General features: G+C 60.5%; 88 protein-coding genes and 15 pseudogenes (2 of these 103 running past the window's edge). 67 read left to right on the top strand and 36 right to left on the bottom strand.

Annotation, left to right across the window (positions count from 1 at the left end):
• From AC0NIH_RS30235 to AC0NIH_RS30195, 9 genes are all read right to left on the bottom strand, one after another.
• Nucleotides 1-705 carry the 5' portion of a beta-ketoacyl-ACP synthase III gene (locus AC0NIH_RS30235; protein ID WP_473469050.1) on the bottom strand. Its footprint begins 279 nt before the window's first position, so the window shows 705 of its 984 coding nt (coding positions 1-705); the start codon lies at nucleotides 703-705; its stop codon lies beyond the left edge, outside the window.
• Nucleotides 702-1967, bottom strand: a complete 1266-nt coding sequence (locus AC0NIH_RS30230) for an adenosylmethionine--8-amino-7-oxononanoate transaminase (protein WP_473469052.1) — start codon at nucleotides 1965-1967, stop codon at nucleotides 702-704. Before AC0NIH_RS30230 ends, AC0NIH_RS30235 begins: the two co-directional genes overlap by 4 nt.
• The gene (bioD, locus tag AC0NIH_RS30225) at nucleotides 1967-2602 is read right to left on the bottom strand and encodes a dethiobiotin synthase (protein ID WP_473469054.1); all 636 of its coding nucleotides are present in this window, start codon (nucleotides 2600-2602) and stop codon (nucleotides 1967-1969) included. Before bioD ends, AC0NIH_RS30230 begins: the two co-directional genes overlap by 1 nt.
• Nucleotides 2599-3738, bottom strand: coding sequence for an 8-amino-7-oxononanoate synthase (locus AC0NIH_RS30220; RefSeq protein WP_473469056.1), 1140 nt, complete (start codon nucleotides 3736-3738; stop codon nucleotides 2599-2601). The genes bioD and AC0NIH_RS30220 overlap by 4 nt, the downstream gene beginning before the upstream one ends.
• Nucleotides 3735-4745, bottom strand: coding sequence for a biotin synthase BioB (bioB, locus tag AC0NIH_RS30215; RefSeq protein ID WP_473469059.1), 1011 nt, complete (start codon nucleotides 4743-4745; stop codon nucleotides 3735-3737). Before bioB ends, AC0NIH_RS30220 begins: the two co-directional genes overlap by 4 nt.
• 190 nt (nucleotides 4746-4935) lie before the next feature.
• The gene (gene nadC, locus AC0NIH_RS30210; protein WP_473469062.1) at nucleotides 4936-5817 is read right to left on the bottom strand and encodes a carboxylating nicotinate-nucleotide diphosphorylase; all 882 of its coding nucleotides are present in this window, start codon (nucleotides 5815-5817) and stop codon (nucleotides 4936-4938) included.
• The gene (locus AC0NIH_RS30205) at nucleotides 5814-7361 is read right to left on the bottom strand and encodes an L-aspartate oxidase (RefSeq protein WP_473469065.1); all 1548 of its coding nucleotides are present in this window, start codon (nucleotides 7359-7361) and stop codon (nucleotides 5814-5816) included. Before AC0NIH_RS30205 ends, nadC begins: the two co-directional genes overlap by 4 nt.
• The gene (gene nadA / locus AC0NIH_RS30200; protein ID WP_473469067.1) at nucleotides 7358-8332 is read right to left on the bottom strand and encodes a quinolinate synthase NadA; all 975 of its coding nucleotides are present in this window, start codon (nucleotides 8330-8332) and stop codon (nucleotides 7358-7360) included. The genes AC0NIH_RS30205 and nadA overlap by 4 nt, the downstream gene beginning before the upstream one ends.
• Before the next feature lie 64 nt (nucleotides 8333-8396).
• Nucleotides 8397-9356, bottom strand: a complete 960-nt coding sequence (locus AC0NIH_RS30195; RefSeq protein ID WP_473469069.1) for an NUDIX hydrolase — start codon at nucleotides 9354-9356, stop codon at nucleotides 8397-8399.
• Between the two features lie 175 nt (nucleotides 9357-9531).
• Here AC0NIH_RS30195 and panB point away from each other — a divergent pair, with 175 nt between their 5' ends.
• The 4 genes from panB to AC0NIH_RS30175 all read left to right on the top strand — a co-directional run bounded on the left by panB (nucleotide 9532) and on the right by AC0NIH_RS30175 (nucleotide 12788).
• Nucleotides 9532-10368 (top strand): 3-methyl-2-oxobutanoate hydroxymethyltransferase, encoded by an 837-nt coding sequence (panB, locus tag AC0NIH_RS30190; RefSeq protein WP_473469071.1) that lies wholly within the window; start codon nucleotides 9532-9534, stop codon nucleotides 10366-10368.
• Entirely contained in the window at nucleotides 10365-11258 is an 894-nt protein-coding gene (panC, locus tag AC0NIH_RS30185; RefSeq protein ID WP_473469073.1) for a pantoate--beta-alanine ligase, read from the top strand. Before panB ends, panC begins: the two co-directional genes overlap by 4 nt.
• A 125-nt stretch (nucleotides 11259-11383) precedes the next feature.
• A complete protein-coding gene (locus AC0NIH_RS30180; protein ID WP_473469075.1) occupies nucleotides 11384-12064 on the top strand; it encodes a LuxR family transcriptional regulator in 681 nt (226 codons plus the stop codon).
• A 94-nt stretch (nucleotides 12065-12158) separates the two neighbouring features.
• Nucleotides 12159-12788 (top strand): acyl-homoserine-lactone synthase, encoded by a 630-nt coding sequence (locus tag AC0NIH_RS30175; protein ID WP_473469078.1) that lies wholly within the window; start codon nucleotides 12159-12161, stop codon nucleotides 12786-12788.
• An 870-nt stretch (nucleotides 12789-13658) separates the two neighbouring features.
• Here AC0NIH_RS30175 and AC0NIH_RS30170 read toward each other — a convergent pair.
• The gene (locus tag AC0NIH_RS30170) at nucleotides 13659-14960 is read right to left on the bottom strand and encodes a TolC family outer membrane protein (protein ID WP_473469084.1); all 1302 of its coding nucleotides are present in this window, start codon (nucleotides 14958-14960) and stop codon (nucleotides 13659-13661) included.
• 261 nt (nucleotides 14961-15221) lie between these two features.
• Here AC0NIH_RS30170 and AC0NIH_RS30165 point away from each other — a divergent pair.
• The 4 genes and pseudogenes from AC0NIH_RS30165 to AC0NIH_RS30150 all read left to right on the top strand — a co-directional run.
• Nucleotides 15222-15971, top strand: a pseudogene (locus AC0NIH_RS30165) (IS701 family transposase); the annotation flags it as partial.
• Between the two features lie 187 nt (nucleotides 15972-16158).
• Nucleotides 16159-17670 carry an IS21 family transposase gene (gene istA / locus AC0NIH_RS30160; protein ID WP_473469819.1) on the top strand — a complete coding sequence of 504 codons (1512 nt, stop codon included), beginning with the start codon at nucleotides 16159-16161 and terminating at the stop codon, nucleotides 17668-17670.
• Nucleotides 17671-17682: 12 nt separating this feature from the next.
• A pseudogene (istB, locus tag AC0NIH_RS30155) lies at nucleotides 17683-18437 on the top strand (IS21-like element helper ATPase IstB).
• 147 nt (nucleotides 18438-18584) lie between these two features.
• Nucleotides 18585-18953: pseudogene (locus AC0NIH_RS30150) on the top strand (transposase); the annotation flags it as partial.
• 184 nt (nucleotides 18954-19137) lie between these two features.
• On the opposite strand, the gene AC0NIH_RS30145 reads toward AC0NIH_RS30150, so the two are convergent.
• The 6 genes from AC0NIH_RS30145 to AC0NIH_RS30120 form a co-directional block, all read right to left on the bottom strand.
• On the bottom strand, nucleotides 19138-19875 hold the full coding sequence (locus AC0NIH_RS30145) for a coniferyl-alcohol dehydrogenase (RefSeq protein ID WP_473469423.1): 738 nt from the start codon (nucleotides 19873-19875) through the stop codon (nucleotides 19138-19140).
• A 715-nt stretch (nucleotides 19876-20590) separates the two neighbouring features.
• Nucleotides 20591-21400, bottom strand: a complete 810-nt coding sequence (locus AC0NIH_RS30140; RefSeq protein ID WP_473469421.1) for a galactosyl transferase — start codon at nucleotides 21398-21400, stop codon at nucleotides 20591-20593.
• A complete protein-coding gene (locus AC0NIH_RS30135; protein ID WP_473469419.1) occupies nucleotides 21397-22413 on the bottom strand; it encodes a polysaccharide pyruvyl transferase family protein in 1017 nt (338 codons plus the stop codon). The genes AC0NIH_RS30140 and AC0NIH_RS30135 overlap by 4 nt, the downstream gene beginning before the upstream one ends.
• A 32-nt stretch (nucleotides 22414-22445) precedes the next feature.
• The gene (locus tag AC0NIH_RS30130) at nucleotides 22446-23927 is read right to left on the bottom strand and encodes a lipopolysaccharide biosynthesis protein (protein WP_473469418.1); all 1482 of its coding nucleotides are present in this window, start codon (nucleotides 23925-23927) and stop codon (nucleotides 22446-22448) included.
• Nucleotides 23928-24238: 311 nt separating this feature from the next.
• On the bottom strand, nucleotides 24239-25180 hold the full coding sequence (locus AC0NIH_RS30125) for a polysaccharide pyruvyl transferase family protein (protein ID WP_473469416.1): 942 nt from the start codon (nucleotides 25178-25180) through the stop codon (nucleotides 24239-24241).
• Nucleotides 25177-26142, bottom strand: a complete 966-nt coding sequence (locus tag AC0NIH_RS30120) for a glycosyltransferase family 2 protein (RefSeq protein ID WP_473469414.1) — start codon at nucleotides 26140-26142, stop codon at nucleotides 25177-25179. The genes AC0NIH_RS30125 and AC0NIH_RS30120 overlap by 4 nt, the downstream gene beginning before the upstream one ends.
• 450 nt (nucleotides 26143-26592) lie before the next feature.
• On the opposite strand from AC0NIH_RS30120, the gene AC0NIH_RS30115 reads away from it, so the two are divergent.
• Nucleotides 26593-26847, top strand: a complete 255-nt coding sequence (locus AC0NIH_RS30115; protein ID WP_473469412.1) for a helix-turn-helix domain-containing protein — start codon at nucleotides 26593-26595, stop codon at nucleotides 26845-26847.
• Nucleotides 26848-27083: 236 nt separating this feature from the next.
• On the opposite strand, the gene AC0NIH_RS30110 is transcribed toward AC0NIH_RS30115, so the two are convergent.
• Complete coding sequence (locus AC0NIH_RS30110) at nucleotides 27084-27473, bottom strand: hypothetical protein (protein WP_473469431.1); 390 nt, start codon at nucleotides 27471-27473, stop codon at nucleotides 27084-27086.
• 455 nt (nucleotides 27474-27928) lie between these two features.
• Between AC0NIH_RS30110 and queC the strand changes: the two genes are divergently transcribed.
• The 5 genes from queC to glmS (AC0NIH_RS30085) all read left to right on the top strand — a co-directional run bounded on the left by queC (nucleotide 27929) and on the right by glmS (AC0NIH_RS30085) (nucleotide 33644).
• Nucleotides 27929-28627: a 7-cyano-7-deazaguanine synthase QueC gene (gene queC / locus AC0NIH_RS30105; RefSeq protein ID WP_473469410.1), complete on the top strand. Its 699-nt coding sequence runs from the start codon at nucleotides 27929-27931 to the stop codon at nucleotides 28625-28627.
• Nucleotides 28627-28983 (top strand): 6-carboxytetrahydropterin synthase QueD, encoded by a 357-nt coding sequence (gene queD / locus AC0NIH_RS30100; RefSeq protein ID WP_473469408.1) that lies wholly within the window; start codon nucleotides 28627-28629, stop codon nucleotides 28981-28983. The genes queC and queD overlap by 1 nt, the downstream gene beginning before the upstream one ends.
• On the top strand, nucleotides 28980-29714 hold the full coding sequence (gene queE / locus AC0NIH_RS30095) for a 7-carboxy-7-deazaguanine synthase QueE (protein WP_473469406.1): 735 nt from the start codon (nucleotides 28980-28982) through the stop codon (nucleotides 29712-29714). Before queD ends, queE begins: the two co-directional genes overlap by 4 nt.
• A 574-nt stretch (nucleotides 29715-30288) precedes the next feature.
• Nucleotides 30289-31005 (top strand): DsbA family protein, encoded by a 717-nt coding sequence (locus AC0NIH_RS30090; protein ID WP_473469404.1) that lies wholly within the window; start codon nucleotides 30289-30291, stop codon nucleotides 31003-31005.
• Between the two features lie 815 nt (nucleotides 31006-31820).
• Nucleotides 31821-33644, top strand: a complete 1824-nt coding sequence (gene glmS / locus AC0NIH_RS30085; protein ID WP_473469429.1) for a glutamine--fructose-6-phosphate transaminase (isomerizing) — start codon at nucleotides 31821-31823, stop codon at nucleotides 33642-33644.
• 449 nt (nucleotides 33645-34093) lie between these two features.
• Here glmS (AC0NIH_RS30085) and AC0NIH_RS30080 read toward each other — a convergent pair.
• Nucleotides 34094-34487 (bottom strand): annotated as a pseudogene (locus tag AC0NIH_RS30080) (OmpW/AlkL family protein); the annotation flags it as partial.
• 169 nt (nucleotides 34488-34656) lie between these two features.
• On the opposite strand from AC0NIH_RS30080, the gene AC0NIH_RS30075 reads away from it, so the two are divergent.
• Nucleotides 34657-35013, top strand: coding sequence for a hypothetical protein (locus AC0NIH_RS30075; RefSeq protein ID WP_473469435.1), 357 nt, complete (start codon nucleotides 34657-34659; stop codon nucleotides 35011-35013).
• 36 nt (nucleotides 35014-35049) lie between these two features.
• On the opposite strand, the gene AC0NIH_RS30070 is transcribed toward AC0NIH_RS30075, so the two are convergent.
• Entirely contained in the window at nucleotides 35050-35172 is a 123-nt protein-coding gene (locus AC0NIH_RS30070; protein ID WP_473469433.1) for a hypothetical protein, read from the bottom strand.
• Between the two features lie 1738 nt (nucleotides 35173-36910).
• Between AC0NIH_RS30070 and AC0NIH_RS30065 the strand changes: the two genes are divergently transcribed.
• The gene (locus AC0NIH_RS30065; RefSeq protein ID WP_473469427.1) at nucleotides 36911-37261 is read left to right on the top strand and encodes a c-type cytochrome; all 351 of its coding nucleotides are present in this window, start codon (nucleotides 36911-36913) and stop codon (nucleotides 37259-37261) included.
• Between the two features lie 201 nt (nucleotides 37262-37462).
• Nucleotides 37463-37806 (top strand): annotated as a pseudogene (locus AC0NIH_RS30060) (IS630 family transposase); the annotation flags it as partial.
• Nucleotides 37807-37949: 143 nt separating this feature from the next.
• Here AC0NIH_RS30060 and AC0NIH_RS30055 read toward each other — a convergent pair.
• The 3 genes from AC0NIH_RS30055 to AC0NIH_RS30045 form a co-directional block, all read right to left on the bottom strand.
• Nucleotides 37950-39263: an HlyD family type I secretion periplasmic adaptor subunit gene (locus AC0NIH_RS30055; protein ID WP_473469402.1), complete on the bottom strand. Its 1314-nt coding sequence runs from the start codon at nucleotides 39261-39263 to the stop codon at nucleotides 37950-37952.
• Nucleotides 39241-40971 (bottom strand): type I secretion system permease/ATPase, encoded by a 1731-nt coding sequence (locus tag AC0NIH_RS30050; protein WP_473469400.1) that lies wholly within the window; start codon nucleotides 40969-40971, stop codon nucleotides 39241-39243. Before AC0NIH_RS30050 ends, AC0NIH_RS30055 begins: the two co-directional genes overlap by 23 nt.
• A 441-nt stretch (nucleotides 40972-41412) precedes the next feature.
• Nucleotides 41413-42219, bottom strand: a complete 807-nt coding sequence (locus AC0NIH_RS30045; protein WP_473469398.1) for a calcium-binding protein — start codon at nucleotides 42217-42219, stop codon at nucleotides 41413-41415.
• Between the two features lie 116 nt (nucleotides 42220-42335).
• Between AC0NIH_RS30045 and AC0NIH_RS30040 the strand changes: the two are divergent.
• Nucleotides 42336-42624 (top strand): annotated as a pseudogene (locus tag AC0NIH_RS30040) (ISNCY family transposase); the annotation flags it as partial.
• A gap of 368 nt (nucleotides 42625-42992) precedes the next feature.
• Here AC0NIH_RS30040 and AC0NIH_RS30035 read toward each other — a convergent pair.
• The 3 genes and pseudogenes from AC0NIH_RS30035 to groES all read right to left on the bottom strand — a co-directional run bounded on the left by AC0NIH_RS30035 (nucleotide 42993) and on the right by groES (nucleotide 46814).
• Nucleotides 42993-44311: pseudogene (locus AC0NIH_RS30035) on the bottom strand (ISNCY family transposase).
• Nucleotides 44312-44779: 468 nt separating this feature from the next.
• Nucleotides 44780-46453 (bottom strand): chaperonin GroEL, encoded by a 1674-nt coding sequence (groL, locus tag AC0NIH_RS30030; protein ID WP_474025096.1) that lies wholly within the window; start codon nucleotides 46451-46453, stop codon nucleotides 44780-44782.
• 64 nt (nucleotides 46454-46517) lie between these two features.
• On the bottom strand, nucleotides 46518-46814 hold the full coding sequence (groES, locus tag AC0NIH_RS30025) for a co-chaperone GroES (RefSeq protein WP_473468798.1): 297 nt from the start codon (nucleotides 46812-46814) through the stop codon (nucleotides 46518-46520).
• A gap of 692 nt (nucleotides 46815-47506) precedes the next feature.
• Here groES and AC0NIH_RS30020 point away from each other — a divergent pair.
• Nucleotides 47507-48175, top strand: coding sequence for a transposase (locus tag AC0NIH_RS30020; RefSeq protein WP_473468800.1), 669 nt, complete (start codon nucleotides 47507-47509; stop codon nucleotides 48173-48175).
• Nucleotides 48176-48687: 512 nt separating this feature from the next.
• Here the strand turns inward: AC0NIH_RS30020 and AC0NIH_RS30015 are convergent.
• Together AC0NIH_RS30015 and gmd are read right to left on the bottom strand one after the other, a co-directional pair.
• Nucleotides 48688-49635 carry a GDP-L-fucose synthase family protein gene (locus AC0NIH_RS30015; protein WP_473468803.1) on the bottom strand — a complete coding sequence of 316 codons (948 nt, stop codon included), beginning with the start codon at nucleotides 49633-49635 and terminating at the stop codon, nucleotides 48688-48690.
• Nucleotides 49632-50693, bottom strand: a complete 1062-nt coding sequence (gene gmd, locus AC0NIH_RS30010; protein WP_473468805.1) for a GDP-mannose 4,6-dehydratase — start codon at nucleotides 50691-50693, stop codon at nucleotides 49632-49634. The genes AC0NIH_RS30015 and gmd overlap by 4 nt, the downstream gene beginning before the upstream one ends.
• Nucleotides 50694-51591: 898 nt before the next feature.
• Here gmd and pdxR point away from each other — a divergent pair.
• Nucleotides 51592-53154, top strand: a complete 1563-nt coding sequence (pdxR, locus tag AC0NIH_RS30005; protein WP_473468807.1) for a MocR-like pyridoxine biosynthesis transcription factor PdxR — start codon at nucleotides 51592-51594, stop codon at nucleotides 53152-53154.
• 217 nt (nucleotides 53155-53371) lie between these two features.
• Here pdxR and AC0NIH_RS30000 read toward each other — a convergent pair whose 3' ends face one another.
• On the bottom strand, nucleotides 53372-55531 hold the full coding sequence (locus tag AC0NIH_RS30000) for a S46 family peptidase (protein ID WP_473468809.1): 2160 nt from the start codon (nucleotides 55529-55531) through the stop codon (nucleotides 53372-53374).
• 453 nt (nucleotides 55532-55984) lie between these two features.
• Here AC0NIH_RS30000 and AC0NIH_RS29995 point away from each other — a divergent pair, with 453 nt between their 5' ends.
• From AC0NIH_RS29995 to AC0NIH_RS29985, 3 genes are all read left to right on the top strand, one after another.
• Nucleotides 55985-56167 (top strand): hypothetical protein, encoded by a 183-nt coding sequence (locus AC0NIH_RS29995; protein ID WP_473468812.1) that lies wholly within the window; start codon nucleotides 55985-55987, stop codon nucleotides 56165-56167.
• 902 nt (nucleotides 56168-57069) lie between these two features.
• A complete protein-coding gene (locus tag AC0NIH_RS29990; protein WP_473468814.1) occupies nucleotides 57070-58503 on the top strand; it encodes a phosphomannomutase in 1434 nt (477 codons plus the stop codon).
• Nucleotides 58503-59918, top strand: a complete 1416-nt coding sequence (locus tag AC0NIH_RS29985) for a mannose-1-phosphate guanylyltransferase/mannose-6-phosphate isomerase (protein ID WP_473468817.1) — start codon at nucleotides 58503-58505, stop codon at nucleotides 59916-59918. Before AC0NIH_RS29990 ends, AC0NIH_RS29985 begins: the two co-directional genes overlap by 1 nt.
• A gap of 380 nt (nucleotides 59919-60298) precedes the next feature.
• Here AC0NIH_RS29985 and AC0NIH_RS29980 read toward each other — a convergent pair whose 3' ends face one another.
• Nucleotides 60299-60448, bottom strand: a complete 150-nt coding sequence (locus AC0NIH_RS29980; protein ID WP_473468818.1) for a hypothetical protein — start codon at nucleotides 60446-60448, stop codon at nucleotides 60299-60301.
• Between the two features lie 156 nt (nucleotides 60449-60604).
• On the opposite strand from AC0NIH_RS29980, the gene AC0NIH_RS29975 reads away from it, so the two are divergent.
• Nucleotides 60605-61261, top strand: coding sequence for an antitoxin Xre/MbcA/ParS-like domain-containing protein (locus AC0NIH_RS29975; protein WP_473468820.1), 657 nt, complete (start codon nucleotides 60605-60607; stop codon nucleotides 61259-61261).
• A gap of 41 nt (nucleotides 61262-61302) precedes the next feature.
• Here the strand turns inward: AC0NIH_RS29975 and AC0NIH_RS29970 are convergent.
• Nucleotides 61303-62247 (bottom strand): annotated as a pseudogene (locus AC0NIH_RS29970) (IS630 family transposase).
• 362 nt (nucleotides 62248-62609) lie between these two features.
• On the opposite strand from AC0NIH_RS29970, the gene AC0NIH_RS29965 reads away from it, so the two are divergent.
• The 5 genes from AC0NIH_RS29965 to AC0NIH_RS29945 all read left to right on the top strand — a co-directional run bounded on the left by AC0NIH_RS29965 (nucleotide 62610) and on the right by AC0NIH_RS29945 (nucleotide 68456).
• Nucleotides 62610-63770 (top strand): porin, encoded by a 1161-nt coding sequence (locus tag AC0NIH_RS29965; RefSeq protein ID WP_473468821.1) that lies wholly within the window; start codon nucleotides 62610-62612, stop codon nucleotides 63768-63770.
• Nucleotides 63771-65011: 1241 nt separating this feature from the next.
• Complete coding sequence (locus AC0NIH_RS29960) at nucleotides 65012-65974, top strand: ArdC family protein (RefSeq protein ID WP_473468823.1); 963 nt, start codon at nucleotides 65012-65014, stop codon at nucleotides 65972-65974.
• Complete coding sequence (locus tag AC0NIH_RS29955; protein WP_473468825.1) at nucleotides 65971-66168, top strand: hypothetical protein; 198 nt, start codon at nucleotides 65971-65973, stop codon at nucleotides 66166-66168. The genes AC0NIH_RS29960 and AC0NIH_RS29955 overlap by 4 nt, the downstream gene beginning before the upstream one ends.
• Nucleotides 66169-66227: 59 nt before the next feature.
• Nucleotides 66228-66647, top strand: coding sequence for a DUF2958 domain-containing protein (locus AC0NIH_RS29950; RefSeq protein ID WP_473468827.1), 420 nt, complete (start codon nucleotides 66228-66230; stop codon nucleotides 66645-66647).
• 78 nt (nucleotides 66648-66725) lie between these two features.
• Complete coding sequence (locus tag AC0NIH_RS29945) at nucleotides 66726-68456, top strand: ParB/RepB/Spo0J family partition protein (RefSeq protein ID WP_473468829.1); 1731 nt, start codon at nucleotides 66726-66728, stop codon at nucleotides 68454-68456.
• Between the two features lie 79 nt (nucleotides 68457-68535).
• Here AC0NIH_RS29945 and AC0NIH_RS29940 read toward each other — a convergent pair whose 3' ends face one another.
• On the bottom strand, nucleotides 68536-68928 hold the full coding sequence (locus AC0NIH_RS29940; protein WP_473468833.1) for a hypothetical protein: 393 nt from the start codon (nucleotides 68926-68928) through the stop codon (nucleotides 68536-68538).
• Nucleotides 68929-69923: 995 nt separating this feature from the next.
• Between AC0NIH_RS29940 and AC0NIH_RS29935 the strand changes: the two genes are divergently transcribed.
• The 18 genes and pseudogenes from AC0NIH_RS29935 (at nucleotide 69924) to AC0NIH_RS29850 (ending at nucleotide 88033) form a co-directional block, all read left to right on the top strand.
• On the top strand, nucleotides 69924-70247 hold the full coding sequence (locus AC0NIH_RS29935; protein WP_473468836.1) for a DUF736 domain-containing protein: 324 nt from the start codon (nucleotides 69924-69926) through the stop codon (nucleotides 70245-70247).
• A 149-nt stretch (nucleotides 70248-70396) separates the two neighbouring features.
• Nucleotides 70397-70654 carry a helix-turn-helix transcriptional regulator gene (locus AC0NIH_RS29930; RefSeq protein ID WP_473468839.1) on the top strand — a complete coding sequence of 86 codons (258 nt, stop codon included), beginning with the start codon at nucleotides 70397-70399 and terminating at the stop codon, nucleotides 70652-70654.
• Nucleotides 70654-71202 carry a S26 family signal peptidase gene (locus AC0NIH_RS29925; RefSeq protein WP_473468842.1) on the top strand — a complete coding sequence of 183 codons (549 nt, stop codon included), beginning with the start codon at nucleotides 70654-70656 and terminating at the stop codon, nucleotides 71200-71202. Before AC0NIH_RS29930 ends, AC0NIH_RS29925 begins: the two co-directional genes overlap by 1 nt.
• Nucleotides 71190-71873: a lytic transglycosylase domain-containing protein gene (locus AC0NIH_RS29920; protein WP_473468843.1), complete on the top strand. Its 684-nt coding sequence runs from the start codon at nucleotides 71190-71192 to the stop codon at nucleotides 71871-71873. The genes AC0NIH_RS29925 and AC0NIH_RS29920 overlap by 13 nt, the downstream gene beginning before the upstream one ends.
• A gap of 182 nt (nucleotides 71874-72055) precedes the next feature.
• Nucleotides 72056-74026: a relaxase/mobilization nuclease RlxS gene (gene rlxS / locus AC0NIH_RS29915; RefSeq protein ID WP_473468845.1), complete on the top strand. Its 1971-nt coding sequence runs from the start codon at nucleotides 72056-72058 to the stop codon at nucleotides 74024-74026.
• Nucleotides 74027-74713: 687 nt separating this feature from the next.
• Nucleotides 74714-75888 (top strand): annotated as a pseudogene (gene glmS, locus AC0NIH_RS29910) (glutamine--fructose-6-phosphate transaminase (isomerizing)); the annotation flags it as partial.
• Between the two features lie 262 nt (nucleotides 75889-76150).
• A complete protein-coding gene (locus tag AC0NIH_RS29905; RefSeq protein ID WP_473468846.1) occupies nucleotides 76151-78181 on the top strand; it encodes a conjugal transfer protein TraG in 2031 nt (676 codons plus the stop codon).
• Nucleotides 78182-78297: 116 nt separating this feature from the next.
• On the top strand, nucleotides 78298-78711 hold the full coding sequence (locus AC0NIH_RS29900) for a CopG family transcriptional regulator (protein WP_473468848.1): 414 nt from the start codon (nucleotides 78298-78300) through the stop codon (nucleotides 78709-78711).
• Nucleotides 78708-79676, top strand: a complete 969-nt coding sequence (gene trbB, locus AC0NIH_RS29895; RefSeq protein ID WP_473468849.1) for a P-type conjugative transfer ATPase TrbB — start codon at nucleotides 78708-78710, stop codon at nucleotides 79674-79676. Before AC0NIH_RS29900 ends, trbB begins: the two co-directional genes overlap by 4 nt.
• An 11-nt stretch (nucleotides 79677-79687) precedes the next feature.
• Nucleotides 79688-79996: a TrbC/VirB2 family type IV secretion system protein gene (locus AC0NIH_RS29890; RefSeq protein WP_473468851.1), complete on the top strand. Its 309-nt coding sequence runs from the start codon at nucleotides 79688-79690 to the stop codon at nucleotides 79994-79996.
• Entirely contained in the window at nucleotides 79996-80268 is a 273-nt protein-coding gene (locus tag AC0NIH_RS29885) for a VirB3 family type IV secretion system protein (protein ID WP_473468854.1), read from the top strand. Before AC0NIH_RS29890 ends, AC0NIH_RS29885 begins: the two co-directional genes overlap by 1 nt.
• Complete coding sequence (trbE, locus tag AC0NIH_RS29880) at nucleotides 80262-82703, top strand: conjugal transfer protein TrbE (protein WP_473468857.1); 2442 nt, start codon at nucleotides 80262-80264, stop codon at nucleotides 82701-82703. Before AC0NIH_RS29885 ends, trbE begins: the two co-directional genes overlap by 7 nt.
• A 2-nt stretch (nucleotides 82704-82705) precedes the next feature.
• Complete coding sequence (gene trbJ, locus AC0NIH_RS29875; RefSeq protein ID WP_473468859.1) at nucleotides 82706-83431, top strand: P-type conjugative transfer protein TrbJ; 726 nt, start codon at nucleotides 82706-82708, stop codon at nucleotides 83429-83431.
• A gap of 28 nt (nucleotides 83432-83459) precedes the next feature.
• Nucleotides 83460-84782, top strand: a complete 1323-nt coding sequence (gene trbL / locus AC0NIH_RS29870; protein WP_473468862.1) for a P-type conjugative transfer protein TrbL — start codon at nucleotides 83460-83462, stop codon at nucleotides 84780-84782.
• Nucleotides 84783-85514 (top strand): conjugal transfer protein TrbF, encoded by a 732-nt coding sequence (trbF, locus tag AC0NIH_RS29865; RefSeq protein WP_473468864.1) that lies wholly within the window; start codon nucleotides 84783-84785, stop codon nucleotides 85512-85514.
• The gene (gene trbG / locus AC0NIH_RS29860; protein ID WP_473468867.1) at nucleotides 85504-86532 is read left to right on the top strand and encodes a P-type conjugative transfer protein TrbG; all 1029 of its coding nucleotides are present in this window, start codon (nucleotides 85504-85506) and stop codon (nucleotides 86530-86532) included. Before trbF ends, trbG begins: the two co-directional genes overlap by 11 nt.
• 11 nt (nucleotides 86533-86543) lie before the next feature.
• Complete coding sequence (locus AC0NIH_RS29855) at nucleotides 86544-87767, top strand: TraB/TrbI/VirB10 family type IV secretion system protein (protein WP_473468868.1); 1224 nt, start codon at nucleotides 86544-86546, stop codon at nucleotides 87765-87767.
• 2 nt (nucleotides 87768-87769) lie between these two features.
• Nucleotides 87770-88033 (top strand): DUF2274 domain-containing protein, encoded by a 264-nt coding sequence (locus AC0NIH_RS29850; protein WP_473468870.1) that lies wholly within the window; start codon nucleotides 87770-87772, stop codon nucleotides 88031-88033.
• Nucleotides 88034-88050: 17 nt separating this feature from the next.
• Here AC0NIH_RS29850 and AC0NIH_RS29845 read toward each other — a convergent pair whose 3' ends face one another.
• Complete coding sequence (locus AC0NIH_RS29845; protein WP_473468872.1) at nucleotides 88051-88263, bottom strand: hypothetical protein; 213 nt, start codon at nucleotides 88261-88263, stop codon at nucleotides 88051-88053.
• A 41-nt stretch (nucleotides 88264-88304) separates the two neighbouring features.
• Nucleotides 88305-89652, bottom strand: a pseudogene (hemN, locus tag AC0NIH_RS29840) (oxygen-independent coproporphyrinogen III oxidase).
• Nucleotides 89653-89807: 155 nt separating this feature from the next.
• On the opposite strand from hemN, the gene AC0NIH_RS29835 reads away from it, so the two are divergent.
• The 10 genes and pseudogenes from AC0NIH_RS29835 to AC0NIH_RS29790 form a co-directional block, all read left to right on the top strand.
• Nucleotides 89808-90557, top strand: a complete 750-nt coding sequence (locus tag AC0NIH_RS29835) for a Crp/Fnr family transcriptional regulator (RefSeq protein WP_473468875.1) — start codon at nucleotides 89808-89810, stop codon at nucleotides 90555-90557.
• Nucleotides 90558-91005: 448 nt separating this feature from the next.
• Complete coding sequence (gene ccoN / locus AC0NIH_RS29830; protein ID WP_473468877.1) at nucleotides 91006-92634, top strand: cytochrome-c oxidase, cbb3-type subunit I; 1629 nt, start codon at nucleotides 91006-91008, stop codon at nucleotides 92632-92634.
• On the top strand, nucleotides 92625-93356 hold the full coding sequence (gene ccoO, locus AC0NIH_RS29825; protein WP_473468880.1) for a cytochrome-c oxidase, cbb3-type subunit II: 732 nt from the start codon (nucleotides 92625-92627) through the stop codon (nucleotides 93354-93356). The genes ccoN and ccoO overlap by 10 nt, the downstream gene beginning before the upstream one ends.
• Nucleotides 93357-93368: 12 nt before the next feature.
• Nucleotides 93369-93518, top strand: coding sequence for a cbb3-type cytochrome c oxidase subunit 3 (locus tag AC0NIH_RS29820; RefSeq protein ID WP_473468882.1), 150 nt, complete (start codon nucleotides 93369-93371; stop codon nucleotides 93516-93518).
• Between the two features lie 2 nt (nucleotides 93519-93520).
• Complete coding sequence (gene ccoP, locus AC0NIH_RS29815; RefSeq protein WP_473468884.1) at nucleotides 93521-94384, top strand: cytochrome-c oxidase, cbb3-type subunit III; 864 nt, start codon at nucleotides 93521-93523, stop codon at nucleotides 94382-94384.
• Nucleotides 94385-94512: 128 nt separating this feature from the next.
• Nucleotides 94513-96078 (top strand): cytochrome c oxidase accessory protein CcoG, encoded by a 1566-nt coding sequence (ccoG, locus tag AC0NIH_RS29810; protein WP_474025095.1) that lies wholly within the window; start codon nucleotides 94513-94515, stop codon nucleotides 96076-96078.
• Nucleotides 96075-96572 (top strand): FixH family protein, encoded by a 498-nt coding sequence (locus AC0NIH_RS29805; protein ID WP_023764648.1) that lies wholly within the window; start codon nucleotides 96075-96077, stop codon nucleotides 96570-96572. The genes ccoG and AC0NIH_RS29805 overlap by 4 nt, the downstream gene beginning before the upstream one ends.
• A complete protein-coding gene (locus AC0NIH_RS29800; RefSeq protein ID WP_474025094.1) occupies nucleotides 96569-98875 on the top strand; it encodes a cation-translocating P-type ATPase in 2307 nt (768 codons plus the stop codon). Before AC0NIH_RS29805 ends, AC0NIH_RS29800 begins: the two co-directional genes overlap by 4 nt.
• Entirely contained in the window at nucleotides 98872-99027 is a 156-nt protein-coding gene (gene ccoS, locus AC0NIH_RS29795) for a cbb3-type cytochrome oxidase assembly protein CcoS (RefSeq protein ID WP_473469841.1), read from the top strand. Before AC0NIH_RS29800 ends, ccoS begins: the two co-directional genes overlap by 4 nt.
• Nucleotides 99028-99782: 755 nt before the next feature.
• A pseudogene (locus AC0NIH_RS29790) lies at nucleotides 99783-100313 on the top strand (FAD-dependent monooxygenase); the annotation flags it as partial.
• 13 nt (nucleotides 100314-100326) lie between these two features.
• On the opposite strand, the gene AC0NIH_RS29785 reads toward AC0NIH_RS29790, so the two are convergent.
• Nucleotides 100327-101270 (bottom strand): IS630 family transposase gene (locus AC0NIH_RS29785; protein ID WP_474025262.1). Its coding sequence is split into 2 segments (ribosomal slippage): nucleotides 100327-100934 and nucleotides 100934-101270, totalling 945 coding nucleotides; the frame shifts between segments, so codons are not numbered across the junction.
• 66 nt (nucleotides 101271-101336) lie between these two features.
• Here AC0NIH_RS29785 and AC0NIH_RS29780 point away from each other — a divergent pair.
• From AC0NIH_RS29780 to AC0NIH_RS29745, 8 genes and pseudogenes are all read left to right on the top strand, one after another.
• Nucleotides 101337-102008, top strand: a pseudogene (locus tag AC0NIH_RS29780) (5-demethoxyubiquinol-8 5-hydroxylase UbiM); the annotation flags it as partial.
• Nucleotides 102009-102114: 106 nt separating this feature from the next.
• Nucleotides 102115-102327 (top strand): annotated as a pseudogene (locus tag AC0NIH_RS29775) (NUDIX domain-containing protein); the annotation flags it as partial.
• Nucleotides 102328-102419: 92 nt separating this feature from the next.
• Nucleotides 102420-102801, top strand: a pseudogene (locus AC0NIH_RS29770) (alpha-hydroxy-acid oxidizing protein); the annotation flags it as partial.
• A 511-nt stretch (nucleotides 102802-103312) separates the two neighbouring features.
• Nucleotides 103313-104503 carry a hypothetical protein gene (locus AC0NIH_RS29765; RefSeq protein ID WP_473468420.1) on the top strand — a complete coding sequence of 397 codons (1191 nt, stop codon included), beginning with the start codon at nucleotides 103313-103315 and terminating at the stop codon, nucleotides 104501-104503.
• Nucleotides 104504-104571: 68 nt separating this feature from the next.
• Nucleotides 104572-105066: a GNAT family N-acetyltransferase gene (locus AC0NIH_RS29760; protein WP_473468422.1), complete on the top strand. Its 495-nt coding sequence runs from the start codon at nucleotides 104572-104574 to the stop codon at nucleotides 105064-105066.
• Between the two features lie 1782 nt (nucleotides 105067-106848).
• Nucleotides 106849-107988: a helix-turn-helix transcriptional regulator gene (locus AC0NIH_RS29755; RefSeq protein ID WP_473468424.1), complete on the top strand. Its 1140-nt coding sequence runs from the start codon at nucleotides 106849-106851 to the stop codon at nucleotides 107986-107988.
• A 372-nt stretch (nucleotides 107989-108360) separates the two neighbouring features.
• Nucleotides 108361-110145 carry a tetratricopeptide repeat protein gene (locus AC0NIH_RS29750; protein WP_473468426.1) on the top strand — a complete coding sequence of 595 codons (1785 nt, stop codon included), beginning with the start codon at nucleotides 108361-108363 and terminating at the stop codon, nucleotides 110143-110145.
• Nucleotides 110146-110893: 748 nt separating this feature from the next.
• Nucleotides 110894-111225: pseudogene (locus AC0NIH_RS29745) on the top strand (Arm DNA-binding domain-containing protein).
• A gap of 492 nt (nucleotides 111226-111717) precedes the next feature.
• On the opposite strand, the gene AC0NIH_RS29740 reads toward AC0NIH_RS29745, so the two are convergent.
• A complete protein-coding gene (locus tag AC0NIH_RS29740) occupies nucleotides 111718-112794 on the bottom strand; it encodes a RelA/SpoT domain-containing protein (RefSeq protein ID WP_473468427.1) in 1077 nt (358 codons plus the stop codon).
• A gap of 622 nt (nucleotides 112795-113416) precedes the next feature.
• Here AC0NIH_RS29740 and AC0NIH_RS29735 point away from each other — a divergent pair.
• A complete protein-coding gene (locus AC0NIH_RS29735) occupies nucleotides 113417-114484 on the top strand; it encodes a cyclic nucleotide-gated potassium channel (protein ID WP_023776679.1) in 1068 nt (355 codons plus the stop codon).
• 172 nt (nucleotides 114485-114656) lie between these two features.
• On the opposite strand, the gene AC0NIH_RS29730 is transcribed toward AC0NIH_RS29735, so the two are convergent.
• Nucleotides 114657-114773 carry a hypothetical protein gene (locus tag AC0NIH_RS29730; protein WP_474025275.1) on the bottom strand — a complete coding sequence of 39 codons (117 nt, stop codon included), beginning with the start codon at nucleotides 114771-114773 and terminating at the stop codon, nucleotides 114657-114659.
• Nucleotides 114774-115208: 435 nt separating this feature from the next.
• Between AC0NIH_RS29730 and AC0NIH_RS29725 the strand changes: the two genes are divergently transcribed.
• Nucleotides 115209-115343, top strand: the beginning of a protein-coding gene (locus tag AC0NIH_RS29725; RefSeq protein ID WP_473468429.1) for a porin. 1017 nt of this gene lie beyond the right edge of the window; 135 of the gene's 1152 nt are visible here — the first part of the coding sequence; its start codon is at nucleotides 115209-115211; the stop codon falls past the right edge of the window.

The following is a 115343-nucleotide window of genomic DNA, read 5'->3' as shown; positions in this document are numbered from 1 at the left end:
CTGCGAGCAGGCGGTCATCATCTCCACGGCCTTGCTGAACACTTCACGGCCGTCCGTGATGGTCATCCGTGTCTGCTCGAGGTCGAGGTCGCCATGGAATGGGGTGTTGCTTCCGCCGGCGGGAATCTGGATCAGTCCGTAGCCCGATCCGTCGGAATCCACCGAAACGCCGAGGATGCCCCGATCCGGGTTGTCACCGAAGCCGATCACCACGGCGCCGGCGGCATCGGCAAACAGCACCGCGCTGGAGCGCTCGGCCGGATTGACGCGGCGGCTGAGGATGTTGGCGGCAATGACCAGGCTCGCTTTGCCATGAAGGCGGGTGAATCCGTCCGCGAACATCAGGGCATAGATGAAGCCGGCGCAGGCGCCTGTCAGGTCAACCGCACCGGCGCGGTCGAGTCCCAGCCGATGTGCCACCAGCGGTGCGCTCGGCGGCAGAAGATGGTCGGGCGTAGACGTCGCGAGCAACAGCAGACCGATGTCGCTGCGCTCGATGCGGGCATTGGCCAGCGCCATGTCGCCGGCATGTGCGGCAAGGCCCGACAGCGTGTCCTCGTCTGTTGCCCAGAAGCGCGAGCGGATTCCGGTGCGCCGCTCGATCCAGCCGGGTTCGAGCCCGAGACGATCTTCGATTTCCGCGTTCTCGACCTTGCGCGCAGGCGCATGATGACCGAAGCCCAGTATGCGCGACGACCGGCTCATGACCGCGAGCCGAAACGTTCGCCGGCCTCCTCGATGGCGTCATGGAGCCCGTCCAGCTCGTCTCCGGTGATGCAATAGGGCGGCAGAAGATAAAGGACATTGCCGAGCGGGCGCACGAGCAGGCCGCGCTCGAGGAAAAAAGCGCGCAGCTTCGGCCCGATCTCGGCAAGATAACCGGCTGAGCCGGTGCGCAGATCGACGGCCGCGATCGTGCCCGTCGCTCGGCTGTCGGCGAAATATGGATTGTCCCGGAAGCGGTGTAGCCCGGCCGCCTGCTTCGTGCTCAAGGCGGCGATCCGCTCGGCCACCGGCTCGTCACGCCAGATCTCGACATTGGCAAGTGCCGCCGCACAGGCAATCGGATTGGCAGTGTATGAACTTGAGTGGAAAAAGGTCTTCTTCCGGTCTACGGAATAGTGGGCCTGGAAGATGGTATCGCTGGCGAGCGTGGCCGCCAGCGGGACGGCCCCGCCTGTCAAACCCTTCGAGGTGCACAGCATATCCGGAGAGATGGACGCCTGCTCGAAGGCGAACATGGTTCCAGTGCGTCCCCAGCCGGTCATCACCTCGTCGGCGATCAAGAGCGTGCCGGAGGCCTCAGCGATCCTCTTCAATTCGGTCAAAACCCAGGCCGGATACATCAGCATGCCGCCGGCGCCAAGCACGAGCGGCTCGATGATCAGCGCGGCGGCGCGGCGGTCGCGAGACAGAACCTCGAAACGATCAAGCGTTTCCTGCTCGCGCCCCGCGGCCGGAAAAGGAATGATGTCGACCTCGAACAAAAGCGGTTCGTAGGCAGCATTGAACACGCCCCGAGCGCCGACGCTCATCGTGCCAATCGTGTCGCCATGATAGCTGTGTTCCATCGCGACGATGCGCGAGCGCGGCGCGCCGATGTTGCGGAAATAGCCGAGCGCCATTTTCAGCGCGACTTCAACGCAGGTAGAGCCGCTGTCGGAATAAAAGACCCAGTCGAGGCCTGGCGGTACCATTTCGATCAGCGCGGAGGCCAATTGCTCTGCCGGCTGATGGGTTAGGCCGGCGAAGATCACCTGGTCAAGCGTCCCGGTCGCAATCCGGATCGCTTCCATGATCCGTGGATGGCGGTGGCCGTGAGTGACCACCCACCAGGAGGAGATTGCATCGAGGATACGCCTACCGTCATTCGTCTGTAGCCAAGCGCCTTCGGTGCGGATAACGGCCGGCATCGGCGGCTCGATCGCATGCTGGGTGAATGGATGCCACACGCGCGACCGCGACATCATTCGCCTTCGGCAATCTGGGCGAAGTCGAAGCCGGCAATCATCGCCTTTCGCAGAGTTTCGCGCGTGAGCGGAGCCAGGTGTGGCAGTCTGCCGAGCTGACGCACCGCGCCCAATTCGGTGATTGTCCTTTGCGTATCGGCCGCCTCTTCACCGACAAAGGCAACACCGATCAGCGGGATGGCGCGAGCCCGCAGGGCTTGGATGGACAGCAAAGTGTGGTTGATCGTGCCGAGCTCGGTGCGGGCGCACAGGATCACCGGCAGCCGCCATTCAGCGAAGATGTCGATGAATCTTGTCTGTCGGTTTATCGGCACCATCAGTCCGCCAGCGCCTTCGATGACGAGCGGTGTGGGCCGGACCGGAAAAGCAAGATCGGCAGCCTCGATCGAGACACCGTCGATTTCAGCTGAGCGGTGCGGCGACAGCGGGCTCCTCAAGCGGTGGGCCTCCGGCAGCACGCGCCCTGATGGCAGGCCAGCGAGCCGTTCGACCACCTCACTATCGGTCTCCTCATCGAGACCCGATTGCACCGGCTTCCAGTAGAAGCCGTCGAGCAGGCCCGCCAGCCCCGCGGCAAAAACCGTTTTGCCAATTCCCGTATCTGTTCCGGTGACGACGATGCGCTTGCTCATGCCGTGGCCAACACTTCAGCAAGCGTCTCGACCATGGCCGAAATGTCAGCCTTGCCGACATTGAGCGTCAGCGAAATGCGCAGCCGCGAGGTACCCTCCGGCACGGTCGGCGGACGAATGGCGCGTATGTCGAAGCCGCGGGCCTGCAGAGCCGCCGCGATCGCCATTGTGCGCGTCACCTCCCCAACGACAAATGGCTGGATCTGCGAACCGCTGGGCTTGGCTCCGCAACGCTCGGCCAGTTGCCTGCTTGCATAGGCAACGTACTGGTGCAACTGAACGCGGCGCATCGGCTCGTCGACCAGCATTGCGAGCGCTTCGCGCGCCGCCGCGGCCATGAGCGGCGATGGCGCGGTGGCGTAGATAAACGGCCGGCAGCGATTGACAATATAGTTGCACAGCACTCCCGGCCCAGTGACGATCGCGCCGGATGCACCCAGCGCCTTGCCGCATGTATGAAGGGCCATGATGTTGTCGCGGCCCTCGAACGCCGCGGCCAGCCCGCGGCCCGCCGATCCCCAGACCCCGGTGGCATGTGCCTCGTCAACCAGTATGAATGCCCCGTGCCGATCGGCAAGCTCGACCAGGCTCCCCATCGGCGCGCGGTCGCCATCCATGCTGTAAAGGCTTTCGACCCCGATCCAGATGCGCCCCAAGCCGCCTTCGGCGCGCCAGCGCCTTATCGCATCCTCAAAAGCATCAATGTCATTGTGCGCCACCAGCCTGAACTCGGCGCGTCCAGCGCGCGCCCCTTCATGCATGCTGGCATGCGCCAGTTCATCGAGGATCAGCAGGTCGCCTTTTTTCACCAGGGTGCTCAGCAGGGCGAAGTTGGCGACATAGCCGCTGCCGAAGAACAGCGCCCGTTCGGCCCCGAAGAACACCGCCGCATCTGCCTCCAATGCCTCATGCTCCGGCGCGTTGCCGCGCAGAAGCCGCGATCCGGTAGCGCCAACAGGGGTGCCCCGCTCGATTGCGGCCGTGACTGCATCGCCAAGTCTCTTCGAGGCGGCAAACCCGAGATAGTCGTTGGAGGAGAAGTCCAACCCGACCCGCGGCGCCAATGTGCGCAGCCGGTCCTTGCGTGCCAGTCCCTGCAAGGTGGCTTCATAGCGGGCGAGCGGCGGCTCGTTCATTTCGCCTCGCATTGCATCGGTTCGATGCCGAGACGTCTAAATAAACGAGTATCCTTGTCCTCCCCGGGATTGTCCGCCGTCAGAAGCGTGTCGCCAACAAACACGGAATTGGCCCCGGCAAAGAAGCACAGCGCCTGGGTCTCGTCGCTCATCGCCGTTCTGCCGGCGGAGAGTCTTACATAGGACTTCGGCATCATGATGCGGGCGAGCGCAATGGTGCGGATGAAATCGATCGGATCGATGGGTTCGGCATCGGCAAGCGGCGTCCCCGCGATGGGGACCAGCATGTTGATGGGCACGCTTTCCGGCGGCTCGGGCAGGTTCGCTAGCGTTACCAGCATGTCGATGCGATCAGCCTTTTCCTCTCCCATCCCGACAATGCCGCCGCAGCAGACCTTGATCCCAGCCTCGCGCACCCGCCCAAGCGTTTCCAGCCGGTCGGCAAAGGCCCTGCTCGAAACAACCTTGCCGTAATAGCGCTCGGACGTGTCGAGGTTGTGGTTGTAGTAGTCGAGACCAGCCGCTTTCAGGCGCTGCGCCTGGCTGAGGTCGAGCATGCCGAGCGTCATGCAGGTCTCCATGCCAAGCGCCTTCACGCCTTCGATCATGGCGAGCACGGCGTCCATGTCGCGGTCCTTCGGACTGCGCCAGGCAGCGCCCATGCAATAGCGGGTTGCGCCAGCATCTCGTGCCTTGGTCGCCTCCTCGATGACATGTTTGACCACCATCAGCTTCGATGCCTTCAGGCCGGTTTCGTGATGCGCAGACTGGCTGCAATAGCCGCAATCCTCCGGGCATCCGCCGGTCTTGATGCTGAGCAGCCGCGACAGCTGCACCCGGTTGCGATCGAAGTTCTGGCGATGGATGGTCTGGGCCAAGAAGAGCAGATCGTTGAACGGCATGCCGTATATAGCCTCGGCCTGTTTGCGATTCCATCGGGGCAGTGCTGCCTCCATCGACTGCGTGGCACAGTTGGAATCGCACTCCTCGTTCATTCCCGTGGTCATCGTCAAAAACCTCTATTGCTGGTCAGCGAGCGCACATGAGACCGTCCAGTGGCGAGCCCCTTCCGATGGGCTCGTCGGCGAGCGCTGTACCCGGATACCGGGTATTGAGGTGAGCCCGTATGAAGCTTGCTTTTCCAGCGTCACGTCTGCGCATGCAGCCGCGCGCGCGTTGCTCCTCATTGTGTTTCCCTTAGTTCAAATGAGTGCTGATATTCCCGCGGCACGGCATGTCCAGGCCAATGTCGAGAATGGGCGCGCTGTGTGTCAGCCATCCGACCGAGATGAGGTCAACTCCCGTCGCGGCGATCGCGGGAGCCATTTTCGGCGTCACCCGACCGGAAGCCTCCGTGATGGCGCGGCCACCGACGATTGTTACGGCGCGGGTAAGGTCCTCAACCGACATATTGTCGAGCAGCACTGCGTCGACGCCCAGCGTGAGTGCTGTATCGAGCTGCTCAAGAGTCTCGACCTCAACCTCGATCTTCACCATGTGCCCTGCGGCGGCGCGCGCCCGCTCTATTGCAGTGCGAATGTCGCCGGCGATTGCGATGTGGTTGTCCTTGATCAGCACGGCGTCGTCGAGCCCGAAGCGATGATTGGCGCCGCCGCCGACGCGTACCGCATATTTCTCCAAAGCTCGCAGGCCGGGCGTCGTCTTTCGCGTGCACACGATCCTCGCCTTGTGGCCACGCACGGCTTCGACCATCGCCGCCGTGGCCGTGGCAATGCCGCTCAGACGGCACAGAAAATTGAGCGCCGTGCGCTCGGCCGTGAGCAGGCCTCGCGCCGGTCCGCACAGCATGGCGATAGTCTCTCCCCCCGCGACATCGCTGCCGTCAGCGCGCCAGATTTGCATGTCGATCGCAGGTTCGACGAGCATGAAGGCGAAGGCTGCCAGATCGAGCCCGGCAACAATCCCCGTCTGTCGCGACTTGAGCACCAACGTGGCCGTGCGATCACGCGGGATCACGGCATCGCTGGTCAGATCGCCGCATCTGCCCAGGTCTTCGAGAAGAGCACCGCGCACGATCGGCTCGATCAGGGTTGAGGGAAGGGGAGAGAACGAAATCATGTCAGGGTGCTCCGTATCGGTACCCGCCAGCTGAGTCCGATGGCGGTCTGTATTGCGCTGCGCAGTGTGAGACGTGACTGGCGCGCATGCGGATCGCGTCCGGGGAAATCGGAACGACAGTGCGAGCCGCGGCTCTCTTCTCGCCGCAGGGCCGCAATGGCGATCATCAGCGCGACCAAGGCGGGGTCGGAGGCAGCGCTGTCGTGAGCTGCAATCGGCAACAGGGCCGCCACCACGTCGCGTAGCGTCTCGCCATCGCGGATGATGCCGAGTGCGGCGGAGACGATTGGGCGGATGCCGGAGGCGTCTGGCCGTTGAGGCACGAATGCGGAACACACGCGCGGTCGCCGGGTGTGGGATACGTCGGCGACGCTTTCAGCAACCCAGGCCGCTGTGACCGCCGCTTCGATAAGCGAGTTGCTGGCAAGTCGGTTCGCGCCGTGCAGACCGGTGCATGCGACCTCGCCGCATGCCCACAGTCCCTCGATGGAGCTGCGGCCGGCAGCGTCTACAGCAACACCGCCCATGTGATAATGTGCCGCCGGGCGCACCGGGATCAGGTCGGTCGCGGGATCGATGCCGGCCTTGCGGCACAAATCGGCGATTGCCGGAAAGCGCTTGTCAAATCTGAGGCCCAGACATTGCCTTGCGTCCAGGAACACACGGCGTCCGGCAGCGAGCTGGTGCCAAACCGCGCGCGCAACCACGTCGCGAGGCGCAAGCTCGCCCCCTGGGGTTTCAGCGAGGAAACGCTCTCCTTGCTCGTCGACGAGCACAGCACCCTCGCCACGCACCGCTTCGCTCACCAGGGGCATCGGCCGCCGCGGACCCTCGAGGGCGGTTGGGTGGAACTGCACGAATTCCAGGTCCGCGAACTCCGCCCCGGCACAGGCGGCGAGGGCGAGCCCCTGTCCAAATGAGCCAGTCGGGTTTGTCGTATCGCTAAACAAGCCGCCGATGCCGCCGGTCGCCAGGACCGCGCGGCGCGTTGGCAAGGCGATTGCACCCGTGCACCCGGCCGCGACCACGGCGATGATCGCCCCGTCTTCCACGACAAGCCGGCGGGCCTCCACGTTCTCCAGGATAGTGATGGAGGCTGTGCGCCGTGCCGCGGCGATCAGCGCCCGGACAAGCTCGCGTCCCGTGGCATCGCCTGCCGCATGCACGATCCGCCGCTGCGAGTGCGCCGCCTCAAGCCCGAGACGCAACGCGCCGTCAGCGCATCGGTCGAATGCCACACCGAAGCGTTCTAGAGTCCTGATCGCTTCGGGTGCAGCTCGGACAGTTTGCCGCACCATCGTCACGTCGCAGAGGCCGTCGCCGGCTGCGAGGGTGTCACAAAGATGAAGTTCGGGACTGTCCTCGCCGCCGCCACTTGCCGCAAGACCGCCTTGGGCGAGTTCGCTGCAGGCTCCGGTTCCCAGCCCCGCATTGGACAGAAGCACAACCGGTTCCGGCGCCAGATGAAGCGCGGTCATCAGGCCTGCCACACCGGCGCCGATGATGACCGGCGCCCCGCCGATGTCATGAACGTCGAGGCTCATATGGAAAGCATACGCTCGACCGAGCGGCGCGCGCGCCCTGCAATCCCGGGATCGATCCGGACCTCATGCCGGTTCTCCTCGAGTGCGAGGCGAATGTTAGCCAGCGTGATGCGCTTCATGTGCGGACACAGATTGCATGGGCGGACGAACTCGACCTCGGGATGCGCGACCGCGACATTGTCGCTCATCGAACATTCCGTTAGCAGGACGACGCGCGACGGTTTCTCGCGCTCAACATATTCCAACATGTCCGCAGTCGAGCCGGAGAATTCCGCCTCTGCGACAATCTCTGGCGGGCATTCGGGATGGGCGAGCACGATGACCCCTGGATGCGCATCGCGCAGTTCCCGGATGTCGGCCGACGTGAAGCGCTCATGCACTTCGCAGTGGCCCTTCCAGGCGATGATCTCGACCTCCGTCTGCGCCGCCACGTTCTTCGCCAGATATTCATCGGGCACCATGATCACACGCGGCACGCCGAGCGATTCCACCACCGCTTTGGCGTTGCCCGAGGTGCAGCAGATGTCCGACTCCGCTTTTACAGCCGCCGAAGTGTTGACGTAGGTGACAACCGGGACCCCCGGATAACGCTGCCGCATCAGCCGCACGTCTTGTGCCGTGATCGAATCGGCCAGCGAGCAACCGGCGCCGAGGTCCGGGATGAGGACGATCTTGTTCGGATTGAGCAGCTTGGCCGTTTCGGCCATGAAATGCACGCCGGCAACCACGATGATTTGCGCCTCGATCATAGCCGCCTTGCGGGCCAGTGCCAGGCTGTCGCCGACAATGTCGGCCACGCAGTGGAAGATCTCCGGCGTTTGGTAGTTGTGCGCAAGGATGACCGCATTGCGATCACGCTTCAGCGCGAGGATGGCTTCAATGTCGTTGGTGAAGGCCGGCCACTCGACCGGCGGGATCACCCGCCGGACGCGCTCGTACAGGGACGCAGCCGTAGGTAACGCCCCAGTCATCAGCGCCTCCGATTATATTCCATCTGACAATAAGGGGAATATGTCTACCTTGACTATAAGTATGTCAAGCCCGCGCGAGCGGCAATTTTGTCCCGGCCACAGCCCTGTCGTCGAGGACGGCATGGCGGAACCGATAGAGCTTTGCCGGCCGCCCGCCCGTCTCAAGGCAGGTCTCGCCAGTTTCCTCGACCAGTTCTTGCTGCTCGACAAGTCTTCGGAAGTTCGGCTTGTTGATGAGCCTCCCGGCGAGCGCCTCCACGGTCCGCTGCAGCTGGAGCAGCGTAAAGGACGGTCTCATGAGCTCAAACACCACCGGCCGGTACTTGATCTTTGAACGGAGCCGCGCAATGCCGGTCGCCAGGATTCGCCGATGGTCGGCGATCATTGCCTTGCCAGATACCGCAGGCGCGACGTCCCGTCCGCCACCAGCCTCTTCGATCAGGGCAGATTCATAGAGCAACTCGTAGCGTTGGAGCGTGAGTTCCTCGTTCCAATTGCGGTCGTCGAAACCGAAGGCGATCGCGGCGCGCTGCCGGCGTTCGCGTCGCGTGGTCGCATCGCTGGCTCCGTCCGCCCACTCGATCAGGCGTGGTCGTAAAATATCGAGCACCACCGGCGTGCCGGAGCGATGGTCCTCCCAAGGAAAATACTCGTACCAACTCCGCCACCCACAATTGGCGGAGCCCGTTGCCTGGTCCTTCCGAGTGAGTGCCAGATAGCTAATTGAGATGGCGCGTTCCTGGCGCTCGGCCCCTATGCGGTCCCGGTCGGCGAAAGTGTAGAGCTGCTCGATGTATCCCAGCGGGTGGCCGGTCTGTTGCTCCACCCAACCCCTCAGACCGGATTGCAGCGATCGATGCTCTAGCGCATATGGTCCGGACGGAAGGGTGTCCGCGTTCCCGATGGTGAGGAGACAGGGTTCACTGTCGTTTACGGCGACGACAACGGCAATCAAGTCCACTTTTGCTTCGTCGGCCTTGACAGCGGCTCTGCCTTTTCTGGCTCCTTTTACCTGATGGTCCATGTTCGCGATAATGATTTGGCCCCAAACTCAGGGTGATTGAATCGATTGAATTTAAGCGTTGCTGCACGAACGTCAACACCGCACAGTCGGACGTCTTTTTTTGCTCTTCGCACTCGCACAAAAATATGCCAAACGCGACACCCGCGGCGGGTAACGCTAGGGAAGGATGCGTCGGGTGAGCGCAACTGGTGAGACAAAGGCGATGACACCGCCGGATATTCGAATGCGGAAAGGCCAGACTCCACTCGTCTGCCTGACCGCCTACACGACGCCGATCGCCAGACTGGTTGATCCATACTGCGACATCGTTCTCGTTGGCGACAGCGTCGGCATGGTACTGCACGGCCTCTCGTCGACGCTGGGCGTCACTCTCGATATGATGATCATGCACGGTCAGGCGGTACGCCGCGGTCTGGTGCGATCCTTAATGGTCGTAGACCTGCCATTCGCTTCCTATGAAGAGAGCCCCGAGCAGGCCTTCCGCAACGCTGCGCGCCTGATGGCGCAGACAGGTTGTGCAGCTGTAAAGCTCGAGGGCGGTGAGAAAATGGCCGAGACCATTCGCTTCCTCGCCGCCCGCGGCGTCCCTGTCATGGCCCATGTCGGTTTAACGCCGCAGGCGGTCAATACTTTCGGCGGCTACCGCGTCCAGGGGCGGGGAGATGATGCCGAGCGCATCAGGCGCGATGCCAGTGCGGTTGCGGAGGCCGGCGCCTTCTGCCTGGTGCTGGAGAAAGTGCCCGAGCCCCTCGCAAAACGCATCACTGCGGAGATCGCCGTCCCAACCATCGGCATCGGCGCCTCACTCGCCTGCGACGGCCAGATTCTGGTGAGCGACGATATGCTCGGGCTTTTCAGCTCCTTCCGGCCGAAATTCGTCAAGCGCTACGCCGAACTGGGCGAACAGGCCGATGCAGCGATTGCGGCTTATGCCGCTGACGTGAGGAGACGGTGCTTTCCGGCGGCGGAACATCTCTACACCAACGACCCGGGGACCGGAGACGTTATGTGAGCGTGCCGATCGTTCGAACCGTTGCCGAGCTCCGCGCTGTTGCCGCGCAATGGCGTCGCTGCGGCGCCAGTATCGCCCTTGTGCCGACCATGGGGGCCTTTCATGAAGGCCATCTGAGTCTCGTGCGTGCCGCGCTTGAGAAGGCCGATCGGGTCGTGGTGACGCTGTTCGTCAACCCCAAGCAATTCAACAGTGCTGCCGACCTCGCTGCCTATCCTCGCACGGAAAACGAAGATGCTGCAAAGCTCGCGCCGCTGGGCGCGCATTTGCTCTATGTGCCGGATGCTGAGGAGATGTATCCGCCAGGTTTCGCCACGACCGTTTCGGTGTCCGGCCTCAGCGAGGGCCTGTGCGGCGGCTTCCGGCCGGGCCATTTCGATGGCGTGGCGACGGTGGTTGCCAAGCTCTTCCTGCAGTCCGGCGCTGACTTGGCCTGTTTTGGCGAAAAGGACTTTCAGCAGCTTCAGCTGGTCAGGCGCGTGGTTCGGGATCTCGACATTCCAACCACCGTCCTAGCCTGTCCGACCGTCCGTGAAGCCGATGGTCTTGCACTATCCTCGCGCAACCTTCGGCTCACGCCAGCACAGCGCGCCATTGCCCCAAAGTTGGCAGCGGTCTTGCTCGGGGTGGCTGACCGGCTTGCGCGCGGCTCTCCTGTCCTGCCCACTCTAGCCGAAGCGCGCGCTGCAATTCTGGCTGCAGGCTATCGCGAAGTCGAATATCTCGAACTTCGCGGCGAGGTGGATCTGCAACCGCTGACGAGCCTTGACCGACCAGCACGCTTGCTCGTCGCGGCATGGCTCGGCGACATACGGCTCATCGACAACATAGGGATGTCACCGATTTTAGACGCCCGCGGCGCTGAGTCGCCACGCAAACAGCCTCATTGAACAAAGTAGCAAAGCTGCCGGCGATTAAACTGACGAACTCGCACACGTTGCCTCGATCGCCAAGCATTTAAACCAAGGTCTCCGCCTGCGATCGAGCAACGGCACGGAGGTTATGTAAAGCGCAGATGCATCGCGTGTTTGAAGATTTCCTCGAGCAACTCTCCGAAAGCGTCGATGCTGTCGATCTGTGTGAGGCAATGGCCTCTGCCGCGGCCGCATTCGACTTTCCGCTCTTCGCCTATTTCAGTTGCCCGTCGGCCTCCTGCCAGAAGCCGCGCGTGATTTCAAATTATCCGTCCTCCTGGACATCTCGCTATATGCAATTGCGCTACCATAGCCATGATCCGGTCATCCTGCGCGGGCTTCATCTCGCGGCGTCACAGCAACGAATTCTGGAAGAAGCAGCTCGATATGGCATTCGTGGCGGATTGACCATGTCGATGCACGACCATCGCGGCCGCTTTGCTGCACTGACCTTCGCTTCCGACCACTCCCGTCCGCCTCTCTTGCGGTCACTGACACGTTACGAAAAAGCATTGCAGCTGGTCGCGATCAGCTTTCATATATATGCCCGGCGCAAGCTCGCTGAAGATTGCGTGGTGGATGGCGTTATCCTGACCCCGCGAGAATTCGAATGCTTGAAATGGGCTGCGGACGGCAAGTCGGCTTGGGATATCAGCCAGATTCTCAGCGTCTCGAAACGCACCGTGACCTTCCATCTGGAAAACGCCAAGGCAAAACTTGGCGTGCGGACCATCAACCAGGCCGTAGCGCGGCTGGCTGCTTCCCGTCATTCGAGATCCTGATTCCTTTCTTCGGATAGCTGTAAAGGTCTACAGGCTGCATCAGTTTCGGCTTTGCTCTTCGATGGCGGGAACACATCCTGCACGGAGGCGACACATGATGCAGCTAATTACACCTGAGCTCTACGATGAGTTTTCAAGCGAGCTCAATGAAATGTACGGACTGAGGCATCGCGTTTTCAAGGAAAGGTTGGAGTGGGATGTTCAGACCGAAGAGGAAATGGAAACAGACGCATATGACAGGCTGAACCCCGTCTATCTCCTTCTCAAAGGATCCGACTGGCGCATTTGCGGTTGCGTCCGTTTTTTGCCTACAACGGGGCCGACAATGTTGCGCGACACCTTTCCGATGCTGCTGGGTGAGACAGCGGCGCCAGCGAGTGCCCGCGTTTGGGAGAGCAGTCGTTTCGCACTCGATCTGCCTGCATCAACACCCAAGGCTGGCGGGCTGGCCCAAGCAACCTACGAGCTCTTCGCGGGGATGATCGAATTCGGCTTGGCCAACGAACTCGATCGGATTGTGACAGTGACCGACACGCGCATGGAGCGGATCCTGCGTCTCGCAACGTGGCCGTTGGCGCGCATCGGTCAGCCGAAGGCGGTCGGCAACACGGAGGCGGTCGCCGGTTCTCTCGAGGTTTCCCACGCCAGCCTCATGCGCGTCCGCTGGAGGGGACGTTTGAACGGACCTGTATTGTGGCAGCCGGTTCTCGGGCTGTCGGCATAGCGCTTAAGGATGCTCGGCCTGACCACTCGCAACAGAAGCCGGGTCTATATCTTCCCACGCTTGTACGGCGTCATCGCGCTGCCGTTGGCGAAGACGTTTCAGAAGCTCACGTGAGGCCGCCTCTATCGTCCGTCTGGTATGGTCCATATCGCGGCGAAAGCTGGCGGTTCCAGCAAGGGAGCGGTGCCGCAACAGGAAGCTGAACTCAATGACCGCCCGCGCGATGTCTGTATGCTTGGCAACCACCGCTGCCTCCCCTTGAAAGTATTTGTTTACTCCCTTTCCATCGGAGCCACTAAAAGGAATCAGCGTACGGTTTGGTACCTACGTGAAGCGAAGCAGCGCCCCATTGCGTGACGACGAGGAGGGGGCACGGGGGCGCGCCGCGCTTTACTATTCGATCCCTCGCTCAGAGATTTACCAAAGATTCCGACCACATAGAGCGGAGCCTTGGACGCGTTGACATTCGCCTGATACCACGCATGATACCTTTAAGGGCAGGGGGTCACATGCCAATAAGACGCCTCGCGGACAGCGGTATCTTTGAACCTGAGGAGCTGCCCCTTCTCCAGGAAGTGTCAATGAAACGCCATTCGACGCGGTTCTCAACCGCCCAGCAGAGCACCCGTTTTTGAGGTGAACTCACTTCGCTGTCGCTGACGATCACACTCGGCCGGCTGCGCTCGGGGATGAGCCGGTGCAATTCGCCGGCAACCCGCATGCCTGAGAGACACGTATCAACGATGAGAGGCAGGCAATGCCATGCTGGTGTAGTACGAAAATGCATCCACGTCATCGATGCGAAGCTTCAACTCGGGGATCGCGAATCTGGCGGGTGTAGACCCCCTTGTCCTTGACAGTCGTCCGCTTCTATTTTGTCACCTGCAGTTTGAGACGCTTGGCCGAAAGGTGACCGATCGCCTGTAGGATGCCATAACTCGCCACCACAACGTCGTGTTCGGCTTTGGCCTGATTGATCTTGCCGGTGATGACTGCGGCCTGGGCGTTGAGAACGTCGAGCGTGGTGCGTTGGCCGACATCGCGCTCCTCGATGACTCCATTCAGTGCAAGCTGCGCAGCGGCGGTCACCTGCCTGTTGGCCGCTACTGTTTGCCGGGCTGCGCTGTACGTGGTCCATGCTGCAATCACTTGTTGACGCACCAGATCGCGGCCGACGTCGATTTCGATCCGGGCCTGACTAAGCGACTCCTTGTTCCGTCGTATAAGCGCCGAAGTGCGGCCACCCGAATAGATCGGTATGGTCAATGTCGCGCCGATGCTGGCTGAATTGGTCGTGCCGTCCTGCTGGCTCGATATAGGCGAGGTGTTGCGATAGGCGCTTGAGACGCCGGCCGAAGCGGAGAGTTGAGGCAGCAGCGCACCTTCGGCCGATTTCACCGAAAACGCTGCCGCGTCGACCAGATGCTGCGAGGCCAGGATAGCGGGGTGCTCGCTTGATGCAGTCACGATTGCCGCAGCGAGACTCGGCGGCAAAAGCCTCGACGGCGGCGAAGCGGCCCTGAGCCTCCCCGGCTCGTGGCCGACGAGCTGACGATAGGTCGCCGCGCTCACCATGAGCTGCTCACGGGCGTCGGCCAATTCCGCCACGGCAGACGCGCGCGATGCGTCGGCTTGAGCGACGTCGGTACGCGTAACCTCGCCAACCTCGAAGCGGGAACGCGCAGCTCGCGCCTGCTCGGTCAGGAACCGCACGTTTTGCTGCGTCAGCATTGCTATCTGCCGGTCGCGAATGACGTTCATATAAGCTTGGGCTGACTTGAACAGAATGTTCTCTTCGGTGTTGTGCAGGCTTTCGACCGAAGCTCTGACCTGCGATTCGGCGGCGGCGACGTTGTTCCTAGTCTGAAAACCGTCGAACAGCGTCTGTTTGATCTGGACGCCATATTCGCCGGTCGTCTTACGCGCGTTTTTACTGCTTCCGTTCACATGGCTGCTGGATTGACCGATGTTCGCGGAACCCTCGATCGTCGGGCGCCACCCTGACTTCGCGATGGCTACGCTCTCGTCGGAAACGCGGACCTTGGCGCGGGACGAATTCAGAGAGGAATTGTTCTGATATGCCTCCGATAGAGCTTCCAAAATGCTCTCGGCGGAGGCGGCGTTCGAAGATAGCGGTACAGTCGCTAGAATGGAGAATGCCAGTCCCGCCAGTCTCTTACTTGGTCGCAAATTCACTTCTCCATTCTGAACGCTGGACAATCGCGGCCGCACAGCAGCTATCAGCCCAGGCACGGGTCCGCTTTGAACGCGGTGCCCATCTGCGCAGCCACGCTTCGTACCGCGGTAGCTTTTTGCGACGGGTGATAGACTGCACAAATAGATTTTTTCGATCGATGTCATCCACACGATGGATGCAACCGCTTCCCGCCTGAGCACCATTGGACCAGGACATTCGCACCCAAAGAGGGCTATCGTCGTGAGTTGCGGGAGACGAGCGCCGATTTCCTTGACGGCCTTCTTTCCGGCATTGAGCGCAAGACAGGCTGGCTGATGGCTGAGCAATCCGGAGCGGAGCGGCCCTGTCGGATGCAGTCGCTGTTGGGGCGCAGCCACTGGGACGCTGATCGGCTCCGAGACGAGGTTCGCGATTATGTGGTGGAGGTGTTGGGCGATGAGGATGGCGTCCTGATCGTCGACGAGACGGGATTTGTGAAGAAGGGCGATCGTTCCGCCGGTGTCGCGCGTCAGTACTCGGGAACGGCGGGGCGGATCGAGAACAGCCAGATCGGCGTGTTCTTGGCTTACGCGAGCCGCTACGGCCAGGCGCTGGTCGATCGTCGCCTTTATCTGCCGGAGAGCTGGACACAGGATCGGGCGCGATGTGCCAGGGCGTTGATCCCGTAGACGGTCGAGTTTGCGACCAAGCCAAAGATGGCGCGCGCCATGGTCGAGGCGGCGCTCGATGCCGGCGTCCCGTGCGCTTACGTGCTGGGCGACGCTGTCTACGGGGCGGACAGCAGCCTTCGCCGGATGCTGGAAGCTCGCGAGCAGCCCTATGTCTTGGCGGTTCGAGGCGCTCACTTCATGCGCCGTGGAGGGGATCGTCTGTTTGAGGAAACCTCGCCCGAGGAACTAGCTAGCGAGTTCGGGCCCGAGGACTGGGTCTGTCATGCGGCAGGTGAAGGCGCCAAAGGGCCTCGGCTCTACCACTGGGTGCGGATTCCGACGTGAAGCCGGCCGCCATTCCGATCAAACACCGGCCACCATTCCGGTATGAAGCCGGCCACCATTCCAACCAAAGACCGGCCGGTTTTCGGCACTGAAGATTACCTCCTGGGTCAGCAACTTTGGCATCAATTACCTCGCGATGAACGAGGACATTTTGATGCCGGCAAAGAGAAGGCTGACCATGAGACAGTTGAGACAAATGCTTCGACTTGCCGGAAGCGGGACCAGCTCCCGCGAGATTGCGGTCGTGCTGGGAATAGCACGCAGTACGGTGCAGGATAATCTGCAGCGCGCAGCGGCAATCGGGTTGAGCTGGCCCCTGCCAGGCGAGCTGACCGATGACGCGCTTGAGAACAAACTCTTCGCTCGCAATGGCGTCAAACAGGGCACGCGGCGGCGCCCAGAGCCGAACTGGGCCGATCTTGCCGTCGAGCTCAAGAAGCCGGGCGTCACGCTCCTCATCTTGTGGGAGGAGTATCGAGGAAGTCATCCCGACGGATATGGCTATAGCCGGTTCTGCGAGCTCTTTCGCAGCTTCGAACAGCGGCTTTCGCCGACGATGCGCCAGGAACACGCCGCCGGCGACAAGGTCTTCGTCGACTATTCCGGCAAGAAGATCCCGATCGCTGATCGAGACACCGGCGAGATCCGTGAGGCGGAGATTTTTGTGGCGGTCTTGGGAGCGTCCAGCTTCACCTATGCCGAAGCAACCTGGACCCAGACACTGCCTGATTGGATTGGTTCACACGTCAGGATGTTTCGTTTCTTTGATGGCGTTCCCCGCCTGGTCGTCCCCGACAATCTGAAGTCGGGCGTCAGCCGCGCCAGCTTCTACGATCCCGAGATCAACCGCAGCTACGGCATGATGGCATCCCACTATGGCGTCGGCGTTCTTCCGGCACGGCCAAGAAAGCCTCGGGATAAATCGAAAGTGGAAAATGGAGTGCGTTTTGCCCAATCCTGCATTCTGGGGCGTCTGCGCAACCAGACCTTCTTCTCGCTGGCCGAGGCCAAAGCCGCCATTCGCCAGGCACTCGATCGCATCAATGATCATGTCATGCGTCGGCTGGGCGTCAGTCGCCGGCAACTGTTTGAGAGCGTCGAGCGTGCTGCGCTCGCAAGCCTTCCGAGCGAAGACTACGAATTCGCCGAGTGGCGTTTGGCCCGCGTCTCGACGGACTACCATGTCGAGTTCAAGACCTTCTTTTATTCCGTACCGCACAACCTCATTCGCCAGCAAGTCGATCTGAGAGCAACGGCACGCACCATCGAGATCTTTCACCGCGGCAAGCGCATTGCCGTCCATCAGCGCCGTTATGGCGGCCCTCGTCATGGGACGGATCCGGATCATATGCCCAGCTCCCACCGGCGATATGCCGAGTGGACGCCGGATCGGTTCCGTCGCTGGGCCGCATCCGTCGGGCCCGAGACGGAAGGCTTGGTTGTCGCAATCCTCGCCAGCCGCCCACATCCTGAACAAGGCTTTCGAACATGCCTGGGTGTTCTGCGCCTGTTTCGCGATGTCACACGCGATCGCGCCGAAGCCGTGTCAGCCCGCGCTGTCGAGATCGGTGGGCTGAACTGCAAGAGCATCGCCTCGCTCATCGCCAATCACAAGGCCGCAAGGCAGTCCACCGAACCAACCGCCATCGTCGATCACGCCAATCTGCGTGGCCCTGATTACTTTCATTGAGGAGATACACCTATGCTGATCAATCCCACCATCGACATGCTGCGGGAACTCGGCCTTTACGGCATGGCAACCGCTTTCCTAGAACTCGACGCACAGTCCGAAGCGCGCGGCCTCGAGCACGGCGAATGGCTTGCTATGCTGCTCGAGCGCGAGGCGACCATGCGCCGCCAGAAGCGTTTCGAAGCCCGCGCCAGGGCTGCAAAGCTTCGCCATGACGCACAGATCGAGAATGCCGACTTTCGTGCCGCACGCGGTCTTGACCGCAATCTGTTCATGGCGCTCGCCGGCTGCGACTGGATCGCAAGCATCACAGTCTTCTCATCACCGGGCCGGCGGGCGTCGGCAAGAGCTGGCTGGCCTGTGCGCTTGGCCACAAAGCTTGCCGAGAGGATTTCTCCGTCGCCTATCACCGCGTTCCTCGGCTGTTTGCAGCACTTGCCCTCGCGAGAGGCGACGGACGTTATGGCCGGATCCTCAAACAACTCGCCAAAACCGACCTTCTCATTCTCGATGACTGGGGGCCGGAAAAACTCAATGATGACCAGCGGCGTGATGTGCTTGAGATCATTGAAGACCGCTACGAACGCCGATCGACAATCGTCACCAGTCAGCTGCCCCTGGATCGCTGGTACGAGATCATTGCAAACCCAACTCTGGCCGATGCCATCCTGGACCGCCTCGTTCACAACGCCTATCGCATCGATCTCACCGGAGAAAGCATGCGAAAACAGCGCTCGCCAAAAGCCTCTGAAACAGCGCAAGCTTGACCGGAAACGAAACCCAATCCAAACATCAACCAGACCCAGGATCAGTCCGAAAAATGGCCGGCTTCAAATCGGAACACCGGCCGGAATGAAATCGGAATGACTGGCCGGCTTCAAATCGGAATCGATGGCCGGCTTCGTCGGAATACGCACCACTGGGCACGCATCCGCCGTCCTTGGACGTCAAAAAGCGGCTTTGAGCATTGGCTTCTCGTCCGCCGCAAGCGATCGACATCGGGAGAAAAAGCCTATTACCTGGTCTTTGCCCCACCCGGTTCCTCCTTGGCCGAATTGGCGGCAGTGGCCGGCCTGCGCTGGGCGATCGAGGAGTGCTTTGAGCGCGCCAAGGATGATCTCGGACTTGATCATTGCGAGGCTCGGTCCTGGCACGGATGGCATCGCCACATGAGCCTGTGCATGGCCGCCCTGGCGTTCCTCTCGAAGCTATCGGCTGATCTTCGCCGCAGCGCATGGAGCAAACCGAACGAAACGAGTCCAAAGGAGCCAATCGCCGCCTGATTCGGATGGCTGCGCTGGTGCCAAGCGTCCCCGAGATCCGCTATCTCCTCGCCCGGATGCTCATCTTCCCACCAACACAAAAGCCCTTCATCATCGCCCTGGTCGCTATGGCGACGACGACATCAAGCTGCCGCCACCATTTGTCACTACAAACGGCGCGCATATCCGCAACTGTAGTATTAGGCTAACCGATTACATTGGCACCATGGACGAAGCACGCCTCGTCCGACAGGAGAAAGACGACAGGTCCGACACCTTCGACTGGGGCGATCGGCCCGACAAAACGGCCAACGTCCCCCTCTACTAGTTCCCGGCCGCGGTTTGTGAAGAAGTCCCCCAGAATGGTCAAGTCAGGTTCGGGCGCCACCGTGTTCATGCGTACGCCCCGCCGCCTATAGAGGTCCACGCTCGCCGTGGCCGACCAAATCATCATGGCCTCCCTGAAATACCGGTAGCAGGTTTCCTGTGGCACCTGGTTGGCGGCAAGCCAAGCGAGTCCATCTGTAAAGCTCTGAGTGACGGCAAGTTCCTTATGCAGATCAAGCCGCTTAGGCCATTCGGGATCCAAGAGACAGGCGAAATTCACGATCGAAGAGCCCTCAGGCATTCGGCAGGCAAGTGCGTGTGACAGATGGCGTATCCCGAGATAATTCACGCGTGCGACAATGTCCCGATCCAGCGTACCTGAGACGCCCGCGGCATTCACAAGGCCGTCGATACGTTCAGGGAACTGGGTAAGCGCTGCATCAATTTCTTCGGGCGAACCCTGATCGATGCGAATGAACCCGTCCAGCCTGACTACGGGATCATTCAGATCGACGCCAATGAGGCGCGCGCCTTCGTACCGGGCGCGACGGGCGACTTCGGCGCCGACCCCGGAGCAGACGCCGGTTACGACGACGGTTTTACCTGCAAGCTTCAACGGATTCTCCATTTTTGGCAAAGGACGGCACTCTCGTGAACGACCTTTCCAACGACTTGTCTGATGATGTCGTGGCGTCCTTGACCACCGACGCCACTCGATTGAACTCCTCGATGCCGCCTGAGACGCCCGCGCGTGCCGCTGCCCGACTTAAGCGCTTCGTGCCTCAGAGCGATTGAAGCAGCGATACGGGCTAATGCACCGCAGTGCTGTCGCTTATGTCGCGTCGGGCAAGATTGACAAAATCGATTCTTTGCATGGAGCTCATCCACACCGTAGATACAAAACGAAATCCCGTTGGTTTGGACGGTTAAGCGCAAAAGCCAAGCCAAACGCTGGACAGAGCCGTTCGGGCTAGCTGCTGAGCTATGGCTTTGGCTTGCAGACAATTTTCCCGGGCGCAGCCGGCGCGACCCAACAGACCTTCGGCCCTCGATCGCCAATGCGTGCCCGCCAGTTGCCTGCGGATGTCAGAAAAGCTGGGAGTAATGATCCAGTTATACGCGCCGCTCCATGCTGAAGCGGTGGCCAAAATCCTCCTGAGTTGCTCCCTGACCCATGGTGAAGCAATCTCTCCATGACTCAGGAGTGGGCTGACGACAATTCAAACCAGCCGAATCAATAGGAGTGTCGAAACCAAACTTAAGGCGTGGAGAGCACAGCCGCAAACGCCAATATTGCTCAAATCATGGCAACAGCTTTTGCATCCGCCAATCTATTCCGTACGTCCGAAGAATTCTTTCCTGTGGCGAGCTGACAACAGACGCAACCCGACGAGATTCCTCGCGACACGGAGGGGGCGCTTCAGAGCGCTTCTGCCTACGAAATACATCTGCATGAGGCTCGGAGTCTTACTGTGCGACCCCTTGTGTGCAACACGGTACACAGCGCCCCGGAACGGTAGGCAATTCAAGGGAGTTCCGCGCTTGGCCAGGGCTGGTGCTATGCGGACGTGGCTGCCAAGCGTATCTTTGATCCATTCGATGGGGGCATCTTCCATTTTTGCCGGCAGCCCGTACAGATCCGAACGAATGATCAGCGATGTTCCGCAATAGTGACTGAACTGGTCGCGACATAGCAGAACATTGCCGCCGTCATCCCACAGATAGCCCTTGTCAATCGTCCAGCCGTTTTCGTTCGGATGCTCCGAAGCGTACTGCACGATGCGAGAGCTTACCAAATCGTCGTCGTCAACGATCATGAAGAAGCGGCTGTCGCCGGCATTGAGCATGCCGGCAAGAACACGGCGGCCTTTGTCGGCGCGGAATGAATCCAGAAAGTCATTCTCAGTCGCATCGCCTCGCTCATGAATGTCGTTCGGTGGAAAGCTCACCCAGACCACCGAGAACTTGTCGGGCAGCACAGGAAGATCGGCCCCTTCATTGGCAACCACTATGCCTCGCCAATCGGGGTTGGTTTGATTGGCAATGGATGTGACAGTTTGGGCGAGGTTCCTCTTCAGGAGGCCCCAATCACGCGCGTTATCCTGATGCCTGACAGGCACAATGAACGTTACGGCAGTCATGACAGTCTCCAGTCGTTGACTGTGCCAACCGCCTGATCTCTTGCCCATCTGATGCCGTCGTCGATCGACATTGCCTTGTACGATAGATCGGTACCCCCCGAAAAAGCGTTCATGAACCGGCGAATTTTTCCGTAGTTGTTGTCCAGCACCGCGTGGGGACGCCCGATGAGAATCGAACAGATGTGCACATGCAGGCGATCCGTAAGGATGGCCTTGCCGCGGGAAATCTGCCGGATTCCGCGTCGAAAGCGGTTGTTGGCCGCGGCATTCAGTTTACGCAACCGTACTTCTGAGGGGCTGAGATGCAGCAACGCAGATGCCGCACCGAGCGCCTTTGCAACGCGCACCTTCGAGTGGCGCTCGGTGATCCAGTCCTCCTTTGGGATATGGGGATAGGCAGAAAAGTCGACCGCACCAACCTGCTCCTTGTCCTGGCGAAGCATCGCGAGCACAGGGAAGCGGGGCGCATCAGGCTGCACGCTGCCAATGCAAAAAGCCATGTCGGGGCAGAGATACACCTGGCAATCGAACTTTTCCTGAGCGAACAGAAGGGATTCCTCGTCGCGCACCAGCAGCACGAAGTTCTTGTGTCTGCCGATGGCGCGTCGGCTTTGCTCAAGCCGTTCCGGAGAGCTGTAATGGATCGATTGCGGAAACTGGACGATCTGCCGGTCGGGAAACAACTCCATTATATGTTCCCGGAAGTCCTGGTGAGACACCCACAAGTCGCCGAAGTTGCCGCCCCCATGAATAAATATGGGACCACTCGGAGATGTTCCCCTGAGTTCATCAGGTGAAAAATCGTCCGTCGTGCAGACATAGGAAGGCCGCTTTGCGTAACGATCCTTCAAATAGGCAATCTCTCCCAGCCATATTGCCGAGTCCCCACAGTTCTTGATGTCGGGAAAATCCAGTATCGCTATCGGCTCATCGGGTCTGACGAACATCTTTAGGCAATCATGCGTGATGTCCTGCAGCGCAGCGATGAGTTCTAGTTCCTGAGCACCTGGCATCGTACCTCTCTTTTGAATTGACGAGCTGGAGATCACGCGTGGGTGACTTTGGACAGCACCTTGAAAGCGAGCTTTCTGACTTCGGTTTCGGGCCCATCCGGGCGGCCCATAACGATCCAGAGAAAGAGACTGAAACCGCAATAGAGAATTCCGCCGAGGCAGATGAGGACCGCGAGTTGGAGAACCAACCCGTTCTGCGTGGTCTGAGCGCCGATGTAATGATCGGCGAGCGTTACACCCGCTGCCAGAGCGGCCGAGCTTGCGAGCGCCCTGAAATTCGCCAACAACTGCGCTCTGACCGAGACATTGATGAGCCGCTCCACCACGACCATGTTGACCACAGCGCTGAACAGACCGGTGAGCACCCGGGCGAATATCAGCCCCGGAAGCCCCCAGCACAGCAAACCGATGGTAATCACCGGCATGCGGACAAGAAGCATCTGTGTATCACGCACGAACAGCGTGCGGGTCTGCCCCAGCGCCATGCCAAGAGGCTGATTGAGAGAACCCAATGTCTGCAGGGCGTAAACTGACGCGAGCGCCTGGATGATGAAAATGGCGGGAAGCCATTTTTCGCCGAGCACCAGTCTCACCAGGGGATCTGCTATCACAGCCATCCCTATGCCGGCGGGCAGGGCAGCCGCGGTCAGCAGGGCCTGCGTTCGCGAATAGGCGGCCGCCAGACGCTGAGCATCATGGCGCACATTGGCGAACGCCGGATAGATGGTTGCTGTCAGTGGCGCAGTGGCTTCACGGGTGGCCATCATCGCAAGCTGCCCACCCAGCGAATAATAGCCAATGGCTGACCTGTCCAACAGCTTTCCTATGAGCAGGTAGTCGAAACGCCAGTTGAGCGTGTTCACGATCTGTCCGGCAGTAATCCAGGCCGAAAACGAAAAGAACTCTCGCATGTGGGAGAAAGTTACGCGCGGACGGAATGGCATGACGAGATAGGATGTCACAACATTTGTCGCCTGCATCACCAAAGTGCCGACCACAAGCGCCCAGTAACTCTGGTAGATGATCACAACGCCGATCGCGGCTACGAAACCGGCTACTTTCTGGGCGACATTCAAAACGAACTCTTGCCTGAAGATCAGTTCGCGCTGAAGAATGATTTTTCGCGGATTCACCAGTCCGCTCATGGCAAGACTGAGGCTCAAGGCGAGCAGAACGCCAAACAGGCGCGGCTCGTTATACATGAGGGACGCAGGATAGGCGAACGAGGCGAAGAAGATGCACAGTATGAGCCCTCGCGTCGCACCCAATGTCCATGCGGCGCTGAAATGCGATTCTCCGGGATCTTCATGACGGATGAGCGCTTCACTCAGCGAAAGATCGGTAATCGAGGTGACCACGGCCAACATTGTCGTCGCCAGCGCCACGACGCCAAAGTCCGAAGGCAAAAGATACCTGGCCAGGACAATGGTGCCGAGCATTGAGAGCCCGTTGACGATGATTCTTGAGAGGGTGACCCAGAGACTTCCCGCTACCAGCCGGTCAGCGATGCTCATGACCAACCCCAACCGGCAAATCCCGAACTCTCGGCTGCAGCCCCATTCTACCGGTGTCCTCTATGCGCAACTGCTCGGCACCGCGCCTGTCTCGCCATGCATGCGATCAAAGCTTCCTCGCGCTGGCGTGATTTGCGTGGGACCTGCCAAAGCACCTCTCGCCAAGTCTCAGCACCACGGAGTTCCGGAATTTCCGGCCCGAGTCACTGCTCGCGGACTTTCTGTCGTCGCGTGTCTCCAATCGCGCGACCTCGTCTGGCCGCGAGCAGCACGCCATGCTGATTTTCGACATTTCTGGAGCGTCCCGTTGCTTAAAGATAATCTTTGCGGATTCCGTTCAGAACCTCACCAAAGCGACTTTTCAAGCCGTCGAGCGAGCCATCGGGACTGAGCTGCGGTTCCCCGCGGCTGGCCTTGAACAGACCTGCAGCCGAGGGTGCGGCCAAGAATTTTTTGACCGTCGACCGAAGCAAGGACTGGGGCTTTCGCGGAAGCGTGAGGCGTCGCCCTGGGGTCGGGCCAAGCATCACTGGCTTCGGGAGGCTGCCAGTGGGTGTGACACCCCAAAAGGGCTTCCCTTTTGCCGACGCTTCCCCCCGCGAGGACACGGGTATCACGTAGGGCTTGTAGGTCGCGCCGACACTCATCGCCCAATCGTTCCATTTGAAGTCATTGATGGAGGCCGATGTGGCTACCGCGATCCAAGGAACCCGAAAGGCATCGGCGATAATCGCGCCGTGCATGGATTCCGCGATGATTAGCTCCGATTGCGCGATATCGCGGATGACCCGCTTTGCGTCACCGCGTGGGTCCAGATACGTGAGTCTGGCCATCTCGCAGACGGCCCGCCACATGCCGTGTTCGGCGGATTCCCAGTGTGGAATGAAGGTCTTCTTGTATCGTTTCGGCAGTCCCTGGAATTCCGGCATCTCAGCAATCATGACGGCCGGATCAACGATGCCCCGTTCGATAGCAAGCCCGAGGCGTTCGGCTGTTTTCGGACCTCGCACACAGCGGAGATCCCATTCCCGGCTGTTGCTGATGTCGGGCGGTGTGCCGTACCCCAAGCCGCTTCCAACAACCAGCTTGTGCACACCGCGTGGAAGAAGGATCGAATTCAGGACAGTGCCGACGCCCACGAGCATTGTTTGTTGGTGCACCTCCCGGAATCCGGGCAGCAGAAAGTCCCATAGCCAGAGATTGAGGTCGTCACCAAAATTGCCGTGGCTCGATTCCCAATGATATGGAGTCATTTCGCCTCCGCAAACTTAGCTGTCCCGAGTTCCCTCAGTGTCCGTAGCAACTCAGGGTCACGCCACGCCCAACGCGCGAGCAGGCCGAGGTTTGGCACTTTGCCGCGACGAAGAAGTCCGGCCTGGCTCCAAAGCGCCTGGCGACGCGCTCTGCCCTTGGAGGTAGCGATTGACTCAACTTCCTCTGGCCGTCGGGCAAAACAAGCTTCGAGCGCGTCGAGCGCTGCCCAGGTGTTGAATTGCTGCTGCAGGAAGTGGCGCGATGTGCGGTCGATGCTGTGAAAGATGTTGACCCCCAAGCCGCGCACGACGCCCGGCTCACCGCAGAGCAGGCTGCGCCGAGAGGCGAGGATTGTATCGCAGAAGAAGAGCACGTCCTCTGCGGCGCGTCGAAGAGTGGCGTCGAAACGGATTTTTTTGAAGATGGTACGGCCGATCACCATTCCAGAAAGATGGAGAAAGCTCCAGTCCTTCAGCATCGCGCTCGCAAGGTCAGGAACTTCGATGACAAGCGGCTGCTCCCCCAATCGAATCACCTCCTCCGCCCCTGCAAGTTCGGATATTGCGAGGTGGTAATAGAACTCTTCGCTCGCCTGAATTGAGGCCCAGTAACAGTCCCCTCCGAAGCACAACATGCTCTCGAAGGCGTTGTGCAGATGATGTGGCAGCCAGGTGTCGTCTGAATCGAGGAAAGCGACCAAACGCGTCGAAGGCGAAACGTTCTCAAGCCCGGTGTTGCGAGCGCCACCGGGGCCGGCGTTGGCCTGCCTTATGACCGTGATGCGCGATCTCTGATCGGCGTTCAGCGCTTCCAGCTCGACCTCAGCCGGAAGAGGGGACTCATCGTCGATGACCAGAACGTCAAAGTCCCTGTAAGTCTGCGCAAATACGCTCTGTAGCGACCGGCGAAGAATGCCCGCTTTTTTCTGATAAAAAGGGATGACGATTGTGAAAGTGGCCAATTCTCATCCTTGCCTTCGGGAGGTCTGTGCGAGGCCCGAGTAACGCATTCGGCAATGGTTGGCCAAAGTGATTGTGTGGATGATGGTCATCCATGGCGTGGATACGCCATCAGCGGCGAGCTCGGCCTCGGCGGCATCGTCCTCGGGTCATCTATGGCAGCAATCAGCTCGGGTCTCGGGCGCACTCTCGTTTGCCCGTTCCCTGGCCCGGGCGGCCGCTTTGACATGGCTAGCAGGCCGGCAGGACCACCGAATCCAAGGTTGAGCAAGCCGAATTCCTGCCCAGGAACGCCGGCGGTGATCAGCCCCACTGGGTGGCGCGGGCATGGTCGGCACAGTCGATCAGACATGTTGCGGCAGTCAGTTTGTTACGACTTGATCCGCCCCGGTTGAACCACCATATACCGCCTCCGGCCGCCGGTCTCAGCTTTGCTCTTCTTCGAGGTGTTTATGAAAGATTCGCGCATTCCCGAGCCGGTGTTGACGGCCATGTCGGCGGGGACCCACATCATCCGTGCTTATCGTGAGCACCTTGGATATTCCGTCGAGGACTTGGCAGTGGCGTGCGGGCTTGCCGCTGAGGAAATCCTCAACATTGAGTCCGGTCTGAGATACAACAAGGGCTATCGGGAACGGATCGCAAAATCGCTGTCCCTACCCGCCGGCATCCTTGAGGCGGAGCCGGACATACTGGACGCTGCTTGAATGGTGGAAGGCTGGTTGTCCCCGTTGGTTGCCGGTAACAGGTCTCTCGATTTCGTGTTGTTGGAATCTGGCGTTTGCGCCACGGGCCGCCAGGTGTGCCCAGGATATCACCAACGCTCGCAGAAGATGGTCGCGCTCTCCCTTGGCCTTCTCCATACGTGCCCGGAGAGCCTCGCTGGGGCGCCGCTCGCGCCCGCGTTCGGAGGATGCAGGATCACACATGCATTCCAGTCACGCTAACTTGCAAGCAGATGACCGGCATTTCGTAGGGCGGCCAGGAGGAGACCGGCATCAACGGTGACATCGATCTTTGCCTGTGTTGAGAGAGGCATCCTTGTCCAGTTCTCCAAAGGCGCCATTAGATCTGAGAAAGTGTCATTCACCATGAAATAGTGGGTAAGAAGGCCCTGCCTGTCCAATGCGACCACGCCAGTTTGTTCGACTCGATAGCGTATGGCGGCGATGCGCTGCACCTTCGGGTCACCGTCGACCCGCACGTCGAAAACCAATGTACCCTGGCTCCTCGCCGCTATCTCCCCGGCTCTTTCGCTGAAACTTGATGAGAGAGAGCGGACGCTTTCGACCGCCATCTGGAAAATCGCCCAATCCAGTTCCTGCGAGGCCATGTCGGCAATTGCGCGTAGTAAAGGGGTCATTGCAACGACGCATTCGGCTTGTTCACAGATGTCGGGCTGACGACCGATCCTAGCCGGGGTTCTGCCGCCCATCGTGCTGTCCGATTCGGACTGATGCTGAAGCGAGGGGGGCACGCCCACTGAACTACCTCCCGGCACCACGCTCACTCCCTTGCTCTTGTCAGGCAGCGCGTGGCCTTCGCAAGCCTCCGCTCTCCCACGAGTACGGGAATTCTTCCCCAGCCATGCCGCGAGGCTTCGCATCTGTACTTCTAAGCGTATGCCCGGGTTTGAACATTGACCTAAGGAGGCTCCGCGCTGTCGCGACCCAGCCGTACCCTCGGCGAGTCAGCGCCACAGGGTTCACAAAGTTGACTGGCTGGGCTAGGGGGAGCGCAGAGAAATCTCCGGTCGCAGCCTTACCCGGTCAAAACAAGGATACCACGATGAAGACTCTCGTCATCTGCTCCGGCGGATTGGACTCCGTTTCCCTTGCCCACAAAGTGGCAGCGGAGCACGAACTCGTCGGTCTGCTGTCCTTCGACTACGGCCAGCGGCACAGCAAAGAACTGAAATTCGCCGCGCTGTGCGCACAGCGATTGGACATTGCGCATCAGATCATCGACATCCGTCAAATCGGCCGCGGCCTTTGCGGCTCGGCGCTGACCGGCAGTGTCGACGTGCCGGACGGCCACTACGCCGAAGACACCATGAAGATCACGGTGGTGCCCAACCGAAACGCCATCATGCTGGCCATCGCGTTCGGACTCGCCGCCTCGCACCAGGTCGAAGCCGTGGCGATGGCCGCTCATGGCGGGGACCATTTCATCTATCCAGATTGCCGTCCGCCCTTCATCGAAGCTTTCCAGACGATGCAGGACCGAGCGCTCGACGATGACCCGCAGATCCGCCTTTATACGCCTTATGTGAAGCTCACCAAGGCCGATATCGTCGACGATGGAGCAAGACACGGGACCCCTTTTGCGCAGACCTGGTCCTGCTACAAGGGCGGCGAGCGTCACTGCGGACGATGCGGCACCTGCGTCGAACGGCGCGAGGCGTTTCATCTCGCGCAGCACGCCGATCCAACCGATTATGAGGACACCGATTTCTGGCTTGAGGCGCTGCAGAGGCGGAGCGCCTGATGTTCCGCATCACCAAGGAATTCCACTTCTCGGCCTCGCATCAGCTCACCTCCTTGCCACCTGAACACCAGTGCGCGCGCTTGCACGGGCATAACTACATCGTCGAAGTGGAGCTTTCGGCCAAGGAGCTGGACGCGCACGGCTTCGTGCGCGACTATCACGATCTCGCGCCCCTCAAACGCTATATCGATGAGAGCCTTGACCATCGGCACCTCAACGACGCGCTGGCACATGAGCAGGTCACGGCGGAATACTTGGCCAGGCATTTCTATGAATGGTGCAAGGCACGGCTGCCGGAAACCGCGGCCGTGAGGGTGAGCGAAACCCCGAAAACCTGGGCGGAGTACCGACCGTGACGGACACGCACCCCGCGATCCGGGTCAGCGAGATATTTGGGCCGACGATTCAGGGCGAGGGCGTGCTCATCGGTTTGCCGACCGTCTTCATCAGAACCGGCGGGTGTGACTACCGCTGTTCTTGGTGCGACAGCCTCCATGCGGTGGACAACCAATTCCGCCATGAATGGAAGATGATGCCAGTGGATGCGGTGTGGCAAAGCGTGGTTGCGCTTTCCGGCGGCCGGCCAGTGATGGTGTCGCTGTCGGGCGGCAACCCGGCCATTCAGCCCTTCGGCGGGCTGATCGAGCGGGGCCATGCTGAAGGTTACCGCTTCGCGCTGGAAACCCAAGCTTCGGTGGCCAGGGACTGGTTTGCGGATCTGGACGTGCTGGTCCTCAGCCCAAAGCCGCCGTCAAGCGAAATGAGGACCGATTGGGCTGCATTCGAAGCGTGCATCGAAGCGGCGCGGGAGAAGCCGCAACTCGTGCTCAAGCTCGTTGTTTTCGACGAGAGTGACTACGCCTTCGCCAAAGACGCCGCTGCGCGATTCCCAAGTCTTCCGGTCTATCTGCAACCCGGCAATCACACGCCACCGCGCCTTGGCGATGAAGACGCACCTGTCGACCTTGACGGAATCATGAGACGCATGGAATGGCTAATCGAAAAGGTGACGCGAGACAGATGGTTCGAAGCCCGCGTGTTGCCGCAGCTGCATGTTCTGCTCTGGGGCAACAGGAGGGCCGTCTAGGTCCCGCCTGCCGGTGCGGGAATTGCACCCATCGGATCTTCGGGTAGCCAAACTCGCCCGCATGTGACAGCGCTGCCGGGGTACGCGAGGGGTGCTCAAGGCCGGAGATCAACGAGGCGCTTGCAAAGCGAGCGCACACCAGACGGGCTCGGCTATCGCTTGGGCTTGGTGGGCGCGCGGCCGTGAAACTTCACAACCATCTTCTGCAAAGTGCCGAACATAGGAAGCGCCAATCAAATCCCCTCGCAAATGGCCTGAATGATTCCCGACCTTATGTCGCGAATCGAACGCGGGTTGCGCCGGTCTATGGTGCGCCGGACATAGCTGTCGCGCGTCGCCCCACGGTGTTCGAAGTCAACTGCGCAAGCCAAACGGCGATCTCCAATGCCCGACGCCGGCCCTCTTCGGAGCGCAGCGCTCACGTGAGTTCCTGCTCGCGCTGCCGCATGGCACGCGATTTGCAGTGGCGGGGGTGCAGCGCTTGACCGGAGCGCCGCGACGGGAAGCGCGGCAAGGCGCCGCGACTGCCGGCGCCGCGGGCGTCCTGCGTTTCTTTCTTTATTGGAGCCCACCTATGTCCAGGCTGAATGCCGCCCTTGTCACAGTAATCGCTCTGTTGGCCCTCGCTCTGTTCGTACTGGGAGCGCTGAAACAACAACTGGATACGGCCGAGAACCTGCAACGTCTGGAAGACCAGCGCCTGATAGCGGCTGACTTGCGCATACGCATTCCGCAGCGGCGCGACGCCCTCCTCAACGATCAAGCCTCGCCAGTCGCGGGCAATCCGCTTGGCGATATCGCTGTGGTCTCGTTCTTCGATTACAACTGCGGCTTTTGCCAGGCGGCAGCCCTCGATCTCCAGCAAGCCCTCAAGGATGATCCCAATGTGAAGCTTGTGTTCAAGGACTTCCCAGTCCTGGGGCCAGCTTCCAGATTCTCCGCGCGCGCCGCGCTCGCCTCGCACAAACAGGGGAAGTACGAGGCGTTCCACCTCGCCCTCATGGCTTTCCCCGGCTTGGTCAACGAGCACAGCACCTTGACCGTTGCAGAGCGTGTGGGCCTCGATCTCGAGCAACTGAAGCGGGACATGCAAGACCCGGCCATCACAGATGCCATCACACGCAATCTCGCACTCGCCAAAGATCTGTATATCTACGGCACACCGGCGTTGGTGGTCGGCGACGAGGTGCTCCCAGGGAAAGTCGGCATCGCCAGACTGCAACGCGCCATCGCTGAAGCGCGGGCGGAAGCTAAGGTACAATCTTCGACAGCTGCAAAATCGGCATTTTGACATACTGTCGGCAATGCCGTGGTCGCAGGATCGGTTGTCGGAGTGGTTTTGATGTGCTCCTGAGCGCCTTTTTCGTGGTTGGCTTCTTGACCGCATCGTGACGCAGGCGGGCGCGACGGCGAACGTGGCTGGCGTCCCGCTGTGCAGCTATCGAAACCGACATTGGCGGCGGTCGCGATACCGCTTCCTGAACACCTTCTCCTTTACGCAGTTCAAGGATCCGATGGTTTGACCATCAGTCGCGGTGCCGAATAACAGTCCTGAATCCCGCGCGCCGGGTGCTCGTGAACCGAGCCCACTTTTCTTCGGCAAGCCTCAAGAGGTCTCGGCCATTCGGCTTCGCCCCCTGGCGCATGCAGCCTTTCGGCTGCTGATGGTCGCCGGCCGATTGCCCGGCGGCCTGTTGACGATCCTCGCCAGCCAGGCCGCTGCTCATGTTCTCGCGTATCTTCCTTTCTTTGAGTTCTTCCGTTTACAGCACGAGCCTCACTTGCATCGAGTGCAATCGGATCAGGCGTGAGCGAGCCCTTATCTGATCTTGGAACGGAAGTTCGAGGCTTAACCACGGCAAGGTCGCTATCTCTGGAGGGGCGAGCCCTCGCCTGGCGACCACGGCACCGCCTGGCAAAGGGCGACGTCCTGTCAGAGCGCCGTCAGCGCAATTTTTGACCATCTGTCGGGTGGATGATTGCTATTCCAAAAATCAATTTTACCGACCTAACCAGATCCTATTAGGAATCCTGAATTACAGCGCGTTGGGTATCCTCGTCGTGATTGGTGCTTCGACTGAGGCTACCGGAAAGAATTCGGACGGCATGTGCGGGATTGTTGGTATCGTTGGACAACGGCCCGTGTCGGTGCGGTTGGTCGACGCGTTGAAGCATCTTGAATATCGCGGCTACGATTCCGCCGGCGTTGCAACGATCGCCGAGGGCGCCTTGCAGCGCAGGCGCGCTGAGGGCAAGCTCGTCAATCTCGAGACGAGACTGAATGCAGAGCCGCTGAACGGCACCATCGGCATCGCCCACACGCGCTGGGCAACCCACGGCGCGCCGACGGAACGTAATGCGCACCCGCACTTTGTTGACGGTGTGGCCGTCGTTCATAACGGCATCATCGAGAATTTCGCCGAGCTGAAGGAGGAATTGGTGGCGGCGGGAGCCGAGTTCCAGACCGACACCGACACCGAGGTCGTCGCGCATCTTGTGGCGCGACACCGACAGGAGGGAATGGGGCGGGGCGAAGCGCTGCATGCCATGCTGAAACGTGTCAAGGGCGCCTATGCGCTCGCCGTCCTCTTCGAAGATGATCCGTCGAGCATCATGGCGGCGCGCAATGGACCGCCGCTGGCAATCGGCTACGGCGACGGCGAGATGTTCCTGGGATCCGACGCGGTCGCGCTTGCTCCCTTCACAAATGAAGTCACTTATCTCATGGACGGTGACTGGGCCGTTATCGGTAAGAAGGGCGCTGACATCTTCGATTTCGACGGCTACCCCGTAGAGCGTCTGCGTCAGACCTCCATGGCAACGGTCTATCTGGCCGACAAGGGCAAATATCGTCACTTCATGGAGAAGGAAATCTACGAGCAGCCTGGGGCCATCGCCCATGTGCTCGCCCATTATATCAGCGTGATCGAGAATCGCGCAGATCCGGTTTCTAGCTTCGATTTCGCCAGCATTCCGAGCCTGGCTATCTCTGCCTGCGGCACCGCCTACCTCGCCGGGCTGATCGGAAAATACTGGTTTGAGCGCTATGCTCGCCTGCCGGTCGAAATCGATGTTGCGTCCGAATTCCGCTACCGCGAGATCCCGTTGTCGCCCCAGTCTGCTGCTCTTTTCATTTCGCAGTCTGGCGAAACCGCCGACACGCTGGCTTCACTGAGGTACTGTAAGGCGCTTGGGCTGAAAATTGGCGCTGTCGTCAATACCGCCGAATCGAGCATCGCTCGCGAGGCTGACGCGGTCTTCCCGATCCTTGCCGGCCCGGAGATCGGCGTCGCCTCCACCAAGGCCTTCACCTGCCAGCTTGCCGTTCTTGCCGCACTCGCCATCAGCGCCGCCCGGGCCCGCGGAACCGTAACCGAAGGCGAGGTGCAGGCGCTTTTCATGAGCCTTGCCGAAATGCCGCGCATCATGGGCCGGGTCCTCTACAGCATCCAACCAAAGATCGCGCCCCTGGCGCGCGAATTATCCAAGTATCATCACGTCCTGTATCTCGGCCGTGGCACCAGTTTCCCCCTGGCGATGGAAGGTGCGCTGAAGCTCAAGGAGATTTCCTACATCCACGCCGAGGGCTATGCGGCGGGTGAATTAAAACATGGTCCGATCGCATTGATAGACGAGAATATGCCGGTGATCGTCATCGCGCCATATGATCGCTTTTTCAACAAGACCGTCTCCAATATGGAGGAGGTCGCCGCCCGTGGAGGGCGGATTATCCTCATCACCGATGAACAAGGAGCAGCCGCATCGAAGCTCGCCACGATGCACACAATCGTGCTGCCTGCTGTCGACGAGATAATCGCGCCGATAATCTTCTCGCTGCCGATACAGCTTCTTGCCTATCACACAGCGGTCTTCATGGGCACAGATGTGGACCAGCCGCGCAACCTCGCAAAATCAGTCACCGTCGAATGATTGCAACGAGCTGATAGGCGGCGCCCGTTCATCGGCTACACTTCAGGCTTTAGGACCAGTGCCGTTGAGGTCCGGTGCTTTGGACGGGCAATCCGGCGTTGCATCGTGACCTGCACGCCGCGTCAGCAGCGATGCGGGTACGGCGTCAGCGGAGCCGGTCTAAAAACCTGCCGGTCCATCATTCCCACCCACACTTTCTTAGATCGCCAGCATGAGCTCTGGCGCGGTTTGGGCTTCGTCGATGACAGCCCGTTCACGTCCGACAACCCGACAGGTTCAGCGCGGGCGCCGGTCGGCCGCCGGCGTCATTGGGGCTATTGAAGGCTATCAGCGCGCAGTCTCGAGGGGAAACCGGCTTGGTTGGAGCAAGTTTCTTGTTCGGGCACATCGACCATGTTTATGCGGCCTCCGTCCAGTCTCCGTTGATCTAGACGACCACGGTCCAAGCCAAAAGGGTAAGTGACACCCGCGCCTATCAGCCAGGGATCGAGCTCCGCCTTGCTCGTCTGCTTGTTGTCCGCCACAGTGGCTCCGAATTCCGGCTTGAGGAAAAGCTTCTTCACGTCGAAGTTGACGCCCCAGTGTTGGTCTACCATGTAGTCGAACCCGACCTGCAGCGCGGTGCCGAACGTGTTCTTCACCTTGAGAGCGTCGGCGCTGCCGGCGTCCTGGTTGTCGTATAGTTCACGCCCGCGCCGACATTGGGTCTAAAGGCGCCGAATCGGTAAAACGGTACTGCAATGTCAGCGTCGGCGGCAGCAGCCAAACCTTGCCGATATTGCCCAGCCCACCGATCGAACCCTGGCCCGTGATATTGGCATAGGTGGTGCAGAGGATAAGCTCGGTGGTCGGGGCGGGCAGGGGGTGCTGGTCATGATAGTCATGGCTGGCGAACATCGGGCCGATTGGCGGGCACTGCTGGCCTGACGCTGCGCGAATGGGCTTGGGAGTTCTTACGCCGCAATTCAGCGTTCAAGCGCGACCTAATCGATGCGCGCCAGCAGTGCTATACTTGTCCCACCAACCCTTGCTCGATATCGTCGCGTCGGCCGGCGACCTGTCACGCTGGGGTGTTTTGTTTCGCCGATTCTTGTGGCCGCACTTCGCTCGTATTCTGGTGTCCGGTCAGGGTGCGTGTGCTGCCCGTCATTGCGAACAGCTGTCCGCATCGTCGCCGACAGCGTCCTTCGAGCTCTCGGCATTGCCCTTTCATGCAACCGTGTTGCTGGCGTCCGACAAGAGCCAGCGTGTTCTTCTTAGCAATGCGGACCATGTGCTCCAACTCGCCGTCTCTGGCGCGAATATCCCCACCCTGTTGGCCTGCATGCTCAAGCCACCTGGCCTGCGAGGCTCTGGAAACAACGACTGAGAGGACTCGAATATCTCGATGCTCTCAATCTGACCATCAATTGCCCGCTTGCTTGCGCCGGAAAAGCGCGGCGCCCGTTTGTCCTTCGTTCCTGGTGCACTCGACGGATCGCTCGCCGGAGCAGCGCATCGCGAGCTCGCCGAAGTTCTCATCGGTCAACGACGCGTCCATGCCGATTGGCGGATTCTTGCGATCATCTGCGCGACCGCATCCGCCGCGCCGTCTCCCGTGTGCGCGCGCTTATGAACGGCGGCTACAAAGAGATTTTCTCAGTTGAAAGCGGCAGTCCGCGCTTCATCGGCCGTCAAAAATCCTTCGCTACCTCGTCCTCCGACAGGGCTGATTGCCGCCTTGCGGGTGCCCTCTGGTCCAAGCGTTGATCAATGCCGGGTTGGAGATCGGCTGAGATAACTGTGTGCTTGGAGTGAACCAGGTCGCGCTTGCCCCGCACTGTCCCAGAGTAGCTGTCAGAACCCCGTCTGGGGAAAGTGAATTGCGACCATTCAGTCGCTTCGGCGTTATCAGATGCCCGACAATGTAGAGTACGCAACATAGCAGAAGCCGATCAATCTGCTGCTTGTCTATGCTGTTTCCGTTGGCACGGCACATGCATGGCTATCTTCAGGCGCACGAACTGAGTGGGCCAACCGTCCCAAGAGCGCTGAGTAATGCCCTCCCAAGGCAACCCCGGCCCGGCAGCGAGCTCAGTCTCCTGCCGGGCATCCCCGTTTCAGGTGCACGGCGTCTGGAATCTTCGCCCACAGGCCGCCACCGGGCAGGCGCAACGACAGTGTAACAGGTCTCGCCCACTGCAGAGATGGTTCATTCCAGGTAGTCCTCGCGGCCTTAGCGCAAACCCTCCCGCCCGACACCGGATTGTTTTATACTGCCAAACGGTGTCGCCTCCGACGACATTCGTCCCGTGTTGAGCCCAACCATGCATATTCCAACGCCTCGGTGCGAAACTTCAGACTTGGCTTCGGCAAGCGGCTTGCCGACCTCCGCCGTCAGTATCGTCGGTGTAGTCTATGACCAGCTGATGTCATCGAAACGGCGCTCACCAAACTTTTCACCGTCCGCCACCAGTGCCGGCGCGCCAGGCCCGCCGCAGAATAGGCCAGGAGAGTGATTCAACCACCGTGCCCTAAGCTGGAATCGGCTAAGCTCGCTAACTTGTTAGCAACAGTCTTATCTTGGCCAATCTCATGTGCGCCAGCTGATCCAGCAAAGCGCGCGCCTTTTCGATCGCGTCCGCGCTGGCCGCGTCGACCAAGGCCTCGATCGTCTTGAAACAATCCAACTGCGAAAAACCTCCTCAGTCCCTCTGGCGTCACCCCGGATTTGCTACGCTTAATCCCGTGAGCCTATAGCGCGATTTGTGCTGGCTGTTCGCATCAGCGTTCCCGCCAGGCGCTACCCAGGTGGGTCACCCCAATTGATGCACGCTGCCGATTCTATGAGAGTCCCGGTACTCCCCTCCTGATCCTCCGGAAAAGTGGAGAAACCATGCGGGTATGCGCGTGAACACCTTCGGACAGAACAACGATCCGAATGCGAGTCGGAATGATTATGATCCTCAGGGACGGTCCATCGGATCTTACAATGAAATTTCGGGCTTTCCGGTTGGCACAAGCGTTGCAAAGCCATTTCCAAGAAACAATGAACCGCAATCGCCGCATGTCTAGAGTAAGGGCCGGAGGGCAGCAAATCTTGAGCTTCACCCCCGATACCGTTGCGCGTTGCGGCCAAAGGCGAAGTCTAGCCGTGTGGGAGTCCTACGGGCCTCTTACGGCCGCCTGAGCAGCGTACACCAACTGAGGATGGCATCATGGCTTTCAAACAGATCGACCGCAAATCAGGGAGTTCCTTCGTGAAAAGTATGGTCGTCGGTGCTACAATGGTTTTGGCGCTACTGCCTCCGGCCGTCGGGGCCCAAAACATTGAGGGAGGCAAGTCGGTCTTCAAAAAATGCGCCGCTTGTCACAGCGCTGATACTGGCGCGAACAAGGTCGGGCCAACCTTGAAAGGGGTTGTGGGCCGGACAGCGGGGACCGTCCTTGGGTATTCGTATTCGAAGGCCATGAAGGATATGGGCACAGCCGGCCTCGTATGGGATGAGCCGAATCTGTTGGAGTATCTGAGAAATCCCCAAGCGAAAGTGCCAGCGAACAAAATGGGATTTGCTGGCCTCAAGAATCCCGACGATATCAAGAATGTCATTGCCTATCTCGAGAGTGTGTCAGATTAGAAGCCATTGTCGGCACCTGGTATGTCGCCATCGTTGTCGCTCAGCTAGGTGCGAGGGCCGGCGGCATCGTGGGCCTTTTATGGGTTGGAATCGATCGCCTTACGGCAGCGAGCCAAACTTGGCTGGGCAGAAGCGGGAGCCACCGTAGCCGCGGCCGTGGTCATCATTAAGATTTTCACCAGAGTGTCGATCATCGTCTTCCGTTGGAAAGGACGCGAGTACATATCCGAAGCAGCGGAAATACTGGCGCCCCGGCCGCAAGGCCGCCGCCGCACGTCCAGTCTCGATGCGCTTGAAGTCTTCATCATCGGGCTGATCAATGAGCGCAAGGACATCACGTTGAATGAGATGGTGGAGCGGCTGGGAGGCGAGCGGTCGGTGCGGATCAGCCGCAGCGCCTTGAGCACCTGGCCTTCTCGGCCACGGGTGGACGCGAAAAAAAAGCCCGCACACGCATTTGAGCAGGACCGCCCCGACATCCTGAAGCGCCGCCGTGCCTAGTTCAAGGCCAGCTCGATCTCGATCCGGCGAAGCTCGTGTTCGTCTACGGCGCCATGAAAGCGCCAGAGTTTCGACCTGCGCGGTGCCTTCAGAACGCCTTCCTTTGCGCTGAAGTACGCAGAACGACGAACAGGTTTCGCAAGTCAACGCTCCGCAAAGCAAGGCTTCAGCAGCGAAAGGTGCAATTTCATTCCTCCCGGAATGCTCGACTGATTTGGTCGGACAGCGGCTTCACAAGATAAGAAAGTGCTGTCCGCTCGCTCGTCTGGATCATCGCTTCGGCCGGCATGCCGGGCACGAGCGTCAGGTCATTGAGCTTTGCCAATTCCGAATGGGAAACAGATAGGCGCACCAGGTAGTAGGAAATGCCGGCTTTTTCGTCCGTCGCCAGATCGGCTGCGATCCGGCTGACATATCCGTTCAATTCCGGCGTGGTTCTCAGATTGAAGGCTGACATCCGCAGCACGGCCTTGTGACCAAGCTGGATTTGGTCAATATCCTTCGGGGTGATCCGCAATTCCAGCGCAAGATCGTCGCCTTCCGGCACGATTAGCATAATGGGATCGGCGGGCGTAATCACCCCGCCGACCGTGTGAACTGCGAGTTGTTGAATGGTGCCTGACTGCGGTGCGACAATATCGATCCGTCGTAGTTCGTCTTCAGCCGCCGCCTTGCGCTCAACATATTCCCCAACCTGTGTCTGAACGTCTCTGAACTCCTGGCCGACTTCCGTCTTGAGATCCTGATCGATCTGCAGGATTTGCAGGCGCGTTTCGGTTATGCGACCTTCCGTCTGTGCCTGATGAGCAATTTTCTCACCGCGTTCGCCGCCGAAAGTGGCAACCTGCGTCTTCAGGCTGTTCAAGCGTTGGTCCGACACAATGCCTTGATCGCGCAGCCCACTGAGCACGGCAATTTCCTTTTGGATAACCTCGATGCCTTTCTCATAGGCGACTTCCTGCGCCTTGAGCCCCTCGATCTCGTGCTCATATTGTGTAATGCGCTCCGCTAGCTGCGCCTGTTTTCCTTGGCGGGATTGTCTGCGAAATTCGAACAACCTCATCTCGCTGTGGATTGCCGAAGCAGCGTCCGGAACATGCCTGTGGGCGAGCAGCCAATCCGGGAAGGCGATCTCGGCCAGATCGTCACGCTCAGCTTCGAGTCGCGCCAGCCGGGCGGCCAGCTCATCGAGCCGCTTGATGACAATGGCGAGACTGGTGCGGGTCTGGGTGGCATCGAGCCGAACGAGGATGTCGCCGGCCTTTACCTTTTCGCCTTCGCGCACCAGGATTTCTCCCACGACACCGCCTGTTGGGTGCTGCACCTTCTTCACGTAGGAATCGACGACAAAGTGTCCGGACGCGACAACCGCACCGGAGAGAGTCGTGACCGCCCCCCAGGCTCCGGCTCCTCCGACAAAGATCACGCTCGCCAGAAGGCCCGCCAACAGGTGGCGGTGAATGGAGCGAGAAACGTCATTATTCTGATGAATGCCGGCCATTGGGCTCCTCCATCTCAGCGCGCTCTCCATTGTTATTGTGTGTGCACTCGATCGCCTTGACCCCAGCGCCTGGGGCCACTGCTGCCCCCTTAAGGACCTTGGAAAGGGCTTCATCACGCGGACCGAATGCTCGCTGCCGCCCACCTTCCATCACCAACACGTAATCCACGACGCGGATCGCGCTCGGCCGATGGGCGACAACAACCGCAATGCCGTTGCGCTCGCGCACGGAGGCGATCGCCTTAACGACGGCGGCCTCTCCTTCCGCATCGAGATTGGCATTGGGTTCATCGAGCACAACAAGGAAGGGGTCGCGATAGAGAGCACGGGCAAGACCGATACGCTGGCGTTGCCCGGCGGAAAGCGCCGATCCGGCCTCGCCGATCGGAGTTTCGTAACCGTGCTCAAATCGGAGGATCAGTTCGTGCGTGCCCGCTGCCGTCGCCGCCGCTACAATAGCCTTAGGGTCGGGATCGTCTTCAAATCGAGCGATGTTTTCGGCAATGGTGCCGTCGAACAGTTCAACGCCTTGCGGCAGATAGCCGATATGACGGCCTAGTGCTTCCCGGTCCCATTGATCGAGGCTTGCGCTGTCGATACGAACCTTTCCGGCGGCCGGCGCCCATGCGCCGACGATGGCGCGCGACAGTGTCGACTTGCCGGAACCCGACGCACCGATGATCCCGAGTGCGCTTCCCGCCTGAACGGCGAACGCAAGGCCGATCACGGTTGGCTTGCTTTCGCCGGGCGGAACGATTGTCACGCCGTTGACGCGCAGTTCGCGTTCAGGTGCAGGCATTGGCATAACAGGGGCGGTTTCAGGAACCTTTGCCAGCAGGTCCTCCAGCCGCGCCCAACCCTGGCGCGCCATGAGAAAGGGTTTCCAGCTTGAAATGGCCAGATCGACCGGAGCCAGCGCACGTCCCATCATGATCGAGCTGGCGATCATGACTCCGGCCCTAGCCTCCTGCTCAATGACAAGGTACGCGCCGACGGCAAGAATGGCCGATTGCAACATCATGCGCAGCGATCTTGAAATGCCACCCAGCCCACCTGCCACGTCCCCGGCTTTCCGGTTGGCGGCCAGATACTTGGCATTGGCCTTGTGCCATCGGGCAGCGATCCGCTTTCCGAGACCGAGAGCTTGCACGACCTCGGCATTGCGGCGCGCTGCTTCCAGTAGACCACTGCGTACCATGCTGTGGGCAATCGTATCGCGTATCGCCCGTCGCGAGAGAGCGTTGGCAAGAAGTGTCAGAGATATGAGGATGATCGCTCCGACAAGCGCCGTCATGCCGATCCAGAAGTGAAAGAGAAAGCAAATGCCAAGATAAAACAGCATCCACGGCAGATCGAAAAACGCCGTCGGGCCGTTTCCACCTAAGAATGCGCGAACATTGTCGAGATCACGAAGCGGCTGCAGCCCGTCGCCAGGCATACGCGTTGAAAGCGGAAGGCGAACGATCGCATCGTGAACGCGTCCGGAAAACTGTCCATCGAAACGCTCCCCGATCCGCAGCAGTACGCGGGCGCGAAGAATGTCGAGCAGGCATTGGAACGCAAAGAGCCCCGCAGCAAGTACGACGAGCCCCACCAGCGTCGGTACGCTGCCACTGGCCAGAACGCGGTCGTAGACCTGCAGCATGAACAGCGGCGAGATCAGCGCAAGCACGTTAACCACGCCACTGATTAGTAAAATTCCCCACATAGTGGAGGTCAGAGGGAAAAGTCTCAAAGCTGAAATGTTCCGGGGATGGTTACTCAGGGCGCCCTCCGTTAACAAGCATTGTGAGGATCTGTCGATCCAGCACCGCATAGTGCTCGCCGCAGGAGCCTAGACACTGACCGCATCCGCTCGCTGATCCAGGGCAACAGTGTTTCGCGCCGAATGCGTCTGATCCCGGCATATGATGATGCGCGTCAACAACAGCCTCCGGCTGAACCTTTGGAGGGGTAACTTTATCGACGCAGGCAGCAGGCCAGAACAGCCTTACCGCCTCGACTATGTCGGCCTCAGGGAGGGGTTCGGGCTCGACCCACAGGTTTAATCGCGCTTCGCCCGCTCCGGAACCCGCGGCCAGCGGCAAGTAGCGGAAAGGAAAGCGCCCGCCGGGGGGCGGGGGCGCGGGTTCATATGGGGTTTTCCGGATTAAATGTAGGTGAAATCCGACGCGGTCAGACCTAGGTCGGCCATGGCGCTAAAGCTCGTCACACCACTTATGTTGACGAAGTCATGCGCCTGGTTCTCGCCGGTGACATACGCCAGCTTCGCCATTTTGCTAAAATCGTCGTGGCAGTAGTAGACGATGATGTCGCCGACGGCCTCGCCGGAGATCTTAAGCGCTGCGTCAGAGGCAGTCTCAAAAGAACCGTCAGTGATCACTACCACATGCTCGCCCTTCGCACCCGCAGACGGACCGCTGTAGAAGCTGCTCACCGGGCTGCCAGACTTTGCGGCGGCGTTGTTGACGAAGTTCGCGCCAAAACCGTCGTCGCCGACGCCCACCGCATCGAAGGCGAAAGTGTCCTCCTTCGCGTTGAAATCGCTGATAGTGGTAATGTCCGCCAGTCCCTCGACTACTCCGTGGATCGGATTGTGGAACTGGAACAAAAACGTGTCATTGCCGCCCCCCCCCGTCAAATTGTCGTTGCCGTCACCCACGTAGAGGACATCGTTGCCGGGACCGCCGAAGAGCTTGTCATTATCCTCACCGACCAGGCGCGGTTGGAAGCGGCCGTTGTCGCCGCGAAGATAATCGTCGCCCGTTCCGCCCCAGATTCGGTCATTTCCCTCGCCGCCGATGCCGTGATCATCGCCATGGCCACCTGCGATCTTGTCATTGCCGCGACGACCTTCAAGCCGGTCATTGCCCTCGTCACCCGCCATCCAATCGTCGAGATCGGTGCCGATGAGCAATTCGGGACGCTCGGACCTACCCTCGATTATGTCTGCCATCGCAAATACTCCCTATGATGCATCCACCACTACACGACGCCTTTATAGTCCTCACCGGAAAATTTGATTAATCGATTGCTTTGATGAGGGACATTTGCGGAATGGATGCATTCATAGGCGGCTTCGCCACTCGCGCCAACCCGGCCACGGCGAAGGCGTGCGGCGTTTCCGACATGGCCTTCCACAAGAAAGCTGGCCTGAGGATCGAGGACATGGTCAGAAGCAAGTGGGTCTATCGCAAGCTGCGCAACTTCCGCGCCGGGATCGGGGCCGGCATTTCATGCCTCAAGCGTGCTTACGGGTTGGCGCACGCACTTGGCGCGGCCTCGATCACTTCAGACCTACGTCTGGTCCTCGGTCGTGGCCTACAACCTCGTCATCTTCACCCGCCTCAAGCCGACCTGAACTGCCCCCGGGATCGCAGGTTGCCCCACGCCGACCCATGCCGGCCGCCACCGCATGCACCGGTGACACTATTTTGGCGACAAACAGCACTCTTCGACCCGTCCGCGCCCGTCAAGGCGCCTTCAATCGTGCGCAACTCATCAAAACGGACTGAAATAAGCAGGTTTACGGATGGAAACTAGTCTAGTGCCCGTCCATAAACCCACTATTTTATTACAATAGTTTGCGACTCAATGGGCAGCGCCTTCGAAGCTGTGTGGTCGGCATGATGGGTGCAAATCGCCGGCGAAAGGGCTTTCTGGCGAGAATACGCGCACAGCCAGCGACCGGCGCTCGCCGGTCCATCTCGACCTGGTCGAATGGGGATGTCAGGTTAGCCTGAGATGCGCGAAGAGGGCGAGGTTGTAAGCCACCACTGAGGACCAGACGTAAGTCTTGAAGTGGTCGAGCCCGCGCCAGGTGCAGCGTCCCAGACCATAGGCCCGCTTGAGGCAGGAGATGCCGGCCTCGATGCCGGCGCGGAAGTTTCTGAGCTTGCGGTAGACCCAGCGGCTTTTGACCATGTCTTCGATCTCGAGGCCGGCCTTTTTGTGGAAGGCCATGTCGCTGATGCCGAGCTCCTTGGCCTGGCGCAGATTGTTGTGGCTGGCATAGCCGCCGTCGGCTGCCGCCTGCTGCGGCGCCTCGCCATAGAAGGCGATGTGGCGTTCCAGCATCGGCAAGAGACGCTCGCTGTCAGCCGGGTTGCCGGCTTCGATGACGAGATCGAGGATCAGTCCGCTTCTGCCGCTGGTGAGGTTGATTTTGTGGCCATATTGGACGTCGCGGCTGCCCTTGATGATGATTTCGGCATGCGGCTCGAACAAGCTCACCAGCTTCTCGCCGGCCGGCACCGCCTCGCCGGCCAGCACCCGCCGCTCGGTCTGAGCGATGATCCGCTCGATCAGCAGCCGGTAGTAGCCGACAACGGCCTGCCACAGTTCGCCGGCCGGGCCCGACGCCAAGGGCAACTGCGCCGCCGCCTGGTTCAGATACTCCAGGGTTTTGTGGGTGATTGTGAGCAGCTCGCGGTAGCGCTTGATCCGTTTCGGGCGACCGCGGGCATACTGGATCGTCCGGGCCCGCTTCTTTGCCGCGCGGCAGTGATCGTGCCATGGGATGATGCTGCCCAAGGCATCGGCCGCATCGAGAAGCCGCACCATCACCCGCACGCAGTCCCACAAAAGGCTACTGTCGCTCGGCTCGTGCATTAGCGCTGCAGTGACGGTGCTGTCGACACGCACGAGCTTGCCGCTTTCCATCTTGTCCCGCCGGGCGCTCAAAAGCAGCGTCCGATTGATTTCTTCCCAGGTCTCGGCCCGAAGCGCGCTGATCGTCTTGTGCAAGACCGACTTCTTCGGGCTCCAGCCCCACGGCAGCCGGGCAAAAGCTCGGAACGAGGCGGAGTCTTCCAGATGGAAGGCCAGCTCTTGATAGCTCAGTTGGCGGTGCTGCTTGAGCAAAGCGCAGCGCAGCACGGCTCGCGGCCGGTTTCCTTGACCCCATGCCGGCGCAAGTCCCCAGCCGCTAACTCGAGCAGGTCGCGATGGGCGTCCAGCCATTGCGACATCGCTTTCAGTTCACAGCCGATCTCGTGTCCGCAGAAAAGATCGAATATACTGCTCTGGACGGTGCGTTCTTGACGCATTGTTGGCTCCGGCGGTTGCGGGTTTGTCTTTAGAATCAGTCGCTTGATCTAAAGTGTACCTGAAACCGCCGGGCTTTACTTGCGGAAATGTCGCGATTCTTCCAACAAATTCAGCAGCTTGCCGTTTATGGATGGGCACTAGTCTAGCGCAACGTCTAGCATTCCGCCCTTTCGTCATGAATGAAACGGATTCCAAGCGATCCTTGCTCGTCCACGACAGTCGTTACATGGAAACCTGTAGGCACAAAAGGTGCTGCCTTTCTCGTTTGAGCCACCGGTTCAGCGGCGTTGGGGGCGATCGCCTGTGCAATTCACATACGCGGCCCGTTGCTTGGTTGTCGACGGCCATCGTAATGAATGGTTGCGTGCGGTTTGTATGTAGGCCGTAATGGATACCCGTTTCGAAGGCAAAAGGGCGCCTTTTGGGCGCCCTTTTCCACTTGTGAAGGCTAACGGGTCTTAGGCTTCTTAGAAATCCATGCCGCCCATGCCGCCCATGCCGCCCATGCCGCCCATGCCGCCGCCCATGCCGCCAGGCATGCCGCCGCCGCCAGCCGACTCCTTCTTCGGAGCCTCCGCGATCATGGCTTCGGTGGTGACGAGCAGGCCGGCGACCGAGGCCGCGTCCTGGAGAGCCGTACGGACAACCTTGACCGGATCGACGATACCCATGGCGATCATGTCGCCATATTCGCCCGACTGGGCGTTGTAGCCGAAGGTCGCGCCCTTGTTCTCAAGGATCTTGCCGGCAACGATCGAAGCTTCCGCACCGGCGTTGGCCGCGATCTGGCGGGCCGGAGCCTGCAGCGCACGACGCACGATGTTGATGCCGGCGGCCTGGTCGGCATTGACGCCGGTGGCCTTGATGTTGGCCGAAGCGCGCAGCAGGGCAACGCCGCCGCCTGCAACGATGCCTTCTTCCACGGCCGCGCGGGTCGCGTTGAGGGCGTCATCGACGCGGTCCTTCTTTTCCTTGACTTCGACTTCCGTCGCACCGCCGACGCGGATCACCGCAACGCCGCCCGCGAGCTTCGCGAGACGTTCCTGCAGCTTCTCCTTGTCGTAGTCCGAAGTGGTCTCTTCGATCTGCTGCTTGATCTGAGCAACGCGGCCCTGGATCTCGGCCTTCTTGCCGGCGCCGTCGACGATGGTGGTGTTCTCCTTGGAGATCGACACCTTCTTGGCGCGGCCGAGCATGTTGAGGCCGACATTCTCGAGCTTGATGCCGAGGTCTTCCGAGATGACCTGGCCACCGGTGAGGATGGCGATGTCTTCCAGCATGGCCTTGCGGCGATCACCGAAGCCCGGAGCCTTGACGGCGGCGATCTTCAGGCCGCCACGCAGCTTGTTGACGACCAGCGTGGCCAGGGCCTCGCCTTCGACGTCTTCCGAGATGATGAGCAGCGGCTTGGAGGTCTGCACGACGGCTTCGAGAACCGGCAGCATCGCCTGCAGGTTGGAGAGCTTCTTCTCGTGGAGCAGGATGTAGGCGTCCTCGAGATCGGCAACCATCTTGTCGGCGTTGGTGACGAAGTAGGGCGAGAGGTAGCCGCGGTCGAACTGCATGCCTTCGACGACTTCGAGTTCGGTCTCGGCGGTCTTGGCTTCCTCAACCGTGATGACGCCTTCGTTGCCGACCTTCTGCATCGCTTCGGCGATCATGGCACCAACCGACTCGTCCCCATTGCCGGCGATGGTGCCGACCTGGGCGACTTCCTCGGAGGTCTTGATCTTCTTGGCAGCCTCGCCGAGCGCCGCGACGACTTCGGTGACGGCGAGATCGATGCCGCGCTTCAGGTCCATCGGGTTCATGCCGGCGGCAACGGCCTTATGGCCTTCCTGGACGATCGACTGCGCCAGAACGGTCGCGGTCGTGGTGCCGTCGCCGGCAATGTCGTTGGTCTTCGAAGCAACTTCGCGGACCATCTGCGCGCCCATGTTCTCGAACTTGTCTTCGAGCTCGATTTCCTTGGCGACGGTGACGCCGTCCTTGGTGATGCGCGGGGCGCCGAACGACTTGTCGATGACGACGTTGCGACCCTTGGGGCCGAGCGTGACCTTCACCGCGTCGGCGAGGATGTTGACGCCGCGCAGCATGCGCTCGCGGGCATCACGGGAGAATTTTACGTCTTTGGCAGCCATTTTTAGCTCCTGGCAGGGGCTTTGGTCGAGCCCGGGAATTCAGTTGACGGGGAAAGGCCTGATATCAGCCGATAATGCCCATGATGTCGGATTCCTTCATGATCAGAAGGTCCTCGCCATTGAGCTTGACTTCCGTGCCCGACCACTTGCCGAACAGGATGCGGTCGCCGTCCTTGACGTCCAGCGGGACCAGCTTGCCAGCTTCGTCGCGAGCGCCGGAGCCGACGGCGATGATCTCGCCTTCCTGCGGCTTTTCCTTTGCCGTATCCGGGATGATGATCCCGCCAGCGGTCTTGGATTCGGATTCGACCCGGCGAACGACCACGCGGTCATGCAGCGGTCGGAAGTTCGACTTTGCCATTTTTGGATGTCCCTGGTGTGGATGGTTGAACAGTTCTCCGTAGCCGGAGCGTCGTTAGCACTCTACTCCGGCGAGTGCTAACGATGCACAAATAGGCCTTGGATTATTTTCGGTCAAGACTGGAGGAGGGGGCATTCGGGCACGCCGCTAAGCCTGCGACCTGCGGATTTGGCTTGTAAGCGATTGCCCGTTCATAGTGCAAGTTCTCCGGCACTGGACATACTGTCAGGCGCTGGCTCAATTATTCTACAGGCTATCACATCGATCCTCATTGCCGTCCCCTTCAGTAGGTTTAGCCGGTCGATCGTTCTGCCGCCGGTGCGACCAGAGCTTCAAAATTCATGCCAAGCGGGCGAAAAGAGTGACGGCATTTGTTCTCCCTTCGGAATCGGTCAAACGAGATCACGCCCCCTGCATCATCGTGTCGCGGAGTCTACAAAGCTGACACGAGGTTGGTCGACATGCATCATTTGGAAGAATGCCGCGAGATCCTCGCGGCCAAGGACTTCTGCCGCGTAAAGCAGTGCGCAAGCGACTGCGCCAGTGCTTTTTTAAAGGTGTGGGCTCATTGCCAGGTGCGACTTGCTCCCGCATTGCCTTATCCCATATAGCTCGGCGCGACACAGGAGTCGCCAGAGCTTCAATCCATCAGCCGCGGCTCTCTTGCCCATTCATTTAACAAGGAAGAGATTATGAGGCGGCAGACTCGACCGTTCATAGTGGAGGTCAAACACAAGCGCAGTCATCCGCGACGAGGTGGTGCCATCTGGGCCGATGTCGATCTCTCCGCAGCTATGGCCGAGACGACAACGGAGATTGAACAGACCGAGCGGCCGATGGCTGGATGTATTGACTCCACTCCGTCACCCCCTGATGCTGAACATATGCACAGTCCACGAGCGGAGCATCTTATGCCAGAACCGTCGCACGCCAAGTCAGAAGCCGGAACCGAACCGCCAGCCAACAGGAAAAGCCCAAAATCGAATAATAAGGTAAAGGCGCAGCCCAGGAAGGGTACACCGGAGAATGGATCCAGTGCGGCGCCCCGGCCGGAGAAAGTGCCAGCAGCGACAGTGCGAAGGGGCCGCAAGATCTACTCTGACGAGGAACGGACCCAGAAACTGACCCAAATCGAGATGTTGATCAGCGGCGGCGCCACTGGGAGAAGCGCTGTAAAGCAGGCTGGGATATCGGAGCAGACCTACTATCTCTGGAAGAAGGTCACGAATCCTTCAGCAGATGGTGACAATCCGCAGGGTCTGGTCGAACTTGAGGAAGAAAACAGGCGGCTGAAGAACCTGCTGGCCGAACGCCTGCGCAAGGAGAACTTGGAACTTAAAAGGAAACTTGGACTGCAATAGCACCCCAGCGTCGCAAATCGGGCGTTTGATCGTCCCTGGAATTCCGGCCCTTTTCAAGCACCTTCACCATCGGCCTGAAATGACTGCTCCCGGCTTCGATGACACGGCACGTGAGCAGCGGAAACAGATCAGTGTAACGGACCCGAGGCGGTCTCTTAAGGGGTTAGACCGACGGTCGGCGACAGCCGGGATCTGAACGTCATGAACAGCCATGCGCGGAATTTGCTCACGAAACCGGTAAATCTCCAGAGCAAGGCCGCCGCCGTTCGTCGAAAGTGGCGACCACCGGATGTTTTAGCCCGAGCGGTACCCCGGAATGCAGCCGGTATCAAGATGAGCCTTCAAAACGCAGCATCCCGCCGACGCTGTCTTTGTCGTCGGCATTGCTCCATTTTACCTTGAAAGAGTCTGGCCCTCGGCGATCTCATTATCCAGCTCACAATTTGCTCCTGCCTAGAGAGAGTGTGTGCTTCTCAAGGAGGCCGACTGGCAAATTCGCGGTGCGGCCGTGATCATGGCGAGACTGCTTGAACTGCATTTTCGTAGCTGCCGATCATCTGACGCAGACCGTCGCGGAGTTGGATCTTCGGTTTCCATCCAAGTGCCGTCAGGCGGCTAGAGTCCATGAGCTTCCGCGGCGTGCCGTCCGGTTTAGACGTATCGAAGTCAAACTCGCCGCACCATCCAGCCAGCTCCGCCACCAGCTGGTGTAAGCCGAGTATGGATATCTCCTGCCCGCTGCCGATATTGATCGGCCCGGCTTGGTCGTAGCGCTCCATGAGAAAGACGAGAGCGTCAGCAAGATCGTCGACATGCATGACTTCGCGCAACGGCGACCCGCTCCCCCACATGGTGACCCGATTCGCCCCGGCGTTCCGCGCCTCTATGATCTTTCGGATCGTCGCAGGCAACACATGGCTCGAAAGCGGGTCGAAATTGTCGTTGGCCCCATACAGGTTTGTCGGCATGACCGAAATGAAGCTGCGCCCGTACTGCTGACGGTAAGCGTCGCACAACATCACTCCGGCGATCTTGGCCATCGCGTACCACTGGTTGGTCGGCTCGAGCGGCGCGCTCAACAATGAGCTCTCTTGGATTGGCTGTTCTGCGAACTTAGGGTAGATGCACGACGAACCAAGCATCATGAACTTTTCGACGTCGGCCTCGAACGCGGCCGCGATCGTAGAGAGTTCGATTGCGAGATTGTCCTGGAGGAAATCAACGGGACGTTCATTGTTGGCCAGGATTCCCCCGACCTTGGCCGCCGCCATGAAAACCAGGTCGGGACGTTGTGCCCGGGCCCAGCGGGCCGTCGCGGCGCGATCGGTCAGGTCGAGATCTCTACGGTCCGCAGTCAGAATCTCTACGCCGGGCACTTCGTCCAGCCGACGCACCAGAGCCGATCCGACCATGCCGCGATGGCCTGGGATCCAGATGCGTTTGCCGTGCAGCGAAATCATGACAATGTGATCCCGTAGGCGCGGCAATCGGCCTCTACCATTTCCGAGACGAGCTTGTCGAAACTGGTCGTTGGCTTCCACCCGAGCTTGGCCGCCGCTCTGGAGGCGTCGCCGATCAGCATGTCAACCTCGGTCGGGCGGAAATAGCGTCGGTCCACACGAATCAGCGCCTTGTTACTCCTGCGCTCGCGGCCCACCTCGTCCACGCCTTCACCTTCCCAGACGATCTCCTTCTCGACGCGCTTGAAGGCAGCTTCGACAAAGCTGCGCACCGAATGCGTCTCGCCGGTCGCGAGCACAAAATCGTCAGGCTCATGGTGCTGCAGGATACGCCACATGCCCTCGACATAGTCGCGCGCCGAGCCCCAATCGCGTTTTGCCTCCAGGTTTCCAACGTAGAGGCAGTCCTGCTTGCCGGCCAAGATTGCAGCCACCGCACGCGTCACCTTACGGGTGATGAAAGTTTCGCCGCGCGTCGGTCCTTCGTGATTGAACAGGATGCCGTTGCTGGCGAATAGCCCGTATGCCTCACGGTAGTTCACGGTTATCCAGTAGGCGTAGAGCTTCGCCACAGCATAGGGCGAGCGCGGGTAAAACGGCGTCGTCTCCCGCTGCGGGGCATCCTGGACCAGACCGAACAGTTCGGAAGATGACGCCTGGTAAAACCGCGCCTTGTCCGCAAGCCGCAGGATTCTGATAGCTTCCAGCAGCCGCAGCGTGCCAAGACCATCAGCGTTGGCCGTATATTCGGGCGTCTCGAAAGAGACTTGGACGTGGCTTTGCGCAGCGAGATTGTAGATTTCGTCGGGCTGGGTTTCCTGCAGGAGGCGGATCAGGTTGGTCCCATCCGTCATATCCCCGTAATGCAGCACCATGTCGGGATGGTCCTCATGAGGATCCTGATAAAGATGATCGATGCGTTGAGTGTTCCCGATCAGCGAGGCTCGCCGCTTCAGCCCATGCACCATGTAGCCTTTCGACAGCAGCAACTCGGCAAGAAGCGCGCCATCCTGGCCCGTGATGCCTGTGATAAATGCCGTTCGCCGGGGTAAACTCATTTGTTGTGTCCGTGGATGAAACTGTCGAACAGAGAACGGCAAGCTGCCGCAGCCGCCCGGTAGGCGCGCTCCTGGGAGCGCTGCCTGCCGCGTGCTCTTTTCATGTCCTCTAAACGTCGTGAAATCGATTGTTTCAATGCATCGCATCCAAGCGATGTATGTCGTTCCGCGTCGCTCGGCGGCAAACGCGCATCCAACGCAGCTCCAATAGCACAGTACGATCCGCGTTTCGGTGTTTTTGCAGTCCCGGAGGATGCCCCGCCTGGGACCATTGCTGCGACGTTGATGTAGTTCCGTCAGCGATTGGACAACGACCCCCGCGCCGTGTTCGAGCGGACGCGACCCGGGCGAGGCGAGGGTGCTGTCTATGCTACCATCGCGCTGCGCGTGGGTTCGCTCGGAGTTTACCGCTACATCGACATTGCGGCTCAACGGGCTCACTGGCGTGAAGAAGAGTAGGCGGGGCCGTCCATGATGGCGGTCGAGATCGGCAGGATTGGACATAGAGCGAAACGACCTTGATCCCGAACCGCGGGACGGCCTGTCCGCTATTTCTGACGCGACCACCCAATCCAGCTTCGGAATCCTTGCAGATTAGCCACACTCCTTTCCAAGAATCTCGGTGGTTGGCGCGCATAGACTCTCCCGCCCAAGGCGGCGGCCTCACGTATCGAAACGCTTTCGAAGCGTTAGATCGAGTCAGCAAGATGGTCGGCGAACGGAGCCAGCCGGATGAACGGCGCTGGTGACGAAGGCGAAAACGGCCTCGTCGGCCGGCCTCGCCGGCTGTCAGAATTGGAACGGCTGGCCATCCTGGCGTGAACCTGCGGACGTCTCTTGGCTTTTGCAAAGGGTGGCTGCAAACTGTCTTGTGGAATGTCCATTTGGCAGAAATCGAATGACCCACTCTCCAACTCCCGGTCCGTCTTCTGCCCGCCATCATGGCTTGGGCGCCCGCGAGATTTACGAAGCACTTCGCGAGCAGATACTCACAGGCGTTTACGGCACTGGTAGTCAACTCCCGTCGTCCCGTGGTCTCGCTAATGAACTTGGCGTCTCCCGAACCACCGTTACCGTGGCTTACGAGCAATTGGCCGCAGAAGGTTTCATCGAGGTCCGCCAAGGTGCGCGACCTCGTGTCGTATTCTCACTTATCGCTAATGGGCTAACCGTCAATCGTCCAAGACCAATCACCTTGGTCCGGTTGTCCGCCTATGGAGAACGGTTGCGGCCCACACCGCCGTGGCTCGGTCATCCGCCGAACGCGCTGAAGATCGATTTTCGATATGGGGACTTAGCGCCCTTGGACTTTCCGACATCGATTTGGAAACGCGCGATGAACAACGCCATGGCGCAGCGGCCGGCCCGGCTCGCTTATCAGCATCCGCGCGGTTCGCGTCGGCTGCGTCAAGCACTTCAGAGTTATCTGTGGCGGGCTCGTATGGTGCGCTGCGAACCCGACCAGATTATCGTCGTCAATGGCTCACAACAAGGTCTCGATCTCTGTGCCCGCCTACTGCTCGACCCGAGCGACAGCTTCGTCATCGAAGAGCCTTGCTACAGGATGGCGCGCCAGGTGTTTGCCAGCACAGGTGCCATGCCCGTGCCAGTCGGGGTTGACGAGCACGGCATGCGGACCGAGCGATTGGCCGGCCTGGCTGGACGGCTGGCTTACGTGACTCCCTCGCACCAGTTTCCGCTCGGCGGTGTCATGCCAATCGCGCGCCGGCATCAGCTTCTGCAATGGGCGCGCGACGAGAGCGCCTACGTCATTGAAGACGACTACGACAGCGAATATCGCTACGATATCAGTCCTGTTCCCCCGCTGCACAGCCTCGGAGATCATGAGTCCGTAATCTATCTTGGCACGATCTCCAAGACCCTCTCGCCGATGCTAAGAATCGGATATCTCGTTGTTCCGCGGGAATTACAGAAGGTTTTCGAAACAGCCAAGCTGTTTGCCGATCGGCATTCTCCGGTGGCGGAGCAGGAGGCGCTCGCCTCTTTGATTGAGAACGGCAGCTACGAAAGCCATGTGCGCCGCGTGCGCAGGCTCAATGGCGAGCGCCGGCACGCGCTGCTGAGCTGCCTGAAGCGGCGCTTCGGCGATCGCATCGCCATTGAAGGGGCGGAAGCTGGACTGCATCTCGTCGTTTGGTTCAAAGAATTCTCGAGATCAGTCGAAGCGGTGCTGGTCGAAACGGCTCGTCGCGCCGGGCTGGGGCTGTACCCGATCTCGCCGCTATATTGCCTAACCCCGGGGCCGTCTGACCATGTCGGGCTTGTGATGGGCTATTCCGCATTGAGCATCCGGCAGATCGAGACGGGTGTGGAGATGCTGCAGGAAGTGATCGCAAAGCTGGCAAACACCACCAGGAACGCAGCAGCTAAGACAGAAATATCGACCGGTGGGCAACTTGGTGAGAGCGATACATCTGAGGCGGCTCGTGATGGTCGGTAGCAATACGCGCCACGCGCAGGATCTGCATGACGTTCATGGGGAGGGTGGGTCTTGCGCAATCTCCACTCACGCCCGCTGCCGGTGCAGAGGCTCTATTTCGCAACGCCACCGGCGCGGCGCAGGCCGTCCGGAACTCCGCACCTGAACGTCTGGTGTCGTGAACCATCGCGCGTCGATCTGGAGCATGAACGATTGGTGTGACGGCCGGACTACCCGCTTAGGAGCGCGGCGCCGGCCGCACTCCCATTTCCTTGAGCAGCCGCCCGGCGCCGTCGATCTTATCCAAGGTCCAGAGCATGAAGCGACTGTCGACATGAATGCTGCGATTGCGGTCTGCGGCATATGCCCAATCTGAGATCACTCCCTCGAGCGTGCCATCGAAGGCGAGACCGACCAACTCGCCGCGCCCATTCAGCGTGGCCGAGCCGCTGTTGCCGCTGGTAATATCGGCGGTGGACAGGAAGTTGACCGGCAACGTGCCCAGCGCCGGCGCGACATAGGGGCCATAATCCCTGGCTCGGATCGCGGCGATTGCCGCATCTGGGGCATCGAACTCACCCTTGCCGGTTTCTTTAGCCAGAAGCCCCTCGGCCGTGGTGAAGGGCATCCAGATCTGCCCGTCGCGTGTTCGCCCCGCCACCTTGCCCCAGGTGATGCGCAGCGAGCCATTCGCGTCGGGATAGATCGGCCGACCGGTTGCCTTCCGATAGGCAAGCAGACCCTGCATATAGGTCGCGCGCGCCGCCTGCGCGCGGCCGGCGCGGTCCTTCGCCGCGCGCTCCGCAGATATGTCGCCGGGATAGAGCGCCACCGCCAGCTTGATGAAAGGATCGTCCGACGCCTCCAACGCAGCAGCGGGCTTGTCAAGCCAGCCGAGCCGCGTTGCCGTGTCTGCGAGTTTGGTGTCTGCATAAACTCGCTCAAGGCCAATTTGGCCCAAAGCGCTTTCGAAAGCAGTGTCGCGATCCTTTGCGTCCAGCCGGCGATATTCATCGAGCGCGGCCTCGAACAACTTGCGATCGATGTCGGGCAGATAACCGCGTTCAATCTGTGTCAACTGATCCGAGATTTGCTTGCGGTCACGATCCTGAAAGCCGCTTTCACGGTCTTCATCCGGCTTCTCGTGCTCCTTTGTCCAGCGATAGAGAGTGCGTGCCGATGACAGTAGTTGCGCGCGATTGAGCAACGCCTGGCGCACCCTCGCCAGCAAAGCCCGGCCATTCTCGCCCACCATCGCGTCCAGTTCGCGGATTGCTGCGTCAAAGCGCGTCTGCCGCACGGGATACTCAGCGACCCAGGCGCGAAAAGCTTTCTCCTCGGCAGCCTTGCGCGCGTCAAGGCCGGTCGCCTCGGCACTGGCAAGATCGCCAGCCAGCTTCTTCTCGAAGTTTTCAATCGCATTGCGCAGCGATGCGTAGCGGATCTCCGCTTCGCGATTGCCTGTTATGGCGTGGTCGATCTGGGCGGAATAATCCGACAGCAAACGTTGAGACAGCGGTTCGAGTTGCGCGAAGTTGAACCGGACCTCTTCTGCGGTGAGGAACCGTTGGGTTGCACCGGGAAAGCCGGCGACCATCACGAAATCGCCTTCTTGGACGCCTTCGCGGGCTATGGGCAGCCAACTCTTCGGTCGGTAAGGCACATTTTCGCGCGCATAGGGCCGGGAGGAACCATCAGGAGCGACATAGGCGCGATAGAACCCGAAATCGCCTGTGTGGCGCGGCCACATCCAATTGTCCGTTTGGCCACCGAAGTTGCCGATGCCGAGCGCGGGCGCGTAGACGAGGCGCACGTCCTGAATTTCTAGCTTCTTCTGGAGGTAGTAGAAGGCGCCGCCATAATAGGGCCTCACGTCGCAGCGGCGATCGGGCTGTTCTTCACATAGAGCAATTAGCGCCATGCGATTCGTGTCGAGCTGCTCATGGCGATCAAAGCCGCTCAGCGTGTCCGAGACGCCCCTAAGCATGTCGGCCGTCACATCCCTTATATTTTCGACCACATAAATGCGACTGGCGGGCGTCGCGGGCAATTCGTCAACCAGGCTCTTCGCCAGAAAGCCGTTTGTTAGATAGTCCTGGCCCTTCTTGCTGTTGTACTGGATGGAAGGGAACACGCAGTGATGGTTGGTCGCGACCAGCCCTTGTGGGCTCACAAAGGAGGCGGAGCATCCGCCTAGCGATACAATTGCATTAAGCGGGGCAGCGTCCAGTCGGCTCAGCTGCGCGGGATCGATCTCGACGCCATCCGCGCGCATTGCCGCGCCCACTTCCGCAGTCTGGCCCGGCATCCACATGCCTTCATTCGCCGATGCAGCGCTGGCCGTACAGAGCAAGGTGATTGCACTCACCCGAGCAACCATCTCCATTTCGCAGTTCATACCTGTGTCTCTCCCATTTTGTCTATTGTCGTCGGCCGCACTGGCTCGATGAGCTATCGGGCTGGGCGGCGTCGCCTGCGGCCGCGCCGCTGCCACTGGTGAAGATTGAGTGGACGGTGAACGCAAAATTTGGATGACGCTGCCCTCTCATCGGAACGGCTCGCTGCAACTTTGCGCAATCCGCTGCACTAATCGTGCCGAAGGATTAAAGCGTTCAAAAGCTGGGTGGATAAGCTGCGTAAACTGACTTCTGTGTCCGACCTCCGACTTTTGGCCGCAGACCCGACATCGTGCCCTCGCTAGCCATGAAACCCCCTAACGGATGGCTGTCGCCTGGTTAAGCTTTAGCGGTGTCGCGCGACGACGAGGGTCGCGAGGAGTGGCCGGACTTGCCTGAATCCGCTCGAAGCGGCGGGTGGGCTGGCCGAAGCAACTTACGAGCTCTTCGCCGGCATGATCGACTTCGGACTGACCAGCAAGCTCACCGGGCTAGTGACGGTGACTGCGAATCCTTCGCCCCGCGACGTGGCCGTTGTCGCGCATCGGGCAGCCGAAGCCCGTCGGCAAACGGAAGCGGCGGCCGGCTTTCTGGAGATTTCTCAGGCCTTTTGCGCATCCGCCGGAGGGGACGTCTGAACGGACCGGTATTGTGGAAACCGGTTCTCGGCCGATCACGGTATCAGTGAGCGACTCTCGTCTGGCCGTAGGCCCAGCGCGGGATCGCGCATTGTTAACCTGGCCGGCGCGGAAGCTTGCGACATGCCAGTTTACCGCCCGCATCTCTCGTCCGCATGCCCGATGAATGCACTGGCGTTGCGCAAAGCCTGTCCGAGTGTCGCACGATGTTCAGATCAACATGTTTGCCAGCGCCAAGCGCCAGGACATCCGCGACACGCTGCGGTCGGCTGGGGTTTCGGGTCATCCCGTTGATTCATGACGACGCCTTCGCCCGCTGCGGCCCCGGCGTTGCTCACCGGCCACTAATCCTAGAGCTTCGCCGAATGCGGGGCGTCACTCGCATAGGGGGCGATCCGCTGCTTTGGATTTCGCCGCGCGCCATCTCTGTGGACAGGCGAAACTGATCACGACGCCCGTTCGGTGATTTTTCCGACTGCCGCAGCTTCGGGATCAGACCAAGAATTTTGCCTCACCTGCATCGGCCGTTCCCCGCCATCATGCCGCGCTTCCATGGAGAAGCTGCCTCTGATTGCAAATTTCAGAGGCAAGTTTCTGAGACTGGAGCCTTGCAAGTCCGATCGTCGAAGCTGATCAAAGTAAGGGTTCTGCTTGGGCTGAGCGCCACAGGTGACGCGCTATCAGCAGCTCTCTCGCCGACTTCGATGAAGCTAAAAAACAAAGGCTGTACCGGGATAGGACCAGCTTTTTGGAGAGCATCCGTGCAATGGATGCGTCCCATCCAAACAACCAACTTTACCGCCCTTTCATGATGCTGCATAGCGAACTACCGGCAGGCACCCGGTCGATCAACTCCACTGCCTTGATCATCAGATGAGCGCGTCATTTTCCAATACGAAATCATGAAATTCGGGTCAAGCGGCGTCCGAGGTTTGGCTTCGGAACTGATCGATAGAGCCAGCGGACTTTATACTGAAGGTTTTGCTGTGCGTTTGGCTTCGAGCCGGGTTCAGCGGAATAATTTGGTCTTTATAGGCCGCGATCTACGTGACAGCAGTCAGGCGATAGTTAACAATTGCACGGCGGCATTGGCCGCAAATGGCTTCCGGCCGGTCGATTGCGGCACCATACCTACGCCTGCCCTGGCACTATATGCACGCAGATACGGCGCGGCGGCTCTCATGGTCACAGGGTCGCACATTCCAGCCGATCGCAACGGCATCAAATTCTATGGTCCGAATGGTGAAATCACCAAGGCGGATGAGGCCGCGATTACGCGCTTTGTAGCCGAAAGGTCAAATCTGTATTGCTTGCCACCGGCTCCTCTGGGAACGGCATCGCCTATGCGGCACGAACAGGCGATCGCCGTCTATCGAGATCGCGCCAAGGACATGCTGGAGCCGGGCTCACTTGCGGGAATGAGACTTGGTGTTTACCAGCACAGTTCCGTCGCGGCGGAGCTGTTGGTAGAGGTTCTTCAATCGCTCGGTGCCAGAGTGGTCGCAGTTGGGAAAACCGAAACTTTCGTACCTCTCGATACGGAAGCCGTGGACGCAATAACTTCTGCAAAACTAAAGCAGTGGGTCCGTGAATTCGGTCTCGACGCCATCGTGTCGACCGATGCGGACGCCGATCGGCCTCTTATCGCCGACGAGAGAGGCGATCTGTTTCGGGGCGACCTGATTGGGCTCGCCACGGTTCTGTTTTTGAAAGCAGATACCGTCGTGACGCCAGTGACCTCCAACTCGGGCATCTCGAATGCTTTCGGTTTGCAGGTCCTCAGGACGAAGGTCGGGTCTCCGTTTGTAATTGAAGCCATGCAAGCGGCACAGCGTGCCGGCAGCATCGTTGTTGGTTTTGAGGCCAATGGTGGTGTTCTGCTAGGGTCGGACTGCGTACTGAACGGAAAGACATTGGCCGCACTGCCGACCCGGGATTCATTCCTCCCGATCCTGGCCGTCCTCAGCACCATGGCGTCGACAAGAATGAAGCTGTCGCGACTGCGCCGGTTGTGGAACCTTCCTGTGTGCGCGAGTGGCCGCCTGCAAAACTTCCCCACGAAACGTTCGCGCAGATTGATGGATCGCCTTGCGAGCCGGGCCACGTTGCAGCGCTTTCTTGCCCCCTTCGGGACGGTTGCTGAACTGGACCAAACCGACGGCCTGAGAACCCAGCTGCTTACCGGTGAGATCGTGCATCTGCGGCCTTCCGCCAACGCCCCGGAACTGCGTTGCTACTCCGAGGCTCGGAATGAAAGAAGGGCCACAGCGATCGTCGCCTTGACGCTGAAACGGGCGCACGCTTTCGCGCTCGCCGACGAAATAGAGGTCGTTTGATGAAAGTGGTACCGGTCATCATAAGCGGCGGGGCTGGCGCTCGGCTATGGCCTGCTTCAAGGCAATCGCACCCGAAACCCTTCCTCAAAATGGCGGACGGACATTCGCTCATCCAGCATACCGTGTTGCGAGCTGCCGCGATGCGGGACGTCGTTGAGTTTATTACCGTGGCGTCCTCGGCGCACATGTTCCTCATGAAAGCCGATTTGGAGGAGCTGGATTCCGTCGTTTTGCCACGCACCTTCCTGCTTGAGCCAGAGGGTCGGGACACCGCTGCCGCAGTCGCAGCGGCAACCATCCATGCAGAGGCGACACAAGGTCCCGATGCGATCTTATGCATCTTTCCTGCCGACCACGTTATTGGTGATGTTCCGGCATTTCAAAATGTCATGAGCCGGGCCATCGAACACGCCCACCAGGGGCGCATCGCAACGCTGGGGATAACGCCCGACAGGCCGGAAACGGCGTTTGGCTATATCGAGGCCGTAGGTGGGGAAGTCGTGCGGTTTGTCGAGAAACCGGACGTCGAGACTGCCAAATCCTATCTCGCCTCCACACGTTTCTTTTGGAACGCCGGCATCTTCTGCTTCAAGGCGCAGGTCATGCTCGACGAAATGGCCCTGCATTGCCCGCAGGTGCTCGATGCGGTTCTCCGCAGCTATGAGAACGCCGCAATCCTTGACGGCGAGCGCTCTGCCAGCATCGAACTCTCATCAGAGCATTTCGCCCAGGCGCCACGTATTTCGCTCGACCATGCCGTAATGGAAAAAACCCACAATCTCGCTGTGGTCCCCAGCGAAATGGGGTGGAACGATATTGGATCATGGAATGCCATGGCCGAACTGATCCCAGCGGATGCGAGCGGCAACAGGATACGCGGCGATGTTCACGTGGTGGACACCGTCGGCAGTTACATAAGCTCGGACAAGCGAGTCATCGGCACCGTCGGCATCAGTGACCTTGTGATTGTGGATTGCCCCGACGCATTGCTTGTTGCATCCCGAGATCGCGTTCAGGACGTCAAGAAGCTCTTCGAAGGACTAAAGTCCGCGGGACACAAGGCGCATCTGCTCCATAACACGGTGCACCGGCCTTGGGGTACCTACACGGTTCTGGAGGAAAGCGAGCGGTTCAAGATCAAGCGCATCGAGGTAAAACCAGGCGGGCGCTTGAGCTTGCAGATGCACTACCACCGTTCCGAGCACTGGGTCGTGGTCAGCGGTCTTGCGAAGATCGTCAACGGCGATCAGGAATTGTTCCTGACCACCAATCAATCGACCTACATCCCCTGCGGCCACAAACACCGGCTTGAGAATCCCGGCAGCATCAGCCTCGTGATCATTGAGGTGCAGAGCGGCGATTACCTCGGCGAAGATGACATAGTGCGGCTTGAGGACGTATATGGCCGAACGTAACAGTCCAACGTCACAGGTCGTAATCAACTCAAGCTAATGCCGCCCAGGTTTAAGCGAGAAAGTTGATCACTGGCATCACCGGTAAAGATGCGCCGATTTGGCCGAATGCTGGTCGAAAGGCTATTCAGTGGATGGCCTGGCTGTGAGGCGGTCCATTCGGACCACGCCCGAGGACACCGGAGTGACCAAGCTTCAGCACCGCAGGTCCGAGGACAACCTCCCGAAATCTCGCATCCAGCCGACTTTCGACGAATATAGGTTGCGTTGCGCCGGAAGAGACAGCTTGCGAGCATCCATGCAATGGATGCGTTCCATCCAGACAACCAAGTTTACCGACCTGTGATGATGCTGCATAGCAACTACCGCCAGCAACCGGTCAATTAACCCACTGCCTTGATCATCAGATGAGCCTGCCCTTGCAAGCCCGAAATCATGAAATTGGGGTCAAGCGGCGTTCGAGGTTTGGCTTCGGAATTGATCGGCAAAGCCAGCGGACTTGATGGGGGGCAAAGGTGGTCGTCAATCGACATTCTTCTCCATCCTTTTGAAGCGGCACAACCTAAAGCCGCCAGATGCCTGCTAGGGCGCGATCATATGAAAGGACGCAACACATCGCCGCCCTCGAAACTCTTATGTTCAACGCTTTTTCGGCCGGTTGCTGAGGGGCTGCTATTAGGAAACCATATATGTCCGGAGCGGATGATCCAGCGCATGAACGGCGCCAGAGCAGGCTTTCAAGCTTTATCATGAGGGAGGTGCAGCGCATTCTCGCCGAATGCGATGAGGCGAGGCAGCGCCAGAAGGCCGCTGTTCCGCCTTTGGGTTCTGCTCCCGACGACTCCACCGCCGTGGCCGCCGAGTTGCTTGGCAGGCTCGAGGCCGAAGCAGCGCAACTGCTAGACACTCAGGCGCTTGAGATCGATTCGCGACCCCGGCCAGCCGATCATCCGCTCGGGCATCCGGTTCTGAAAGAGTTTCCAAGAGAAGGGGCGCCGATTGCTGAGTGGGCCGGTCCGGTTGCGGGCTCAACTTATCTCGAGAGACATTTTGGAATCCCGCGGTCAACGCTGCATTGGTGGCAGCGGCACAACGATGTGATTGCCTTTCGCAAAGGCTCCCGCAAGCATGTATTTCCCCTTGCTCAGTTCATCGACGGCAGGCCTGTGCCCGGCATCCGGGAGGTCCTTTCCTCGATCTCCGACCCCAGGTTGGCTTGGCTGTGGCTGATCAGTCCCTCGCCTCTTCTCAAGGAGCGCGTCCCTATCGAATTGCTCAGGGCAGGGATGAACACGGAAGCTGTTGCATCGGCCGCCGATGCTATTTCTCTGATTGGGTCTGTCTGACGGTCGTCAGACGTGCGTGGCTCTTTGCGTGCCTCAAACACTTAGAGCGTCCTGTTAAATCCGGTGATAAACTGCGGCTTTAAGTAGTTGGCACATTCGGCTGGCGTGCAGCGGTCGACGACCGCGTCGGCCGCGTCCCACAGAGAGCCTGATGGTTCTCGGCCTTTGCTCGCAGCAGCGCCTTGAGTTTGGCGAAGGCGTTCTCAATCGGGTGAGTCGGGACTGTAAGGCGCAGGTAAAGCAGGCTCGCGCCTGCGGCCTCGATCGCGTCGCGTATGCCGGCGGCCTTGTGAAGGCGGGCAGGTTGTTCATGACGACTACCTCGCCCTCCGACAATGTCAGGCCAACACCTGCTCGACATAGCCGGAACACGTTGCCGTTCCTGGCGCTGTCGTAGGCGAAGGGCGCAGTCATGCCCGTCAGCCGCAGCTCCGGTGAAGGTGGTGGTCTTCCAGTGGCCATGCGGCACGCCGGCCCGGCATCGCTCGCCGCGCGGCGCTCTTCCACGCAGGCGGGCCATCTTTGTGGAGAGGCCGTCTCATCGATGAACGCGAGCTTGGCCGATCGAGGTCGAGCTGGCCGTCGAACCAGTCCCGGCGCCGCTTCGGGATGTCGGGGCGGTCCTGCTCCAGCGCGTGCGCGGACTTTTTTTGAACGTCCAGCCGTGGCGGCGAAGCCAGGCGCAACGCGCTGCGGCTGATGCGCACCGACTGCTCGGCGGCGAGCCGCTCCACCATCTCGTTCAGCGTGACGTCCTTGCGCTCCTCGGTCGGCCAGACGAGGTAGGCTTCATGCGCATCGAGGCTGGAGGCACGTGCGGCGGCCCTGCGGGCGGGGTCCCAGTTCGCCGATCTTCGCCCGCGCAATCCAGCGGATCGCGCTGGACACTCTCGCGCCGAACCGCGTCGCCGGTTGCCGCGCCGACATGCCCTCGTTCGAAGCCTTCAAGACCCGCGACGAAGATCCACGCTCAATCCTTTTCCCATCGTCAACCTCCATCGGAGTGGACGTTGAATCAGCACAAAACGCAGCTGTCACTTCACAATCGATTCACGATCACAGGGCCTGCTCTAGAGGGACTCCAAATCGCAAATGTACAATTGTTCCGTTTGTGCAAATGTATAGTTGTACAATTGTACAAGTAATATCGAAAATAGTGATAAAAATACAACTTTGATTCTATATGCAGATGATCAACGTAATTCTGCCTTGCGCTATCTCGTCCGGTGAATAGTTTCCGAGCCGGAAAGGATGCTTCGCGACTCGCATCTTTTTCGACCGTGACGATAGGGAGCGATTTCGTCCGTCGGCGACCTCGCTCTTTTCAAATCATTCAAGGAGATCAACTATGAACATCAAGAGCCTTCTTCTCGGCTCCGCTGCGGCCCTGATCGCAGTTTCCGGTGCGCGCGCCGCCGATGTCGCCGTCGGCGAGCCGGAAACCGCTGAACACGTCAAGATCTGCGACCTTTACGGCTCGGGCTACTTCTATATTCCCGGCACCGAAACCTGCCTTCGCATCGGCGGCTACGTCCGCTATGACATCGGCGCTGGCGATGTCGGCTCGTTGAACGGCGCTCGCAGCAACGGCGTACAGGACGGCAAAAACCAGGGAACCTGGTACAAGGATGCCCGCTTCTCGCTGAAAACCTGGACCGGTCAGGAAACTGAGCTCGGCGCGTTGAAGACCTACACCGAGACTCGTTTCAACTTCGGCAACAGCGCCGTTGATCCACTTGTTGGCTCAAACGACGCGCACAACAAGGATGTCTCGCTTAAATTCGCATGGATCCAGCTTGGCGGTCTGCGGATCGGTAAGGATGAATCGGCCTTCAATACATTCACCGGCTACGCCGGTAATGTCATTCAGGATACGCTGGTTCCCTACGGCCATTTCGACACCAACGTCGTCCAGTACTACTTCGACGCCGGCAATGGGTTCTCGGCCGTGGTCTCGTTCGAAGAAGGCTCAGGCGCGAAGGACACCATCGACAGCTACGTGCCGCATGTCGTCGGCGGCGTGAAGTACACGCAGGGCTGGGGCAACATCAGCGGCGTCGTCGCCTACGACAGCAACTACGAGGAAGTCGCCGGCAAGCTCCGTTTGGACGTCAATGTCAGTGACGCAGTTTCGCTGTTCGCGATGGCCGGCTATGGCACGGACGACAACCTGTCGGATCCGACCTGGGCGATCCCGGGCCGCGGTCGCGGCATTTACAAGCAGTGGGGCGGCAACTGGGCGGTCTGGGGCGGCGGCACCTACAAGTTCAACGAGAAGACCTCATTGAATGCCCAGGTTTCCTACGATGAGTGGAAGAACCTCGGTGTTGCGGCGAACATCGCTTACACTATCGTTCCCGGCTTCACGATCACGACCGAAGTCGATTACCTGCATGCAGGCCGCTTCGACCAATTCGGTGCTGCTTCTCCTGCTGCGGCCTTGGACTGGACCGCTGCTGACAAGAAAAACAGCGTTGGCGGTGTTGTTCGGTTCCAGCGCTCATTCTAAGAATTGAACGGTTCGTACCCCGCGTTCGAAGCGGATGAGTGCGAGCCTTCAAATCGGTTGCCGGCGCATTGCTTGATTACGGACCTCCATCCGAGCATTTCGTCGGCGAGAAGGGGTGCCCTGTTCCCGGGCGCCCCTTTTAAGCGCATTTCGTCAGGGCTAGCGCAGGCGAGATAGATCCAAGGTAATTGTGAGGCGGATCGCTCTCTTGATGCCAGGACGGGCATGATCCGCAAACGGTGCTGGCGACTGTTCCCGTTGAAAAGCAAAGATGACAGCTGGCACCCGGCCATCCATTCCCGGTCGGCAAGAGGTTACGGACGGCGGGGACGAGCGGTTGCGCAGGTGATGTTGACGACCAGCGGCCGTCCAACTGAATCGATCGCATGTGGCGCTAAGGCGGAATAAATTTTGACCGGCGTGGCATCCTCTTGTTTCTCCTGCGGAGAGGTGACCGACTGTTTTCGATGATGCCGTGCACCGGCCCTTGCATGGCCCGCTCGTGGCCCAGCACCAGCTGGAACAGCAGACGCCGCCAACTTGCAGAACCAGCCCTACACCGTCTCTCAGGCGCCGAATGGATCGGCAGCATCCGCCAGCGCAACCTGATGGAACAAGGTAGCGCACCACGTTGATCACCTCGCGGAGATCAACCTCGCGCGGTCGGCTCGAAAGTGCCCGGCTTGGGCATAATGGCGCGATCTGTTCCCGCTCCTCTTCCGTCAGATCGGACCGGTAGGCTTGGTTTGCCTGACGATCTTGGCCATTACGCAACATTCAGTGTCAATCCGTGCGAGCTCATAAGACCGCCGTGCAACGGGGATTCGTGCTCAACCTCAGTCAAGAAAACCAGCCAGCTGCTATTATGGGGTGCCCGCGCGCCTGAAGGGGCGCGCGCCGGGTGCTCGTGAACCGAGCCCGCTTTTCTTCGGCAAGCCTCAGGCGGTCTCGGCCATTCGGCTTCGCCCCCTGGCTCGGGCAGCCTGGCGGCTGCTGATGGTCGCCGGCCGATTGCCCGGCGTGGTCTGTCTGTTGGCCATCCCCCGGTGGCGCGCGGTGGGCGGCTCTCCCTTCTAGGCCCGCCGCGGCATCCCGCAACCCTTCGCTGCCGCTCAGGGTCCTCCTCTTCGTTCCGGTCCTTCGGATGCGGTCTGCCTTCGGCGGCGGGCCTTTCCGGTCGTTTTCGCCGCCCACCCCGCTTCCGGGGGAGGGCGCGGAATTGAAGAGCGGAGGACCAAACGATGCGTGCAAGCAACAAGCGTTCCGCCATCGGGCAGGCTGGCGCAGGCAAAGGGGAGCGCACGGGCGCCAGCCTCTATCAGGAAATCACCGACCGCATCATCGCCGAGCTGGAGCGCGGCACCGTTCCATGGGTCAAGCCCTGGGGCAGGGCAAAGGCCGGCCTCGGCCTGCCCAGGAATGCGGCCACCGCACGCCGCTATTCCGGCATCAACATCCTTATCCTTTGGGGCGCGGTCATCGAGCGCAGCTATGCCAGCCAGAACTGGCTGACCTTCCGGCAGGCGCTGGCCCTTGGCGGCAATGTCAGGAAGGGCGAGCGCGGCACGACCATCGTTCACGCCGACCGCTTTGTTCCGAAGGACGAAAAGGAACGCGCCAAGGCCGATGGCGACGAACCGCAGGCTGTGCCCTTTTTGAAGCGCTTCACCGTCTTCAATGTCGCGCAATGCGACAACCTGCCGGACCATCTCCATGCCGCCGCCGAGCCGCTGCCGCAGCGTCAGATCGTCCCGCAGGCCGAAAGCCTTATTCGTGCAAGCGGCGCGGATGTCCGCATCGGCGGCGATCGCGCTTTCTATATGCCGGGCAGCGACTTCATTCAGGTGCCGCCGCAGCCGGCCTTCTTTCAGCAGATCGACTACTACCGCACCTGCTTTCACGAGCTTGGCCACTGGACCGGCCACCCGGCGCGGCTTGCGCGCGACCTCTCCGGCTCGTTCGGCACCAAGACATATGCGCGCGAGGAACTGGTCGCAGAAATCTGCGCCGCCTTCGTCTGCAGCTCTCTCGCCATCGAGCCGACCGTGCGCCATGCCGATTACATCGGCTCATGGCTGACCGTGCTGCGCGAGGACAACCGCGCCATTTTCCGCGCCGCAAGCCTTGCCTCCAAAGCCGCCGATTTCCTGCTCGGCCCTAACGCGGATGCCGAAATCTCGAACCGTGAGGAGATCGCGGCGTGAACGCGCGCGATCCCCACGCGCTGCCGACCGAGGCGACGCCGGAAGGCGAGCAGACGCTCATTCCCGGTCTCCGGCCTGTCACCACGCGCGACCGGCTTTGCCCTCTCACGGACGCGCCTTTGCGGCGCAAGGCGCAAAAGCCACTCGATATCGGCCTGTTTGATGGTGAGGCGGATCAGAGAAAGATCCAGTGAATCTTTCCCCCGCCGAACGCCCGCAACCAGTTCGACCTGTTCTGACAAGGAGTTTTGCCATGATCCTCATCACCGACGACCTTCGCGCCCGGCTGCTCGCCAACGGCGCGGCCGAAACAGAAACCGACCATCACCCGGTCGTCAAACTGTTCGATCCGACCGGACCCGCCACCTGGCTCTTGAGCGAGCTCGACGCCGACGGCGACACGCTGTTCGGCCTGTGCGACCTCGGCCTCGGATTCCCTGAACTGGGAAGCGTCAGCCTTGCCGAGCTTGAAAGTGTCAAGGGGCGGCTTGGCCTCGGCGTCGAGCGCGACCGCTATTTCAAGGCCGAGTTTCCGCTCTCCGTCTATGCCGAAGCCGCTCGGCTGTCCTGCCACATCACCGAGGACGAGCGGCTGCTGCGCGAGGCGGCAGAAGCACTTGCCAAATCTGATTCCGAGCTTCCGCCGGACACGGCGGAACAGACGCGCCGCTAGGCGCGAAAACCGTCCCGCCGCGCCGGCCTTGTGGCCTTTGCGACGGGAGAACCTCAACCAAACCGAAGGAGACCAACCATGCAGCTTGCCCACATCCCGCTTGATAGGCTCAACATTTCCCCCGCCAACATGCGGCACGCAAAACGCGCGCCGGACCTGTCGGACATCCTGCCGTCGGTGCGCGCGCGCGGCGTCCTTGTGCCGCTACTGGTGCGGCCCAACGGCTCGCCGGAAACGTTCGAGATCGTCGCCGGACGGCGACGCTATTTCGCCGCGAAGACCGTCGCCGACGAACGCGGCGAGGCCGAGCCCTTGCCCTGCGCCATCATGGAAGACGGCGACGACGCCGATGCGCTCGAAGCCTCGCTGATCGAAAACATCGCTCGCCTCGATCCCGACGAAGTCTCGCAATGGGAGACGTTCTCACGGCTGATCAGGGAAGGTCGCTCGATTGCCGACATCGCCGCCACCTTCGGCATCACCGAACTGATGGTGAAGCGCTCGCTGGCGCTTGGTGACTTGTTGCCCAAGATCCGCGAAGCCTATCGCCGCGAGGAGATCGACGCCGAGACGGCGCGCTATCTCACCATGGCTTCGAAAACGCAGCAGAAGGACTGGCTGGCGCTTTATGCCGATCCCGAGCAATACGCGCCGCGCGGCTACCAGCTGAAGCAATGGCTGTTCGGCGGCCAGTCGATCTCCACCAAGGTGGCGCTGTTCGCCATCGAGGACTATCCCGGCCTGATCGTCTCCGATCTGTTCGGCGAGGAGAGCTATTTCGCCGATGCCGACCTGTTCTGGCTGAAGCAGAACGAGGCGATTTCCGCCAGGCGCGACGCCTATATCGAGGCCGGCTGGAGCGACGTGACCGTACTCGAACCCGGCCAGCATTTCCGTTCATGGGACCATGAGAAGACGCCCAGGAAGAAGGGCGGCAAGGTCGTCATCACCGTGTCGCATCGCGGCGAGGTCGAGTGTCACGAAGGCTGGCTGTCGCGCAAGGAAGCCCGTCGCGCCCGCGATCAAAGCCAGGGTAGCGATCAGGACGAAGCGCCCGCCAAGTCATCCCGCCCCGAACTCAGCGGCCCGATGCAGAACTATGTCGATCTGCACCGTCATGCCGCCGTGCGCTTGCGCCTGCTCGACCATCCGGCAGCAGCACTTCGCCTGATGGTGGCGCACGCGATTGCCGGCTCGGGGTTGTGGCAGGTGCGCTGCGAGCCGCAGCGCACCGCCAACGAGACGATCGCCGCCAGCCTTGCAGCCTGCAAGGCCGAGGCCGCATTCGCCGAAAAGCGGCGCGCGGCTCTCGCGCTGCTCGGGCAACCGGACGAGGAGGCCACGGTGGTCGGCCGTCATGGTGACGGCTATGACACGGCACATGTCTTTGCCCGTCTGCTGACGCTATCCGACGACGATGTCATGCGCGTCCTCACCATCGTCATGGCCGAGACGCTCGAAGCCGGCAACGCCGTCGTCGAGGCGCTTGGGCATCATCTACATGTCGACCTCGCCGCTTGCTGGCAACCGGACGATGCCTTCTTCGACCTATTGCGCGACAAGGAAATTGCCAATTCCATGCTCGCCGAGCTCGGCGGCAAGCATGTCGCGGACGGCAATGTCGCCGAGAAGGTGAAGACGCAAAAGAAGATCATCCGCGACTTCCTTGCCGGCGAGAACGGCCGCGAGAAGGTGGAAAGCTGGGTGCCGCGCTGGATGAAATTCCCCGTCGAAAGCTACACGGCGCGTGATGGCTTCCGAACGGCCGATCAATGGGCCAAGGTGCGGACGCTTTTCGCCGGCCAATAGCACTATGACCGAGTGGCGGCACTTCCAGTGCCGCCACTCGGGCATTGCTTTGGTGGGCGTCGTGGCGAAGACCAGCTAATCATTCGCAGCCATCGGCAGTGATCCTTTTCTCACGTGATCGGGCGGTGGCGAAAGGATCCGTCATCGATGTGTTGTTGACCTCTTCCAATCCCTTTGACGTCCGCCGTTGAATCAGGATGAGGGGTAATGCGGTGCATTTTTCCTTCGAATAGCTGCAAATGCCCAAGGCCCTGACAACCAAATCTGCCTGGACGTTTTGTTCGGCCGCGATGATGCCGTTTGCGAAGATCGGATCAGTGGCGTCGACCGCAATGTCAGCTCGCGCCTCGGTCGCCAGCGACGTTGCCGCCATCAGTGCCGCCGTCAATGCGGTCGTTAGGAGATGCTTGCCAATACTGGGCAGGGAGCGGCGGTGCACCGAGGTTCTGGTGCAAAGATCATGGGATGTCATTTGAACGGCTTCCTCTCTGTCTGGCAGCTTCAGTTGGCATTCTCCTGCTCCTGACGGTGTGCCATTCCCAACCGGCTGGAGAAGAGTCTGGGCATGGATCTGCGGCACGGGCATCGCAGCCCCTCTCGGGATGGCGGCAGCTCCAGTCGACGGCGTTTTTACCCGCTTCAGGCGCCGCTTTGTTTTTGAGACTCCGTTTCGGAGCCGCACAGTGGCCACTCCAACAAACCGTCTCACCCTTGTAGTGGCGCCCTTGTGCCTTGGACACGAGCGCGAGCTGGCAAACGCGAAAGCATCGCGCTTGTCGATCTTTATTACGTCCGTCTCGCTGAGCGATGACGACCCTCAACCGCAACGAACGTGCCAGCTCACCTGATTGGCGAAAACCGCACCTCGACGACCTGCGCCGGCCGAGAATGGCGTGACACGGATGGCAATTTGCAGACACGATTGTCGCCGCTCAGCGCCGCCCGTGTCGGGCTATACCCGTGCGCTGAACAGGCGGTCGGGCTTTTCGGCGGTCGGCGAGGCACATTTCCGTGCCTTCCGGCAATGATCGCGCGGACTCCGACATTACATTCTTCATGTTGCAACAGCCCCGCGGGCGGGCCGGGTTTGCTAGGTCTGGCGCCATGCTCACAGGGTACGATGCCAAACCCGGGATCATGCGGATTGCGCGCGGGAAGCCGGCTGCATTTGGAGCTTGGGGCCGTGCTGGCGCTCGCGTACCCTGTCTCCATTCCTGTGCGAGCACCATTCCCTGCGGCTGGCTTGTCGACCTATGGGCGTTCCGGCCCGCCCGAAACCCTCGGCCAGCAGCTTTTTTCCCCGCCGCCTGCGGCGGCTCCTCGCGCCCGCTTCGCTCCAAAAAACCTGCGCGCTCGGGTCCTCCGCTGCCGCTGCGGCCCTGTCGGGTTCGAGCGGGCCGGACGCGCCCATCACGGTCCGCCATCGCAGGGGAATGGTCCCCGGCGACAGCAAAAGGAGACACAGAAATGACCGCGATCGGATACGTCACCAAGCAGGACAACGGCGGCTTCAAGGGCCAGCTCAAGACGCTCAGCGTCCGCGCCGACATCGACATCGTACCCAACCAGGCCAAGAGCGCCGACAATCACCCCGACTTCCGGGTGCTGACGCAGGGCGTCGAAGTGGGCGCCGGCTGGATCCGCATCGGCGAGGCATCCGGCAAGGATTATGTGAGCCTGTCGATCGCCGCCCCCGAGTTCGGACCCCGCAAGCTCTACGCCAATCTCGGCCGCGCCGCCGGCCAGGATGACGATGACACCTACGCCATCATCTGGAACCCGGCTGACTGACGAGCGGACCTCGAACCCCGCGCCGCGACAGGCGCGGGGTCATCTCACAAGAGCGGCGAAAACTCGTCCCCGACTCTTCGCCCGTCCCCAAGGCGACCTGCTTCGCCGATCCTCTCCAGGAGGCTTCCATCGGCGAAACGAGGACCATCATGGACGACGAAAACGAACGCGCGGCCCGCGCCAAGAAGGGCAGCCCGTTTCTTAACACCGCGCAAGCTGCCTTCTACATCGGGCTCTCTCAGCGGACGCTGGAAAAGATGCGGCTCAAGGGCGGCGGCCCGAAATTCCGCAAGCACGGCCGCTATGTCCGCTATCACATCGACGAGCTCGACGCGTGGTCCAAAGGCCGTCCCCAGGACAGGGCCTCTGAGGCCGGTTCCCCGCCGGCCGATGCGGGAGGCCGCTGATGAGGACGCGCCCTCCCATCCGTCTGATCGGCTCCGGACTGCGGCGCCTTCGGGTACGCAAAACCATCGCCGTTGCCGCGATCGGCATTGCTCTGATCGGTTTTGCCGGCCACCTCAAACCAGCGCCACGGTTGGTGTGGAATGCCTCGGCGAGTGCTCCCATCGGTCTTTATCGCGTCGCTGCGGGCGCGCCTTCGCGTGGCGAGCTCGTGCTCGTCCGCACGCCTGACTACGTGGCGTATCTCGCCGCCGAACGCGGCTATCTGCCGCGCAACATTCCGCTGGTGAAGCGGTTTGCCGCGCTGCCGACCGAGCACGTCTGCGCCTTTAATGACGCCATCATCATCGGCGGGGAGATCGTCGCGCGCCGGCTCAAGACCGACACCCTGGGCCGGCCTTTGCCATGGTGGAACGGCTGCCGAGCGCTTGACCGCAACGAGGTGTTCCTGCTCGGCAGCGAGAGCAATCGCTCCTTCGACAGCCGCTATTTCGGGCCGGTGCCGGCCGCAAATGTTGTGGGGAGGCTCGTGCCGCTATGGACCGAGTGACCCTTCTGCTGTTCGGCATGATCGCTGTCGCGCCATGCGCCTGCTCCGTCTCGACCGGTGCTGAGCCGGCCGCCATCTCCCTAAACCCGCGGCTGCAAAAATGGCACCCCTTCATAACGGAAGCAAGCACACGATTCCATATTCCCCGACCGTGGATCTATGCCGTCATTGATGCCGAAAGCAGCGGCAGGACCATGCTCGAGGACCGCCCGATCACCTCGCGCGCCGGCGCCATGGGCCTCATGCAGGTGATGCCCGGTACCTATCAGGAGATGCGCGTCGCGTATGGTCTCGGCCCAAATCCGCACGACCCGCGCGACAACATTCTGGCCGGCACCGCCTATCTCAAAGCCATGTATGACCGCTTCGGATTTCCTGGCCTGTTTGCCGCCTACAATGCCGGCCCAGAGCGCTATGAGGCGCATTTGAGGCGCGGCAAGCCGCTGCCGAAAGAAACCATCGACTACCTCCACCAGCTCAGGGCGGCGGGTGTTTCCTCCATCGACATGAAGGAATTCAGGGGCAAATCTGTCGCTCCAATCAGACAGAACGCGCCCTCGGGGCGCTCGCTGTTCTTCCTCAAAAATGGTGTTCGCGCAGGCGCCGGAAGCGCCGATCTGTTCGCACCGCTTGGCAAGAATGGCACGCGGCCGAAGAAGCCGGATGGCTAGGGATCGGGCGGGCGGGGGCGCGTCCGAAGGGGCAGGGCGCGTAAGGCAAGATAAAGGCACCGCCTCCAAGAAGCGGCGAAGTGTTTGTCTGCACATCATTTTTGCAGGAGGCAGCCTCCAGCGTCAGGAGAGCTTTGGAGCGCAAATGGCTGATTCGACCTTGTTACAGGCGGAGGCCAAGCATGCAGGATGACGAGTTCAGACCGAAGCTCGGGAAGATAGGCTCCCGTGGTTCGATGGCCGGCAAACGCTTTGCCGGCCAGATCAGGGCGGCGATCAACCGAGCTGGTGGCCGGCCCCAGCGTGGTGGCCGCTTCGCGGGCAGCCGGATAGGCCGGGGCGGGGCGACGGCCGCGCTGCTGAAATCACGCGATCGCCATGCAGCCTTCCGCCAGCGCCGGGTCGTCGTCAAGGCGCGTGTCGTCAAGCTGGCCGGCAAGAGCGCGGACGGGGCGCGTGCGCATCTGCGCTACATCCAGCGCGACGGCGTCACCCGGGACGGCGCGCCTGGCGAACTCTACGGCGCCGACAGCGACCGCGTCGCCGGCAACGACTTCCTCGATCGTGCCGATGGCGATCGCCATCAATTCCGCTTCATCGTCGCACCCGAAGACGGCATCGAATTTGACGACCTCAAGCCGCTGACGCGGCGCCTCATGGCGCAGATGGAGGAGGATCTCGGCACGAAGCTCGACTGGGTTGCCGTGGATCATTTCAACACCGGCCATCCGCACACCCACATCATCGTGCGTGGCAAGGACGATCGTGGCGAGAATCTCGTCATAGCGCGCGAATACATCTCGAGCGGCATCCGCGAGCGCGCCGCCGAGCTGGTCAGCCTCGATCTCGGTCCGCGCACAGACCACGAGATCGAGCACCGCCTGCGCCAGGAAATGGAGCAGGAGCGCTTCACCAGCATCGACCGCCGCCTGCTGCAGTTGCGTGATGACAGCGGGCTCGTTTCACCGGATAGCCGCGACGCGTTTCGGCAGACCTTGCACCAGGGGCGCCTGCGCAAGCTCGAGCGGATGCATCTGGCCGAAGAGGTCGGCCTGGGCCGCTGGCGCCTGGATGACGGGCTTGAAGCGATACTGCGCCGCATCGGGGAACGCGGCGACATCATCAAGACCTTGCATCGCGAACTGACGGGCAGGGGAATCTCCCGCAGTGCCGCCGACTGCGTGATCCACGATCGATCCGGCGAGCCGGCCGACCCTGTCGTCGGCCGCGTTGTCGCACGCGGGTTGGCCGACGAGCTCAGCGACCGGCATTACCTCATCGTCGACGGTGTGGACGGCAAAACCCGATACATCGACATCGGCAAAGGCGAGGCGACAGAGCCGACGCCCGACGGCTGCATCGTGCGTGTCGCGCCGAGGAACACAGAGCCCAGGCCGGCTGACCGCACTGTGGCCGAAATCGCGGCTGCACATGACGGCCGCTACAACATCGACATTCATCTGAAGCACGATCCGGCCGCCACCGACCGCTTCGCCGAAACACATGTCCGCCGGCTGGAGGCGATCCGGCGCGGTACCGGCGGCGTGGCGCGCCAGCCAGACGGCACCTGGATCATCGCGCCGGATCATCTCGATCGTGTCGCCGCCTACGAGCGCCAGCAAGCGAGGACCCAACCTGTCACGGTCGACAAGCTCTCTTCGATGCCGCTGGAGCGGCAGGTTGGCTTTGACGGCGCGACCTGGGTCGACAGCCAGCTTGTCTCCGAGGCGTCAGAGAGGTTACGCAACTCGGGCTTCGGCCGTGAGGTGACGGAGGCGCGGAGCCGCCGGCAGCAGTGGCTGATCGCGCAGGGCCTTGCCCAAGAGGAGCAGGATCGGATCGTCTATCGCGCCAACATGATTTCGATCCTCCGCCAGCGAGAGCTGAACCGTGTTGCCGGTCAGCTCTCGGAAGAGCTTGGTCTATCCTATGCTGAAACGCGACTCGGAGACCGCGTAGAGGGCACGTTCCGCCGCTCAGTTGAGCTCGCCAGCGGCAAATATGCCGTCATCGAGAAATCGCGCGAGTTCGTGCTCCTGCCTTGGCGGCCGGTTCTTGAGCGGCATATCGGCAAAGAGGTTTCCGGCGTGGTGCAGCGCGAGGGTATCTCTTGGAGCATCGGTCGGCAAAGGAGTGGACCCAGCGTTTCGTGACTTTCATGGCAGCAATGCGCAGGTGGTGTGCCTTCGACCGGCCCGGCAAGAGCTCGACAAGGTGATCCGAGCCATGAGGCATAAGATGGCATAATGCGTCCGCCTCCTTGCATAGGCAGCCAAAAATGGGCTGATAGCCACCCGATTCGCATCGGCATCGATCTTTGATGCACGATCCCAAATCGACTGACGCAGACGACGGGAATGCGCTCGGCAGCAGAGGAAGTTAGCGATGCAAATGATCCTTAGGGCCATCGGCAGAGCGTGGCATTCGGCCTTGTCTAAGATCGACACAGCCCGGTTGCGGCGGCAGCGTAGGCAACTTGGCGACGTTGCCACGGCTGAATTTCAGCGGCCGAAACTCCGCACCGCCGAACACTCCGCGACTAAGTCGGCCACCGGTCCATCCTCTCCGCGAAACGCGGCGGTCCCCAAGAGGGACAGCGTGCAGAGACAATCTGCGCGGCCGCGCAGGTCGAAAAAGCACTGAACAAAGCCGCATCGCGGCAATTGGTGGCGAATTTGACGGCTTTCTCACTCTCTGTGACGGGTGAAGCCAACGTAAGGAGACCTGGATAGCCGAAATCAACGGCCCGTCTCGCCGATGTCAAACACGGCTCGCCTATCCGCTGGCTGGATGGCAAAATCGATTTTACCTGTTTTGCCGATTTCTACTAGGGAAGCTGGCGCGCCAAGGGCAAGCTTGTCAATCTCGAGAGAAGATTGAAGGAAGAACCGCTGAGCGGCATCGTCGGTGTCGCACACACGCGTTGGGCGACCCATGGGCCACCCACTGAGCGCAACGCGCACCCGCACATTGCGGAGGGTGTTGCCGTGGTTCACAACGGCATCATCGAGAATTTCGCCGAGCTGAAGGACGAACTGGCGGCGGCGGGCGCCGAGTTTCAGATCGATACCGACACCGAGGTTGTCGTTCATCTCTTGGCAGATATCGCCGTGAGGGCATGGGGCGGGGTGGAATGCACGCCATGCTGAAGCGCGTCAGGGGTGCCTATGCGCTTGCTGTTTTCTTTGAGGATGATCCCTCGACCATCATGGCGGCGCGCAACGGACCGCCATTGGCGATCGGTCACGGCGACGGCGAGATGTTCCTAGGCTCCGACGCCATTGCGCTTGCTCCCTTCACAAATGCAATCACCTATCTCGTCGACGGCGACTGGGCCGTTATTAGCAAGACAGGCGCCGATATCTTCAATTTGGATGGCCATCCCGTAGAGCGTCCGCGCCAGCTTCCCTTGCCGGGGATACCTGGCCGATAAGGGCAAGTATCGCCATTTATGGAGAAGGAAATTCATGAGCAGCCCGAGGTTGTCGCCCGTGCTCGGTCATCACATCAGCTTCGAAGGAAATCGCGTCGATAAGGCTTCTTGCATAGATTTTGCCAGGATCCCGAGCTTGGCGATCTCGGCTTGCGGCACCGCCTATCTGGCTGGACTGATCGCAAAAAATACTGGTTCGAGCGCTATGCGCGCCTGCCGGTCGAAATCGACGTTGCGTCCGAATTCCGCTACCGGGAGATCCCATTGCCGCCGCGGTCGGCGGCTCTTTTCATTTCGCAGTCCGGTGAAACCGCCGACACGCTCGCATCCCTGAGATACTGCAAGGCGCGTGGGCTGAAGACCGGCGATGTCGTCAACAGCCGGGAATCGAGCATCGCGCGGGAGGCCGACGCGGTCTTCCCGATCCTTGCCGGCCCGGAGATCGGCGTCGCCTCCACCAAGGCCTTCACCTGCCAGCTTGTGGTTCTAGCCACACTCACTGATGAGAAAGGGGCCGCTGCTTCGACGAAATACGCCGGAGCAAAGCGCGTCATCGGCCACTTGGATGTCGAGGAGATGCCGGTCCGTTCAGCTGTTTGTGGATCGTATCTCGCGCTGAACGCATGCCCGCGTTTTGATCAGACGAAGCAAAAACACAGAATAGGCCGCGATCGCCGAGGGCCGCCATGGCCGTTGACCCAGTCTGGCGCGCGGGCGGGCGCGTAAAAGGCTGCTCTCTGAGCGATCCCCGTTCCCCATCGCACCTGGTCGTGCGTAGTGTGCATTTCAGTTCACATCGCGCCGCGCGATGCTTGCCCGATGTTTAGAACAGCGGAGCAAGCCAATGACGCCCACGAAGTTGCTGATTGGGCAGATCGCCGTCGTATTCGCGATCGTCATGCTCGGAGTGTGGACGGCCACGCAGTGGTGCGCCCACATGCTAGGCTATCAGCCGCCACTCGGCACGCCGTGGTTTGTCGTGGCTGGCTGGCCGATCTACAAACCGTGGAACCTGTTCGAATGGTGGTACCATTTCGACGCCTATGCGCCCGAGGTCTTCGATAAGGCCGGTGCGCTCGCCGGCGCCAGTGGGTTCGTGGGCTGTGCCGCAGCCATCGCGGGCTCGCTCTGGCGCGCGCGACAGCTCGGATCGGTGACGACCTATGGCTCGTCAAGGTGGGCAACGATTCAGGAAATCGAGACGGCAGGCCTGTTTCGCCCGGCCGGCGTTTTCCTCGGCAAGCTGGAGGATCGCTATCTGCGACATGACGGGCCCGAGCACGTCATGGCCTTTGCCCCAACACGATCGGGCAAGGGCGTCGGACTGGTTGTTCCAACGCTTCTGTCCTGGACGGGATCGGCTGTCATTCATGATATAAAAGGCGAGAATTGGCAGTTGACCTCGGGCTGGCGGTCGAAATTCTCCTTTTGTCTTCTTTTCAATCCGACAGATCCGAGGTCGGCGCGTTATAACCCGCTGCTTGAGGTGCGAAGGGGTCCGCAAGAGGTCCGCGACGTTCAGAACATCGCCGACATTCTGGTAGATCCGGAAGGTGCGCTGGATCGCCGGAACCACTGGGAGAAGACAAGTCATTCCCTCCTCGTCGGCGCCGTTTTGCACGTGCTCTATGCCGAAGAGGAAAAGACGCTTGCCGGTGTCGCCACTTTCCTGTCGGACCCGCAACGTTCCTTTTCCGCGACGCTGCAGCGGATGATGACCACCAACCACCTGGGCACCCCCGACAAGCCTGAGGTCCATCCGGTCGTGGCCTCGGCGGCACGCGAGGTGCTGAACAAATCGGAAAACGAACGTTCGGGTGTTTTATCGACCGCCATGTCGTTTCTCGGGCTCTATCGCGACCCGACGGTTGCGGCGGCAACATCGGCCTGCGACTGGCGCCTGATCGATCTTATGGATGCCGAGCGACCGATGTCGCTCTATCTGGTGGTGCCGCCATCGGACATCTCGCGCACCAAGCCCTTGGTGCGACTGATCCTGAACCAGATCGGCAGACGCCTGACGGAGCGTCTTGAGGGCGACCCTAAGAAGGGTCGCAAACATCGGCTCCTGATGATGCTCGACGAATTCCCGGCGCTCGGTCGGTTAGATTTCTTCGAGACCGCGCTCGCCTTCATGGCCGGCTACGGCATTCGCGCTTACCTGATCGCGCAATCCTTGAACCAGATATCCAAGGCCTACGGCGAGAACAGCGCCATTCTCGACAACTGCCATGTGCGCATTGCCTTTTCCTCCAATGACGAACGCACGGCCAAGCGCATCTCGGACGCGCTTGGCACGGCAACGGAACTGAGATCCATGCGCAACTATGCCGGCCATCGCCTGGCCCCTTGGCTGTCGCACGTCATGGTCAGCCGTCAGGAAACGGCCCGACCGCTGCTGACTCCTGGCGAGGTGATGCAGCTGCCCCAGGCCGACGAGCTGGTGCTGATTTCAGGGCTGCCGCCATTGCGCGCGCAGAAGCTGCGTTACTACCAGGATCGGAATTTCACGGAACGCGTGCTACCTTCCCCGGTGCTGCGGGACGGCTCTTACGCCGACTGTCCCGCTTCGCGCCCGGACGATTGGACTGGTCTGGTGCGCGGCGTTGACAGCCGTCTAGCTGCAGGCGACGAGATTGCCGACGGGGCGATCGGGGACGAGGGCGGCGTCCAGCAGCAGCGACATCCAGCTCTGCCGGAAGATCAAGTCGTGCTTTCTCAAGAAGCTGACCAAGGCGAGCTCTTCAAGTCTGTTGACGATGATAGCGAGCCGGTCGCCGACAAGCGCGTCATGGATCGCATTTCGACGGCTGCCCGCGCCTACGGCATCAACGAGGGAAGGGGCGACGATAAAGACATCGTGCCCGGTTTCTGAACGCCGCTTCCTGACGGCGTACTTCGGCGTAGATAACGGCGATAAGCTTTCGTGGGCATCTGGGGGATGCTTGTTGCCGTCGCCGGCGCGCCGGCATGGCAGCTGGAACAAGCCACATGAAGCCCCGCCGCATTCGCCACCAGTTTCTGCTTGAGTTTGAGCTGAGCGAGAAGCTGAACAAACTCAGTCGTGACCCTTCGACCACCAAATCGGCGATTGTCGCGAAGGCCGTACAAGCCTTCATGGAGCGGCGTGCCGAGAACGAGCTCGACAAACGCTACGGAGTACGGCTCGACCGTCTTTCTCGCGACCTCGCTTATGTCAGGCGCGACGTCGAGATGATGCTGGAGAGCCTGGCGCTCTTCATTCGCTTTTCGATCACGCTTCACGCCCACACGCCGGTTCCGGACAGGGTAACGCAGGCCATTGGCCAGGAGCGCTTCGACAAATTTGTCGAGCAGGTGGGTCGGCAGATCGCGTCCGGAAAGCGATCGCTTGGCAAAGACAATAACGTGGGAGGGGAAGGGTGAACTCTCATCCTGAAGCAGACCACCGCCGCAGCGCGATGCTGCGCACCGCCATGGGTCCGGCGATCACCAAAGCGCTCTCCGATCCATTGGTCATCGAGGTGATGGTCAATCCCGACGGAGCACTGCGGCTCGATCGGCTCGGAGAAGGCCTGGTCGACACAGGCGTGCACATCCATCCTACCGAGGCGAAGCGAATCGTCCGCCTCGTCGCTTCCCATGTGCGCGCCGAAGCGCATGCGGATAAGCCGATCGTCAGCGCCGAACTGCCGTCGGGCGAGCGATTCGAAGGCCTGCTGCCACCCGTGGTGTTGGCGCCATGCTTTGCTATTCGTAAGCCTGCCGCAAAACTCTACACCCTGGCCGATTATGTCGCCGACCGCGTCATGCTGCCGCTGCAGGCCAATGCGTTGAAGGGAGCCGTCCGCGAACGGCGCAACATCCTGATCGCAGGCGGCACGTCCTCGGGCAAGACAACCCTTGCCAACGCGCTGCTGGCCGTGGTCGCCGACTGCGACGAGCGGGTGATCCTGATCGAGGATACGCGCGAACTTCAATGCGCAGCAAAAGACTGCGTTGCGCTGAGGACCAGGCGGGGTTCTGTCACGCTCGCTGATCTGGTGCGTTCGACACTGCGCCTCCGCCCCGATCGCATCATCGTCGGCGAGATCAGAGGCGCGGAAGCACTCGACATGCTGAAGGCATGGAACACCGGTCACCCAGGCGGCATCGCCACGGTTCACGCCAACTCGGCGCGGTCTGCCCTCTACCGCATCGAGCAGCTCGCACAGGAAGCCGTGGTCACCGTTCCCCGCCGGCTCATCGCCGAGGCGATCGATCTGATCGTCTTCATCGCCGGCCGCGGATCCTCGCGCCGCATCGAGGCGATCGCCGAGGTCACTGGCCTCGACGGCAGTGGCGACTACGCCGTCACCCAGCTCACGCTTCCGCAACTCCAGCAACTCTGAAAGGTCACTTCATGCGCAAGAAGCTTCGCTTTCTCTGGGCCACCGCGTTCGCTTTTCTTCTCACGTTTCCGGCATACGCCGCCGGCTCCGGCATGCCTTGGGAGCAGCCGCTGCAGCAAATCTTGGAATCGGTGCAGGGTCCAGTCGCCAAGATCATCGCGGTCATCATCATCATCACCACCGGCCTGACACTCGCCTTTGGCGACACGGCAGGTGGGTTCCGTCGGCTCATCCAGATCGTCTTCGGCCTGTCGATCGCCTTTGCCGCATCGAGCTTCTTCCTCTCCTTCTTCTCCTTTGGCGGCGGGGCACTCGTCTGATGTTGGCCGGAGAGCACCATATCGAGGGCTTTGAGGTTCCGGTTCACCGTGCACTGACCGAACCAATCCTGCTCGGCGGAGCGCCGCGAGCGGTGGCCATCCTCAGTGGCACCGTCGCCGCGGCCGTCGGGCTTGGCTTGCAGCAGTGGATTGCCGGACTGGTGCTGTGGATCTGCGGGCATACGGTGGCTGTCTACGCGGCCCGCCGCGACCCGGACTTCGCCAGCGTGCTCGTCCGCCACCTTCGCCTGAGGGGGTGGCTTGCATGCTGAATCTTTCAGAATATCGGGGTAAGGCCGACCGGCTTGCCGATCATCTGCCTTGGGCCGCACTGGTCGCACCAGGCGTCGTGCTCAATAAGGACGGCAGTTTCCAGCGCACCTTTGGGTTCCGCGGCCCTGATCTCGAGAGCGCAACAGAAGCCGAACTCATCGGCATCTGCGCTCGGGCCAACAATGCGCTCAGACGCCTCGGCTCTGGCTGGGCATTGTTCTTCGAGGCCGACCGCATCGAGGCGCTGGGCTATCCAGACTCGCGCTTCCCCGACGCTGCGTCGTGGTTGGTCGACGAAGAACGGCGCGCGTCCTTTCAAGGCAAGGTTGCGCATTACGAGAGCCGCTATCACCTGACGCTGACGTTCATGCCGCCGCCGGACAGCCAGGCGCGGGCGCAAAGCGCTCTGGTCGACTCGCATCATTCACAAGGCGAGAGAGAGTGGCGCCAGGAACTGGCGCGGTTCCGGGACGAAACCGGCCGCGTGCTGGATCTCCTGTCGGGCTTAATGCCCGAAATACGCGCACTCGATGATGCCGAGACGCTGACTTACCTCCACGGCACGATCTCGACCAGCCGCCATCCAGTGGCCATGCCGGAAACGCCGCTTTATCTCGACGGCATCCTGGTCGATGCGCCGCTTACGGGCGGATTGGAGCCGATGCTCGGCGAGCAACATCTGCGCACGCTCACCATTCTCGGTTTTCCGAATGTCACACGGCCCGGAATTCTCGACGCGCTCAACCATCAGGATTTCCCCTATCGCTGGATGACGCGCTTCATTCCGCTGGACAAGACCGAGGCCACCAGGACGCTGACGCGGTTGCGGCGGCAGTGGTTTGCCAAGCGCAAATCGATCGCGGCCATCCTGCGCGAGGTGGTGACCAGCGAACCAGTCCCGCTCGTTGACACCGACGCCGAAAACAAGGCGCTCGATGCCGACGCCGCACTCCAGGCGTTAGGCGGCGATCATGTCGGGTTCGGCTATCTGACGACGACGGTGACGGTATGGGACGAGGACCATCAGGCGGCCGCGGAGAAACTCCGCGCGGTCGAGCGGGTCGTCAATGGCCTCGGCTTCGCCACGATCCATGAAGGCGTGAATGCGGTCGAGGCCTGGCTCGGCTCGTTGCCCGGCCATGTCTATGCCAATGTCCGTCAGCCGCTCGTTCACACATTGAACCTAGCCCACTTGATGCCGCTTTCCTCGGTGTGGGCCGGCCCGGCGGCGAACGAGCATCTCGCCAAAGTTACACAGGCAGAGGCCCCGCCGCTTCTCTTCGCCTCAACCAGCGGGTCGACACCGTTCCGGCTTTCCACCCACGTCGACGATGTCGGCCACATGCTGATCGTCGGACCGACCGGCGCCGGCAAGTCGGTCCTCGTTGCCCTCTTCGCTCTGCAGTTCCGACGCTATGCCGGCGCGCAGGTCTATGTCTTCGACAAAGGCAATTCAGCCCGGGCCGCAATTCTTGCCATGGGTGGCGAGCATCACGCGCTGCGCGCGCACGGTGCGCTTGCCTTCCAGCCGCTGCGCAAGATTGACGATCCGGCGATCCGCAGCTGGGCAGCCGAATGGATCGCCGGGCTGATCGCCCATGAGAACGTCACCGTCACCCCGGAGGCGAAAGAGGCAATCTGGTCGGCACTCACCAGTCTTGCAACGGCGCCGGCGCAGGAACGCACACTCACCGGCCTGTCGGTCTTGCTTCAGTCCAACGCGCTGAAGTCCGCTTTGATGCCCTACACGCTCGACGGACCCTTCGGCCGGTTGCTGGACGCGGATCACGATCGGCTGGCCTTGTCGGATGTGCAGTGCTTCGAGACCGAAGAGCTGATGCACAGCCAAGGCGCTGTGCTGCCGGTGCTCACCTATCTTTTCCATCGCCTCGAGGCGCGGTTCGATGGACGACCGACATTGCTCATGCTCGACGAGGCCTGGCTCTATCTCGACAATCCGCTCTTTGCGGGGCGTATACGCGAATGGCTGAAGGTGCTGCGCAAGAAGAACGTCTCCGTCATTTTCGCCACGCAGTCACTGGCCGACATCGCTGGCTCTGCAATCGCACCGGCCATCATCGAGAGCTGCCCACAGCGCATCTTTCTTCCCAATGACCGTGCCGTGGAACCACAGGCACGGGAAGCCTATGAGCGTTTTGGCCTGAACGAGCGGCAGATCGAACTGGTCGCGCGCGCCACGCCGAAGCGGCACTATTATCTGCAATCGCGCCGCGGCAACCGGCTGTTTCAGCTGGGCTTGGGTCCAATCGCGCTTGCGCTGTGCGGCGCCTCCGATCCGGCCAGCCAGACCCTGATCGACAGGATCCTGTCGGAACACGGACAGGACGGCTTTGCCTTTCATTTCCTGAATGCCCGCGGGCTCGATTGGGCCGCCGAGCTTCTCCGCCAATTCCCTCAACCAGACATGGAGTAATCATGATGCGGCTCCGTTTCCTTTCCGGCCTGATCACCCTTTCCCTGATGGCCAAACCGATGGCCGGCTATGTCCAGCAAGCCTACGCGCTCATTGTCTTCGATCCCTCGAACTACACCCAGAATGTGCTGACGGCGGCACGCTCACTGGAGCAGATCAACAACCAGATACAGTCGCTCCAGAACCAGGCGACCATGCTACAGAACATGGCGCGCAACCTTCAGAGGTTGGATTTTTCTTCGGTGGGCCAGCTCACCGGTTCTCTGCAGCGGATCGACGGGCTCATGGACCAGGCGAGTGGCCTGAGTTTTGATCTGGACAAGCTGCAGGACCAGTGGCGCAATCAATATCCCGAAAGCTACGACGCCACGATCAAGGTCAGCGATGTGGCAAGCGCAGCGCGCGAGCGCTGGCAGAGCGCCATGCAGGCGTTCCGGCAGACGATGGGTGTCCAGTCGCAGATCCTCGAGAACGTCCGCGGCGATCGCGACCTGCTTGCTGATCTCGTCAACCGCAGCCAGGGTGCTGGCGGTGCGCTTGAGGCAAGCCAGGCCACCAACCAACTGATCGCGCTGTCAACCAAGCAGCAGATGCAGATCCAGACGCTGCTTGCGACGCAGTTTCGCGCTGAGGCGGAGGATGCGGCTCGCAAGGCGCAGTCCGAAGAAGCCGCGCGCCAGACGACAAAGCGTTTCCTCGGCACCGGCACGGCCTATCCCGGCAACTGATCACCATTTCTGTCACGAGGAAGGCGCAATGAACGACCTCGGGGTCATCGATCGATTCATGGAGACTTTCATCCGCTATATTGACAGCGGGTTTGGTCTGCTGTCGGGCGATGTCGCCTTCCTCACCACGACCCTAATCGGCATCGACATCACGTTAGCCGGGCTCGCTTGGGCATTCGCCGGCGAGCCCAACATTCTCGGCCGCTTCATCCGCAAGGTGCTCTATGTCGGCGTCTTCGCTTTCATCCTGAACAATTTCAAGAATCTCGCCGACATTATATACCGCTCCTTCGCAGGGCTGGGCATCAACGCTTCGGCCGCCAATCTGTCGCCCGACAGTCTCCTGCGGCCCGGACGTATTGCCGCCACAGGGTTCGAGGGCGCGTGGCCGCTGCTGGATCAAGCGAGCCAGCTTCTTGGCTTTCCCGAAATCTTCGGCAACGCGCTCACCATTTTCGTGCTGCTCGTGGCCTGGTTCCTGATCATCATTGCCTTCTTCATTCTTTCCATCCAGCTCTTCATCACCATCCTGGAGTTCAAGCTCACCACTCTCGCCGGCTTCGTTCTGGTGCCCTTCGCAGTCTGGAATCGGTCGGCGTTCCTGGCGGAGCGCGTGCTCGGCAACGTGATCTCGTCGGGCATCAAAGTGATGGTGCTTGGCGTCGTCGTCGGCATCGGGTCCACACTGTTCGGCGAGTTCGCTTCGGCGCTGCAAGGCAAGGAGCCGGATTTGGCCGCCGCCATGTCACAGGTGTTGGGCGCGCTGGCGCTGCTTGGACTAGGTATTTTTGGGCCTGGAATAGCGTCCGGTCTCGTCTCGGGTGCCCCGCAGCTTGGTGCGGGCGCTGCACTGGGTACGGCCGCCGCCGCCGCCGGTGCGTCACTCGTTGCCGGAGGCGCTGCGATCGCCGGGGTGCGCATGGCAGCTGATGGCGGGCTTGCCGCAATTCGCGCCGGCACCACGATCGGTTCGGCAGCTTCCTCTGCCTGGCAACTAGGGCGCGCAACCTCGCCTGACTCCGGCCTGTCCGGTGTGGCTGCCGGGATGCAGGGCGTGGCAGGTGCCGCCAGTGGCGCCGCTGTGCGAGCGGCACGATTTGCCGCGGAAACCTTCGGGCGCAGCGCTGACGCCGGGCGCCAGGCCGCATGGACCGCGACCGGCGGGTCTCCCATCGCCTCGATGACCGAAACTCCTGCGGGTCCGACCACCGATGCTGCCCCTAGCTGGGCCAGGCGCCTGCGTTTCCAGCAGTCTGCGCGAGCCCACCGCCACGCCACCATGCAGGCCGTGCGCGATGGTGACAGACCGGGCGGTAGCGCCAATCCCTCTCTCAACGACAAGGACGACTAGATGCTCTTCAAGCGATCCGTTCAACGCTACGGCAAGACACCCGAGCCCATCACACCGTACCAGAAGGCGGGCCAACTGTGGGATGAGCGCATCGGCTCATCGCGGGTGCAGGCCCGCAACTGGCGGCTGATGGCTCTTGGCTGCCTGGCATTGGCAACCGGGCTCTCCGGCGGGCTCGTTTGGCAGTCAATGCAGAGCCGGGTTGTGCCCTACGTCGTCGAGGTCGACCGCTTCGGCGAGGCGCGCGCCGTAGCCTCGGCAATCCGGGACTACGAGCCGACGGACGCCCAGATCGCCTGGCATCTTGGCCGTTTCATTCAGAATATCCGTTCCGTTTCCACCGATCCGGTGTTGGTGCGGCAGAACTGGTTGGCCGCCTATGACTTTGCCAGTGACCGCGCCGCGCTCTTCCTCAACGAATATGCCAAGGCGAACGATCCTTTCGGTCAGATCGGAACGCGAAGCGTGTCCGTCCAGGTGACCAGCGTAGTGCGGGCTTCCGGCAGCTCGTTCCAGGTCAAATGGACCGAGCAGGTCTTTGAGCGCGGCAGCCTTGCCAGCACGACCCGCTGGACGGCGATCCTCACGGTCATGATCCGCCCGCCAAACAATACAGACCAACTGCGCAAGAATCCGCTCGGCCTCTTCATCAACGCCATCGATTGGTCGCGCGAGCTCGACAGTGCCGCGCCGACCTCCGTTTCCCCCAAGGAGCCCGCCAATGACAAATAAAGCCCCATCGCTCCGTGCCGCGCTGATCCTGTCGGCCTCAGCAGCGGTGCTGTCCGCCTGCGCATCCAAGCCGGTGCCGCCGCCCGAGATTGCCTATGACGCTGCCGACTTCAAAGCAGCGTCGATCGAGAAGCCGCCAGAGAAACCGGTTAAAATCGTCCAGGTGCCAAAGCCGCTACCGCTTCCCGGCCAGTTGCAGCCTGACCCGGTCAAGTTCGCCGAAGACAAGCGTTCTCCTGAAGAACGCGTTGCCGATGCCAATAGGGCCGCAACTCGGCAGCCAACCAGGTATGGCTATGTCAACGCGGTCCAGGTCTATCCCTTCACCGATGGGGCGCTTTATCAGCTCTTTGCAGCGCCGGAACGCGTCACCGATATCGCTCTGCAGCCGGGCGAGAAACTGACGGCGGTGTCCGCCGGGGACACGGTCCGCTGGGTCATAGGCGACACCGTCAGTGGCACCGGTGACGGTCAGCGCACCCATGTTTTGGTGAAGCCGTTCGCGCCCGAGCTTACCACAAATCTGGTGATCACCACGGATCGACGCACCTATCACTTGCAGCTCCAAAGCACGGAGAAGACCGCAATGGCGGCCATCTCTTGGACTTACAGCGAAGACCAGATCCTTGCGCTCTCCCGGCGAAACGTTCAGGCCGACGCTGCAACGCCGGTCGCATCGAATGTTGCGCTCGAAAATATCCGCTTCCGCTATTCAATCGCCGGCGACACACCGCCCTGGAGACCGACACGAGCCTTTGACGACGGCAGCAAAGTCTATATCGAATTCCCACCCCGCATCGATCAGGGCGAGGCGCCGCCGCTCTTCATCGTCGGTACTGACGGCGGCAATCAGCTGGTCAACTACCGCATGCGTGGCAACTACTACATCGTCGATCGCCTGTTCGCCGCGGCCGAACTGCGCCTCGGCGCCAAGCCGCAGCAGGTCGTGCGCATCTCAAGGATTGACGGCCGGCAATTGCCGCGTCGGATGCCACTCTTTGCCGGTTTCGGCAGGTGAGGGAAAGGCTCATGACCGATACGTCCCACTCCCATGCGCCGCCGAAACTCGATCCCGACCAGCTGCAGCTGCGCGCCTCACCCCGCGGTGCTGTGCGCTTCAGGCGGGGTGTGATTGTCGCGATCTCTGCCGCAGGATGTGGTGCCATTCTGGGCGTCATGATCATTGCGCTTCAGGGACCGGCATTGCGATTCAAAGAGCTGGCGGAAGACCTCTACCATCCTGACCACAAGCCCACCGCCGAGGGGCTCGACAGCCTGCCCAGGGACTATTCCGGCGTCAAGCCGAAGGCCCCGGTGCTCGGACCGCCGCTACCCGGTGATCTCGGCCGCCCCATCCTCGAGCGGCAGCGCCAACTCGGCATCGCGCCGGGACAGGACGTCTCCGCCGAGGATCAACGCCTTGCCCAGCAGGCGATCGAAGCGCGCGAGTCGCAAGTGTTGTTCCGAATCGACAATCGATCCAGACCGACAGATCTCGCCGGCGGCGGGGAGAGTGTACAGCAGCGGCCTGAAGCGGTTCCGCAACCGGGAGCGACAGGCGCGTCGGCTTCCGTCGCTCCAGCCGAGGGCGATCAGAACAACCAACAGCGCAAGCTGGATTTTGTCAGTCAGCGGAGCACAAGCGGAATCTACAATCCGCATGCGCTGCAGACATCTGCTTCGCCCTACCAGCTGATGGCTGGCAGCGTAATCGCGGCAAGCCTCATTACCGGGATCAATTCCGACCTACCCGGCCTCGTCGTCGCGCAGGTCACAGAGAATGTGCAAGACACAGTCACTGGGAGCATCTTGCTCATTCCACAAGGTTCCCGGCTGATCGGCACCTATGACAGCGTGGTGGCGTTTGGGCAAAAGCGCGCATTGCTGGTCTGGCAGCGAATAATCCTGCCGGACGGGTCCTCGATCGAAATCGATAATCTGCCGGCGACAGACACCGCCGGATATGCAGGGCTTGAGGACAAGGTGGATTTCCACACCTGGCAGCTGATCAAGGGGGTTGCGCTTGCGACCTTGCTTGGCGTGGGTACCGAATTGACCCTTGGAGACAATGAAAGCGATCTGGTCAAGGCGATCCGCGAATCCGCCCAGCAGAACGTCAGTCGAGCTGGCCAGCGCATAACTGAGAAAAATCTCAACGTTCAGCCCACCATAACGATCCGACCAGGCTGGCCACTGCGCGTCATCGTGCACAAGGATCTCTTGCTGCGACCATACAAAATTGAACGGGAGTGATTATGGTCAACTTGAAACTTGGCAAGCTTCCAGACCGAACGCCTTTGAAGATTACCATCACCGTCAGCGCGGAGTTGAGCCAAGAACTCAAGGCCTATGCTGCGCTCTATCGTCAGACCTACGGCGAGTCTGAAACAGTCGCGGAACTCATCCCGTTCATGCTGGCGGGATTTCTGGACGGCGACCGAGCGTTTGCCAAGGCCAGAAAAGAAGGTCTGGCGACGGCAGACGAATCGCGGTCTTTGAAAGCCTCAGATTCCGAATGACCGAAGCAGAGAGTCAGTCAAGTGCAATTGTGGCGCACCGCACGCTCGGCCGGTCCATCCATGAGGCCGAGCTGTGCCAAGCGAAGGTTCCATCTCTCCATCATGTGCCGGCCGATGTCGACCGGGAAGACGATCACCGGCGGCAGCGTGGATGCAGCGCGTTGATATGCCTGCGTGCCTGTCAAAGAAGGGTGTGCGCGGGCAACATCGTCGTATGGCAAATAGGTCACCGATGATGGACCCTCGCGCGGACCGCGACGCACTCGCTGGCTCAAACTGCCACGGAGTGCCTGGCCTTTCCCGTTTTGAGATATTTGTCGAACTTCGCAGCGACGCATCTGACAAAGGGACGACTTTCCATCGGTACGACGAAACGGTCGCCATCGAGTTCAAGCAATCGGACGGGGTTGTCGAGGGCCACGGTACTCGACCGGAGAAGGAGCTTCTGGCCGGCTTTGCCAAAGCGCTCAACCAGGTCGATCGCCGAAAAACCGAAATCGCACATCAGCCGCTCGATGATCCAGCCGCGAGCGCGGTCGTCGTTGGAAAAAGCAATGCCGCGGACCGAAGCCAACCCACCGCCATCCACTATGCGCCGATACTCGGCGGTAGAAGGCATGTTCTGTACATAGCCTTGCCGGAATTGGCTGATGGACGACGGACCGAGGCCGATCAAGGTTTCGCAGCGATCCTCGGTATAGCCTTGGAAGTTGCGATGCAACGTTCCGGCATGCGCGGCAAGCGCCAGCGCATCACCCGGTTTGGCGAAATGGTCGAGCCCGATTGCTTCGTATCCTTGGTCGAGTATGGCGCGAGCTGCCAGTTGCGATTGGGCAAACCGCTCGTCCGGGCCTGGCAACCACGCCTCGTCGATCATGGTCTGATGTTTCTTGAACCAAGGCACGTGCGCATAGCCAAAAAGGGCGATCCGGTCGGGCTCGAGCGTCAGCGCCTGCCTGACGGTGGACAAGACGCTCTCCTCGATCTGGTCCGGCAAGCCGTAGAGCAGGTCGAGGTTAACCGACTCGACGCCGCGTGACCGAACGCCGTGGACGACTGTCTTGGTCTGCAAGAAGGTCTGTTCGCGATTGATGGCCTTCTGCACCTTCGGATCGAATCCTGGACCCCGAGGCTGGCCCTCGTCATGCCGATTTTGGCGAGTGCGTCAAGGCGCTCTTCGTCCATGTCGTTGGGTTCGATTCGACGCTGATCTTGGCGCCGGGAAGAAATGAGAAGCTGTTGCGCAGAACGTCTCCCAGCGCCACCATGTCCTGTGGTTTGAGCATCGTCGGTGAGCCGCCACCGAAATGGACGGCACGCACCCGGCCCTTGCCTCCGGCGAGACGTGAGACGGTGGCGATCTCCGCATGCAGCGATCTCAGATATCTGGTGACCGGTTCATAGTGGCGTGTCTGCTTGGTGTGGCACGCACAGAACCAGCAAAGCTTGTCGCAGAAAGGGATGTGCACGTAGAACGATATCTCATCGTCCTCGCCGAGCGCCTCCAGCCAGCCACGATAAGCCGCAGCATCGACGCCCACGTGGAAATGCGGTGCGGTGGGATAGCTGGTATAGCGAGGGACGTTTTCGGCGATCCGAGCAGCTACTTTCGACTGCATGTCGTGGTCACCATGTTTGCACCGCTGGAACTCTTGACTGATTGGCCGGCCAGCACCCTGATTTCGATCAAGTGCAGCTCGGACAAACTGCCGCAAGGATTTTCCTACCCTGGATTGCTACCCTGTCGGTGCTTGGAAGAGGGTAGAGCGAGCGCATGACACTACGGCAGGACATTCACAGTTCCGGCATTCCCGTTCTTTGCCGCTCTTGCGGGGGAAGGCGTCGCGGTATTTGCGGCGCACTCGATCCAGACCGTTTGGCTGCGCTTGCCAGGAGTTCATCGCGGCACAAGATCGAGCCAGGAGTCGAACTGGTCGGCGACTGCGAGGCCGTCAACAGCTATTCGAATGTGCTTTCAGGCGTGGTGAAGCTGACGAAGAGCCTTTCGGACGGGCGCCAGCAGATCGTAGGGCTCCAGTTTGCACCGGATTTTCTGGGGCGACCCTTCAAGGTCGAAAGCGAGATCAGTGCGGAAGCGGCAACCGTTGTCACGCTGTGTTCGTTCCCCAAGGCAGCCCTCGAACGGATGGTGAAGGAATCACCGGAACTCGAGCATCGCCTGCTTAAGCAGGCGCTGGACGAACTTGACGCAGCACGCGAATGGATGGTGACGCTCGGGCGCAAGACGGCATCGGAAAAGGTGGCGAGTTTTCTCGTCATGCTCGCCCTGAACATGGATTCCAGTGTTGATCCGGCCGCTATCTCGGCGTCCTTCGATCTCCCACTGACTCGTGCCGACATCTCTGATTTCCTTGGCCTGACGAATGAGACGGTGAGCCGCCAGCTGACTCGATTGCGAGCTGAAGGCGTGATCCGGATCGAGAACAAACGCCATGTGAGGGTGGAGAGCGTCGGCCGGCTGGAGCAGCGTTGCGGCGGCCGAAGGCCGCGGCAGTTTGGATAAGCCCAAGCGGCGGGCTCTGCGCCTCCAACTCCGATCCGCGGCAGGACATGCTGCGTTCGAACACAATCTATTGCTGTAGCCTCGAGACGCCCCGGTAGCATAGACCCAAGAGCATCCGCGACCCTTGTCGGATATCGAGGCAGCCGGCAAGAGTTCCGGAAAGCTCGCCGGTGAAGCATTGATCCTTGAGGTCCTCGTACCCGCAGGGTGGCGGCGATGTCACTGCGTCTTTTCCGAGCCATTCCAAGCGACCTTAGCAGCGCTACTTCCAGCGTCGCGGAGGGCCGCGCTTCGACATACCCGCCGCCGCAACGTCCGCTCTGATTTGCGCGAACTCGATTCCGCCGAACAAACCTGGCACCTGACATGGATCAGGGCGGGCAGAGGGCAGCTGCGCAATTGATGCCGAGCGGATTTGCGTCCGCCCGATTCGGGATCAGGATTTGCGATGAAATTCGGCACAGCGATCGTCGTGGTGGGCTTTTTTGCTTTTGCAGCCCTGGTGGCTGCCGGCCTCGGCATTGATGGACCTTTCCGCCAGCATATGGGGGTGCTGTCTTTTGCCCTTATTGCCTTTACCGGGATCTTGTTGCGCAACACGGAATTCAAGCCGGCCGCTCCGATCGATCCATCCGCTTACATGGATGGTCCAATCCGCTACGGCGCCATCGCCACCATGTTCTGGGGTGTTGTCGGCATGGTGGTCGGCGTGGTCATCGCGCTGCAGCTCGCCTACTCCGATCTCAACATTCAACCTTGGTTTAATTTCGGCCGCTTGCGGCCGCTGCATACGTCCGGCGTCGTCTTCGCCTTCGGCGGCAACGCGCTGCTGTGCACGTCATTGTACGTCGTGCAACGTACCTGCCGCGCGCGCCTGTTCGGCGGCGATCTCGCCTGGTTCGTGTTCTGGGGTTACCAGCTCTTCATCGTCATGGCCGCGACCGGCTATCTGCTCGGTATCACCGAGAGCCGCGAGTACGCCGAACCCGAGTGGTATGTGGACATCTGGCTGACCATCGTCTGGGTCTGCTATCTCATCCTGTTCCTGGGCACGATCCTGAAGCGCAAGGAACCGCATATCTACGTCGCCAACTGGTTTTACCTCTCCTTCATCGTGACCATCGCGATGCTGCACGTGGTCAACAACCTTTCGATGCCGGCCTCTCTCCTAGGTTCCAAGAGCTACTCAGCCTTTTCCGGTGTCCAGGACGCCCTGACGCAATGGTGGTACGGTCACAACGCCGTCGGCTTCTTCCTCACCGCCGGCTTCCTCGGCATGATGTACTATTTTGTGCCGAAGCAGGCGAACCGCCCGGTCTATTCCTACCGGCTGTCGATCATCCACTTCTGGGCATTGATCTTCCTGTACATCTGGGCCGGGCCGCACCACCTGCATTTCACCGCTCTGCCCGACTGGGCGCAGACGCTCGGCATGGTGTTCTCGATCATGCTGTGGATGCCGTCCTGGGGCGGCATGATCAACGGCCTGATGACGCTGTCCGGCGCCTGGGACAAGCTGCGCACCGATCCGATCATCCGCATGATGGTGATGGCCGTCGCCTTCTACGGCATGTCGACCTTCGAAGGCCCGGTGATGGCTATCAAGGCGGTCAACTCGCTGTCGCATTATACCGACTGGACAATCGGTCACGTGCACTCCGGCGCGCTCGGCTGGGTCGGCATGATTTCTTTCGGCGCGATCTACTACATGGTGCCGAAGCTCTGGAACCGCGACCGGCTCTATTCGCTGCGGCTGGTTACCTGGCACTTCTGGCTGGCGACCCTGGGGATCGTCGTCTACGCCGCCGCCATGTGGGTGTCCGGCATCACGCAGGGCCTGATGTGGCGCGAATACGATGAGCAGGGCTTCCTGGTCTACTCCTTCGCCGAAACCGTCGCTGCCATGCGCCCCTACTATGTGATGCGCGCTATCGGCGGCGCCATGTACCTCTCCGGCGCCCTGATCATGGCTTGGAACATCGCGATGACGATTCTCGGCCACCAGCGTGAGGAAAAACCGATGTCGGGTGCCGCGCCTGTCCTTCAGCCAGCCAGGGAGCCAAACCAATGGGCTTGATGGACAAACATGCCATTATCGAGAAGAACGCCACGCTTCTTCTCGTGGGCTCCCTTCTTGTCGTGACTGTCGGCGGCATCCTCGAAATCGCGCCGCTCTTCTACCTCGACAACACGATCGAGAAGGTGGAAGGCATGCGTCCCTACTCGCCGCTCGAGCTCGTCGGGCGCAACATCTATGTGCGCGAGGGCTGCTACCTCTGCCATAGCCAGATGATCAGGCCGTTCCGCGACGAGGTCGAGCGCTATGGTCACTACAGCCTGGCCGCCGAGTCGATGTACGATCACCCCTTCCAATGGGGATCGAAGCGGACGGGGCCGGATCTGGCCCGGGTCGGTGACCGATATTCGAATTCATGGCATGTCGCGCATCTCTCCGATCCGCGTTCCGTTGTGCCGGAATCCATCATGCCCAGCTACGCGTTCCTGAAGGACGCACCGATTGACGTGAAGGATTTCTCGACGCATCTGGTCGCCAACAGGCGGGTCGGCGTTCCCTACAATGATGAGATGGTCGCCAACGCCAACGCCGATCTGATGGCGCAGGCCGACCCGAATGCCGACACCTCGGGCCTCGAGAAACGCTATCCCAAAGCCAAGGTCGGCGACTTCGACGGCAACCCGCAACAGGTCACCGAAATGGATGCGCTCGTTGCGTATCTGCAGATGCTCGGCACGTTGGTCAATTTCAAGAACTACGACGAAGGCGCCGGCTATCGCTGAGGAGTTTTTTCCATGAATTACAATCTTATGCGGGAGTTTGCCGACAGCTGGGGTCTGGTCGCCATGGCGCTTTTCTTCGCGGGGGCAAGTGTCTTTGCCCTGCGTCCCGGCAGCCGCGAGCTGGCGGACGAAGCTGCCCGAATTCCGCTTCAGGACGAGTGATCATGAGCGAGGAGCACATCGATGAAGTCTCTGGGGTCTCGACCACCGGCCACGAATGGGACGGCATCCGCGAGCTGAACAACCCGCTTCCGCGTTGGTGGATCACCATCTTCTACGTCACCATCGTCTGGGCGATCGGCTACACAATCGCCTATCCCGCATGGCCACTGCTGCACTCTGCGACGACGGGTGTTCTCGGCTATTCGAGCCGCAATGACGTCAAGAACGAACTGGCGGATGCGGAAGCAGCGAAGAGCAAATACCTAGCGGCGGTGAAGTCGAAAAGTGTCTCGGAAATCGAATCGGATGATGCCTTGCGCGAATTCGCCATCGCCGCCGGCGGCGCCGCATTCAAAGTCAACTGCACGCAGTGCCACGGCTCCGGCGCCGAAGGATCCAAGGGCTTTCCCAACCTAAACGACGACGACTGGCTGTGGGGCGGAAAGGCCGATCAGATCCAGCAGACAATCACGCATGGGATACGCTTCGCGGCCGATCCAGACACCCGACTGTCAGAAATGCCCGACTTCGGCGACATCATTACCGCCGACGAGATCAAGCAGGTTAGCGCATATGTCGTCAGCCTCTCCGGCAAGGTCGCCGATGCAAGTCTGATCCTACCCGGTGCCGAAGTCTTTTCCGACAATTGCGTCGCCTGTCATGGTGAGAACGCGGAGGGGAACAGGGAATTTGGGGGTCCCAACCTCACCGACGCCATTTGGCTGCATGGGGCCGGCGAGGCAGCTGTCGCCGCCCAGGTCCGCGCGCCAAAGGAAGGTGTCATGCCGGCCTGGCTCGGCCGTCTCGGCGAGATCAAAGTCAAGGAGCTGGCGGTCTATGTCCATTCGCTTGGCGGCGGAGAATAGGAAGGAAAGCCCTATTCTCGGCCTCCCCCTGCCAAGCGACGAGGCCCGGCGCGAGCCGGGCCTCGACACCATTTCGGCTGCGCCGCATCATCAATGCGGAACGCTTCTGACATCGGCTGGGAGTGGAGATGCACGTGTGCATTAGTACGCGAATAGAACGGCTCGAAGCCTCGGCCATGAATTCCCCCAACCCGCGCCGGCCGCATTATGCCAGACGCAAGAAAATCTTCCCCAAGCGCGCCTCAGGCAGCTTTCGCCGCTTCAAATGGCTGGTGATGGCGATCACGCTTGGCATCTACTACCTGACGCCGTGGCTGCGTTGGGATCGCGGTCCATTTGCCCCGGACCAGGCCGTGCTGCTCGATCTCGCCAATCGGCGCTTCTACTTCTTCTTCATCGAGATATGGCCCCAGGAATTCTTCTATGTGGCCGGCCTCCTGGTCATGGCCGGCGTTGGACTTTTCCTGATCACCTCGACTGTCGGGCGTGCCTGGTGCGGCTATGCATGTCCGCAGACCGTATGGGTCGATCTGTTCCTTGTCGTCGAACGTGCGGTCGAGGGGGACCGCAACGCCCGCATGAAACTTGACGCTGGCCCCTGGACCGCCCGCAAGCTGATGCTGCGCCTATCGAAGCACGCCGTCTGGTTGGTGATCGGCGCGGCGACCGGCGGCGCCTGGATTTTCTATTTCGCTGATGCACCGACACTTATGGGCGAGCTTTTCACCGGTACCGCAGCGCCTGTCGCCTACATCACCATCGCCGTGTTGACGGCGACCACCTACACGTTCGGCGGCCTGATGCGCGAACAGGTCTGCACCTATATGTGCCCATGGCCACGCATCCAGGCAGCCATGCTCGACGAGAACTCGCTCACCGTCACCTACAATGAGTGGCGCGGCGAACCGCGCTCGCGTCACGCCAAGAAGGTGCAAGCGATAGGGCAGTCCGTCGGCGACTGCGTCGACTGCAATGCCTGCGTCGCGGTCTGCCCAATGGGGATCGACATTCGCGACGGCCAACAACTCGAATGCATTACCTGCGCGCTGTGTATCGACGCCTGCGACGGCGTCATGGACAAGCTCGGCAAAGAGCGCGGGCTGATCTCCTACGCGACGCTCTCCGATTACAACGCCAACATGATGCTGGCGACCGCAGGCGGCTCCAGTTCAATCAATCCGTCGCTGGTCAGGACTGCCGTCGGCACCTTCTCCGATCAGGTGGCGCATTTTCACATTCGCAAGATCTTCCGGCCGCGCACCTACGTCTACATGGGCCTGTGGTCGCTGATCGGGCTGGGCCTGCTCTATTCGCTGCTGACGCGCGATCGGCTCGAGCTGAACGTGCTGCATGACCGCAATCCGCAATTCGTCACGCTATCCGATGGCTCCATCCGCAACGGCTATACCGTCAAGCTGCTCAACATGATCCCTGAGCCAAGGACGATCGTCGTCACCATGCAGGGCCTGGAGGGTGCCGATATGGTCGTCGTCGGCGACGACATCCCGGCCGGCCGGTCTTTCGCCATCCCGGTCGAGCCCGACCGCCTGAAAACGTTGAAGGTCTTCGTTCGCCGGCCGGCGGACCAGATCCACGCACCGGCACAGACCTTCAAGTTCCGTGTCGAGGATAGAGCGAGCTTCGAGTCGAACGAGTACACCGCCACATTCAACGCGCCAGAGGCCGCCAAATGACCGCCAATGCCCAAAAGCCTCGCGAATTCACAGGCAGGCACATGCTGGCCATCATTCTCACCTTTTTCGGGGTGGTCATCGCGGTCAACCTGACCATGGCCACGCTCGCCAATACGAGTTGGACCGGCCTCGTCGTCGAGAACACCTATGTGGCCAGCCAGCAATTCAACAAGGAGGCCGAGGCCGGCCGCGCCCAAGCAGCGCTCGGTTGGACCGGCAAGCTGACCATCGCATGGGGCGAAGTCCGCTACAGCCTCTCCGACGCAGCCGGCAAGCCGGTTCCTCTGCACGGTGTCAAGGTGCTGTTTCGTCATCCCGCCTACGAGAAAGAGGACGAATCCGTCACGCTCGCCCTCGCCTCAGGCAAGGAATTCGCAGCGCAGCATATGCCGAAGGACGGCGTCTGGATCGTCGAGGTCGACGCCGATGCCGGCCTGGCGCGACCCTATCGCGACGTCCGCAGGATCATGATTTCTCATGGAGCGCTGCAGTGAGCTGTTGTGCACCGGGCGCTGAAATGGCGCTGGATCTGAACGGCGCCACATCGGTCCTGCCATCCAGCCAGGAGATCAGGTTGGCGAGCCGATCGCTTGGCGACGATCTTCGGCAGACCGACCTTTCAGTGCCGGCGGTTCATTGCGCGGCTTGTATCCAGACGATCGAGGCGGCACTTGGAAAGCTCGATCACGTCGAAGGCGCGCGTGTCAACCTGTCGACGAAGCGGGTCGCGGTCCGGTGGCGTGGAGACGAGGTGCCACCGTTCATCGCCGCGCTTGGAAGACTGGGCTACGAGGCGCATCTGTTCGCACCCGAGATCGACGACAAGGACAAGACGCTTGCCGAACTGATCCGCGCCGTCGCTGTTGCCGGTTTTGCGGCGGGCAACATCATGCTGCTTTCGGTCTCTGTCTGGTCCGGCGCCGAAGGTGCTACCCGCGACCTGTTTCACTGGGTCTCGGCGCTGATCGCCATTCCTGCCCTCGCCTTCGCCGGCGGCATCTTCTTCCGGTCGGCCTGGAACGCCTTGCGTCATGGCCGCATGAATATGGACGTGCCCATCGCGGTCGGGGTTTCGCTCGCCTACGCCATGAGCCTCTATGAGACGATCAATCATGGCGACCACGCCTATTTCGACGCGTCGGTATCGCTGCTGTTCTTCCTTTTGATCGGACGCACGCTGGATCATGTGATGCGGGAGCGTGCCCGGACTGCCGTGAAGGGCCTGTCTCAGCTGGCAGCGCGTGGCGCCATGGTGCTGCGCGGCGATGGCGCGCGCGACTATCTGCCGGTCGGCGAGATCGAACCAGGCATGCGGTTGTTGATCGCGGCCGGTGAGAGGATCCCCGTCGATGGCAAGATCATCCAGGGAACATCGGATCTCGACTGCTCGCTGGCCTCAGGCGAAAGCACGCCGAAAAACGTGGCGCCGGACGAAGCGGTACAGGCCGGCGTGCTCAATCTTACCGGCCCGCTGACGATTGAGGCGACAGCCGCCGCAAGGGATTCATTCCTGGCGGAAATGGTCCGGTTGATGGAGGCTGCCGAGGGCGGCCGCGCGCAATATCGCCGTATAGCCGACCGCGTTTCAGCGCTTTATGCCCCGGTGGTCCATCTCACGGCGTTTGTGACATTCCTGGGCTGGATAGCGGCGACCGGAGACTGGCATCGGGCGATGACGATCGCCATCGCCGTCCTCATCATCACATGCCCGTGCGCGCTTGGCCTCGCGGTGCCGATCGTGCAGGTGGTCGCCGCACGGCGCCTGTTCGAGAACGGCATCATGGTCAAGGACGGCTCCGCCATGGAACGCCTGGCAAGCGTGGACATTGCGGTGTTCGACAAGACCGGAACGCTGACGCTTGGCCAGCCCCGGCTCATCAACGCGCCGTCGATCGATCCGGCCATGCTGACAGTCGCAGCCGACCTGGCGGCGCACTCGCGTCATCCGTTTTCAAAGGCCATAGCCGGCTTTGCCATTCCTGGCGGGCAGCTCAAATTCGATGCCGTCACCGAGCATCCGGGATTTGGAATCGAGGCCACTGACGCGGGAAGCACCTGGCGCGCGGGAAGTACCTGGCGACTGGGCCGACGCGGATGGGCTGGCTGGAAGGCTCGAACCGGCGGTGAAGGCAAACACGGCTACGGCGGAACGGTGCTGACGAGAAACGGGATGATCGCCGCATCCTTCGTTTTCGAGGACGCGTTGCGCGCCGACGCCAGAGCGGCCATCGATCAATTGAGCGACGCCGGAGTTCCAGTGGAGATGCTGTCGGGCGATACCGCGGCAGCCTGTGCCGAGGTTGCGAAGTCACTCGGAATCGACGACTTCGTTCCGTGCCTGCTGCCGTCCGGCAAGGTCGAACGCATCGAGCGTCTGGCGAGAGACGGGCACAAGGTTCTGATGGTTGGCGACGGGCTCAACGACACGCCGGCGCTGAGCGCTACGCACGTCTCGATCGCTCCCGCCACTGCCGCCGAAATTGGCCGCAATGCAGCCGACTTCGTTTTTCTGCGCGAAAGCCTTCTGGCTGTGCCGCTGGCGCTTGACGTCTCGCGCCAGGCAGGACACCTGATCCGCCAGAACATCGCGATCGCAATCGTTTACAACACTGTCGCCGTACCGATCGCCGTCCTGGGGCACGTGACACCATTGATAGCGGCGATCGCGATGTCCGCCTCATCGCTGCTCGTCATTGGAAATGCGCTGCGTTTGCAAGGCTTTGCGCCGAAAAGGATGACGAGAGTTTCTTCGACAGCCGCTGGTTCCGGCATTCAGGCATCGGCGCAGCCGTCGTGACGACACTTGTCTATCTCATTCCGGTGGCTCTGTTTCTCGGCGCGCTGGGGCTGTCTGGCGTTATGTGGGCCTTGAGGAGTGGTCAATATCAGGATCTCGACGGCGCCGCCGAGCGGATCCTCATCGACCAGGATGACGATCTGGAACGCTGAATGAAGCCGCTGTCCATGTTCTGGAACAAGGTGGGGATGCTCAGCAGCTTGCAATCCCCAGGCCCGACCTGACGTTGATTGTGAAAAGCCCCTCTGACAGTGATTGCGTTGCCCAGTCCACGTGCGGAGTTGGCGGCGTACGGGTTGCGAGCGCGAGTTCGCGATCACCAGTGGAGCGGGAGCCCGCGCTACCTTCCAATGCGTCTGGCTGATCCAGATCAGGACTATCTCCTCATTGCCGTGCTTTATCGGCCCTGCAAGGGAGAACTAATGCTCAGTGGGAGTTTGGCCGCCAGTGTCACCGTCTCGACGGTTTTGGCTTTTTTCACGCTAGGGTCGGCTCTGCTGCTTCGACGAGCCGCGGCCGAAGACCTATGCGCGCTTTCGATCAAAACGGCCACGAAGAATGATCAGAGCCAGATTAGGCCATGTGGGAGCGCGGGCGGCGGCCAGATCATTCCGCGGGTCTGGGGTGACCCGCTCGACGATGGTTGATGCCGACCCTGTGCGCAGCGTGATTGCGGCGCTTCGCCCGTCAACAGCCGGCACTGTGAGAACCTCGCTTGCTGGCTGGCCTTACGCTTGGCTGCGAGGAGACTATGACTGGTCCAATCATGCGCGATTGAACCGATGGTATGATTCGGGTTTTACTGCCCTGCGCCTTGGGGCGATGCAGCCGCCCGAAGGCGGCGCACAGCACCGGTCCGGCTGTAACCTGCATCTGCCCTGCACAATCCACCCATGGCGGTACGGTGATGTGCAGCCCTAACCATAGCTTCGATATTGTTGTCGTGGGAGCCGGGCCGGTCGGCCTTTCATTCGCCGCTTCGCTCGCCCAAAGCCAACTCAAGGTGGCAGTTGTTGAACAGAACTCCATCGACTGTCTCGCGAATGCGCCTTTCGATGGCCGCGAAATCGCTCTGAGTTCCGCCTCCATCAGAATCCTTCGCCAGCTCGGCGCTTGGGATACGATCCCAGCTTCGGAGAAATCTCCGCTTTATGGCGCGCGCGTGCTCAACGGTTCGAGCGCTTTCGCACTGCGTTTTGACGCTCCCATAGCGTCTGGAGAACCCCTCGGAATTTTGGTCCCGAACTGCCGCATTCGCGATGCGTTGTTCAAAGTCGTTCGGCTGCGTGACGAGCCACTTCTGCTGTGCGGCCACCCGGTTGTCCGTGCAACGACCAGCCACAAAGGAGCAGTGATAACGCTTTCCGACGGCATGCAGTTGAGCGCCAGGCTTGTTGTTGCCGCGGATTCGCGCCTGTCCCCCACGCGTGATCTGCTAGAGCACATCCTGTTTAATCTGGGTCATATCCTGCGGCCTTGAAGTAGTTTGCGCATTCGGCTGGTGTGAACTGGTCGAGGATCGAACCGACGGCGTCCCACAGGGCGTTGATGGTTCTCTCGGCTTTGGCGCGCATGAGAGCCTTGAGTTTTGAGAAGGCGTTTTCGATCGGATTGAAGTCGGGCGAGTATGGCGGCAGGAACAATAGCTTGGCGCCGACCTGTTCGATTGCCTCTCGCACGCCTGCCGCCTTGTGCGCCGGCAGGTTGTCCATCACGACGACGTCGCCCGGCGCCAGGGTCGGGACCAGGACCTGATCGACATAGGCAAGGAACACACTGCCGTTCATGGCACCGTCGTAGACGAATGGTGCGGTCATACCCGTCAACCTCAGCGCGCCGGTGAAGGTGGTCGTCTTCCAATGGCCGTGCGGCACGCCGGCCCGGCAGCGCTCACCGCATGGCGCACGTCCCCGCAGACGGGCCATCTTGGTCGACAGCCCGGTCTCGTCAATGAAGACGAGCTTCGCCGGATCGAGATCGAGTTGGCCGTCGAACCAGGCGCGGCGGCGCTTCAGGATGTCGGGGCGGTCCTGCTCCAGTGCGTGTGCGGACTTTTTTTGAACGTCCACCCGTGGCCGCGAAGCCATGCGCTCAAGGCGCTGCGGCTGATCCGCACCGACCGCTCGCCTTCCAGCCGCTCTACCATCTCGTTCAACGTGATGTCCTTGCGCTCATCGATCAGCCCGACGATGAAGGCTTCATGCGCATCGAGGCTGGACGCGCGGCGGCGGCCTTGCGGCCGCGGCGCCAGTTCGCCGATCTTCGCCCGCGCGATCCAGCGGATCGCACTCGATATCCCGACCCCAAACCGCGCCGCAGCCTGCCGGGCCGACATGCCCGCGTCAGACGCCTTCAGGACCCGCAGCCGGAGATCCTCGCTCAGTGATCTTCCCATCATCCACCTCACCAAAGTGGATGTTGAATCATCTGCCAAGGCCGCCGTCACATCACAATCGATTCATCGATCACAGGACGTGCTCTAGGCATTGGCGCCGACATTAATTGGCTTGGCCACTCGATGCTGATCTGCCGGGTGCGGCATGAGGGCGCCCATCACCAGGTGGCAACCGAATGGTTCGATCATCATCAAACGATAGCGATGTTGCCTCTCGGGGAGGGGGTGTCCTCGCTGCTGCTCACTCTGCCCTCAAGCGAGGCCGATAGTCTGCTTGCGTTCAATGACGATTTGTTCCTCTTGGAATTGACGAACCGGTGTCGAGGCCGTCTCGGGAAGATGGGATTGGCAAGCAACCGCCACACCTATCCGCTGGTCACCACGTGGGCGCACAAATTTAAAGCTCCGAGCGCGGCACTCATCGGAGACGCTGCTATCGGAATGCATCCGGTGACTGCCCATGGCTTCAACATCGGTCTCAGCAGCCAAAAGCAACTTGCCGATGCAATCTTAACTGCAAGTCGCGACGGCCGTGACATTGCCGATCCCGCCATGCTGCACAGATACGAAAGGTGGCTGCGCCTGTCCGCGGCGCCTCTGTACCACGCTACGAATATACTCGTCGGCCTCTACTCGAGCGAGCAACCGGTGGCACGGCTTGCACGCCATGCGGGGCTTCGGTTCGCCCAACATGTTCCCCTTGTCCGGCATGTCATCTCGGCCATGCTCAAACGATGAAAGCACCAGATCGGAAATCGTTCCCCGAGCAGCGAAGCTAGAACCATATAGCCCAACCGTGTTCCTTCCTAAGTTGTACTGAGCTGCAGCGCCAGTCGGAGCGGCAGTGAAGTATCACTCGCCGGGTTGTTGGTCTAACACGTTCTGCGGTCATCCCCGATCAAGTGAGGCGACTTTGGCCGCCGCTCACCGCCGGCTCGAAGAAGAGATGGGACTTGATTGCCGCTGGGCCAGCCGGCGTGTTCGATATGAGGCGCGCGTCGAAACTGGACTGATCGAGCGCGAAATTGATTATTGGTGCGTGGCTGTATGCAACGGAATCCCGGCGCCCAATCGGGCTGAGGTAAGTGACTGGACCTACCTTCCTACTCCGACACTCTCCCGATATCTGAGTGAGAAACCTTCCGAGTCGGCGATACCAGTTGGGCCGCGTGGAGGGCGAGCGCGCCCGCGATGCCGCCGATCGTGCAGGGCGATGGCGTTCGCCAATTGGGGGATTCCGACCTCGGCCAGCGTGCAGGCGGTACGCCGGGCGCTGCCAGCGGTGAAGATCGCGTCGGGCGGGATCCGCGACGGCGTCGACGTGGCCAAGGCCATCGGCTTGGGCGCGGACATTGCCGGGCAGGCGGCCGGCGTGCTGCGGGCGGCGACGGTGTCCACCGAGGCGGTTGTCGCGCATTTCGAGATCGTCATCCGCCATTTGGCCGTCGCTTGCTTCTGCACCGGCTCGGCTGATCTGGCCGCGTTGCGGCAGGCGCGCCTGCTGCCCTCGGCGCATCAGCCCACCGGTTGACGTTTCGGCGGGCGCCTAGGCTAACAGAGTGCCTTTGTCGTGAGAGGTCTCGGCCTGCCTTTTGCGCGCACGAGGCGTCTATTCTCCCGCGTTCGAAAACTGTCTTACAGTTCAGCCGTGTGCGGTTACAGACGCGGTTGTTCGAAAACCAACGCTCAGGCCACGAGTATTCCCTCGGCGGGCCAGCCGTGCCATGTTTTTCCGTCTTTCAAGAGCAGCCTCACAACAAACTTTTGTTGGCATGCCGGTTGCATGGTCGCCGCAAAGGACCGGCACGACCACGGGGTCTCGCAGTCCATACGCCGGAGTTCAAATGACCTCGATTCGATCAATGGATGCCACAGACCTGCACCGTTAAGTTCATCCCCTAACCTTCGTCCGCGTCTGGAAACCACCGAGCGGGGCCGCTCATCGAACTCCGCCACGTGCACCAAACTGACAGCGATGTTGCCGAGCGCAACTCATTGCGCCTTGACTTCCCAGGAAAGACCCCCAAAGGAGCCCTGAAGAAATGAACGTGCCGAGTTATGCCGCGGCCTTGCCAGATCAGCGGGCCGCGCGGGGGATCTTCTCTCACCGAGCTGACAACATCAATCGCCGCCTGCGAATACGCCCGCTTGGGCTGGTTAGCGATTTTGTCGCCGACCAACTCCCGCACCGTATCGCCGAGGTCAAAAATAGTGAACGGCGTGCTGAAGCGGTCAAGGCGCTCGGGCGTAGCATTGATACGATGCTAGCGGGAGAGGACTACGAGGCGCACCTGCTAAACCTGACCCGGTCCGAGTTTGGGGTCGCCAAAACAGACATCCAATATCTCGTCAATATTGCTTATCAGATGTCTGCATTTGCGGGACTTAACCATGACGATGCAGAGTTAGCGGTGGGAGGGCGTCTGAGGCGTATTGCAGATTTAAGTTGCAAGCAGCAGCCTAGCATAGATGTTCTTTCCTATGAAGATATGATCCTTACCAATCCCGTAGAGAGCGATCCTCGAGTATATTGTCTCGACTCAGCTGGTGTCGAGGAGCGAGATTTCTGCCTAGGTCACCAACTCATTGAGAGAGACTTGCAGTTCGCAATCGACGCCCTGCTTATGTTGCGTGACGAGGTCGGGCCGGATGCGCACCAGTGCCTTACGCTGTGCCTAGAGCACCTGGAGTTGGCGAATTACATTCTGACGCGCTTTCATGATTATATGTCGCCCGATCTATTTGGCGAATTTCGCGAGTTCTACGGAAAAAACCCATACAAGAATAGGCTGGCCCCAAGTGGCCGATTCTCGGCCCGCATTGTCGCGGTCTCTGTACTGCTAATCGGTGAAGAAATCTTCTGTCAAAAACCGCAATTCTATAGGGACGTTTATCGGCTGTCAGAATATTACCCCAGAGGATGCATTGGGGCGGTCTTTGGCTGGTTGTCACCAGATAAGAGGCGCGCGGGGGTCCGGCCAGGCTGGCTTGAAGGGAAAGCAGCCTTTCCTAAGATTGCAACCGTCTCGCCCGTCGTGGAGCGGAAAGGCACTCATATCCGAGAGCTGTACGCGTCCTGTGTCGATGCGCTGGATCGGTTCACCCGGATGCATCGGAAGACGGCCTTTAAGCATACAATTGAACCGGGTCGCCCCATCGCTGGAGTTGAGGCGTCGGAAAGCATGGACGCTGTGCTTTCACAGCGGCTGTTAACGGCGGCGGATCAAAGCTGACGGGCGCAATTGTCTGCGTAAAAACCGGCGCAACTCCAGCCGCGCCGGCATCCAATAGGTGATGGTCGATGTCTCAAGACGGCATGGTCTTTCGCAGGTTTGAACGTGAGGATGTTGATAGTGTATGGCACCTGCATAGGAGTGCATCCGAGGCTGTTGGTGTGTATGGTCCGGAAGGGGTGTGGGAGGATGATTTGCGCAATGTCGAAGAAGCTTATATCGAATCTGGCGGGGACTTCGTGGTTGCGCATATTGGTACCCAGCTCGCAGCTATGGGCGGATTGCAGCCTGTCGACGATGAAATCGCAGAGCTCAAACGTGTGCGGGTCGATCCCGCCTTTCAACGACGAGGGCTTGGAAGGAGAATTCTTAGCGAATTGGAATCGCGAGCCGTTGCTCTCGGATTCAAATACATAGTGCTCGAGACGACCACAATCCAAGTAGGGGCTCAAAAACTCTATGAGACGGCTGGATATATTGGCCGCGGGGAAGGGATGTTGCACGGATATGCCGTGATCTTCTACGAAAAGCGTCTCTCCGGCCACGATGCTATTGGTTTCTGAGTGCCCACCATCCGCCTTTCATATATGCAGGTCAAATGTAAGGGGCGCGTCTCTATACGATGAGCCGCAGATTGAGGATCAATGGGTGCCAGGTCCGGCTGCTCAACTCGCCACCGTGCCGGATGCCAATTCCTGGGCTGTTTGCCTTCGCCAGGCGCTAGAGCGAGGGCTTTGGGGTCGGCCGGGCTGCTTCGGGAGCCCACCTGCCACGGCCGCGCCTGCTCAACGTCGTCACCTGTCCGAATCCCAGCGAACGCCGGCTGTGGAAACAAGCTGAGTTAGGATGAGTGCTGTGCGCAGACCGGCGAGTTCTTGATCATCTGGCGGCGGTTCCTTTCGGGTGAGCCGACCGACTTCGAGGGCAAGTACCTTCCGCAATGGAAACGGCCTTACCTTCCCGCCGGTGCAGCAGCCCATTCCGCACTCTGGTTCGGAGGCTCCTCAAACGCGGGTGTCGTGGTCGGGGCCTAGGTGTAGATGCCTATAGGAGCTCGGCAGGCTGGATCCGCTTGAAGTCCGGCGCAAAGTCGGGGCGACCCACTCGGGCTTTCCATTCGTTGATCGTGCTAAGGCGGAGGGCGAAGCCTGGGCTGCCCCGCCGACCACGTCACGGACTACCTGATTGCCTAAGCCCGGGAGAAATTTGTCCACACCTCGGAACAGTGGACGGGGCGAATGTTGGCACTTCATCAGGGCAGGCGCAACCGGTTCCGAGCTTGTGAGCAGGGCCAGGTGAATTGAGGCGCCGAAGGGCACTGGCCGGCAACCCGACAGTGTCGCCGCGCCTCTGCTAATACCAGGTTAGCATAGAGCCGGCTGGGCTACCCGAAACATCGGCGATATATGATGCAGTCAAAAGTGTGCATGCCACAAGAGCGGCTACATTGTTGTAGCCTTTTCAACAGCGTAGGAATCCGTCGGTATTTTTGGCGGTATCGTGAAATAAATTCGCACAATTTACCAAGGAAATCATGTACTTATAAGTCTCGTTGATGATTGAGTGGGAGTAGAGGACAGGCGGCAAGGGCGTTAGCCTGCCGAGCGCCCCGGCCCGATCGTCACCTTCCGCTGTTTGTTTGCGATAACCTGTTCGATTTCCCAGCAAAACACAGGAATGATCGGAACGAAGTTGGGACAGGTGTACAGCGCAGTCGGCCTGTTGGAGAGTTGCGGCATGCAACGGCGCGCAAATAGGCGGGTTTGCTTCGTGCCCCAAGACCGTCATTCAATGGCTGCGCCTCATCCACCAAGTTGGCGCAGAACAACCGTTCGGGCCGCAAGTTGATGCAGGCTTATTTTCGGCAGCGCGGCGTGACGTGAGGTTTTCGGGCAAGCAGAATCGCGCACCGGCGATCTCAAGCACGCCGTTGCGAGTGCTCGGCGGTCCGGCGGTTCCCAACAGCCGTCGGTGTTAGTCATGCTACCGTTCAGCAATGCGATTCAACCCAACCCGTGCCTACGGCGGTGAGCTTTTCATTTCGAAGACAGAATTAATGATGGGTCATAGAGGGCGAAGGCACTGCCGGTATCGAGCCGGAGCAACTATTCGAGAGTGCCATTAAATAGCAAGTCGCATCGGGCGTGACTGTTATGCTAATATGAACATCTCCAATTCGATGCGTCAGTGTCTGACGATAGGTACTCAGCTGATTCGCCTATCGAGCACGGCCGCGGGAAATAAACATCCCGGGCCGAAGCCAGTTAGGGGGCCTGTAGAGGGAGGACCGTCGACGGGCTAGCAGGAGAAAAGGGGCAAGTAACCGGGATCGCGGCGCAAATCTTATGTCCGACAATCGAAACATTGCCGCTGCGATCGAGGCTTGCTATGACGCCGCCTTCGAGTTTAGGCAGTGGCCCGCAGCGCTTCAAACGCTGGCCCATTCCCTAGGAGCCACGAGTTGCGTCATCCGCACCTGCGATCCAACTCACCCGTTTCGTAGCGATCAGCGATCGCCGACCGCACTAAGACCCGACTCGACGGAGCATGCCGAATTTGCCGCCCTTTGGATCGAAAGAGTCGAAGGTGCTCCCGATCCGCATGAACGTAGACCGCGCAAGAGGTTGGCGAAGCTGACAGACAGCTTCGTTGTTGAGGATGAGATCACCACTCGCGATGAGCGTGAGATTCTCCCTTATTACCAAGAAATCGCGCGACCAGGCGACCGGGAATGGTGGGCTGCAATAGACTTCATGGTGAAGGATCGAAGGTGGATACTCTCGATGTTTCGTGACGCTCATAAGGGACCATTCTACCGGAGCGAAGCCGAGGATTTCTTGGTGATCGTTCCGTCGATGGTTCGCATTATCAGTGCTGCGGAAAAGGTTTGGGAAACGGCGGTCGAACCGAACCTGGCCATTCTGGACCGGATGGGGAGCGCAGCGCTGTTGTTAAATTGCCGGGGCCGCGTCACCCGCTACAACAAACACGCGGAAGCTCTGCTTGGTAGTGGCCTCGTTGTCCATGGCGGTCGACTCCGGGCGGCAGATCGGGCCAGTGATTCACGCTTGCAGAAATTGATTGCAGGCGTGGTCAGCCAATGCAGCGACTTCAGCGACGGGGAGCCCGTCTTGATTGCTCGCGAGGGTTCGCCATGGCTTCTTGCTGAAGCCATTCCGATGACCTCGTTCGTCCATGACCTCTTTAACGGCGGAGACGCGCTCCTCTATTTTACCGACCTTGTGGCCGAACTGCCGCTGCCCAAGCACCTGATAAGACAGGCTTTTCAACTGACAGCAGCCGAAACGCGGCTGGCCTGCAGCCTCGCCGATGGTCAAGGTATCAGCGCGGCAAGCTCTGCCCTGGGGATTGGTCGTGAAACTGCCAGAACCCAGCTCCGTGCAATATTTTCGAAAACAAGCACCGGAAGTCAGGCGGAACTCGCGAAACTCTTGTCCCGATACCAGGGGTCCCCCACGCATTGAATTCGTGGTGTCACCCGTTCGGGTGAAGCCCTAACCGTCCAAGGGTCGCACTCTGCGCTGAATCGGGGTCGTCGGGCATGTTCACAACAACAGGCGCCATTAGGATTGCCCGCCGCCAAGCAGGGACCGGTAATGCTCAGACGGGGCACTATACCAAGAAAGCGACAGCACGTGGCGCGCCGCCCATCCGCAAACGGGGTTGACCATGGGGTATTCCGCAAAAGCATCCTGTTTACTGGCCTGTGTCGTGCCGTTTCTGGACATTGCTTCCGCCCAGACAGCGGATCATCAACGCCCGCACCTCCGATCGAGAATTGGAAGAGACAGGGCTGATCGGAGCTTGCCGATCGTACCGAACGCCAGGAGGTTCAGATGAAACTGCGTGCTTGCCTGCCAAGTGCAGGATGGACCGCGATTGCCTTGATGAGTTTCGGCGCAGGCGCTGCCATTGCTTACGCCGCAGACAGTCCGTTGCAGTCGCAGCTTGCGGCGGCGCCAAGGGTCCCGTTGCCGGGGGAACTCGACATCACACACTGCGTCGCTCTGGCCGCTGCCGGCCAATCATTGGCCCCGGAAGATATGAAGGCCTACGAGGAGGCTCAGCCGCCATTGTGGGATGACCTGGGCTCCCTGAGCTATCCGATCAGCACAAAGAGCGCCGATGCCCAAAAATACTTTGATCAGGGGCTGCGGCTCGCCACCAACTTCAATCACGCGGAGGCGCAACGAGCCTTCCGCAAGGCACAAAGCCTCGACCCGGACTGTGCGATGTGCTTCCTCGGCGAGGCGCTGATCCTAGGGCCGAACATAAACGTGCCGATGGATCCCGTCGCAAATGCACCAGCGATCGTTGCTATTCGAAAGGCGCAGGGTCTTTCATCCGGTGCCACCGAGAAGGAGCGGGGACTGATCGAGGCGGTCGCCAGGCGGTATTCCGAAGATCCCAACGCCGATCGAAACACTCTGAACGCCGCTTTTGCCGATGCAACCGCGGCGCTTTCTGACAAATACCCTGAAGATCTCGATCTCGCTGTGTTGGCCGCTGAGGCCGGCATGGACACGCAGCCTTGGGACTACTGGCAGCCGGGTGGCACGGAACCCAAGGGCCGCACCGCCGACGTCCAGAGGCGGCTGGAAGGCGTTCTCGCAAGGAAGCCTGATCACCCGATGGCGATTCACCTCTACATTCATCTTGTAGAGGCCTCGGATCGTCCGGAGCGCGCCGAGCGCTACGCGGATCGGCTGGCAGCTCTGATGCCGGGGGCCGGACACATCGTGCATATGCCGAGTCATATCTACTACCGCGTCGGCCGCTACACGGATTCGCTGAAGTCCAACGAAGCTGCCTCGAAAGTGGACGAGACCTACCTCGCCGAGACCGGTGCTGTCGGTGTCTATCCGCTCGGCTACTATTCCCACAACGTGCACTTCGTGTTGGTTTCGGCCCAACTCCTCGGTGACTCGAAGACGGTGCTCGCAGAGGCCGATAAGCTGGACAAGTTTCTGACCAACGAAGTAGCGACGGCCATTCCGATCGTGCAGCCGGTGAAGGCAGCTCCGTATTTCGCCTGGGCGCAATATGCCGAGCCGGATGCGATTCTGGCTAAGGCCGAACCGGCCGGTGCGCCGCCCTACATCACGTCGATGTGGCATTATGCGCGCGGCATCGCCCTGGCCGAGAAGAAGGACCCCTCGGGCGCCCGAGCCGAGGCGGATGCCATCCACAAGATTGCTCAGAAAACCGACTGGTCGGTGCACGATGCCTGGGGAATCCCGGCAATGACGGTCCTGCAAGTGGCCGAGGATGTCGTACGCGCCCGCGCTGCGCAGGCCGAGAACGACGTCGGCGGCTCGATAAGCTTCTGGAAGAAGGCGGTCGAAGCGGAGGACACGATCCCCTACATGGAGCCCCCATACTGGTATTATCCCGTGCGGCAATCCCTGGGCGCCGCCCTCCTCAAGAATGGCCAGCCGGCGGACGCGGCGAAGGAGTTCGTGGCGGCTCTCCACCGCGCGCGCAGCAGCGCCTGGGCACTGTTCGGGCTGCAGCAGGCGGCGAAGGCCCAAGGCGATACTGCCGCCGAAACCAAGGCCGCGGACGAACTTTCCAAGGCCTGGAAGGGCGATCCGGGGATGCTGACGCTCGAACGGCTCTGACAAACCTCATCCCGGGCGGGACTCGGCCGCCCGGGCTCCAACCCGATGGAATTCCGCATCTTCCGCTCCACCTGGACATGGCGCAACGCAGGCCCATAATGTTTCTTGAGGCTTGGATTTTTTCTCGGGATATTCCGAGATGACGCACGGATGTGGTCTGCACCAGTCAGGTCTTTCCTTAGGTCGCCAGATGCGAACACACGAAGGTTGGGGCAGTGACGGTACTTTTGGAGACCGCTAGGGTGCGCTGTCGAACGCCGCAATGTGCAACGAATCGCCCGATTGGTCCCGATAGTTGGTGAAACCTCAAAATATTTTTTGTGGCGAATTTCCCTTTAAAATCAAAAGCGCAATTTTTTGACGGCTTTGGCGTCGGACTTATCGTGATTGCGAAAAATATTTGATAGCAATTTCAAGGGGTTATATGCTGTCTGAACAATCGAGTGGGAATGATTCAGGCCCACTCAAACGCCGCCGAAAACACGCCGATATGCGACGTAACTGTCTGATAACAAAAATAAATCCTGTCAGTGACAATCAGCGACAATCGGGTACGCAGAGATTGGCTCTGACGGACCGTTTGACGGACCTCCCACATATTGCCCCACCCGAAATTTTCTGAGTACCGTCACAACCAGTGAGGCTCGTGACGGTACTTTTTTGCCCATTAAGGCATTGAAGAAAAACGCTATTTCCTGATGCGGAGCCTTGGGATTGTACTGACGGTACTTTTCAGGAGGCAATCGGTATGCTGACGGACGCCGCCCTTAAAGCGCTGAAACCAAAAGGTAAAATCTACAAGATTGCTGACCGTGACGGCATGTACGTCCGGGTTATGCCGAGTGGCGCGATCTCTTTTCGGCTGGACTACAGAATGGACGCCGTGAGACGGTCTATCTCGGCAGGTATGGACGCGGCGGAATCTCGCTCGCGTTGGCCCGAGAAAAGTGCCTCGACGCGAAGCGCGCTATTGGCGAGGGACGTTCTCCGGCCATCGAGAAGCAGCGCGAGAAGCGCCGCCTGAAGAGGCTAAGAGTTTTGGCGAGTTCGGAGAGAAGTGGCTCGCCGGCGCGCCGATGACCGTCGGGATCAGCCAGGTCTCGGATGTACATGAACCCATGATCCTCAATTGGGATTGATGTCGGCCGTGCCACCGTTCGCTGCAGCCGCCGCCATCACATCAACGGCTTCACGGCTGTCCAGGGACAGCGCCAGCATTACCTTAGACACGGGAGGTGGAGCGTATTAGCGCGAGAACAATTGCCGAGCAAACTCGGAGCATCACCAACCCCCTGGCGTGACCCTGAACCGGTTGGTTCATCTCGCACGCCAAATACTGCCCAAAGCCGAAGCGCAAAGGGCCGGAAAGCTTAGTCAGAAGAACAAGCGGTTCAGGAGGCCTTCGGTGAGCGAGAGGCTGATAAAACCGGCAAAGGATTTCGAATTATACGGCGAATTCCCGTCGAGGACGGCCAATGGTCCGGCTACTTCATATGGAAGAAGCGACCGCTTAGCCAACCGTAACCGGGCGTTTCGTACGGCTTCGGATCTACCATCCGGTGCGGGATGCTCCTATTCGAGAGCCGCCTTTCCCGAGCAGGTGAACTTCAGACTACGGGCGAACAATGAAACGCCCCCGAAGTAATTCTGGTATATTTCAACAAGCTTTTCAACCTTGTCCACTTCGACCAAGACAGCCGTCCAATCAAATCCCCTCAGTGCGATTTTCGTCTCAAGATCCTTTAATTTCAGTGCGCCCAGCATAATAGTTCGAAAAGATTCGATGGTAACGTTACGATCAGTACTATATTGTATTAGATGGTGTCGAACAGGTCCTATTGATTGTACGATGCTCCCTGAGTGGCTATAAATATTCGCGATGTACTCCAGCATAGTTGTCGCACCTATACGCCTGTTGATATCTCGCAATTCCCGCACTCGGTCATCGTGATCCGGAACACCGACAGGAATGGGACACTGCTCAACCTGTGCGAATTCCGCCGACATGAGCTGGAAAAGGCGTAGCCAATCCTGCTCGCCGTTTCCGTGCTTTAAATCCTGGCGCCGCAATAGCCCGACGGCCTCAACTGCAGTTGCCCATGAGTGCTGAAGTGTGGTCCGAACTTGCAATTCGATGCGTCGTCCCTGGAACGCTTCAGTCTCGGCAGTTCTGGGTCGGTACTGCAGAACAATATGGTGACTTCGATAGCCGTCCGGCTTCGGCTCATCGATATAGTTGAATTCCCGAGAGCGGATCTCATGGGGGAACTTGTCTCGCATCGATGCGAGAAGCAAGCGGACGCTATAGATGTCGGGCATGATCGCTCGGCAGCCGCCGATGTCGTTCATGGTGTCCAGATTGGTGGTGGACTCTCGAAGCTTTCGACAAATGGATGCCAGACGCTTCGGACGCGATGCCATGTCTCCCTTCGATCGCAGGGCTTTCATGTGGTGACCGACAGAGAACCGAACGCTCCGCATCGGCAGAAAGTGCGAGTCGCGCCAGTTATTGGCGATTGAGAAGATCCGCATCGTGTCCACGTATTGGCCGGCGGTGGTGTCTTGTCCGAACTGCATAGGTTTTGCCAGCCGGTCGCCTGCCTTGCGAACGGCTTGCATGCTGTATTTGAGGCGCGGGTACTCAGTCATTGAACCACAAAGTCAAGGTAGGCCGCCTCATTCTGAACTGGGCGGGACGACCGCAAGAGAATCGGATCTCATGGATCGTACCGCTTTGATACCTCGAGTGCGCCCACAGCGGCTGGATCGAAGCCACGAGAACTCGACAGTGCCTCCTTGAGTTGCCTCAGCGGTGACTCACCCGCCCTGGTAACTTGAGCGCATGCAACGTCGCAACCATGCAGTTGCCGTCGCGTACTAACAGCGCCTCTCGAGTGATGTGGCGCACCTTCCTGCCGCCTGTGGTGCCGCACATGTTTTGGGTAGCGGGCGAAGGGCCGGAGGGAACCTCACGCTCGTGACACCAGGCGGATCTGAGCGCTCTTCTTGGGTGTCGCCGCCGGCACCCTCGCCATTGCCGACATGCCGGCCGTCTTCGAGCCGGGCATCTCTACGGCCTCGAACTCGTCGGCCCGGCTTCCTGGAACGGTTGAAACCTATTGCAGGCCCGGATGGGTCATCCTCGGTTGTGGCCTTTCGGTCCTGACACGGAGTTTCACCTTGTGATGAACATCCAGCGAAAGTAGCCACCTTTGCGCTTGCCTTGAAGGCATCCTATTCTGGAGGAATAGCATCCGCTCATGGGCATAGAATGTCGGTACTGCCTTTCTTGAGAATTTACGCTCCGCTAAACGCGGTGCTGGCTGCGCCTGGGCTGCTGGCGGTGGCTGCGCTCACCATGCCGGGCCTATCGGGACGAAGCAGGCTGGCTCTGGCTGCCGTGCTGGCGGTCGTTTGGGGCGCTTATTTCCTGCAGATGGCCGAGACGCTGCTCAAGCGCTGGGCGGGAGACCTTCGGGATAGAACGCCGGCAATCGCCATCGATATGATCGCGGTTTTGGTTCCATTCGCTGCATTTCTGCTCGAAGGCACGCCCGACCGGAGCCTCTACTGTGCAGTCTGGCTGCTCAAACCGCTACGTGACTCGACTTTCTTCCCGGTACTGGGCAGGGTGCTGGCTAATGAAGCGCGCAACCTGATCGGCGTCACTACGCTTTTCGGCGTCGTTCTGTTCGGTGTCGCGCTCGCGGCCTATGTCATCGAGCGCGACATCCAACCTGAAAAATTCGGCAGCATCCCTCAGGCAATGTGGTGGGCGGTGGTCACGCTGTCCACCACAGGTTATGGCGACGCCATTCCGCAAAGTTTCGCCGGCCGCGTCCTTGCTGGGGCGGTCATGATGTGTGGCATCGGCGTCTTTGCGCTGTGGGCCGGCATTCTTGCCTCCGGCTTCTATCAAGAAATCCGTCGCGAGGATTTCGTCCGCAATTGGCAATTGGTCGCCTCCGTGCCGTTGTTTCAGAAGCTCGGCCCGGCAGCGCTGGTCGAGATCGTTCGTGCGTTGAGGCCTCGTAGTTTGCCGGCCGGCGCCGTGATCTGCCGAAGGGGCGAGACCGGGGATCGGATGTTCTTTGTTGTGGAGGGGCGGGTGAGCGTCGTGATGCCGAACCCAGTGGAGCTTGGCCCTGGCGCCTTCTTCGGCGAGATGGCGCTGATGAGCGGCGAACCGCGTACGGCGACCGTCAGCGCCGCAACGGCGGTCTCACTCCTGTCGCTGCACGCGGCGGATTTCCAGATGCTATGCAGCAGTAGCCCGGAAATCGCAGAAATAATCCGCAAGACCGCGCGCGAGCGGCACGGCACGGCACCCACGGCTTGACCGTACCAAGGTGACCGTCAGGAGGAGGGCGCGATGGCAAGGCTGTCCAACGGCTTGTCGAGAATGGCGGGCTGGAAGGGTCGTCATTGAGACGACGGGCCGCGACCACCCGCTCGGGATCGTGTCGCGTTGTGCAAGGTTCTCAACTGAACGACCGCCACCAAATGCGGGGCTAAACATCAGGAGCATGCTCCACGGCCAGACGCGCGGCAGCAACAACATCCGCGAGCGTCCCAGTTAGCAGAGTATCTATCGGCGAGTTCCCGCCAAGCTTGTCCGTCGGCGTCATCAACCATTTCCAGGCAAGCCGATGATCGCCAAACATGGCGATCAAAATAAGATGGCGCCGGAAATCCCGGGTTTCCCCAGCTGCGGCAGTTCTGCGGCAAATCCCAGGCTGGCGTGTCCAGGCCTTGCCATGATTCCGTCGGCCGATTGCCGGATTTGGCTGGAAACAAGCGATTGCGGCGGGCCTGAAGGTTAACGAGAGCTTTCCAAGTGAGGCCAAATCGTGACGTTTCTGCAACACAGGTCGGGGATAGCGGCCGAACTATCCCTGCGCCGGTACGATCGTGGTTGAACGCCGCCGGCTCATGGGTAATGTCGAATTCGAAGGAGCGGCGCGGTGCGCATCTTTTTCGGTAGTGGGGATGGGGCAGGGAACGCTGTCCTTCAGCAAAGAATACCCAGACCCGTTTTTTAACTTTTGACTGGAGGTCAGAAAATGAACATCAAGAGCCTTCTCCTCGGCTCCGCTGCGGCTCTGCTCGCAGTTTCCGGTGCGCGCGCCGCCGACGCCGTCGTCGTCGCCGAGCCGGAACCCGCTGAATACGTCAAGATTTGCGACATCTACGGCGCT

It is taken from the genome of Mesorhizobium sp. WSM1386, assembly GCF_055901595.1.
Note: the sequence above shows the minus strand (reverse complement) of the source record. Positions and strands in the feature narration are given on the sequence as shown.

Bases quoted from the DNA above. Each gene is read 5' to 3' on its own strand.
- AC0NIH_RS30230 (WP_473469052.1), bottom strand. From the start codon at position 1,967: ATGTCGCGGTCGCGCGTGTGGCATCCATTCACCCAGCATGCGATCGAG.
- bioD (WP_473469054.1), bottom strand. From the start codon at position 2,602: ATGAGCAAGCGCATCGTCGTCACCGGAACAGATACGGGAATTGGCAAA.
- AC0NIH_RS30220 (WP_473469056.1), bottom strand. From the start codon at position 3,738: ATGAACGAGCCGCCGCTCGCCCGCTATGAAGCCACCTTGCAGGGACTG.
- bioB (WP_473469059.1), bottom strand. From the start codon at position 4,745: ATGACCACGGGAATGAACGAGGAGTGCGATTCCAACTGTGCCACGCAG.
- nadC (WP_473469062.1), bottom strand. From the start codon at position 5,817: ATGATTTCGTTCTCTCCCCTTCCCTCAACCCTGATCGAGCCGATCGTG.
- AC0NIH_RS30205 (WP_473469065.1), bottom strand. From the start codon at position 7,361: ATGAGCCTCGACGTTCATGACATCGGCGGGGCGCCGGTCATCATCGGC.
- nadA (WP_473469067.1), bottom strand. From the start codon at position 8,332: ATGACTGGGGCGTTACCTACGGCTGCGTCCCTGTACGAGCGCGTCCGG.
- AC0NIH_RS30195 (WP_473469069.1), bottom strand. From the start codon at position 9,356: ATGGACCATCAGGTAAAAGGAGCCAGAAAAGGCAGAGCCGCTGTCAAG.
- AC0NIH_RS30180 (WP_473469075.1), top strand. From the start codon at position 11,384: ATGCATCGCGTGTTTGAAGATTTCCTCGAGCAACTCTCCGAAAGCGTC.
- AC0NIH_RS30175 (WP_473469078.1), top strand. From the start codon at position 12,159: ATGATGCAGCTAATTACACCTGAGCTCTACGATGAGTTTTCAAGCGAG.
- istA (WP_473469819.1), top strand. From the start codon at position 16,159: ATGAGACAGTTGAGACAAATGCTTCGACTTGCCGGAAGCGGGACCAGC.
- AC0NIH_RS30140 (WP_473469421.1), bottom strand. From the start codon at position 21,400: ATGACTGCCGTAACGTTCATTGTGCCTGTCAGGCATCAGGATAACGCG.
- AC0NIH_RS30135 (WP_473469419.1), bottom strand. From the start codon at position 22,413: ATGCCAGGTGCTCAGGAACTAGAACTCATCGCTGCGCTGCAGGACATC.
- AC0NIH_RS30130 (WP_473469418.1), bottom strand. From the start codon at position 23,927: ATGAGCATCGCTGACCGGCTGGTAGCGGGAAGTCTCTGGGTCACCCTC.
- AC0NIH_RS30125 (WP_473469416.1), bottom strand. From the start codon at position 25,180: ATGACTCCATATCATTGGGAATCGAGCCACGGCAATTTTGGTGACGAC.
- AC0NIH_RS30115 (WP_473469412.1), top strand. From the start codon at position 26,593: ATGAAAGATTCGCGCATTCCCGAGCCGGTGTTGACGGCCATGTCGGCG.
- AC0NIH_RS30110 (WP_473469431.1), bottom strand. From the start codon at position 27,473: ATGGCCTCGCAGGAACTGGATTGGGCGATTTTCCAGATGGCGGTCGAA.
- queC (WP_473469410.1), top strand. From the start codon at position 27,929: ATGAAGACTCTCGTCATCTGCTCCGGCGGATTGGACTCCGTTTCCCTT.
- queD (WP_473469408.1), top strand. From the start codon at position 28,627: ATGTTCCGCATCACCAAGGAATTCCACTTCTCGGCCTCGCATCAGCTC.
- AC0NIH_RS30090 (WP_473469404.1), top strand. From the start codon at position 30,289: ATGTCCAGGCTGAATGCCGCCCTTGTCACAGTAATCGCTCTGTTGGCC.
- glmS (WP_473469429.1), top strand. From the start codon at position 31,821: ATGTGCGGGATTGTTGGTATCGTTGGACAACGGCCCGTGTCGGTGCGG.
- AC0NIH_RS30065 (WP_473469427.1), top strand. From the start codon at position 36,911: ATGGTTTTGGCGCTACTGCCTCCGGCCGTCGGGGCCCAAAACATTGAG.
- AC0NIH_RS30055 (WP_473469402.1), bottom strand. From the start codon at position 39,263: ATGGCCGGCATTCATCAGAATAATGACGTTTCTCGCTCCATTCACCGC.
- AC0NIH_RS30050 (WP_473469400.1), bottom strand. From the start codon at position 40,971: ATGTGGGGAATTTTACTAATCAGTGGCGTGGTTAACGTGCTTGCGCTG.
- AC0NIH_RS30045 (WP_473469398.1), bottom strand. From the start codon at position 42,219: ATGGCAGACATAATCGAGGGTAGGTCCGAGCGTCCCGAATTGCTCATC.
- groL (WP_474025096.1), bottom strand. From the start codon at position 46,453: ATGGCTGCCAAAGACGTAAAATTCTCCCGTGATGCCCGCGAGCGCATG.
- groES (WP_473468798.1), bottom strand. From the start codon at position 46,814: ATGGCAAAGTCGAACTTCCGACCGCTGCATGACCGCGTGGTCGTTCGC.
- AC0NIH_RS30020 (WP_473468800.1), top strand. From the start codon at position 47,507: ATGAGGCGGCAGACTCGACCGTTCATAGTGGAGGTCAAACACAAGCGC.
- AC0NIH_RS30015 (WP_473468803.1), bottom strand. From the start codon at position 49,635: ATGATTTCGCTGCACGGCAAACGCATCTGGATCCCAGGCCATCGCGGC.
- gmd (WP_473468805.1), bottom strand. From the start codon at position 50,693: ATGAGTTTACCCCGGCGAACGGCATTTATCACAGGCATCACGGGCCAG.
- pdxR (WP_473468807.1), top strand. From the start codon at position 51,592: ATGACCCACTCTCCAACTCCCGGTCCGTCTTCTGCCCGCCATCATGGC.
- AC0NIH_RS30000 (WP_473468809.1), bottom strand. From the start codon at position 55,531: ATGAACTGCGAAATGGAGATGGTTGCTCGGGTGAGTGCAATCACCTTG.
- AC0NIH_RS29995 (WP_473468812.1), top strand. From the start codon at position 55,985: ATGATCGACTTCGGACTGACCAGCAAGCTCACCGGGCTAGTGACGGTG.
- AC0NIH_RS29990 (WP_473468814.1), top strand. From the start codon at position 57,070: ATGAAATTCGGGTCAAGCGGCGTCCGAGGTTTGGCTTCGGAACTGATC.
- AC0NIH_RS29985 (WP_473468817.1), top strand. From the start codon at position 58,503: ATGAAAGTGGTACCGGTCATCATAAGCGGCGGGGCTGGCGCTCGGCTA.
- AC0NIH_RS29980 (WP_473468818.1), bottom strand. From the start codon at position 60,448: ATGTCGATTGACGACCACCTTTGCCCCCCATCAAGTCCGCTGGCTTTG.
- AC0NIH_RS29975 (WP_473468820.1), top strand. From the start codon at position 60,605: ATGTCCGGAGCGGATGATCCAGCGCATGAACGGCGCCAGAGCAGGCTT.
- AC0NIH_RS29965 (WP_473468821.1), top strand. From the start codon at position 62,610: ATGAACATCAAGAGCCTTCTTCTCGGCTCCGCTGCGGCCCTGATCGCA.
- AC0NIH_RS29960 (WP_473468823.1), top strand. From the start codon at position 65,012: ATGCGTGCAAGCAACAAGCGTTCCGCCATCGGGCAGGCTGGCGCAGGC.
- AC0NIH_RS29950 (WP_473468827.1), top strand. From the start codon at position 66,228: ATGATCCTCATCACCGACGACCTTCGCGCCCGGCTGCTCGCCAACGGC.
- AC0NIH_RS29945 (WP_473468829.1), top strand. From the start codon at position 66,726: ATGCAGCTTGCCCACATCCCGCTTGATAGGCTCAACATTTCCCCCGCC.
- AC0NIH_RS29940 (WP_473468833.1), bottom strand. From the start codon at position 68,928: ATGACATCCCATGATCTTTGCACCAGAACCTCGGTGCACCGCCGCTCC.
- AC0NIH_RS29935 (WP_473468836.1), top strand. From the start codon at position 69,924: ATGACCGCGATCGGATACGTCACCAAGCAGGACAACGGCGGCTTCAAG.
- AC0NIH_RS29930 (WP_473468839.1), top strand. From the start codon at position 70,397: ATGGACGACGAAAACGAACGCGCGGCCCGCGCCAAGAAGGGCAGCCCG.
- AC0NIH_RS29925 (WP_473468842.1), top strand. From the start codon at position 70,654: ATGAGGACGCGCCCTCCCATCCGTCTGATCGGCTCCGGACTGCGGCGC.
- AC0NIH_RS29920 (WP_473468843.1), top strand. From the start codon at position 71,190: ATGGACCGAGTGACCCTTCTGCTGTTCGGCATGATCGCTGTCGCGCCA.
- rlxS (WP_473468845.1), top strand. From the start codon at position 72,056: ATGCAGGATGACGAGTTCAGACCGAAGCTCGGGAAGATAGGCTCCCGT.
- AC0NIH_RS29905 (WP_473468846.1), top strand. From the start codon at position 76,151: ATGACGCCCACGAAGTTGCTGATTGGGCAGATCGCCGTCGTATTCGCG.
- AC0NIH_RS29900 (WP_473468848.1), top strand. From the start codon at position 78,298: ATGAAGCCCCGCCGCATTCGCCACCAGTTTCTGCTTGAGTTTGAGCTG.
- AC0NIH_RS29890 (WP_473468851.1), top strand. From the start codon at position 79,688: ATGCGCAAGAAGCTTCGCTTTCTCTGGGCCACCGCGTTCGCTTTTCTT.
- AC0NIH_RS29885 (WP_473468854.1), top strand. From the start codon at position 79,996: ATGTTGGCCGGAGAGCACCATATCGAGGGCTTTGAGGTTCCGGTTCAC.
- trbE (WP_473468857.1), top strand. From the start codon at position 80,262: ATGCTGAATCTTTCAGAATATCGGGGTAAGGCCGACCGGCTTGCCGAT.
- trbJ (WP_473468859.1), top strand. From the start codon at position 82,706: ATGATGCGGCTCCGTTTCCTTTCCGGCCTGATCACCCTTTCCCTGATG.
- trbL (WP_473468862.1), top strand. From the start codon at position 83,460: ATGAACGACCTCGGGGTCATCGATCGATTCATGGAGACTTTCATCCGC.
- trbF (WP_473468864.1), top strand. From the start codon at position 84,783: ATGCTCTTCAAGCGATCCGTTCAACGCTACGGCAAGACACCCGAGCCC.
- trbG (WP_473468867.1), top strand. From the start codon at position 85,504: ATGACAAATAAAGCCCCATCGCTCCGTGCCGCGCTGATCCTGTCGGCC.
- AC0NIH_RS29855 (WP_473468868.1), top strand. From the start codon at position 86,544: ATGACCGATACGTCCCACTCCCATGCGCCGCCGAAACTCGATCCCGAC.
- AC0NIH_RS29850 (WP_473468870.1), top strand. From the start codon at position 87,770: ATGGTCAACTTGAAACTTGGCAAGCTTCCAGACCGAACGCCTTTGAAG.
- AC0NIH_RS29835 (WP_473468875.1), top strand. From the start codon at position 89,808: ATGACACTACGGCAGGACATTCACAGTTCCGGCATTCCCGTTCTTTGC.
- ccoN (WP_473468877.1), top strand. From the start codon at position 91,006: ATGAAATTCGGCACAGCGATCGTCGTGGTGGGCTTTTTTGCTTTTGCA.
- ccoO (WP_473468880.1), top strand. From the start codon at position 92,625: ATGGGCTTGATGGACAAACATGCCATTATCGAGAAGAACGCCACGCTT.
- AC0NIH_RS29820 (WP_473468882.1), top strand. From the start codon at position 93,369: ATGAATTACAATCTTATGCGGGAGTTTGCCGACAGCTGGGGTCTGGTC.
- ccoP (WP_473468884.1), top strand. From the start codon at position 93,521: ATGAGCGAGGAGCACATCGATGAAGTCTCTGGGGTCTCGACCACCGGC.
- ccoG (WP_474025095.1), top strand. From the start codon at position 94,513: ATGCACGTGTGCATTAGTACGCGAATAGAACGGCTCGAAGCCTCGGCC.
- AC0NIH_RS29805 (WP_023764648.1), top strand. From the start codon at position 96,075: ATGACCGCCAATGCCCAAAAGCCTCGCGAATTCACAGGCAGGCACATG.
- AC0NIH_RS29765 (WP_473468420.1), top strand. From the start codon at position 103,313: ATGAACGTGCCGAGTTATGCCGCGGCCTTGCCAGATCAGCGGGCCGCG.
- AC0NIH_RS29760 (WP_473468422.1), top strand. From the start codon at position 104,572: ATGTCTCAAGACGGCATGGTCTTTCGCAGGTTTGAACGTGAGGATGTT.
- AC0NIH_RS29755 (WP_473468424.1), top strand. From the start codon at position 106,849: ATGTCCGACAATCGAAACATTGCCGCTGCGATCGAGGCTTGCTATGAC.
- AC0NIH_RS29750 (WP_473468426.1), top strand. From the start codon at position 108,361: ATGAAACTGCGTGCTTGCCTGCCAAGTGCAGGATGGACCGCGATTGCC.
- AC0NIH_RS29740 (WP_473468427.1), bottom strand. From the start codon at position 112,794: ATGACTGAGTACCCGCGCCTCAAATACAGCATGCAAGCCGTTCGCAAG.
- AC0NIH_RS29735 (WP_023776679.1), top strand. From the start codon at position 113,417: ATGTCGGTACTGCCTTTCTTGAGAATTTACGCTCCGCTAAACGCGGTG.
- AC0NIH_RS29730 (WP_474025275.1), bottom strand. From the start codon at position 114,773: ATGACGCCGACGGACAAGCTTGGCGGGAACTCGCCGATAGATACTCTG.